This is a genomic window from Microbacterium sp. NPDC078814 (genome assembly GCF_040702645.1).
GTDB lineage: Bacteria > Actinomycetota > Actinomycetes > Actinomycetales > Microbacteriaceae > Microbacterium.
This window is the reverse complement of sequence record NZ_JBFBLT010000009.1, coordinates 1-114,634: the sequence shown is the minus strand read 5'-3', so window position 1 is coordinate 114,634 and position 114,634 is coordinate 1. Positions and strand designations below refer to the sequence as shown.

Here is a 114,634-nt window from a genome sequence, read left to right as displayed (position 1 = left end):
CCTCGTACTCGCTCTTGCCGTCACGGTCGAGCGGGGGCTCGGTGCCCTCGTAATCTCCCTCGGCGTCGTCGTCGCTCTCGCTTGAGGTAAGCATGATGTCGAGGAGTGTGCCAAGAGGCAGGGGGAGGTCGTTCTCGACGGCATAGATGTAGAGGTTGTTGCGCGCGATGTGTCGCTTCAGCGACAACACGAACGAATACCCGCAGCTAGAGAGGCGCTTGTAGAGTCCGCTACGTACGAATCCGATGAGGTGGCCGCTGCCGCGCTCAAAACGCTCCACCGTCCGCTTCTCCTCGGGAGAAAGGTTCGGGGCCTTCTTGAGGTACGCGGCCAGGTTGTACCGCGGGAGCAACAGATGGTCGATCGTGTCGAGCGTCTCGACCGATTCCATCTTGGCCGCCGGGTCGTTGGCGCCGAACGAGTGCACGAGTGGCTTGGGGATGCGAGCAGGGAAAGAGAATCGGTCTCCATTGGAGAAAGTAAGGTACTCCTTGCCGTGCTCGTCGACGAGTGCGTAGTTTTTGCGAATGAATGAGCGGGTGCGACGGATGAGATGCTCGCTCATCAATCGTTTCCAGTCATCTGGCTCCTCGCTGCGTTTGAAGGCCTCGAGGGTGCTGGTTTTTCCGTCTAGACGCTCCGCGAACCGGTCGTCTTTGGACATCGCCACAACTGGCTGCAAGCCGAGATCCTCGTCCGGATCGATGTAGAGACCAAGCTGATTTCCCACATCCTTGAATCGGATGTTGTACGGCGTTGCGGTCAGTAGCAATACGCGGCAGTCGTAGTTGCGGATGTACTCCGCCAGCGCCTGGTAGTCCTGGCGGGTGTCGTTGCGCAACGTGTGCGATTCATCCACGATGACGAACTGATAGCGCCCCAGCTCGGGGAGCCGCTTGGCGGCCATGCTGTACGGAACAACCGTGGCGTTCAGCTCGTACTTCTCCCGATGCTCCTCCCACATCTTGACCAGGTTGACCGGGCATACGATCAGGGTTCGGTACCCCTCGGCCTCGTTGAGCAGCATGGCAGTTGCCGTAGCCGTAAGAGTCTTGCCGAGGCCGACAACGTCGCCAAGCATCGCGCCACCCTTAGTCATGATGCGGCGAGAAAGGGTCTTGACGGCGCTCTCTTGATACTCGAGCAACTGGTTACGCATCACCGGCGGCAACGTGTACTCGATAAGGCCCTCACGTACGTCCCGAGAAAGATGCCAGCACACCTTTAAGTACACCTCGTATGGTGTGAGCGGGACCTCGCTCGCCCAGGACTCATCGATGACCTCAATCAGATCCTCGGTGACATCGATCGAGAACTTGTCGGTCCAGCGGTCTTCGAACCAACCATCGAGTTTCGCAGCACCATCTGAATCAACGACATCCACATTGAGCTCGAAGTTATTCGCGAGTCCGGACGTCGTCAGATTAGAGGATCCGACGTAAGCAACGATCGGAGCGATCTTGTCGTTGCGGTGGCAAATATAGGTCTTGCCGTGGAGAGGCCGGCGGGTGAACAGCTTGATCTCTACCCGTCCGTCGGAGAGCTGCGCCCGAAGCGCTCGGATCGTGGCCTCATCCGAGGCTGTAGGTGCACCACGCATCAGCTGCTGCCGAAACTTGAGTCTCGCCTGCTGTTGCCTAGCTTGCGCAGTCTTGCGATCCATCAGGTCGTCGAGCGGAGCGCCCTCCAGAGTGCGCTGAAGATAATCGAGTACTTGGTCCTCAGGGTCGCCATGCACCATCCCAATCAAGACACGTGCTACTGGACCCTTGCCAACCTCCCGGTCCTGCACGACATCGCTAAACAGCTTCCAGCCGCGAAGGTTAAAGTAGCCCACGGCCGCGTCGATACGGTTGGATCCTCTGAAGGTTTCGACGAGTTGGCTACCGAGGTTCAACTCGATGTTGTCGAAGATGCGGGTCACAACTCTCCTTGCTCGAAGCCGAGAACATCCTGACGAGCCTGCAGCATGGTCTCAGCGTATAGCGCGGGAGCTTGAGGCGTGCTCATCCCGGTGCCAGTCCGCACCGCCAACGATCGGCGACCGCTAGGGTGCTCGTACACAGCGCCTGCGGCACTCGTCTTGCCGACGGCACTTTTCTTTGACTGATCGGGTTCATGATGTCTAGTCGATTTCAGCCACCGTTCAAGCGTTCTGTTTGCGTGTGGGAAGCTCAACTCATGATGCAGTGCTCGAACAAGGGCATCGAAGTATGGGAGATGAATCGCGAGGACTACGTGCGCGGTGACATCGTGGCCATGGACGACACGTTAGGAGCTGTCGCGGGATTCGCCACGTGGATGGAACTCGAGTCGCGGCGCTCTGACCCTGTCGCAATGCTCGTTCAGATCGAGGACTTTCTCCCTCAGGGAGCTGCACCTTTGCGAGTTATGTACCCCACGGTGGGGATCCACCCACTCCTGGACGAGGAATTCGTCGAACTTGAAGCATTCTCACTTCTGGAGATGACTGAAGAGGACCGACGCGCTTTCAGAGAGAACGACACGTCGTCCAGCTGGGTCGAGTTTCGACGCCTTGCCGAGCAGAATGGCTGGAGACTGGTGGAGACGAGGCTTCAGTCCGGCGGGTCTGGTTTCAGCTTACGGTGCCGACTCGACCGTTCCGCAATCTCCCCCGAGGTTTCAATGCAGGAGGTGCGTACACGGGGGTTCAGTGTCATCTATGAGCGAATCGCTGGCTTTATGAGTCAGGTTGCCGAGATCGATGCCCGCGTTTACGAGCACATCATGCGGCCGCAGCGATCATCAGGGTGCTATATCGCGACAGCCGTGTACGGCTCTTACGACTGTCCAGAAGTTAGGGTTCTACGTCGGTGGCGGGACGACGTGCTTCTTCGAAAACCCGGCGGGAAGAGGTTCGTGCGAATGTACTATGCCCTCAGCCCCCACCTGGTGAACGTCCTCGGCTCGACGAGGATATTCGCCTCCGCCGTGAAGCCATGTCTCAACCTGCTCGTACGACGGTTGCAGAGGTCTGGGGTCGCGACCACAACATACGAAGACAAACCCGACGCGCTTGTGTGACGGGCGACGCGCCCCACTCAAACCCGTCTAAGCGGTTTCACTTCAGGACCGTCCTGCCGGATGAAGCGCGGGATGCTGACGCCGCGAGCGACGACCCACGAGTCAGAACTCGCGCTCCTGCGGGCCTAAGAAAAGCCGGCCCGGGTTGTGGGCCGGCTTTGGCCCTCACCATAGCCCCATTCCGGTCAAACCGGAAGATGATCGGCTCCAGCAGACGGGCATACCGAGTGCTGATTCCGGCCCACGCATACGGCAGCCCTCGAAGTCGACCGGAAGCCGTGCTGCCGCGATCGCGGTGGCTGTCTCGCGCCATGACTTCAGCTCGGTGGCAGCTCGCTGTGCCTGACCAGTCGAGAACGAGGCGCTCAGCGCGTGCATCCTCTCGAACTTGCGCGTCAAGCGCGAGGCCAGGGTGCGGTCGTCGTCAAGCGTCGATGAGCGTCGAGTCGTCGCGCGGATGTCGTGGGAGCACAAAAACGCGCTCATGGTCGGAGTAGCTCGCGAAGTCACAGAACTAATGAACCGCATGCGATCCCTACGAGACCGCGACCTGCCCCGCAGTCACGGTCATCCGCGCCGCTTAGAAAGGGCTTCGTCTGACCTAACTAGGCGAGTGTAGAGGTCGTGAGTAAGCCTCTCCGTGTCGCGAATCGACAGGTGCGGGCTTGCCCGCGCTTCGAACGCGGCGAGCACGATGCCATCTCCTGTCGCGGAGGGAGCCAGAATGCCGCCGAATCCCAGAAACCACGCGGCGTTTCCGATGTTCTGACACGCCGTCCAATCGGGATCTCGGATGTCGCCATCCGAAAGCCCGACGTGAGCGAGCGCGGCTGGGGCGCGAAGGTCGAGAACCGTGATCTCGGAAACAGCGATGGTATGGAGCGAGTAGTCAGCTTGGAGGAAGACCTCGACCGGTGCGCTCTGGCTGGTCGCGGCCCTCGCAAGCTCTCCCATGCATGCAGACACGGGTGTGGCGAGGTAGATCGTGGCGAAGATGTCCTTCGGGTTCCACCGGCCGCCGAACAGTCGTGCGCCCGCACCGGAAAGGGGATCGCGGGAAGATCCCGTGTACCTGAAGGTGTCTGCAGACCAGACTGTGCGCGGCAGCTGATCTACTCGCTGCACGAGATCGTCGTCAAGACCCGTCACACTACGACGCCTTCTGCGATCGCTTCGATCAGATTAAGAACGTCCCGGTATCCGCCAGCATGGATCCGCTCGGCTGGCGTGTCGTGATCGAGCAGCTTGTTCGGCTCGAACATCCATACATTCGCATGAGCGGTAGGCAAGATTTCCGTTACCGCCTGCGCAACATATGCGAGCTCCAGCAGCCGTTGCTTGTTCAGTTTCTGAGGAACGACGTCACCGCTCGACCAACGAGCCACTGATCTCGCTGACGCGTCGACGATGCCACCGACCTCTTCTTGGGTGAGACCGAGGTGATCGATGATCGTGGTCACTTTGAGGGCCAACGCTCCACGTTCTGCGGTTGCGCTCATGGCGTGTCCTTACTCTGTCGGGTGTTATGTCCTATAGTATGACATGAACAGCCACTGGGAAGGTAGGACACGATGAGCCTCGAGTTTCACCTGAATGCGCAAGACCACCTCAAGGTCGAGGACTTCCTCTCTCGCGAACACTCCGGGGTTTCCGCCATCGTGCTGCACACGAAAAGCGCCAAGCACCAGCAAGGCGCAGCGGACGCGGCGGTCGACAAGGGCATCGACGTCCTCTACGACCCGCGCACCGAACGCCTCGACGCGCCGGGCCTGACCTTGGACGGCATCCCCGGTTACACCGGGGAGCCCTACGACCTCGCGGTCCTGGCCTCCAACCTCGGCGCACGCCAGAAGCTCGTTGATGCCGTTCTGGACGCACACCCCGATTCGGTGACGATGGTGACACCGCCACACTTCATGGTCAGAGACGAGCGAGAGGGAATGCTCAACCTCGCTCTCGCGGAAGCGACAGCCCTCCATACCGATCTGCCCGTTCGGCCCGTCCTGACGCTACGCGCGCGCGTGAACCAGGAGCTGATCAACCGCCTCGCCCGCGACTACGCTTCCGCGGGCATCAGCTCGATCGAACTCCGCTTCACCCCGCTGGGCGGAGAGAACGATGGGATCCAGAAAGTTCGATCCGCATTCGCGGCAGCGGACGTCTTCCGAGAGCAGGGGATGCGCGTCGTGCTCGGCCGCTCGGGCAATGTCGGGCAGGCCGGTTTCGCGCTCGGCCACGTCGACGGATTCTCGGTCGGCCTCGGCCAGATGGAGCACGTCAACCACGCCGGCGACATCTCCCGCCAGAACAGGCCGCCGAAACTTGACGAGGACGGCAAGCGGAAGGGCGGCGCGTGGCAGGGGGTCTACCTCCCTGGCATCGCAGCGACCCTCAGCATGAAGCGAGCGCGCGCACTCCTCGAACACAGCGATGTTCGCACCCGTCTCGGATGCCGCATTGACGCGTGTGGCCAGTCGCTCCTCGGCCCGCTCGACGACTACCGCAGTCACTACATGCACGCACGCGCCGCCGAGGTGGCTAACCTGCTCGCGACGCCCGAACCCTGGCGCGCGAAGCGAGAGACCGACCGACTCACCCGAGCCATCGAACTTCGCGAACTAGTGAACTCGAGCTACCGCGCCGATAACGACCCCCAGCTCAACACCCGTACCTTGCGCAGCCTGGTCGACGGAATCGAAGAAGAGCGCACCAGCGCCGTCGCTTAACCCAGACGGTAGGAGTCGTCTATAGCTTGCACTTGATGCAAGCTCAAAGCGTTTCCGACAACTTTCCTGTGGACGATTCCCGCTCGGCTACGGTGGGCGGATCCTCTTGCACCGACTCGAGAAGGCAGAGCATGAACAGAGTGCGGCACGCCGGAAGGTCGTTCTTCGGCCTCCCCGGGACCTTCTTCGTGTTCCTGAGCACGATCGCCGTATCGAACCTCGGCGACGCCTTCCGGGTCATGTCGTTGAATCTCTGGTTCTACGAGGAGACGCCGGACAAGGAGCTCACTCGCGTTCTTCTCCTGTTGGCAGGAGTCGTCCCCGGAATGCTCTTCGCTCCGATCGCCGGAGCGATCGCCGATCGCTTCGACCTTCGGAAGACGTTCATCGCCACCATGCTCATCCGCGGCGCTCTCAGCGTGGCGCTCGCTGTCGTCGCATGGGTGGTTGCTCCCGGCGCGCTCGCCTATGTGCTCGTCTTCAGCGCAGCGACGGCGAGCGTCTTCTTCGCCTCGTCGGCGTTCGTCTTCGTGCCCCGCCTGGTTCGGCGCGGGATGATCCCCCGCGCGAACAGCATCATCCAGGCGGTGAGCTGGGCCCTCGCCTCCGTCGGTCCGGCGTTGGCGGCACTTGCCTTCGCCGCCTACGGCCCGTCGGTCGCCTTCCTCCTGGACGCGGTGTCTTTCCTCATCTCTGCCGCGCTCCTGCGGGTCCTGATCCGCCCGGAGCCCACGAGTGGAGAGAAGACGCCACTCCGCGTCAGCATCCGCACCGGCCTGGTGGAGGCCGCCGACTCGATCCGCGGCATTCCCGAAGCTGTCGGCCTCTTGGCGCGCAATCGACTCGCGCTCGGCGTGCTGGTCGCTTCCTACGGCGTGACGTTCACTGCGGGCGTCAACTCCTTCGGTCTCCTCTTCCTGCTCGACGATGAACTCGGCCTCCCGGTCGAGACCCTCGGAATCGTGCTGTCGTGGAACGGACTGATCGCGGTCGTCGCTGCTTTGCTCGTGGGGATCTTCGTGAAGTGGGTGAAGGTCAAACCGTTATTCCTTGTCTGCCTCGCCTTCTTCGTGGTCGCGCAGTTCGTGATGGGCATGGCACCCAACATCGGAGTCCTCCTCGTCGGCGTGGGTATCAGCGCGCTCGTCAACGCGCCCTACAACGTCGCCGTCACCTCGCTCTTCCAGACGAGCGTCGAGGACGAACACCTGGGGCGCATCGGCGGGCTCGACGAGATGGCCGAGAACGTCATCCAGATCCTCGTCTTCCTCTCCGCCGGCATCATCGTGACGGTGGCCGGCCCCCGGCTCGCCCTCGTCGGCGCCGGGGTGGTCGCTCTCGTCCTGCTGTGCCTGGGCGCCACGCTCATGCGCGGCCTTCAGCCCCGCGACGAGGCCGATGAGTCGGATGAGACGACACCGGAGCAGACGGTCCCCACAGCGTAGCCAGCCCGCCGAGCATTTCCATTCACATGAATCCACACCGGTATTCCGGGCGTAGGCTGGAGGGAAGGACGGACCGTCCGAGAAGATCTCCCGGCACCGCGCCCGCCCGGGAAGGAGCCCGAAAGTGGCTCAGTACGACGTCTCGAACCGCTCGGCGATCGTGACAGGAGCGGGCAGCGGCATCGGCCGCGCGGTCGCCCTGCTGCTGGCGCAGAACGGCGCGGCGGTGGTGGTCAACGACCTGAACGCGGAGCACGCGAACGCGGTCGTCGAGGAGATCCGCGCCGCTGGCGGCACCGCGGAGGCGTCGGTCGGCGACGCGACGGACCCGGCCTGGATCGCCTCGTCGGTCGAGCTCGCCAACTCGCTCGCCCCGCTCCGCATCGGCGTCAACAACGCCGGCATCGGCGGCGCGACGGCACCCACCGCGGACTACGAGGAAGACGCGTGGGACAAGGTGATCGCCATCAACCTCAACGCCGTGTTCCGCAACATGAAGGCGCAGATCCCGTCGATCCTCGCCAACGGCGGCGGATCGGTCGTGAACATCGCCTCGATCCTCGGCAGTGTCGGCTTCGCCGGCTCCCCCGCCTACGTCACCGCCAAGCACGGCGTCGTCGGCATGACGAAGACCGCCGCCCTCGAGTACTCCGCGCAGGGGGTCCGGGTGAACTCGGTCGGCCCCGGCTTCATCGACACCCCGCTCCTGGCGAACATGGGCGACGAGGCGAAGGACTTCCTCGTGTCGAAGCACCCGATCGGGCGTCTCGGCCAGGCGGAGGAGGTCGCGAACCTCGTGGTGTTCCTCGCGAGCGACGCCGCGAGCTTCATCACCGGTAGCTACCACCTGGTCGACGGCGGCTACACCGCCCTCTGACGAAGAAACGGCATCCGGCTGCCGGGAACCCGAATCCCGGCGGCCGGATGCCGCGGTCGGCGATCGAGAGCCCCCGCTCCGTTCTCGCCGTAGCCGTCACCGCCCGGGATCCGAGAGCCCTTGAAGAGGATCCCGAGGCGATGAGGCAGGTCTGCACCCCTCCGTTATCAGGCGGACATCGCGTGCAATTCGCGCGATACCGCATCGAGCGCGAGCTCGGGGTCGGTGAGGTCGAGTCCGCCGGTCGAACCCGCGGCCTGCATGAGACGGGCCAGCAGCGGTCGCTGCAGGGTGACCGACGTCTCGACGACGAAGCGGATCGGGATGGACGCGTGGATCCACAGCGTCTCGGTGCAGTCGGCGCCGGTCTGCACCGTGAGCGCGAACGGCTCGTTGCGCCGCAGCTTGGTGACGGTGGCGGCGCGAAGGTGGGCGAGCAGCTCGTCGTCGATCTCGATCGGCTCGGCGAGGTTCGCGTAGGTGAGGGTTCCCATGTTCTTCTCCTCGTGGCAGAAAACCTGGACGAGGATAGTTTACTAGTTTAACTAGTTAAATCAAATCGATCAGGGGAGATCGCCGAGCTCGTCGGTCAGGCGGCGCAAGAAGCGGGAGATCACGGTCGCCTCTTCCGCAGTGAACTCACCCTCGATGGCGGCCACGCGCTGCGCCAGCTCGTCACCCTGTCCGTGCAGATCGCGGAGCGACGGCCGGAGGACCTTGGACCGCGCATCCAGGGGGTGCGGCGCGACGACGATCTGCCCCCGCTCCGACATCCGTCGCACGACGCTCGTGACGGCGGCCGTACTGATGCCGAGGTAGGTGGCGAGGTCGCGGGGAGTGACGGGCTTCTCGACGGGCGCGGTGCTGATGAAGTGCATCGCCGCACGGTCGGTATCGTTGGGTTCGCGCCGGGCGGCGAGACGGCGGTTCAACTGCGCGTCGGCGCGACGGAAGTCGTCGACATCGCGAGCGAGCGCTGAGGTCGTGACGTCGGTACTCGTGTTTCCCATGCAGAGATCCTCCTTCCCCGAACTCCATGGTACCTCGGCAACCTGACAGTAAGGCTGTCTAGCGATATCGGGTGCGACCAGGGACTTCCGGAGGTGCGATGATGGAACCCTGCCCCCGAAAGGATGCCATGTCCGAGCCACTGAGCCTCGAGGAGGCGTCGTACATCCGCTACGCCGATCTGCTCGCACGCCTGGAGGAACTCTTCCCCTCCGTCTCGCGACGCCGGATCGAGCAGATCATCGCCGCCGAGACCGATGCGATCACGGGCGGTCTTCTGCGCATCGTCCCGGCCGAGGTCGAGACCGGCGCGATGGAGATGCTCGAGCGGGAGGCCGGTTCCAGCGACGAAGGAGAGGTCGCGTGACCGACAGCACCGGCGAGTTCCACGCCTCCGGGTACTGGTACCCCGACAGCGAGCGCGCCACCACGGTCGACGTGCTCAACATGCTGCGGCGCTACCGCAGTGCCGAGACGGCGATGCGCGCCCGGACGCGCGCGTCGATGGGCATGAACGAGACCGACCTCGTCGCCCTCCGGTTCCTGCTGCGCGAGCAGAAGGCCGGTCGCATCGTGCGGCCGATCGATCTGGCGCGCATGCTCGACATCTCCACCGCGTCGACGACGACGCTCATCGACCGGCTGGAGAAGGGCGGGCACGCGCGCCGCGAACCGCACCCGACCGACCGCCGCGCCGGCATCGTCGTGCCCACCGTGAGCAGCGACGACGAGGTGCGCGCGACACTCGGTGCCATGCACCGCCGGATGCTGTCCCTCGTGGACGACCTCTCCGACGAGGAGCGCGTGGTCGTCATGCGGTTCCTCGTCGGGATGACCGCCGCGATCCAGGAGGCCGCGGACGCCGACGCCGCGCACGGCGGCGCCGATCTTGTGGAGGAGCCGGCCTAGTCCGACCCGTTCCGCGGACGCCGGGCGTCCAGGAAGCCCGCGAGCAGCACGGCCACGAGCGCCGCGACCGGTGCCACCACGAGCCCCACGCGCAGGCTCTGCGTCTCCGCCAGCCACCCGACGAACGGCGGCGACAGCAGGAAGCCGAGTCGCAGCAGCCAGGACACCACGGTGAGCCCGACACCGGGCCGCAGTCCAGGGAGCTCGTCGGCGGCGTGCATCGCGGCGGGGATGAGGGTGGCGATGCCGAAGCCCACGGCCGCGAACCCGAGGATCGTGCCGGGCACGCTCGGGAAGAGCAGCGCGAGCGTCATCCCAACGGCGGCGATGAGGCCGCCGACCCGCGCCACCCAGCGCTGCCCGAAGCGATCGGTCATCGGATCGCCGAGCAGACGCCCGACGAACTGCGCGCCGACGAGGGCGATGAATCCGAGCGGTGCGACCGCTCCCGCCGCTCCCAGGGAGTCGCCGAGGTAGAGGGTGGCCCACGAGTTGCCCGCGTCTTCGGCGATGGCTCCGGCCATCGCGATGAGGGTCAGGGCGATCACGGCCAGCACCGTCCGCGCCGGAACGCCGCGACGGACCGCGGAGGCGATCTCCTCGGGTTCCGCCACCGCATCCTCCTCGGCCTCGTCGTCGCGGCCGGGCAGGCAGAAGCGGAGGGCGACGAGGGCGACCGTCGCGAACACCGCGGTCGAGATCCCCAGGTGGACGGCGAGCGGGAGCTGCAGCGCGATCGCGCCCGCGGCCATCACTCCGCCGAGCACCGCACCGATGGACCAGATGGCGTGGAAGGAGTTGATGATGGAGCGCCCGTACCGCCGCTGCACGCGCAGGCCGTGGGCGTTCTGCGCGACATCGGTGATGGCGTCCGAGGCGCCGCCGACGAAGAGCGCGATCGCGAAGAGGACGCCGGTCGGGGAGAGCGCCGCCGACAGCAGGCCGAGGCTCGTGAGGACGGTGCCGATGACGGCGACGCGCGCCGACCCGAAGCGACGGATCAGCGTGGCCGCCAGGAGTCCGGCCGCGATCGCCCCGGCGGGGAAGGCGGCGAGCGCGAGACCGTAGCCGAGGTTGTCCAGGCCGAGCGCGGCCTTGATCTCGGGGTACCGCGGGAGGATGTTCGCGAACAGCGCGCCGTTCGTGAGGAACAGCGCCGACACGGCGAGGCGCGCGCGCCGGGTGGCACGGTCCGCCGGCGCTCGTCGAATCGATTCGATGGATGTCACGGATACGACCGTACCCTGTCGCCGGGGGTGCTCGCGAGCGTATCGCGACGGCGCGATGCGGCGGGCGCAAGCCCGTTCCCCGTGTCGGCCCCGGGATCTACGCTCGGAGCATGAGCGAGCTCACCCAGCCCACCGGTCGCGAAGACGCCCTGCGGGCGGTCCCCCGCGACGACGGCTCCGCGCCCCGCGCCCTCGTGCTCGGCGCCACCGGCTACATCGGCGGCCGCCTGACCCCGCGCCTGCTGAACGCCGGCTACCGGGTCCGGGTCCTCGCCCGCGACGCCGTCCGCGCCGCCTCCTTCGGCTGGGGCGAGGAGTGCGAGATCTTCGAGGGGTCCGCCGACGACGAGCACGCCGTCGCCTCCGCGATGGACGACGTCGACGTCGTGTACTACCTCATCCACTCCATGTCGGCTGGGAAGGGGTTCGAGGAGAGCGACGAGCGCGCGGCGACCACCGTCGCCACGGCGGCCGCCCGGGCCGGGGTGCGACGGATCGTCTACCTCGGCGGCCTGCACCCGGACGACGCGAAGCTCTCCCCGCACCTGCGCTCCCGGGTCCACGTCGGCGAGATCTTCCTGGAGTCCGGCGTTCCCACCCTCGTGCTGCAGGCGGGCGTGGTGATCGGCTCCGGCTCGGCGTCCTTCGAGATGATCCGGCACCTCACCGACGTGCTGCCGTACATGCCGGCGCCGAAGTGGGTGCGCAACCGCATCCAGCCCATCGCCGTGCGCGACGTGCTGCACTACCTGCTCGGGGCGGCACGGGTCGATGACCAGGTGAACCGCGCGGTCGACATCGGCGGACCGGATGTGCTGCGCTACGGCCAGATGATGAACGGGTACGCGGTGGAGGCCGGACTGCGGCAGCGCGCCATCGCGGCCCTTCCGGTGCTGACCCCGAAGCTCGCCTCGCACTGGGTGAACCTCGTCACCCCGGTGCCGCGTTCCATCGCCCGGCCCCTCGTCGCCTCGCTGCAGAACGAGTGCATCATGAAGGACCACGCCGTCGACGCGCTCATCCCGCGGCCCGAGGGCGGGCTCACGCCGTATCGCCGCTCCGTGGCGCTGGCCCTCGGCCGGGTGGACGCGGACGCCGTGGAGACGAGCTGGCAGGACGCCGAGGTGACCGGAGCCCCGAGCGACCCGCTGCCGAGCGACCCCGACTGGGCCGGACGCACCGTGTTCACGGACAAGCGCTCCGTCGCTACCCGCGCGTCCGTCGCGGAGCTGTGGCGCGTCATCCTCGGGATCGGCGGGGAGAACGGGTGGTACTCGTCGCCGCTGCTCTGGGCGGTGCGGGGGCTCATGGACCGCGTGGTCGGCGGCGTGGGGCTCCGACGCGGACGCCGCAGCCGCACCGCCGCCCGCGTCGGGGATGCGATCGACTTCTGGCGCGTCGAGGCGGTCGAGCAGACCGAGGAGGGGCATCTGCTGCGACTCCGCGCCGAGATGAAGGTTCCGGGCGAGGCCTGGCTCGAACTGCGCGCGGTGCCCGACGGCGACGGCGCCCGCTACGAGCAGCGTGCCGTGTTCTTCCCCCGCGGGCTCCTCGGCCGGCTGTACTGGCTCGCCGTGCTGCCCTTCCACGGGCTCATCTTCTCCGGCATGGCCGCCCGGATCACCGCAGCCGCCGAGACAGGCGACCACGCCGGTTCAGGCGTCCTGCGAGAGGACGTGTCTGATCCGGCGTGAGCGCCTGAGCTCTCGCGTTCAGTCCTTGTCGGCAGGGGCGTCCATCGCCGCATCGGCGGCGGCGTCCACCTCGGCCGGCGGGATGATGTCGATCGCCTCGGTCGCGGCCTCGTACACCTCGGCGAGGGTGTCGTCGACGGTGTCCTCGTCGATCCAGGCGAGGTCGTCCTCCGAGTGGTCGTACTCGACCGGCACGAGCGCGAAGTCGTCGCCGTACTCCTCGAGTCCGGCCATGACGCTGTGGCGGACGGCGGCCCTGGCGTAGCGGTCGCGCAGGATCAGGGGATCGCGCCGCAGATCCTTCATGAACGCGATCATCATGAACGCCATGATGATCGCGAACGGCAGCGCCGCGATGATCGTCGCGTTCTGCAGCGACTGCAGGCCGCTCCCCTCGGCGCCGCTGACGAGCAGCACCGCGGCGATCACACCGACCAACACACCCCAGACGACGGCGACCCAGCGCGACGGCTCCGGGCGGCCCTGCTGGGACAGCGTGCCCATGACGAGTGACGCGGAATCGGCGCCCGTGATGAAGAAGATCGCGATGAGGAGGATGAGCACGATGCTGGTGATGAGCGGGAACGGCAGGTTCTCCAGCACCCCGAACAGCACCTCCTCCGGCGGGTCGACGGTGAGCCCTGCGCCGTCCATCTGCTGCTGGATCGCCGTGGTTCCGAAGATCGCGAACCACACGAGCGAGATGGCGGACGGCACCACGATGACGACCGACACGAACTGACGGAGCGAGCGTCCGCGGGAGATCTTCGCGATGAACATGCCGACGAACGGCGACCAGGAGATCCACCACGCCCAGTAGAAGATCGTCCAGCTCGACAGGAAGGCCTGCGCGGCCTCTCCCTGCGATGCGGAGCGGCCGATCATGGTCGGCAGATCGCCGAGGAACTGCACGGCGACCGACGGGATCACGTTGAGGATCAGCAGCGTCGGACCGACGAAGAACACGAAGAACGCGAGCAGGATCGCGACGACGGCGTTGATGTTCGACAGCGCCCGGATGCCCTTGGAGACGCCGGAGACAGCGGAGGCGATGAAGCACGCCGTGAGCACCGCGATCACCGCGATGAGGATGCCGTTGCCGAGCGGGCCGATGCCGCTGACGAGCTCGACGCCGTGGCCGATCTGCAGCGCCCCGAGACCGAGGGAGGCGGCCGTGCCGAACAGCGTCACGATGATGGAGAAGATGTCGATCGTGCGGCCGACCGGGCCCGTCGTGCGGTTCTCGCCGAGCAGCGGGGCGAAGATCGACGAGATCAGCGGCGTGCGGCCGCGGCGGTAGGCGCCGTATGCGATGGCACCACCGACGAGCGCGTAGAACGCCCAGGCCTGGGGACCCCAGTGGTAGAGCACCTGGGCCTGCGCGGTGTGCATGGCCTCGAGGGTGTTCGCCTCGACGGTGCCCGGCGGCGGGTTCTCGAAGAACGTCAGCGGTTCCGCCGCACCCCAGAACACGAGGCCGATGCCCATGCCCGCCGCGAAGAGCATGGAGATCCACGAGAACATCGAGAACTCGGGCTCCTCGTCGTCGCGGCCGAGCGGGATGCGCCCGTACTTGCTGAAGCCGACGAACAGCATGAACACGAGGATGATCGTGGCGATGGTCGTGAAGAAGAAGCCGAAGTACTCGACGACCCAGGCGAGTACCGTGCTCGTGGTGCCGGCGAGGTTGTCCCCCGCGAACACGCCCCACGCGATGAAGGCGAGGGCGAACGCGGCGGCGACGCCGAACACGAGCGGGTCGGTGCGGTAGGTGCGCCCCGTCTCCTCCACCGACACCCCGGGAACCAGCGCCGGGTGCACGCTGCGCGGCGGGACCGTCGTGATGTCGCGGACGATCTTGCGCGCCGTCTCGGAGGCCTTCGCGGCTTGGCGGTGCGTCCCGGTCACGACGGCGTCGGTGCGCGGACGGGTCGGGGATCCTGCGGAGCGTTCGGTGGGCTTCTCGTCAGGCGTGTCCATGAGAGACCATCTTTCCACCTGTGCGGGCTCAGGCGTACGCGGGACATCAGGCACCCCCGGCGCGGGAGCGCCTGATTCCGCGCGATCGCCTGTTCTGGCGGGGCCGCCCGGCGGGGTCTGGGCGGGGCCTGGCGGGTCAGCGGGGGCGGCGGCGACCCAGGAAGAGGGCGCCGAGCAGCGGGAGCACCGAGACCCACAGGAGGGTGATGCCCAGCGGCGGGAGCGGACCGACGAGCAGCGCCCCGCCGATGAGCATCGCCGCGAACAGGACCCCGGAGGCGATCCGCCGCGCGATACCCTCCAGACGGTCGAGGCGGCGCTCCAGACGCGAGGTGTCGAAGGAAACGTTGCCGTCGTCGACGCGGGTGATGATGTCGTCGATGCGCTTCGGGAGCCGCCAGGTCGTGGCCGCGTTCGCCATCGCCTGCTGCGCCATGTCCTGCATGAGGGTGCCGGATTCGTCGCGGAGCAGCCGCGCGGCGTACGGCTCGGCCGCGTCCCACACGTTGAACGCGGGATCGAGGCCGCTGCACATGCCGGAGGTGAGGGACACGGCCCGGATGAGGAGCAGCATGTCCTCGGGGAGCTGCAGCGGAAGGCGCCGCACCATGTCGCCGAACTCCTCGGCGAAGTCGGTGAACTCCCGCGGGTCGACCCGGCTCAGCTCCGCGAACCCCATGCCGCCGAAGCGCGCGAAGAGGGTGGTCAGCGCCCGCTCCAGCTCGCCGGTGTCGGCCGTGGGGAGGAGTACGCCGATCTCCTTCGCCGCACGGACGAGGCCGCGACTGTCCCGCGCGGTCACCGCGATGAGGAGGGTCCGAAGTCCCTGCCGGAGGTTGTCGGAGACCTCGGCCATCATGCCGAAGTCGATGAACGTCAGCCGGAAGCCGCCCGGGGTCCCTGAGCCGCCCTGGGTCCCTGAGCTCGTCGAAGGGACCGGCGTGACGAAGATGTTGCCGGGGTGCGGGTCGGCGTGCACGAACCGGTGCGTGAAGACCTGGTCGAACATGACCTCGGCGAAGGCGTCGGCGACCGCGGAGGGGTCGATGCCGGCCGCCCGGAGCGCCGCGGTGTCGTTGATCTTGATCGCCGTCACGTCGGACAGCGTGAGCACCCGGCGGGTCGTGCGCTCCCAGACGATCTCGGGGGCGGCGACGCGCGGGTCGTCGGCGAAGTTCTCGCGGAACCGCTCGGCGCTGCGGGCCTCGTGGAGGTAGTCGATCTCCTCCATGCTCGTGACGGCGAACTCCTCCACGAGGGCGGGGGCGTCCACGCGGTCGGCCACGATCCGGACCCGGGTGAGCCACCGCGCGACCCGGCGGAGGGCGGCGAGGTCGACCGCGATGATCTCGTCGATGCCCGGGCGCTGCACCTTGACCACGACCTCGTCCAGCCCGGTGTCCTCCGCGTCGAGCGCCGACAGCCGGGCACGGTGCACCTGGCCGAGGGACGCGGCCGCGACGGGGGTGTCGTCGAACCAGGCGTACACCCGCTCGAGCGGCATGCCCAGCTCGGCCTCCGCGAGCGCCCGGATCTGCGGGGTGGGCACGGCGGGGACCTCGTCCTGCAGCCCCTCCAGCTCGGCCGTGATCTCGGGCGGGAGCACATCGAGGCGCGAGGACATGAACTGCCCGACCTTGATCATGAGCCCGCCGAGTTCGACCGCGAGCGTATGGAACCGCCGCGCGAACCGCTGCATGCGGCGGGCGCGCGTGCGCTCCGCGATGGAAGACAGCCCGAACCGCGGAAGGACGAGCTCGAACCACCAGATCTTCAGGAACTCACGGCTCGCGAACGACAGGATGCGGCGGTACCGGGCTCGGTGAGGACCCTGTGCCGCCGCTGCCGTCATCGCGTCATCCTTCCGCCGTTCCGCGCCGGACGCCGCACGACGCGGTCAGTCCTGGGCGAGGATCGTGTACAGCCTACGGCGGGCCTCGTCGAGCACCTCGATGGCCTGCTGCACCTGCTCCGCGGAGCCGCTGCGCCCGACCTGTGCGGCCGCGGCGGCGAGGTCGACCCCGGCCTTGGGCAGAGCGCTGTACCGGGCGTCGCGGCTGCGGTCCTTGTCGGAGGACGGCACCCACGGCGGGGTCTCGGTGCTCTCCGCGGCGACGGCCCGGCCGGCCTCCGTGAGGGCGTAGGTCTTGCGACCGTTCTGCTCCTCGGCCTCGATCAGACCCTCGTCGGCGAGGAGCTGGAGCGTCGGGTAGACCGAACCTGCGCTCGGCTTCCAGGTGCCGCCGCTGCGCTCGGCGATCTCGTTGATGATCTGGTAGCCGTGCATCGGTCGCTCGGTGAGGAGCGAGAGGACGGCGGCGCGCACATCGCCGCGGGCCATGCGCGACCCGCCGGAGGGACGCGACTCGAACGACTTGCGGAGCTGGTCCATCGCCTCGAACAGCGCTCCGGCCGGACCCTGCGAGCCCCCGAAGAGGTTGCCGAGGCCGCCGGCGAAGTCGCCGCCGTTACTGCCGTTGCCGCTGCCGCCGAACGGGGTGGAGGGGAATGCGTTGTTCATGATGACCTCCCAGTCGTGAACGATACTCAACGATATATCGTTAACGCTGAATGCGGGGTGGGAATCCGGACTCAGGCCGGCGCCAGCACCGCGGCCCCGGTGACGGTCGCATCGACCCCGAGCTCCGCCGATCGCACCCGGGCTGTCGACGGCCCCGGCATCGCCGCCGCGCGGTAGGCGCGGGCGACCTCGGCGAGATACCGCTCCCCGATGGCCGCCACGCCGCCGCCCACCGCGACGACCTCGACGTCCAGGAGCGCCTGCGCCCCGGCGAGCGCGCGACCGAGGAACGCCGCCCCCTCCGCGATCACCTCCTCGGCGACCGCATCCCCGGCACGAGCGGCCGCGTCCACCTCCCGCAGCGTGCGCGCCATGCCGGTGCGCTCGCGGTACGTCTGCTCCAGCGCCGGACCGGAGGCCACGGCCTCGACGTGCCCGACCCCTCCGCAGTCGCATCGACGACCGGCCAGTCCTGGCGGGAGGGCGAGCTCGGTGTGTCCGACCGATCCCGCCGTGCCTGTCGCGCCCGCGCGGAGACCGTCCGGGAGGACGACGGCTCCCCCGATGCCGGTGCCGACCGTGACCATCAGCAGACCACGCGCTCCCCGACCCGCCCCTGCCGTGGCCTCCGCGACCGCCGCCGCGTGCACGTCGTTGACGACGGCCACCGGGGCATCGAGGGCTCGGACGAGCGCCGCACGCAGCGGGAAGCCCGCCCAGCCGCTGATCGCATCGGTCGCGGAGGTGATGCCGCCGTCCTGATCGACCACGCCCGCGGTGCCCACGCCGACCGCCGCGAGCGGCTCCCCGCCGCGGATCACATCGATCGCATCGACGACCGCCCGCACGATGGCCTCGCCGCCCTCCCGGGCCGGCGTCGACAGGGTGTGCACGGCCGTGGCGCGACGGCGCGCCCCGCCCGGCTCCGCACGGAACCCCGCGACGGCGATCTTCGTGCCGCCGATGTCGACCCCGACGATCACACCCGCTCCCGGGCGGCCGGCGTCGCCGCGACGAATCGACGCGTGAGGGCGATGGGATCGGTGATCGCTCCGCCGACGACGACCGCGAAGGCCCCGGCGTCGAAGGCCGCGCGCACCTGCGCAGGGGTCTGGTAGCGCCCCTCGGCGATGGTCGGGATCCCCGCAGCGACGAGCGCGGCCACGAGGTCGAGGTCCGGGTCGTCCTGTCGCGGAGAGTGCGGGGTGTAGCCGGACAGGGTCGTGCCGACGACCGCCGCCCCCGCCGCCCACGCGCGCTCGCCCTCCGCGACCGTCGACACGTCGGCCATCACGGGCCGCCCCGTCGCCGCGGCGATCTCCCCGATGAGCCGGAAGTCCGTGCCGAGCTGCTCCGTCGTGGCGTCCACCGCGATGATGTCGGCACCGGCCTCCGCCAGCCCCGCGGCGAGCGCGCGTTTCGGGGTGATGACGTTGCGGACGCCGTTCCAGACCTTGTGGAGCCCGATGATCGGCGCATCGGTCACCGGTCGCACCCGACGGATGTCCTCCGGCCCGTTGAGCCGCAGGCCGCTCGCGCCGCCGAGCAGTGCCGACTCGGCGAGCGCGCCGATGACGTGGGTGTCTCTCGCGGGGGCTCCCGCGGAGGCCTGAACCGAGGCGACGAGCCGGCCGCGGAGGAGGGCGAGGGATTCATGGGTCACTTGAGGGCTCCTGCACTGGCACCGCCGATGAAGAACTTCTGTCCGAGGAGGAAGATCGCCACGGCCGGGAGGGTGAACATCACGCACGCGGCCATGAGCGGCCCCCAGGCCACGTCGTTCTCCCCGAAGAAGGCGTACAGACCGATGGACAGCGTGTACGTCGACTGGTCGTTGAGGTAGATGAGGGGATTGAGGAAGTCGGTCCACGCCCAGACGAACTGGAAGATCGCGGCGGTCACGATGGCCGGGCGCGCCAGGGGCAGGACGATCGTCGCGTAGGTGCGGAACTCGGAGGCACCGTCCAGACGGGCGGCCTCGATGAGCTCGTCCGGCACCGCGAGGAGGAACTGCCGGATCATGAAGATGAAGAACGGCGTGCCCAGGAACGCGGGGACGATGAGCGGGAGATAGGTGTTCGTCGCCTCCAGCCCGTTCCACACGAGGAACAGCGGGATCAGCGTGACCTGCGGCGGCAGCATCATCGTGGCGAGCACGAGGATCAGGAGCGGTCGGGCGCCGCGCCACTTCACCTTCGCCAGCGCGTAGGCGACGAGCGGACACGAGATGACCGTGCCGAGGATGCTCATGCCGGAGACGAAGAGCGTGTTGGCGAGGTAGCGCCACACCGGGATCTGCGCGAACGCCTCGGCGAAGTTGGCCGTCGTCCACTCGGCGGGCAGCAAGGTGGGCGGCGAGGAGAACACGTCGCCGGGCGTCTTGAACGCGGTCGACAGCATCACCAGCAGTGGGAACAGGAACAGCAGCGCAAGCAGCGTCACCGCGATCTGCTGCCGGACGCGGCGGAGCGTGCGCCGGGTGCGACGGGGGCGCACCGGAGCGGAGATGTCAGCGTGCGCCATCGTGGACCCACTTCCTCGAGGTCGCGAGCACGATGAGGCTCACGACGAGCGTGATGATGAACAGCGTCCACGCCATGGCGGAGGCGTAGCCCATCTTCAGGAACACGAAGGCGTTCTGGTACAGGTACATCGCGTAGGACAGCATCGACTGCCCCGGCCCCGAGCCCGCCTGGTTGAGGCGCTCCTGCGACAGGATGTAGGGCTGCGTGAAGATCTGCAGGAACCCGATGATGCTCACGATCACCTGGAACAGGGTCACAGGGGAGACCGTGGGCCAGGTGACGTTCGTGAAGCGGCGCCACGCCCCCGCGCCGTCGAGCTCGGCCGCCTCGTACAACTCCTTCGGCACCTCCTGCAGGGCGGCGAGGTAGATGGTCATGGTGCCGCCGACGGTCCACAGCGACATGAGGATGATGGCGGGCTTCGTCCACTCCGGCTGCTGCAGCCAGGCCGGCCCCTCGATGCCGAACCACGACAGGAAGTGGTTGATGAAGCCGTACTGGGCGTTCAGCAGCCAGCGCCACAGGTAGCCGCCGACGACGACCGGCACGATCGAGGGCAGGTAGACGAGCGCGCGGTAGAGCGGCTGGCCCCGCACGGGTGTGTTCAGCAGGTGCGCGCCGGCGAGCGCGATGCCGACCGCGAGCGGCACGCCGAACACGGTGAGCACGGCCGTGTTGGCGAGCGACTTCCAGAACACCCCGTCGGCGAACATCTGGGTGTAGTTGTCCAGCCCCACCCACTCCGGCGACTGGAACAGGTTGAAGTCGGTGAAGCTGTAGTACGCCGACGCCGCGATCGGATAGGCGAACAGGAACAGGAAGCCGACGATGAACGGCGACGCGAAAGCCAGGCCGATCAGCGTGGTCCGGCGGCTGCGGCGCCGCCGGACGGGAGCGCCGGGTCCGGCAGGAGCGTTCTCCTGCCGGACCCGGGGTGCTGTTGCCGTGGTCACGAGGACCGGCTCACTTCGAGGCGTAGGAGGCCATGCGCTCCTCGACGGTCGCGATCGCCTCCTCCGGGGTGGCGGTCAGTCGCACGACCTCGTCGAACGCGGTCGCGAGGTCGGTCGCGTACTCGGCGCTGCACGGACGGCTCGCCAGGGACTTCGCGTTCGGGGACGACGCGGCCTCCGCCCAGACGCCGAAGTCCTGCAGCTCGTCGAACGCAGCGCTGCCGGCGAGGGAGGAGCGGCCGGGGAGGTTGCCGAGCGCGACGGCGAACTTCTCCATGGGCTCGTCGCTCACGAGGTAGGCGAGGAACGTGGCCGCCTCCTCCTTGTGCTTCGAGTTCGCGGGGATGAAGAGGGTGCTCGCGGTGACCTGCGTGCTGTTCTCCAGGTCCGGCGAGGCGGCGGGGATCGCGGTCACGCCCCACTCGAAGTCGGGGGCGATCTTGGCGGCGCTGGCCGACCGCCACTCGCCGTCGATGATCATGGCGACCTGGCCGCTGAAGAACGGGTCCTGCGCGGAGAGGTACTCGCCCTGTCCGGACACGAACGTGGCCATGGCGTCGGCGCCGACCGGCTCGATCACGTTGTCCTGATACCACTGCAGGGCCTCGAGGTTGCCGTCTTCCGCGGGGGTCGGGCCGTCCTCGCCGTCCCAGCTCCCGCCGAAGGCGTAGCCGAGGGTCGTGAGGGTGGTGCTGTCGTTCGCCGAGCCGAGTCCGAGCTGCGTGATCTTGCCCGACGCGTCCTTCTTGGTGAGCTTCGGGATGGCGGCGGCGAGCTCGTCCATCGTGGTCGGCGGGGTGACCCCGGCCTCCTCCAGAAGCTGCGGGTTGTAGAGCAGCTGGAAGCTGTGGATGGCGATCGGCAGCGAGTAGATCTTGCCGTCGTAGGTCATCTGCTCCATGGCGCTGGGGACGAAGTCGTCGACATCGATGTCCTCGGCGGCGATCGCCTCGTCGAGCGGCGCGAGGATGCCCTTCGAGGCCCAGGCGCCGACGGTGTTGCCGAAGTTGTCGGAGATGTCGAAGGAGCCGTTCGACGACGACATCGACGTGAGCTGCTTCTGGGTGTCGGGGCTGGAGACGCCCGTGACGACGATGTCGTCCTGACTGGCGTTGAAGTCGGCGATGATCGCCTCCAGCGCCTTCGCCTCCTCGCCTCCCCACAGGTACGAGAACGTGATCTCGGTGGGGCCGTCCGCGTCACCGCCGCCGCCGGCGCAGCCGCTCAGGGCGACGATCGTCGCCGTGCCCACCGCCCCGGCGACCAGGACGCGTCGGCGCATGTTGTGCTTCACGTGCATGGGGATTCTCCGCTCATCGTTGACCGTGCAAAGGATTGGAATAGACCAATTAAGAACCGCTGAGAGGAGACATTGACACAATCCCGGGTGATCGTCAAGATTGGGTTAGTCCAAACGAGGGGGAACCATGGCGGCGATCGAGGGCGTCACGAAGCACGAACGCGTGCGGCGGCATCTGGAGAAGGTCATCGACCAGGGGCTCGCACCCCACGAGAAGCTGCCGACGGAGCGCGAACTCGCGGAGTCGCTCGAGGTGAACCGGCAGACGGTGCGTCGCGCCCTCGACGAGCTCGAACGGGACGGCCTCGTGTACCGGCTGCAGGGAGCGGGCACCTTCGTGAGCGCCTCGCGGATCAGCAAGGCGTTCGAGCTGACCTCGTTCTCGGAGGACATGCTCGCCCGCAACATGCGACCCGGCTCCCTCTCCGTCGACGTGGGCACCGCGGCAGCCGGGCAGACCGCAGGGTACGCCTTGAACCTCAGCCCGCAGTCGCCCGTCGTCCGGATCCGCCGGGTGCGCACCGCCGACGACATCCCGATCTGCCTGGAGGTGTGCTCGATCGCGGCCGACGCGGTGCCGGGCCTGGAGGACGGCATCGAGGGCGACTCGCTCTACGACGACCTGCGCACCCGTTTCGGCATCACCGCCGTGCGCGCCGACCAGGAGATCCACGCGGTCGTCCTCGACGAGGAGCAGGCGGCCGCGCTGCAGACGCCGCCGTTCTCGCCCGCCTTCCTCGTGAAGCGCACGACCTACGACGCCCGCAGCCGCCCGATCGAGTACGCCGAATCGGTGTATCGCGGCGACCGCTACTCGTATCTCGTCTCCATCGCCCGCCCCTGATCCCCGATCTGCGACCCCCTTCACCGACGAAAGGCTCCTCGTGTCCGACCCGATCCTCCGCCCGCGCATCGCGCTGCTGCCCCTCGACGACCGCCCGGTGAACGTCAAGCTCCCGGGAGACGTCGCGGCCGTCGCGGGCGTGACCCTCGACGTTCCGCCCGCCGAGATCCTCCCCTCCTACCGGACCGCGGGCGACGCCGACGGGCTGGGTGCCTGGCTGCGCGAGCGTGCCGCGGATCCGGCCACCGTGCACCTGGTGGTGTCGGTGGACATGCTGCTCTACGGGGGCCTCATCGCGAGTCGCACGAGTCATGACACCACTCGCGACGTGCTGGCGCGCCTGGACGTGCTGCGCGAGGTGCGGCGGATGCGGCCCGACCTGCCGATCTCGGCGGTGTCGCTGGTGACCAGGGCGAGCAACTCCTACTCCGCGGCCGAGGAGCCGACCTACTGGACGGAGCACGGCAAGGAGATCCACGCGCTCGGCGGCGACGCGCACCGGCTGCTCGGCGAGACCGAGGTGCTGCCGCTCGACGAGCTGACTCCGGTGCCCGCCGCGGTCGTCTCCGATTACTCGTCTCGGCGGCTGCGCAATCACATCGTGAACCTCTCCACGCTCGGCCTCGTGGAGGACGAGACCCTCGACTTCCTGGCGATCACCGCCGACGACACCGCCCCCTTCGCGGCGGGAAGCGCGGAGCAGGTCTGGCTCCGGCACTGGATGCGGATGCTGCCGTCGGGCCGGCGCGTGCTGATGTACCCGGGGGCCGACGAGGTCGGGGCCGCGCTCGTCGCCCGGGCCCTCGCGGCGAACGCCGGGGTGACCGCCTCGTTCTCGGTGGCCTGCGCGGACGCCGCCGGCATGGAGCGCGTCCCGCCGTACGAGAACATGTCGCTCGCGGCCTCGGCGAGCCGGCAGATCCGCGCAGCCGGTGCCGAGGAGGTCGCCGCGGGAGGCGACGTCACCCTCGTGCTGCACGCCCCGGACCCCGACCGGCACGACATGTTCCGCGGGCGGCCGGAGGTCGTCGACGTCGAGGCCGTCGCGGGGACGGTCGCACTCGTGCGGGAGCGTCTGGAGGCGGGGGAGCATGTGGCCCTGGCCGACGTGCGCTACCCGAACGGCGCGGACGAGGCGCTCGTACGCGCGCTGGCGGAGGCCGGACTGCTCGGGCGCCTGGAGGCCTTCGGCGGGTGGAACACCGCCGGGAACACGCTCGGCAGCGTCGTCGCGGTGGCCGCCGCCGGAGTGGTGGGCCGGGCCACCGGCTCCTTCGACGAGCGCGCCGCGCGGATCGCCCTGCTCACGCGGCTGCTCGACGATTTCGCCTACCAGGCCGTGGTGCGCACCGATGCGGGCCCCTCCCTCTTCCCCGACATCTACCCGATGGCCGAGGATGCGCAGGTCGCGACGGCCGAGCGCGTCATCCGTGCGGAGCTGACGGCCCTCCTGGAGTCGATGCTGCCCGCCGAGGACGTGCGGATCGCGGAGCTGACCCTCCCCTGGCGGCGCTCGTTCGAGATCGGTCTCACCCTGCACTGATCCTCCACGGCGGCGGCATACACCCGGGACCGCCGCGAGCCTGGCGCGCTCCACAGGAAGGGATGGTTGGCTGGAATCTCCGGCGGGGGAGATTCGGGCCGGTCACGATCACAGGGGGATGACGTCCATGAGCAGTGCGACCGGGGACGAGGCGGCCGGGGGCCGCGTGCGGGTGAGCGTGGTGGTGCCGGTGTTCCGGCCGAAGGCGTCGTTCGACGACCTCATCGCCTCGCTCGACGCGCAGACGCTGCCCGCGGGGTCCTTCGAGGTCCTGCTCTGCGACGACGGCTCCGGGGAGGAGACGGCCGCGCGGCTCGAGAGCATCGCGAAGGACCGTCCGCATGTGCGCGTGCTGTCGCTGCCGCACTCCGGGTGGCCCGGCACTCCGCGCAACCGGGGTGTCGAAGAGGCCAGAGGGACGTACGTGCAGTTCGTCGATCAGGACGACCGCCTCTACCCGCGGGCGCTGGAGCGGCTGTGCGACTACGCGGACGAGAACGGCTCCGATGTCGTGGTCGGCAAGGAGGTGGGCATCGGACGCAAGCTGCCCGCCAAGATCTTCCAGCGCGACATCCCGCACGCGGTGCTCGGGGAAGACCCGATCCTGGAGATGCTGACGCCGCACAAGATGTTCCGGGCCGCCTTCCTGCGGGAGAACGGCATCCGCTTCCCTGACGGGAAGGTGCGGCTCGAAGACCATCTCTTCGTGATGCAGGCGTACTTCGCCGCCGATACGATCTCGGTGCTCGCGAGCGAGCCCTGCTATGCGTGGGTGAAGGAGCCGGGGAGCGCGAGCTCGGCCCGCATCGAGCCGGAGTCGTACTTCCCGCATCTGGAGACCGTGCTCGACGTGGTCGAGGCGAACACCGAACCGGGGAAGGTGCGGGATCGGCTGCTGCGGCACTGGTTCCGCGGCAAGATCCTCAACAGGATCGCCGGGCGACGGATGGTGAAGTACCCGGCGGAGTACCGCGACCGTCTGCTGGACGTGGTCGTGCCGCTCACGCAGCGTCGTTTCGGACCCGGCGTGGACGCGGGGCTGTCGTTCCCGCAGCGCATCCGCGCCGCTCTGCTGCGCGCCGACCGCCGCGACGACCTGCTCGCCTTCGCCGCCTTCGAGGCCGAGACGACCTGCACCGCCGCCGTGACCTCGGCGCGCTGGTCGCGGGGAGGGCTGCAGCTGACCGTGCGCGTCCGCGTGCGCCGGAACGGCGAAGAGGCCTTCGTGTTCGAGACGGTCGGCTCGGCGGATCATCTGCTGTCCCTCCCGCTGTCGACGACGGAGGATCTTCCCTCGGGCCTGCTGAACGCCCGCAAGGAGCGCCGTGCCGACCGGGTCGACGTGGTCGCGCAGGACACCCCGGAGCCGGGCCAGGCCGCGGAGTCCACCGCGGGTTCGGAGCGCAAGGTCGGCGGGCGCCGACCGAAGCGCCTCGACGCGGTTCCCATCGCCGTGGACCCCATGAAGGTGTTCCGCGAGGACGGTGCGCGCGACGCCGATCTGTCGGTCGCGGTCCGCGTGGCCGGCTGGGTGTTCACGGCGCCGCTGACGGCCGCCCCGGACGTGGTCGCACACCTCGGCCGCTCGCCCCTTCTCGCGGGCCGGCGGGTCGAACTCGTGCGGAACGACGACGGCAGCCTGCGCCTGCACCGGGAATGGCCCGGAGGCGCCTGGCGTGACGCCCTGGCACGCACCGCGCGACGCGTGCGCTCCCGCCTCCGCCGCTGACAGCCCCACAACGCCCCGCGCCCGAACTCCCGCACCCGCGCACCGCACTCAGGCCGCGACATCGAAGCGCGCCCGTCCGCCCAGCCGGGGCGTCCGCCGCGGGTCGACCCACGCCGGCGGGAGGAACCATGGCCGGCCGGCCACACCGGAACCCTCGATGACGATCTCCCACCCGTTGTCATGGATGCGGTGGTGACAGGTCTCGCAGAGCAGGATCCCGTTCGAGAGATCGGTCGGACCTCGGTCGCGTTGCCACCAGCGGAGGTGGTGAGCCTTCGTCATCCCCGGGGGAAGCCCGCACATCGCGCACCCGCCGTCCCGCTCGACCAGCGCCAGGCGTTGGGCTCGGGTGAAGAGGCGCTTCTCGCGACCCCAGTCCAGGACCTCGCTCGCCCCGCCGAGCACGCAGGGGATGACGCCGCCACCGGCAGCCATCCGCCGCGCGGCACCGATGTCGATCACCTGGTCGAGCCCGTCGATCGTCGCCGACCCGGTGCCGACCTGGAGATCGTCGAGGGACACGCGCACGACCACCGTCGCCCCCGCGAGCGGCACCCGATCACCCTCGCACCCGAGCACATGCCCGCAGAAGAGGGCCAGCGCATCGGCCTGGATCATCGCGACCGAGCGCCGGTCGGCGTCCGGCGACCCGGCGTCAGGCGCATCGAGGCGGGCGGCGAACACGGCGGACACGTGCCCGCGGATCGCAGTGACGACCGGCGCCGCGGTCTCGGCATCGAGCTGCGCGTGCAGGTGCACCATGCCGTCACGCTCGAAGAGGCGCAGTCCGCGCCGAGCGCGCTGCGCCTCCGCCCGCGGCGCCACGCCGTCGGGGTCGAGCCACGCTTCGGCGCGGAGGACGAGTTTGCGCACCGCATCGAGCTCGAGCCCCTCGGCTGTGGCGGCCAGCACCCGCTCCGCCTCGGCGATGCGTTCCGCTCCCGCGGCCACGCGGCAGCGGTCCAGCAAAGCGACGAGGAGACCAGCCGCCGGCGCTCCGAGGGCACCCGACGCGAGCGCTTCTCGGAGGAGCGGGTACCGCGCGGGCAGCGGCGCGCCGAGCAGATCGCTTCGCGGGGCGGTCGCCTCTCCCACCTTCACCAGACGCTGCGCCTCGCCCGTCGAGATGCCTGTCATCGCGGCGATGAGCTTCGCCGCCGTACGGTACCCGCGTTGCTTCGCCAGGCTGTCGGCACCGAGCTCGGCGCGCGACTCCCGGGCGATGCCGGCCGCCACGTCGACGTGCAGTGCATCGAGCCGGCGCCGCAGGAGTCCGATCGCGTCGGCGACGTCGACGAGCTGCGCGCGGGAGAGCTCCGGCGCATCGCCCGCGGCGCCCCACGCCTCGTCGAGACGCTCCATCGCCTCGCGCAACCCGGACATTTTCGACATGCTTCATTTTATCTTCCAGTGGCCCGACTTTCGAAGATTTGTTCTAACGGATGCCGGCATTCCGCCCGACCGACAGGGATCTCGCGTCCGGATCCGGCGCAGACCCCCGCCCGTTCACCTCATCGCATCCTCGCGTTCACGCCGCGCGCCTATCTTGAGTGCGGACGCGCGACCGCGCTCACGAAACCAGACAATCTTTGTGCCTTCAGCACAAGAACCGGTAGTGTCGCATCGACACACCTCGAAGGCGAGAAAGGGACGAACATGGCCGACAGGCAGCAGAGGCGCTGGGCGCTCATCGGATCGACGGCCGCGGCGGCGATCGCGCTCACCGGATGCACGGCGGGCGGCGACGGAGACGCGGGCGGCAGCGACGGCGGCTCCGGGGACACCCTCATCGTCTACACGAACTCCAACAGCGACGGCCGCGGTGAGTGGATCACCGAGAAGGCGGCGGACGCGGGCATCGACATCGAGATCGTGGGTCTCGGCGGCGCCGACCTGACGAACCGCATCATCGCGGAGAAGAACAACCCCGTCGGCGACGTGGTCTTCGGCCTGAACAACATGTTCTTCGAGCAGCTCAAGACCGAAGAGGCCATCACGGCCTACGAGCCGAGCTGGAGCGGTGAGGTGCCCGCGGACGCCGGCGACCCGAAGGACGGCGCGTTCTGGCCGCTCGTGGAGCAGGCGATCGTCACGGTCTACGACGAGAACCGCATCAGCGACGCGCCCACCGACCCCGACGACCTGTACACCGACGAGGCGTTCGCCGGCCGCTACGAGGTCAACCCCGCGCTCGGCCAGGCGACCCCGCAGCTCGTGCTCGCCAGCATGCTCACCCGTCACCTCGACGAGGACGGCGACCTCGGCGTGAGCGACGAGGGCTGGGACCTGGTGAAGTCGTACTACGCCAACGGCTCCCCCGCCGTGGAGGGCACCGACCTCTACGCCCGCATCACCCGCGACGAGGTGGACTACGGCGTGCTGCCGTCGAGCGGCATCTCCGCCCGCGACGAGGAGTACGGCACCAGCACCGGGATGATCGTGCCCGAGTACGGCGTCCCCTACGTGACCGAGCAGATCGCACAGATCAACGGCACAGACAACGAGGACAAGGCACAGGAGTTCATCGACTGGTTCGGCAGCGCCGAAGTGCAGGGCGAGTTCGCCGCGGAGTTCAACGCCATGCCGGTGAACGAGGGCGCGGTCGAGAAGGCCAACCCCGAGGTCGTCGAGCTCATGGGCACGCTCGACCGTCAGGACATCGACTTCGGTTTCGTGAGCGAGAACCTCGGCGCCTGGGTCGAGAAGGTCACGCTCGAGTACATCGGCTGACCCGCGCAGTCCCGCACCGGCAGAGAGAGAAGACGATGATCCGTTTCGACGACGTCGAGGTCGTGTTCGGCGACCACCGTGCGGTCTCGCACCTCGATCTGGAGATCCAGGAGGGTGAGTTCTTCACCCTCCTGGGTCCGTCCGGATGCGGCAAGACCACCGCCCTGCGCACGCTCGCGGGGTTCATCGAGCCGACCGGCGGCCGCATCCACATCGCGGGTCGCGACGTGACCCGCGTGCCGAGCGAGAAGCGCGGCGTGGGCATGGTGTTCCAGAACTACGCGCTGTTCCCGAGCATGAACGTGCGGGAGAACATCGCGTTCGGCCTCTCGGTGCAGAAGGTGTCGAAGGCCGAGCAGCGGCGGCGCGTGGACGAGGTCGCCGACCGCACCGGGCTCGCCGCGTCGCAGCTCGAGAAGAACGTGGCGGAGCTGTCCGGCGGCCAGCAGCAGCGCGTCGCCATCGCCCGGGCGCTCGCCCTCACCCCCAGCATCCTGCTGCTCGACGAGCCGCTGTCGAACCTCGACGCCAAGCTCCGCGTGCAGCTGCGCGAACAGCTCAAGGAGCTGCAGCACGAGGTCGGCGTGACCACCGTGTACGTCACCCACGACCAGGAGGAGGCGCTCACCCTCAGCGACCGGATCGCCGTGCTCGACGCCGGGACGCTGCAGCAGGTGGGCACCCCGGAGGAGATCTACGACCGCAGCGCGACGCCCTTCGTCTGCCGGTTCATCGGCGAGAACAACCGCCTCAGCCCCGCGCAGCTCGTCGCGATCGGCGCAGGCCTCGACGCCACGGCCGAGAGCTACGTGCGGCCGGAGAAGCTGCACCTGGCGTCGCCGTCCGCGGCCGCCAGCGGCACGGCGTCGCTCGACGGTACCGTCGCGGAACGCACGTACCACGGCAGCCACAGCGTCTACACGGTGTCGGCGGCCGATGGGACGCTCCGGGTGAGCGTGCCGGCCGCGGCGAGCGCGCACCGCTGGGACGTCGGCGACGCCGTGCGCATCGACGTCGACCCGCGGTGGATCCTGCAGTACCCGGCGGCGTGACATGAGCGCTCCGCAGAACGACTCCCGCCCGGTGCCGCCGCCGTCCGCGGCCATGACCGACGCGCCCGGCGCCCTGACGACCGAGGCCGCCGAGGCGGGCACCGCGACGAAGCCCCGCCTCCGCCGCGGACGGCCCGGCAGCGTGCGCGCGATGCTCCGCTCACCGCTGGCCTGGGTGACCGGCATCGTCGTGATCTGGTTCGCCGCGGCCTTCCTCGTGCTGCCGAACGCCGAGCTGCTCGCCGCGACCTTCTTCCCGGACGGCCAGTTCAGCATCCGCGCCGTCGAGAAGCTCCTCGGCAGCGAGCGCGCACTGAAGACGCTCGGCAACAGCTTCCTCCTCGCGATCACGCTGTCCGTCACGGTCAACGTCGTCGGGGTGTTCATCGTGCTGGTGACGCAGTACTTCCAGGTGCGCGGCGCCAAGCTCCTCTGGCTCGGCTACGCCACGACCCTGATCTACGGCGGCATCGTGCTCGCCGCCGGCTACAACTTCATCTACGGGAAATTCGGCTTCATCACGAACCTGATGGTGAACATCTGGCCGGACATGAACCGGGACTGGTTCTCCGGCTACTTCGCGGTCGTGTTCGTGATGACGTTCGCGACGACGACGAACCACATGCTGTTCCTGTCCTCGTCGCTCGGCAAGGTCGACTACGCGTCGATCGAGGCGGCGAAGCTCATGGGCGCGTCGACCTGGACGATCCTGCGCCGCATCGTACTGCCGGTCATGAAGCCGATGCTCTTCGCCGTCACGGTGCTGACGTTCCTCATCGGTCTCGGGGCCCTGACCGCGCCGCTCGTGCTCGGCGGCCCGGACTTCCAGACCGTCGCCCCCCTCATCATCGACCTGTCGCGCAGCCCGATCACGCGCGACATCGCGGCGCTGCTGGCGATCGTCCTCGGCGTCGCGACCATCATCCTGCTCGCGATCATGAACCGCGCCGAGAAGTCCGGCGTGTACTTCTCGGTGGCGAAGGTGGCGACGCCGATCCAGAAGCAGCGCATCCGCAACCCGTTCGCGAACGCGGTCGTGCACGTGGTCGCCTACCTGCTCTGGGTGATCTACCTCATCCCGGTCGTGCTCATCGTGATCTTCTCGTTCGTGGACGCGCGGAGCATCCTCGCCGGGTCCATCACGCTCGACAGCTTCACGCTCGACAACTACATCACCGTGTTCTCCAGCGCGGCGGCCCTCCGCCCGTTCATCGTGAGCGTCGTCTACAGCGCCCTCGCCGCGGTCATCGTGGTGGGCGGCCTGCTGTTCGTCGCGCGGATGATGCAGAAGCACCGCAACCTGCTCACCACGGCCATCGAGTACGTGCTGCACATCCCGTGGATCCTGCCGATCGTGCTGATCGCGCTGGCCTTCGTGATGGCGTTCGACGCGCCGCAGCCCCTCGTGGGCAACATCGTGCTCACGGGGACGCCGGTCCTGCTGCTCGTCGCGTACATCTGCGTGAAGATCCCCTTCACGCTGCGGCTGCTCAAGGCCGGGTTCGCGTCCGTGCCGGACTCCCTGGAAGACGCCTCGCGCATCCTCGGCGCCCGCTCGCTGACCACGTTCCGGCGCGTGCTCATCCCGCTCGTGCTGCCGACCGCGGCCGCGATCACGGCGCTGAACTTCAACAGCCTGCTCGACGACTACGACGCCGCGATCTTCCTCTACCACCCGCTGTACAAACCGCTCGGCGTCGCGATCCAGGAGAGCACGCGCGGGGAGAACAACCTCGACGCGATGCCCATCACGTTCGTCTACACCGTGCTGCTCATGATCATCATGGGTGTCACCATGTATCTCGTGTATGGACGAGGTTCGCGCGCCGGAGCGCCCCGCCGACGGAAGCAGCGCGCATGAGCGGGGCGGAGGCCGGGACGCCCGCCCTGCGGGTCACGATCAGCGACGTCGCCGCCGCGGCCGGGGTGTCCCGCGCGACGGCGACCAGGGCACTGAAGGGCGAGGGCCGTTTCGCACCGGAGACGCAGGAGCGCATCCTGGAGGCGGCCGAGCGACTCGGGTACGTGCGAAACACGATGGCCGCGGAACTCGCCGCCGGACGCACCGGCACCGTCGGCCTCATGCTGCGCGACGCGAGCAACCCCGCGTACGGTCTCCTCTTCTCCCGGTTGCAGGAGGAGGCGCATCAGCGCGGCCTCGACCTCGTGACCGTCACGATCGGCGCCGACGAACAGGGCGCCAAGCAGGTGAATGCGTTGCACCGGCTGCTCGGCATGCGCGTCGCGGGACTCATCGTCGCCACCGGCGGCATCTCCGCGGCGCAGCTCGAGCCGTTCGCCGACCAGGTGCCGATCCTCCGTGCCGGGCGCGTGGAGTCGGCGGGCCGCATCCACACCGCCCACTACGACGACGAGGGGCACGGACGCCTGCTCGCGGAGTACATCGTGGCGCTCGGCCACCGGACGGTCGTCGTGCTCGCCGGAAGTCCCGAGGCCTCGTACCCCGAGCACCTCCGCGCGCTCGCGATGCAGGAAGTGCTGACCGCGGCGGGCGTCGCCGTGACGATGATCTCGGCCGGCGCGCGTCCCGACGACGGCGTCGACGAAGCCTTGGCAGCCGTGCACGCTGGGGCGACCGCGGTGATGTGCGCCTCGGACTACCGGCAGCTCGCCGTCATGCGCGCCGCCCGCGCGGCCGGGCTCCGCGTGCCGGAGGACGTGAGCGTGACCGGGTGCGACGGCATCCTGCCCGGCGCCGATCTGCTCGGGCTCACCACGCTGCGGATTCCCGTGGAGGCGGTGGCCGCGGCCGCCGTCGAGACCATGCAGCAGCTGCTCACCGCGGACGAGCCGGAGACGCTCGTGCGCCGCTCGTTCACGGGAACGCTCGTCCCCGGATCCACGGCCGCCGCCGTCTGACATCTGCCCCGACCTGCCTCCGTCCGCCGACCAGGAAGAGACATGATCCTCACCGAACACCCTCGCCCGTCGCACACCTTCGTGCACATCTCCGACACGCACCTGCCGGGTGAACGGTCGCCGCTGTACGGGAGCGGGGCCGACGCCGACGCGAACCTCGCGGAGATGCTCGACCGGCTCGTCGCCTCGGGGCTCCGTCCCGACGCGCTGCTGTTCACGGGAGACCTGACGGACCGGGGCGATGCCGCCGCCTACCAGCGCCTGCGCGAGCTCGTGGCGCCTGCCGCCGCGGCGCTCGGCTGCGAGGTCGTGTGGGCGGCCGGCAACCATGACGACCGCCGTGCCATGCGATCGGAGCTCGGACTCGCGGGGGCGGGTGACGAGCCGATCGTCGAGGTGCGGTGGTTCGGGGGGATGCGCGTCATCGTCGTCGATTCGACGGTGCCCGGCGCGCATTGGGGGGAGGTGCCGTCGTCGCAGCTGGATCGGCTGGAGGGAGAGCTGTCGACGGCGGCACCGCAGGGCACGCTGCTGCTCATCCACCATCCGCCCCTGCCGACGGTGCTCGACCTCGCCGTGACGGTCGAGCTGCGGGATCAGGACGCGCTGGCCGCGGTGCTGCGGGGGTCGGACGTGCGGGGCATCCTCTCGGGGCACGTGCACCATCCGTCGTTCGGCACCTTTGCCGGGATCCCCGTCGCCGTGGCCTCGTCGAGCGCGTACGGGCAGGACCTCGCGCAGCCCGTGGGTGCCACCCGCGGACAGGACGCCGCGCAGGGCTACAACCTCGTGCACGTGTACGCCGACACCATCGTGCATTCCGCCGTCTCGCTCGAACGTGGGGCGGACGTCGGCGAGCCGGTCGCCGCCGACGAGGCCGGGCGACGGATCGCCGGCGTCGGGATCGACTGGCGGGACTAGGCCGTCACGAGGTCGTCATCGGCGTCACCTCGACGTCGATCGAGCCGAACGGGAACGGGCTGACGACGCTCCAGGAGTCGCCGGTGAACTGCTCGATCGGGATCAGCGCGAACCACACGTGCGAGACGACGATCGCGACCACGACCAACAGCCCGACTCCGCGCAGGGCCCACTCCAGGGTGCGAAGCGCCGCGCGCTCGTCAGTCGCCTTCATCACGCGACCCAGCGCGAGCAGCACCATGACGGCGATGGCGATGTAGACGAGGGGGCTCGGCGCGAGCGTGAGCTGGATGCACTGCGGAGCCTCGTCCACGGGCTGACCCGCGGAGTCGATGAACCCGCCGTTCGCGTCGACGCCGCCGGGGCAGATGCCCTTGCTGGCGGTCATGAACACGGGGTAGAGGAATGCGGTGATCAGCGACCAGAGGAGGGCGCGGCGGATCGCGGCGATGACCACGGCGCCGGGGAGCGCGGCGGATGCCGTGTCCGGGGCGGTGGAGGGGGCGAGCGACATGCGGGGCTCCTTCGGGGCGGTCGTGTTCATCCTGGCGGATGTGAGGTGTGGGCGGAAGGGGGCGGGTAACAGCGCCTAGGGCGTGAGCACTCTCGTCTTGGACTCGTCGTAGAGGTACTTGCGCTCGGAATCGATCTCGACCAGGGCGCCGCGCGTATCGCGGAACCACCACGCTCCCGCCGAGTCGCAGAAGGTGAGCTCCACGTACGGCGCGAGCTTCCGCGAGGGACCCTTGGCCCAGGTGAGCCAGCGCTCGAGCCCCCGCTCGGTGAGCCGGACCTCCATCGGGTTCCGCCCACTCGGCGGAACCACTCGCGTCTTCGCCGCATAGGAGCAGACGCTGCCGAGCTGTATGCCGAGCGTCACCTCGTACACCGGCGCGGAACCGAGATTCTGGACCCGGAGCTCGACGTAGCTCTCGCCGTCCTCCCCCTGCCGGATCACGGTCCACGCGGAGACCATCTCGGCCTGCTGACGTTTCATCGCCGCTGACGCGCGATCCTCGCGGGCACGCTCGAGCCTGTACGCGCGCCAAGCGGCCCAGCCCGCGAAGAATGCGGCCACTGCCGCGAGCACCGTCATCATCGCCGCGAACGAGTCCGGATTCCAACCCCACTGCATGCTGAACGCTCCTCCGATTTCCTTGCCGCCCGTTTCGAGGCTAGCGACGGTGGCGCGGAGGGCTTGCATCGGAGCGATATCTCAGCGTCGTCGACGCGCACATGAGTAGAGACGCCACACCCCGAGACGAGATGCCCGACAATCCGCGAGTCGATCGGCTCGACTACTCAAGACGAGCTTGCGGAGGCGGCACGCGGCACGCGGCACGTCAGACGTAGGCTGGAACGTCCGCCTCCTCTCTGAGGCGCCTTCCCCTGGAGCTCCATGTCTGCAACGACGGTCGACGACCGCGCCCGCTATCGCGCCCACCCCTCGGTGCTCGATGCCCTGAAGAACCCGCGCCTGCTGACCCGCGAGGTGCTGGCCGGGCTCGTCGTCGGACTCGCGCTCATCCCGGAAGCGATCGCGTTCTCGGTGATCGCGGGGGTGGACCCGAAGGTGGGGCTGTTCTCGTCGTTCATCATGGCGGTGTCTATCGCGTTCCTCGGCGGGCGGCCGGCGATGGTGACCGCGGCGACCGGAGCCGTGGCGCTCGTGATCGCTCCCGTAGCGCCGACGTACGGGCTCGACTACTTCATCGCGACGGTCATCCTCGCCGGGATCTTCCAGGTGGTCCTCGGGGTGCTCGGCGTCGCGAAGCTCATGCGGTTCATCCCCCGCAGCGTCATGGTCGGGTTCGTGAACGCGCTCGCGATCTTCGTGTTCAGTTCCCAGTTCCCGCAACTCATCGACGTGCCGTGGTTGGTGTATCCGCTGGTGGCGCTGGGCATCGTCGTGATGCTCGTGATGCCGAAGCTCACCAAGGTCGTGCCGGCGCCGCTCGTGTCGGTGATCATCGTGACCGGCGTCGTGCTCGCCTTCGGGATCACGGTGCCGACGGTCGGCGATCAGGGTGAGCTGCCGCGGAGTCTGCCGTCGCTGTTCATCCCGAACGTTCCGCTGACGTGGGAGACGTTCACGATCATCGCGCCGTTCGCGCTCGGCGTCGCGCTCGTCGGGCTCATGGAATCGCTACTCACCGCGAAGCTCGTCGACGAGATCACCGCCACCCACTCGAACAAGACGCGCGAGTCATGGGGGCAGGGCGTCGCCAACGTGCTGTCCGGGATGTTCGGCGGCATGGGTGGCTGCGCGGTGATCGGTCAGACGATGATCAACGTGAAGGCGTCAGGCGCGCGGACCCGCATCTCGACGTTCTGCGCCGGTCTGTTTTTGTTCGTGTTGGTCGTGGTGTTCGGTGACTTCGTCGGGACGATCCCGATGGCGGCGCTCGTGGCCGTGATGATCATGGTCGCGATCGGGGCGTTCGACTGGCACAGTGTGCGGCCGTCGACGTTGAGGCGGATGCCGAAGAGCGAGACGTTCGTGATGATCGCGACGGTGGTGCTAGTGCTGATCACGCACAACCTGGCGGTCGGGGTTGTTGGTGGGGTGCTCGTCGCGTCGGTGCTGTTCGTGCGGCGGGTGGCGCACTTCGTTTCGGTTCGCCGAGTGCTGGGGCCGGCGGGCGATGTGGTGACGTACGTCGTCGAGGGGGAGTTGTTCTTCGCGTCGAGCAATGACCTGACGACGTTGTTCTCGTATACGGAGGATCCGTCACGCGTGGTGATCGACCTGTCGGGATCGCACGTGTGGGATGCGTCGACGGTTGCGGCGTTGGATGCGATCGAGACGAAGTATCAGGCGTCGGGGAAGACGGTGGAGATCGTCGGGATGAATGACTGGAGCGGGACGATGCACGGGCGGTTGACGGGCGGGTTCGAGTAGACCCCCCGGGCGACGGAGCGCTGCTAACCCCAAGCAGCTGTGGCTGCATACGTACGTCCCCGGTTTAGGCCATCATCGTGAGAGGCCCACTAGCGGGCCGACGACGAACGGGGCATGAGGATGGACGACGGGGACCTGTCCGAGATTGAGTTGGTCATCGACGGGGATGGGATCTCCCTGATCGGCCGGCGCGAACCAGTCGAGGAGTTTTTTGAGGCCAATGGACTACGGTCTCGCGAGCTGGATCTGTCCAAGCTCAAGACCGCGTTCGGAGCCGGGGCGGCTGTCACGAAGGCCGGCTCCGAGATAGCGGCGAACTCGGGGCGCTGGATGAAGCTGACCGAAGAGTCGTGGGCGGCCGCCCAAAAGCTACCCAAGGTAACCAACTCGTCGAGCGGAAACCTCCATGCAACTCTTCGGGCACCTAATGGTCAGTTCGCGAAGAACCTGCAGTTCCTCAAGACACCAGGGTCGATCCTCACAAACCCTGCGATGCTCGCTGGTGTGGCCGGAATCATGGCACAGGTTGCGATGCAACAGACCATGGACGAGATCACTGACTACCTCGCCGCAATCGATCAGAAGATCGATGACGTACTGCGCGCGCAGAAGGACGCCGTGCTCGCGGACATCATTGGCGTAGACATGATGCTCGAAGAGGCACTCACGATCCGCAAGGAGGTCGGCGGCGTCTCCGAGGTGACCTGGTCGAAAGTGCAAGCGTCCTCGATGACGATCGCCCGCACGCAGGCATACGCCTTGAGGCAGATCGAGGCATTGGCGGGGAAGCTCCAAAGCAAGTCTGTCAACGAACTCGCTGACTCGTCCAAGAAGATCGATGGCGAGGTACAGGAATGGCTCGCCGTCCTCGCACAGTGCTTCTATTTGCAGGAGGCGACGGGCGTGATCGAACTCGACCGTGTCCTGCAGACCTCCCCCGAGGAACTGGAGCAACATCGAGTCGGCCTGCAAACAGCTCGCGCAAAGCGCGCGGAACTGATCACTCGGACCACGCGACAGCTCCTCGACCAGGTCGACGAGGCCGCAACTCTGGCGAACTCGAAAGTCCTGTTCAACCCGATCGAGTCTCCGGCCATCGTGCGCTCCAGAAACAAGGTGAGCGACTCTGTCGGCACCTTCCACGAGCGACTCGGGATCGAGGGGGCAGCGGAGGTGCGGGAGTCGAGACGCTGGTCGACGGCGGCCACGGATACCCGCGACGATCTACTCAAGGCCGGTGCGGACGGATTGGACGCCGCGTGGCGCATCGGCGCGGAGGGCATCCAGGTTGCCGGGCGGGTCGGCGCCGAAAGCGTGGACAAGGCAAAGGAGATCGCTGGATCCTTCGCAGACCTCGCTGGACGCACCTTTCGTCGGCGTCCACCGAAAGACACGGCGGGCGAGTGAGTGACGAGGCGGGGCACAGGACTGGCGAATTGACCGCTAAGACCTTCCTCAGCACGTTCGCGATGCCGAAACCCGTGCGGATTACGGGTCGGAGTTCGAGCATTACAAACTCATTCGTGAACGGCATCATCCCTGTTGTCCCGCCAACCGAGGCAGAGGTTCGCGCAGCCCTCGAGACCCTCGGCATGCTCGATCGCGTGAGCTGCAGCTACTGCGGCGACACCAGCACGGAATGGGACCATCTTCGTCCTCTGGTGAGCAACCAGCGGCCGACGGGATACATTTCCGAGATCCACAATCTCGTACCCGCCTGCGGCAAGTGCAACCAGAGCAAGGGCAATAAGGATTGGCTGACCTGGATGCGCAGCACGGCCCCACTCTCTCCGAGATCTCGGGGTGTTGCTGACATCGAAGATCGCATCGCTCGCCTACAGGAGTACGAGCGCCAGGCATCCCCGACTCGTGTCGACTTCGAAGCGGCGGTCGGCCCCGACCTGTGGCAGCGGCACTGGGCGCACCACAAGCACCTGCTGGAGCTGATGCGCCTGGCCGATCAGGACGCGCAGGAAATCAGAACCCGCGTGCGGGAAGCCCATGAGGCCAAGAGACAGGCGGCGACCTAATGGCGTCCGTGATCACCTGGCTCGACGTGTCGGCAGACGAGCAGCGACGGATGCGGGAACTCGCGGCCATGTTCACGCAACGAGACAGCCGAGATGAGCTGGGCATCGGGCAGCTCCGCGACGGCATCAGCGACGCCCTGTCCCCTGGCACGTCAACCCTGCACACCCGCGCCCGCTATCTGCTGTTCGTGCCGTGGTGCTTCCAGTACGCCGCACAGTCGAGGTCACGAGGGAAGGGTGGCACGCCCCAGCCCGATGCGACCGAGCTGGAGCTGATCGAGACCCTGCGGTTCTCGCCGGATGCGGACGGTCTGCTCGGCGAGCGTGCCGGCCGGGACCTGCAGACCCTGCCGTCCTCGGTGTATTGGTCGATGCTGCAGCGGTACGGCATCCTCACCCGGCCGGCGAGCCGTGCGGAGGCGTTCGAGGCGTCGAACCCCCACGTGCACGTCGACGACGACGGCCTGACGACGTCCACCTCCCTCTGGTCGGCCCCACCGATCCCGAAAGGGTTCCCCGACGGGGTGGCTGACGGGTTCGCGCTGACCGCCGATGAGGCGAGCTGGCTGCGGGATCGCGTGCTCGAGCACGCACCCGGCACTCTTCTGGCGCATCTCGTGCAGCATCGGCCGGAGGACGACCGCCGGGCTCCGTGGGAGGACGCGGTCGCGACCCGAGCACCGCAACGGGCTGCAAGGGTCCTGCGCCATGCGCAGCATTTCGCGACGATCCTCCACGGCGCGCAACTGCTCTACAACCTGCTCCTCGCCGAGGAAGCGGACCGTGCAGAGCTCCGCGGCGACTACCGTGATCGCCTCGCCCGGTGGCCCGCGGAGCTCGCGGCGGGCTACGACGAGTGGCGTCTCGATGATCTGCTCGCCGTCCTCCGGGAGGAACGGGGCAGTAGGCTCCCGGTCGCACCCGCCGCGCAGCGGTTCGTCCAGAGCTGGACGACTCTCGTGCAGCGCAGCGATCCGGGCTCGATCGCCGATCTCCCGGAAGCTCGATCGATGATCCGAGAGCGGGAGAAGATCAAGGGTGCGAAGACGCGTCTGGGCAACCCGCAGCGGCTCGAGACGTGGAAGGGGGCGTCGGGGAGCGCTCTGCTGACGTTCCGCTGGGCGACCGTCCGGCAGTTCGCCCGCGACATCCACGAGGGGCTGGCTCGTGCTTGAACCCGATTCGCGCTCGCTGCTGTCCGAGCTGCTCCGGCCTCCGGCTGGATTCCACCTGTCGCACGCGGTGGGTACGAGCTTCACGATGACCCTCGAAGCCGCCCTGTCGATTCCCCTCGCTTTCGCTGGCGCGGTGGAGGTCGACGACGAGGTCGGCATCCTCGGGGCCGTGCGCCGGGCGACGCAGCGCATCGACCTGTTCGCCCAGGCCGGGTGCCTGGGTCTCGGCACGGCGAGCGAGCTCGTCACGGTGCTCGAGCCGATGGTGCACCCGGTGCGGATGCCGGGGAGCCGCCTGTTCCACCCGAAGGTGTGGTTCCTGGAGTTCGAGCGGAACGAGGAGCGCCGCTACCGATTCGTCTGCAGCAGCCGGAACCTCACGAACGACCGCACGTGGGATGCGGTGATCTCCCTCGACGGCGGGCCCGACGAGGATCTCGATGAGGAGACGGTGCGCTCGAACCACGTGATGGCCGGCCTGCTGGGCTGGCTGGTGGACGACGGTCGGACAGCCCCAGCGCTCGCCCCCGATCGCGCCGACCGGATCGCGCGGCTGGCGGAGGCGTGGGCCGGCATCCGCTGGGAGCATCCGGACCACGTGCGCGCGGTCCGGATGCACGCCCTCGGGATCGGGCTGCCGTCGAGCGACGCGGCACCCCGTCTCGGCGGCATCCGCACCGCCGTCATCTCCCCCTTCGTCACCGATGAGGGCGTCCGGCTTCTGCGGTCCCGGCCGGGCGGCGAGACGACGCTGCTCAGCCGCCCGGAGGCGCTGGATCGGTTGCAGCCCGAGACGCTGCAGGGACTCTCGCTGCGCGTGCTCGACGAGATGGTGGATCAGGCGCTCGCCGACGCCGAGACCTCGGCGGTCGCTGCCGGAGAGCTGCGGGGGCTGCACGCGAAGATCGTGGTGCACGACCACGCGCACAAGCAGTCGACACTGCTCGTGGGGTCGGCGAACGCCACTGGGCCAGCCTGGTCGAACAACGTCGAGGTGATGGTCGAGGCCGAGGGGCCGAAGTCGCACCTCGGGGTCGAAGCAGTGCTCGGGTCGCTTGCTCCGCTGATCGAGGAGTACACGACCGCGGGCGGCGCCAAGAGCAGCCAGGAGGACGAGGCCGACCATCGGCTGGAGAGCGCACTGCGGGAGGCCGCCCGCGCCCGCGTCGTGCTTCGGGTGAACGCGGGGGGCGAGTACACGGTCACGGTGTGGGCGGAGGGCGCGCAGGTGGTGGACGACCGGTTCACGCTGAGCTGGCGGATGCTGTCTCAGCCGGATCCGATCCCCGGGCCTCTGCCGAACGCAGACGCCCCCTACGAGTCCACGGCCCTGCGCCTGGAGCAGATCACTCCGTTCGTGGTGATCGCACTGACGGACGGCGACGGCCGCCGACGCGAAACCCTGGTGGTCGCGGACCTGCTCGACGACGTGCCGGGCCGGGGCGACGCGATCGTCGCCGCTCACCTCACTGAGCCCGGGGCGGTGGCGCGTTTCATACGGCTCATGCTGCAAGACGGGATCCTCACGTCGATCGGCACCGGCGGGGGCGGGGGCGCGTTCTCCTCGGTGTTCGGTGCGGGGGTCGCGGAGAACGGCGCCGGACTGTTGGAGCTTCTCGTGCGGGCGTCGGCCACGAACCGGTCGGGGCTCGTGGACGTGGAGCGGGTGCTTCGGCACGTGCCGGAGGATGCGCGCGGCAACGCTCTGCCGCCGGGCTTCGCCGAGGTGTGGGCGGCAGTCACGGAAGCGGCGGGTGTGGAACGATGACGGGTCTCGACGTCGACGCGGTGATGCGCGGGCTCAAGGGCTTCCAGCAGGACGCGGTAGAGCATGTGATCGACCGTTTCTACGGGTCAGGGCGCGCGAACGGCAGCGGGCGGTTCCTCGTCGCCGACGAGACCGGGTTGGGCAAGAGCGTGATCGCGCGGGGGATAATCGCCAGGGCCATCCAGGAGTTGAACGACGTCGACGCGGTGAAGCGCATCGACATCGTGTACATCTGCAGCAACGCCGACCTCGCCAACCAGAACCTGCAGCGTCTGAACGTCACCGGCGACAAGCACCTCGCGATGGCAACGAGGCTCACGCTGTTGGCGCGGGAGAGCCGCAAGCTCGCTGCCCCCGACGACACGAGCCGCAAGAAGGTGAACCTCGTCTCTTTCACCCCAGGCACGTCGTTCAAGGAGGGCGGCTGGCGCTCGGGCAACGGCGACGAGCGGGCGCTGCTGTGTGTCCTGGCGGAGGATGCACTCGGCGTGGACGAGGACGAGCCGACGCGCTGGCTCTTCCAAGGGGCTGTGCAGTCGGCGAGAAACTTCGCGGGGCGGGTGCAGTGGACGCGGGACCGCCTGGGTGAGGACGGCGCCGATCCCGAGATCGCCAGGCGGTACCAGGAGGCGATCGTCGGGGACGACCTGTGGGCGCGGTTCCTCGAGCTCCGCGAGGAGGTCCGTGTCCTGGGCGATCGCCCGACCCGCGGTCGACTGTGGCACGAAGTGATGGAGCTTGTCGCGAAGCTGCGTCGTCATCTGGCACGTGCAGGGGTGGATGCGCTGCAACCCGATCTGGTCATCCTCGATGAGTTCCAGCGCTTCCGCCCGCTCCTCGATCCGACGACCGAGGGCGGTGAGCTCGCCCACGACCTCTTCAACGCCGAGGGCGCCAAGGTCCTGCTTCTCTCGGCGACGCCCTTCAAGCCATACACGACTCAGGCTGAGGTCGGGGAGGACCACCACGCCGATTTCCTCAAGCTCATCGAGTTCCTCACCGACGACGACGCCGTCCGCGTCAGGTCGGTCAAGGACGTGCTCGACGCGCACCGTCTCGCCATGATCACCGGCGGCGACGCGACAGAATCCGCTCGCCGGGTGCGGGAGGTACTGCTTCCGTACCTGTCGCGGTCGGAGCGGCCGCCGCTCGCGCGCAACCAGGACATGGTGGTTGACCGTCCACTCGACGGCGGGGTGCCGACGGCGGTGGAGATCTCCGACTGGGCGGCGCTGCATCGGCTCGGCACGCACCTCGGAGCGCGGGTGGATCTGGAGCAGTGGAAGTCGATCCCGTACTTCGCCTCGTTCATGGACACGTACAAGTCGGGAAGCAGCGTGCGGGAGGCGTTGGAGCGTGACGATGTCACGGTCCGCGAGTTGCTGGCTGCGACTAGAGGGCTGATGCGGGACGACGTGAGTGCGCGGGAGGAGCTCGATCTCGGCAACGGGATGCTGCGCTCGCTGGCCGCCGACACGATCGGACGCGGGTGGTGGAAGCTGCTCTGGATGCCGCCGTCGATGCCGTACTTCCGGCCGGGTCCGGTCTTCTCGAGTGTGGGGGATGTCACGAAGCACGTCGTGTTCTCGGCGTGGAACGGTGTGCCGACCGCGGTCGCTGGTCTGCTCAGCCACGAAGCCGCTCGCCACGCGTATGCGGGTTCGGACCTGTCGACCGACTCGACGAGCAGCCGTCTGACCTGGGCGATCGGCGAGACGGGGCGGCCGACGCAGATGAACTCGCTCGCACTGTTCTGGCCGCATTCAGCTCTGGCCGAGTCGTGGGATCCGCTGCGGGCGGCTCGTGCGGCCGGGGGGCTCGTCGATGCGGAGGGGTTCACGGCGAGCGCGGCCACCGACGATGATGCGGCCGAGCCGTCGCATGCATTCTTCGCAACACCCGGCGCCGTGCCGGCCGGCCTGAACGCCCTGTCGGTCCTGCGGGTGCTGGATGCGCGGTCTGGCCGTTTCGCGGACTATGTACGGGCGGCGGTCGAAGCGATGGATCAGGGCCCCCGTGCACACCGTGACCTGGCCCGATTCGGCGCGCACGCTCCGGGGTCGATCGCGTATCGGGCGTTGCGCGGTGCCGCGTCGGCGGATGCAACGGAGGCGGGTGTGTGGCATGCGGCGTGGGTGCTGTCGCTCGGTCTGCGTTCGCTGTTCGCCCGGCCGGATGCCGCGGCTCTCCTCGACACGGTGGGTGCCCCGGGTGCGCACTACTGGCGCGCCGTGCTGGACTACTGCGCGGACGGGAACCTGCAGGCGGTCATCGACGAGTACGTGCACCAATTGCGCAGCGACCTCGGCGGCCGGCTGCTCGACGACGACGGACTGTGGAAGGTCGCGACGAGTGCGGCGTCGGCGGTGCGGACCAACGCGGCGACGCTGCGCGGGCACGAGGCGACTGCCGAGCGTGCGCAGATCCCGTTCCCGACGAGGTTCGCCGTGCGCTACGGCGGCACCGGCACGGACGCCGATGAGAAGGTCGCGGCGCGTCAGAGCGAAGTGCGAGCCGCATTCAACAGCCCCTTCGCCCCGTTCGTGCTGGCATCGACGAGCATCGGTCAGGAGGGGATCGACTTCCACTGGTGGAGCCACGCCGTCGTGCACTGGAACCTGCCGTCGAACCCCGTCGACTTCGAGCAGCGCGAAGGCCGGGTGCACCGGTTCATGGGCCATGCCGTGCGCAAGAACGTCGCCGCCGCCCACTGGGAGGACGTGCTGTCCTCGACGGACGGGGCGTGGGACGCCGCGTTCACTGCCGCGCGCGCGTCACCCGAGACCGAGCGGCTGGGACAGTTCGCGCCGTGGTGGGTCTACGAAGGCGACGCCCGGATCCACCGGCGTGTTGCCTCGTTCACGTTGAGCAGGGATCACGAGAAGTACGAGCGGTTGCTGGACGCCTTGACCCTGTACCGCCTCACCCTCGGGCAACCCCGACAGGAGGACATGCTGCGGTTGATGACGCAGGGTGGCGAGGAACGCGACCTTACGGCGGGGGCGATCGATTTGCGGCCACCGACCACGCACGCTTGGGTTACACGATGATCCCGAGGCAGGATTTGGTTTGAACCACGGGGGAAGGGGCTCCGGGCTTACTCAGGAAGTCGCACCAGCTTCTGCTGCACCTTGTCGTAGCCGTAGTCGACGATCTCACCGGACATGATCATCGCTACGGCCTCGTTTATAACATCGCGCGGAACGACGAACCACTCGGACGGGTCGTAGTCGCGTCCCTTCCGGTCGGTCTGCGTCAGGTCGAGGCGGACATCGGCGAATACCCGATGCAGCAGGTTCTCAAGCGCTGATGCCTTGAGGTTGTACACCCGGTAATCCGCAACGATCTTCACCGGTGCCATCAGGTACGTCGGCGACGTTGCCGCGCTCTTGACCCGTTGTTCGACACTCGTGGTTGAGAAGCCGATCTTGTGGAGGTCCTTGATGTTGGCGATGAGCGGATCGGTACTGAGTGATTGCAGCACGTATATGTGGCCGCTTTCGACGTCCGCATCAAGAATGTCGCTGGCGTCGTGCCCGGTGCGCGCCAGGACCTGCCCCTGTGTCTCATACATGCGGGTTTGGAGGCTTTTGTCGTACATCGCGGATTCGGTGCCGTTCTCGAACACCAAGCGCAGGCGTTGCTTCTTGCGGGATTCGCCGCCGATGACAAGGTCGACCTTCTCGCCGACCTCGGCGACGAAGCACATCACGCCGTTGAGGACGAAGAACACACCCTCCCGGATCAGGTCCATACCGGTGAAGGGCTTCAGCGTGAAAGTTCCATCGGCGAGCTCTGCGTGCTTCGCTTTGAACAGCGGCTCAAACTGTTCAAAGTCCTTAGCCTTCACGCGCTGTGCGACTGACTCGGCGGACTCTGGCCGCTTGATCACCGGCAAGCCAGACACGTCGAGGATCCCCGCGTCATCGCCCAGCAAATCGTCGAGATCGTCGCTCTCGAGCAGCTCATCGAGCGACGCTGGCGCTGCAGGTGCTTCGAGCAGGCCGAACTCGTCGAGGTGCTTCACCGCTTCAGCTTTCGCCTCGTTGGCGAGAAAGCCGTCCAACCGCGCACCGAGCTTGCGCTCGGCGATCTCACGCGTCTGTGAGCTGGGCACCCGCCCCTTACTACGCCGGAACTCGACGATCTCGAGAAAGGCGCGCTCCAGGCGGTCGGATGACGTGATCTTCTTCGGCTTCTCCGGGGCGTTTAGCAGCTCCTCGTCGAGGATGTCGTCGATTGTGAGGACCGCGTTCTCGTTGAACGTGAAATCGATCGGAGTCACGACGGCTCCCCCATCTCTGTCGCTGCCGCCTTCTCGGCCTCGCGATTCCGCTTCAGCCTCTGCAAGAACAGCAGCGCCGCGGCCATGCGCTTCTCCGCAGGATCATCCGAGCGCAGATCGGGGCGCTTGCCGTTGACCTGCACCCAGGTCTTGATCTTCGGGTAAAGTGCCAGCGCCTCCTCCTCCGAGAACTCGATTTTCGTCGAGGTGATCGTGTCTTGGATCAAGCGCAGCACCGACGGCGTAACCGACTTCGACAGCACCTCGAACGCCCGCTGGAACGGGTTCACCGAGTCGATGAGGTTGATGTTCAGCTCGTCGATGTTCACGAACTTCTCGGCCATCTTGATGAACCGCTTGTCACCGACTGCGCGGACTTCGCCGTTCTTGATCACCGAGTCAACGACGACTTGCTGACGAACTTCCTCGACCTGCTCCTCGGTGAGGTCGGGGTACTTCTCCCGGATGATCTTCGGAATCAGTACCTTGTTGGTCGTTTCTGCGTCGACGGAGCCCGCGGCTGCCCGGGCGAAGGTGTCGTCCTGCAGGATCGTCGCCTTCAGGTCATTCAGGTCCGTCGCGACGATCTGCTTCACGCGATCACTAGAGGGCTCCTTAAAGCCCTTGATCTTCAACTCGCCCCTCTTTGCGGGCTCATCATCGAACTTCTTCGTCTTGAAGTTGAAGTTCGGTGCGAGCACCTGCTCCATGAGCAACGAGGCTGTGATCGCCTTCAGCATGTTGTTCACCGACACCTTGATCTCGCCCTGCGAGGCGTCGGGCTCGGCGATGAGGTTCGTGAACTGAGCGTGCGACTTGCCAGGACTGTCGCGGGTGACTCGACCGATGATCTGGATCACTTCGGTGAGTGACGCCCGGTAGCCGACCGTCAGGGCGTGCTCGGCGAACGGCCAGTCGAAGCCCTCCTTCGCCATGCCCAGCGCGACGATGATGTCGACGCCGTCACGCTCCTTCGACGCGGTGTGAGACAGATAATGCAGCGTATCGCCACGCTTCTTCTGATCGGTGTCGTCGACGAGGTCCGCGACCCGCACGATCTCACCGGTGTCTCCGCGACGCACGGTGATGATGCCCGTGTCGGGATCGGTCGATTCAACGTGGCCGATCGCGTCGATGATGCGGCCGACTTCCTCGATCTTGTCCTTCGTGGACTCGCCGGAGTTCACGCTCGGGATGTGCACGATCGTCTTCTTGTCGAGGTCGAGCACCTCGTGGATCGCGTCGGTGTACCGTCCCTGGTAGAAGTGATGCCCGATGCCGAGCGACTGCAGGTACTCGTAGCCGTTGAGCTGGTCGTAGTAGTTGAACGTGACCGGCGTGAACTTCGCTTCGTCCTCAGGTGACAGCACCGGCACCGAGTCGCCGCGGAAGTACGAGCCCGTCATCGCCACGATGTGAACGTCCGATCCGTTCATCACTTCGCGGAGCAGGGCTCCCAATCGTGACGTCTCCGTGTCGGCAGAGACGTGATGGAACTCGTCGATCGCCAGCACCGTGCCGTTGAACGACTCCGGGGCCAGCTTCTCGAATGCGAAGCGCAGCGTCGCGTGGGTGCACACGAGCGCGGTGTCGGGTCCATCGAGGAACTTGACGAACGCGTCAACCTTGCCCGCCGACGAGCCCGCGTCACACAAGTTGTGCTCGTCCTTGATCTCCCAGTCAGCCCAGAAGCCGTGCTTGGTCAGCGGTGTTGACGCGAACGACGCACCGATCGAACGCTCCGGCACCGCGACGATGACCTTCTTGCGGCCCTGGTTGTAGAGCTTGTCCAGCGCCACGAACATCAGCGCGCGGGACTTGCCCGATGCCGGCGGGGCTTTCACCAGCAGGTGCTGGGCGCCGCGCTGCTCGAAGACGCGCTGCTGCATCTCGCGCATTCCCAGCGCGTCGGTGTTCACCGACGCCTTCGTCTGCGCGTACGTGACGTCGACGATGTTCACGGGCTTATTGATCGCGTTCAATGTGCAGTCCTCCGGGTCTTCTTCGCCGGGGCCGTCGCGGCCTCCTCAGCAGTCATACGCTCGTACAGCGCAAACAGGTCTGACAGACGCTGCTCGTCCGTCTCGTACGGCTTCTTCGAATAGATCGAGTCGACCAGCGCATCGACCGTCGCATGAGCGTCCCGCAGATCCTGCGGCATCTTGTCCGGGTCGTAGAGTTCGGCGAGCGTCTGCTCGCAGTGGTACTCGCGCACGTCCAGCACACGCAGAGCGGCGACCGTCAGCTTCTCCTTCATCGCCTCCGACAGAGGCGGAACCGGGAAGTTGTTGTAGACGATAAGGTTCGAGTACCGATAGTCCGTCTTCATTCTGCCCCCCACGGCACGTGTCCAGGCCATGTGACTGCGAGACGTCAGTAGGGCGAACGACCATGGCTCGGCATCGTAAACCGCATACGCGAGATTTGAAATCACAGTGTCAGAGTCCATGTATCCGATTGGGATGTACTCGCGACGCACTGAAGAGACTGAAGGTACGATGATCGACTCGGTCGGTTTGTAGCCAAAAAAGTAAAAACGATTTGGAGAATCAGCTACATCGCGGGTCGACTTTTCAGTAGATTGCCGCCGGTATTCAGCCACTCGGTCAAGCCTTCGGGCCAACTCGGGATTTAACCGAGCCCCGGGGACGGCGTTATCCGGTATCACGAGACACCAACGAGACAGCCCGTTGATGTACTCAGCGGAACCCATGTATCGCTTGATGAACTTTGCGGATGTTGGGTCGCGATCTAGCAGGTCCTTCATTTCACCTGCATCGAGTATCAAGTTCCCACCGTCGGAAGGCTTCGACCCGTAGATCATTCTCGGAAGCGTCGAGCTCAGTGCCCGCGATCTTCGATACAGATAGATGGTCGGCGCGTCCGCTAGGTACCCGTTGATGTTTTTGGCTTCGATCTGAAGCCCATCGGTGAAAATGAACTTCTGTCCCGGACGAGCAGCCCGAAGAGAAATAACGGCGACAGTCACGCCAGCGTTACGCTTGGCGTTGTTCTCCCATTTGAACGACGTGTAGGCGTACCCGATCTCGACACCCTTGTCGAAAATCGCGGGGAACATGAGTCCTACGTGTTCACCTTGCGCTACCGAATTTGTCGTGACGAATGCCAGCTCTGCTCGAGTTGCCTCAATGTAATCCGCGCCCTTAATGAACCAGATAGCTACATAGTCGAGCTTCTTGGGGTAGGCGCGCCCGAGCGCTACTTCAAAATCGGCTTTCTGCGATTTTGACTGCATAGTCGACCCGACATACGGCGGGTTCCCGATCAGGTAGATCTCCGCATCTCCGTCATTGGGGCAGACCTCGTCCCAGTCCAACCGCGTCGCGTTGCCGGCCTTGATCTGTCCCATCTCCTTCAGCGGGATCAGCGGGATCTCGACGCGGAACTTCTCGCGGAACTCCCGGTTCATCTGGTGCTTCGCGATCCACAGCGAGAGGATTGCCACCTCGACGGCAAAGTCGTCGATCTCGATGCCGTAGAAGTTCTCGATGCTGATCTTCGAGTCCGCCCAGAGCACCTGGTGCGAGGAACTCAGCTCGGCGAGCCGCTCAAGGATCGCGTGCTCGAGCTTGCGAAGCTCCTTGTATGCGATAACGAGGAAGTTGCCCGACCCACACGCAGGGTCGAACACCTTGATATCCGTGATGCGGTCCAGCAGACGCATCAGCCGCCGCTCGCTGTCTTGAGCTTCGTTGAGCTCGGTCTTCAGGTCATCAAGGAAGAGCGGTTCGATCGTCTTCAGAATGTTCGGCACCGAGGTGTAGTGCTGCCCGAGGTCGCTGCGCTTGCCTGGCGTCACGATCGCCTGGAACATCGAGCCGAAGATGTCGGGATTGATGTCGCGCCAGATGAGCGTGCCTGAGGCGATGAGCTCGTCTCGCGCCTGCTTCGTGAAGCGCGGCACGACCTGATCGTCCTTGACGGTGAACAACCGGCCGTTCACGTAGGGGAACTCGGCGAGGTGCTTGGGCTTGTCAGCCGCGTTCTCTGTATCGAGTGCCTTGAACAGGTCGGTCAGGAACTCAGCGAGGTCAGAGCCGTCGGACTGGGTTTGGGATCCGATCGCGTTCGTGAACTGGTTGTCGCCGAAGATGCCCGTGTCCTCGGCGAAGAAACAGAACAGCAGACGGGTGAAGAAGATGTTGAGCGAATGACGACCGCGCTCGTCGTCGAAGATGCCGGGGTTGCCCTGCAGGAGTTCGTCGAAGAGCTTGCCCATACGCTCGGCGGCCTTGACGTCGGCATGAGACTCAGCGACGTACTGTGCCTTCTCCATGCCGGCCCACGGCAGGAAAAAGGTGAAGTGCTGGTCGATCTCGCGGATCGGGAAACCGATTGTTTCATTCGTCTTGATGTCGTGGGCGACAAGCTCGACGTAATCCGTGACGATGACAAACCGCGTGCTGAAGCGCACCACCGCGGGGGTCGACTTGAGATCCTCGGTGACTTCAAGCGGGTCGCCGGTCGTCTCCTTGAAGTAGACGACGTTCTTCTGAGCGACCTCAGTCGAGGGGTCGACAGCGATGTTCAGCGAACCGTTGCGCAACCTCGTGACGTTGCCCTGGGGCTTTCCGTAGGCAAGCAGCAGATCGAAAATGAACTCTCGGTCATAGGTCTCGCGGCCCGCCAGAGGGACGACGCGCTCTTCGACGGCCTTGAGGCTGAGTCTCGCCATATGGGTGTCCTACTCTCACGCATGGCTCATTGGGGTAGCCGGCACAGCACGGCTCCCACCCGCCGCTCCGATGATGCGGGGCCCGCCTTCGTCAATCCTACCGATTGGTGATCGTCGGAACCCGAGATACTCGCTTCGTTAGGCGCTCGCTGCGAGCAGCCGGTTGCCCTCGCCCGGCGCGGATCGGAGCAGCAGTCAGGTCGGGCGTTCGATCGAGAGGCGCAGCCGGCCTACGGTGACCGGGCGCCTCCGCAAACCAGATGCCGTCCGCCACGTGTACTGGCCCGCCGATGGTGCGATCTGCGGGAAGGTCTGCCAAGGTGTGGTCATGTGGGAATCCTTCATCCCGGACGTCGTCGTTGCACTCATCGGGGCTGTGTTCACGGTGATGATCGCACTCATCACCTATGTGATGAAGATTCGGGTCGATGAGAAGCGCGCAATTCAGTCCCTCATCGGCGAGCTTCACCGTCGACGAGCAATAGCCGAGGGACCCGAGCCGGTGATATCTGGCGCCGAGCAGTCGCCAGACTTCGCCAGGGCCAACGCGAGCGTAGCGTCGATGCGCACGGAGATTCGCGCGACTCGCGACCGCGTTCGACAGGTGGACTCACTACAAGCGCCCCTTTCGGAGATGACTCGTTCTTGTAACCGGTACCTCGAGCTCAGCGCCGCCTATCCAGATCACTACGCGGAGTATCTCGGCGACCTTCGTCGAGAGCTGAGCCCCCAGGTGCGCCGATTGGCGGCCCTTCGCCGGGGAGTTGTGGCCCAAGAGCCAGGCGGTGGCGCGTTCTAGCGGCGAGATCGGTTGCCGGCTCGCAGTCGCGGTAGAAGCGGACCTTCGGGAGATCTCCCATTCAGTCCTCCGCGCCCCTGAACCGCTCCCCCGAGCTCACCTGCTGCGCCACCCGCCGCAACGCCAGCAACAACGGCTCCACCAACACCGACCCCAGCACCACGTACCGCACCGCAGCCTCAGCAGACTCCTCCGGCACTCCCGCGATCTCCGCGTCCGCGATCCGCCGCGCACTCGCGAGGTACTCCGCCATCACCGCCTCCGGAACGGTGAACCCGACGCGCTCCAGCCCCTGCAGCGCCCGCGCGACCGTATGCAGCACCGCGGGGTCGCACATCCCGGGCTTCCACCCGAGCTGGGCGGCGAGCGCCTCAGCGCCGGCGAGGTCCAACGCGTCATCGGCCGGCGGGGTGATCGCGGCGTGCGCAGTCCCCAGCAGCTCGTGCGGGTTCGCGGGCGGATTATCCAGCGCCGCGACCACTCTTCGCGTCTCGGCGATGCTCACCCCCGCATCGAGCAGTGCCCGGATCACCCGCAGCCGCTCCACGTGCTTCTCGCCGTACGCGGCCTGCGTCGCGGAGGTGCGCTCGCCCTCGGGCAGCAGCCCCTCGCGCAGGTAGTACTTGATCGTCGGCACGGTCACGCCGGTCTGCGCCGACAGTTCGGAAATCCTCATGGCCACCTCTTGACTTCGATAGTAGCGCTATCCATTATCGATAGCATCGCTATCCAATCGAGGAGTCGCCATGTCGAAAGTCGTCACGGGCCGCATGACCCACCGCCACGAGGGCGAGCTCGTCGTGTTCCACATCGGGATGCAGATCAACCGGTGGTGGCGCCCCGACCTGTGGATGCCGGCGTTCGTCGCCATGCCGCGCATGCTCCGCGAGCTCAGCACCGAGCCCGACTCCGGCCTCCTCGGCTACCAGCTTCTCCTCGGATCGGGCGGACCCTACGTCGTGCAGTTCTGGTCGTCCGTCGACAAGCTCTACGCCTATGCCTCCAACCCGGACCAGCAGCATCATCCGGCATGGACGGCCTTCAACCGCGCCGCCCGCAAGGCTCCGGGAGCGGTCGGCGTGTGGCACGAGACGTTCCTCGTCGACACCGCCGAGAGCGTGTACGTCTCGACGAAGCGCATGGGCCTCGCCGCCGCGACGGAGCACGTTCCCGTACCGCGACGCCATGACCGCGCGCAGGCGCGGTTCACGGACGGAAGGACAGCAGCCCCTACGGCAGCGCCCGCGAACGAGCCAACGGCGTGAGGCAGGTCGCACTCAGCTCCCAGACGGTCGTCGAGGTGCGGATGGCACGCGCCCCCGGCCACAACTCCGACGTCGCGCGATCACTCGCGATACCGCGCGCACGAGCAGGAACGCGAGCACGAGGATCACGACGGCGACCGCTGCGGTGATGGCGAACCCGGTCCAGCTGAAGAGCGACGCATCCATGCCTGGAGCCTAGCGCTCCGCCTGCTCCGCGGCGGGCTCCTCGAATATATTGCATACGTCCTTGCATGAGGTCTTGAATTGGTCACAGGCGGGCAGTTGATCTGATCGGAGAGAACGTGCGCAACCATCTCAGACTCGCCAGCCTGCTCACCGCTGCGATCCTCGGCTCGTCATCCCTCGCGGCCGTCCCAGCCGCCTCCGCAGATACCGGTGCGGACGGAACCGACCTCACGACCGAGGAGATCACCGCCCTGGTCGCGGAGGTCGAGCCGGCCCCCATCACCGCCACCCAGACGAGCGAGAGTTCCGGGCAGATCGTGGCCACCCTCGATGGCGACGGAACGGCCACGATTGCCGCGGCGCCGGACGACGGAGTCTCCGTCCGCTCGTCCGACGGCGAAGAAACGATGTCCGTGTCGCTTCCCGGCGCTGGCCACCTTGATGACGCGACCGTCGGAGAGGACGGGTCAGTGACCTATCTCGGCGACGCGAACACGCCATCGATCAACGTCATCGCCGGCGAGGAGAAGATCCGGGCGAGCACGATCATCAGCGATGCCTCGCAGACCGAGCGCTTCGAGTACGACTTCGGCGGAGGGGTCACGGTCGAGATCCAGCACGACGGGAGCGCGATCGCGTATACGACGGAAGAGGTCACCGACCCGGACACGGGCGTGACCACTTCGATTGAGAAGATCGTCGCCGACGTCGCGACGCCCTGGGCACGGGATGCGGACGGTATCGACGTGCCGACACGATACGAGGCCTCCGGATCGACGCTGGTTCAGGTCGTCGAGCACCGCAGCGGCAACTATACGTATCCGATCGTCGCGGACCCGACGTTCGACCGCCCCAACTTCTTCCAGTACCGAGTGAGATTCAACCGTGCGGAGACGGCGACCATCGCCTCCGGAGGCGCAGGGTTGATCGCATCCATCGGGTGCGGTGCTATGGCGCCCGTGTGCGTGATCGCCGGCGGGACCATTTGGTGGAACGCAAGCGTCGCCCAGAAGTCCAGCCCGAAACGCTGTGTCCAGGTCACTGCCACCCAGCCGTATGTGGTTCCGGGCTTGGTGTGGTGGGTCGACACGTACCGAGGAGGTCCCTGCAGATGAGGGATGTGCCGCGAACCTGGTGGGGAGTGATCACAGAGCGCGGGCGCGAACGGGCGCTGACAATCGCGATGGGCCTGCTGATCGCAGCAGCCACGGTGCTCTCAGTGCTCTATCCCCCTACAGGGCCATGGTTGTTCGTGACCACCGCGCTGATCGGTGCCGCGTGGTACCTGCACATGATGAGGCGTTGGCTAACCCGAAGGGCGACGAATGGCCGGAATCCCGATGGTGCGTGACGTGCGATCGGAGCAGCCGCTCGTCGTCGAGCATTCGACGTGGTTCGCAACGATCACACACCCCCGCCGCCATCTCGTCGCGACCCTGTGCGTATGGGGCTGGTTTGTCGCGGTGCTCGCAGGCGCGGACTCTGTGCCGCAGCTCGCTCCGGCACTCGAAGCGACTGCGGCGACGGGCGCCGCCGTGTGGCACTTCGCGATGATGAGGCGATATCGCGACGCGAGCCGGCATTCCTCGCCGCCCGGGCCAACACCGTGATGCGCGGCCCGGGCTCCTGTCCGAGAGCGCGAGGATGCCGGACGTTCGTTCGCCCGCGTCTCTCTCGGGAGTCGGCGCTCCGGCTCTGGCACAGCGCCTACGTTTCCGCCGATGGGGCGTGCGCCCTCTATGCTCTCTGAGTGCTGCTCGTCCCGCTCGGGCCGATGCGGAACCCGCAGCGCCGACCTGGGACCGTGGAGGTCAGCATGGGATTTGTCGGTGCCAGCGTCATCATCCTCGCCATCGTCATGGCGATTGCTGAGGGCTACATCTCGGACGCGGAGCACACGACTGGGAACCTCGCACCTTCTGCTCTGACTGGTCTGTTTGGCGCATGTCTCATGCTCGTCGGCTTCGGGAGCATTCTCTTCCGAAGAGAGTGACCAAGTCCCGAATCGGGCTACGGTACCGAGATGGACGAGTCGCCCCTGACCATCGAATCGTTGCGCGAACTCACGGACGCTGACGCCGAAGCAATTGCATCGCTCCTGGTGCAGCTCTCCGCATCGGCCGAGTTCGATCGCGCTCGAACCGAGGCGGTCATCGCACACGAGGCGACGGAGCTCCTGGTGGCGCGTGACTCTGGGCGCATCGTCGGCACCGCCACTCTCGTGACCGCGCCTTCCCTGACCGGGCTCCGAGGGCATGTCGAAGACGTCGTAGTCGACGAGGCGTCTCGGGGGCGGGGCATCGCGCGGCTCCTTTTGGAGCACATGACTCAGCTCGCGCAAGAGCGCGGACTCCGGACGCTCGATCTCACCTCACGCCCGTCCCGAGAGTCCGCGCTGCGGCTGTACGAGTCCGTCGGGTTCCGCAGGCGTGAGACGAACGTGCTCCGGTTCAGCCCGACCGCGGACTAATCACGGCGCGACCCCTCGCAGCAATCGCACCACCGTCTCCTTGGTCGAGATGTGGCGGTCTCGCGGGCTGGTCTCCTCGCAGGTGGCGGAGGGCGACCTCTCAGCCCGCGCAGGTCAGACCGCGGCCGGCGGCTCCGTCAAGACGTCACCGCCACACTCGTCGCCGGCATCACACGCCGAGCGGGTCATGGCTTCCATCGTGAATTGCGCACGGACACGGAGCGATCGGTGAGATTGACGCCGATCGTAAAAGCAAGGAGCCCGACCACGAGGTACACAGGAAGCGCATCTCCAGCCGGGCTGTCGAGGTTGCCCGACGAGCCGAACCACGCAAGGACCCCGAACCACACCAGAACGGGAACGATGGCGAGAAGAGTGCCGAGCTTCCTGCCGACCCGCCCCACCAACGTCCCCCAGAGAAGAAGAGCTACGCCGACCGCGACATAAAGCATGATGCCCACCTCTAGCAGTTCCTCACTCACCGCCGTCGCACACCCGCCGGCCCACCGACACGAAGCCGCGGGATCGCGCTCGCTGCGTCATGAGACATATGAAAGCACACATATGAGGTCGCAACCGATATTCTTGACTCGCGGTACGCAACGAGTGAGCATGGAGAACCGCGACCGTCGCGCCGCACAGCAATCCAGCGAGAGGCTCAGCCCGCCGCGATCCCCCGCAGCAACCGCACCACGGTCTCCTCCACCCGCGCCGCACTCAACGGCTGCCCGATCAGGGCGGAGTATGAGGCGATCGCGATGAACTCGTCGGCGACTGCGGCGGCATCCACGTCGGCCCGTACGTCTCCGTCCGTGCGTCCGCGGGAGATCCGCTCCGCCACCCACTCCCGGATCGGCGCCGCCAGCCGCTCGTTCAAGACGAGCCCCAGCTCCGGATCAGCCGCCGTCACCTCGATGAGCGCCCGCGCCAGCGAGACGCCCTCGGGTCGAGCCAGCCCCGCGGACACCGCCGTGAACCACGCACGCAGGTCCGCGCCGAGGTCGTCCGTCATCGGCACCACCGCGTCCGCCCCAGGGACAGTCCCCTCACGCAACGCCTCTCCGAGGATCGCGGCCTTCGACGGCCACCACCGGTAGATCGTCTGCTTCGACACCTCCGCCTCAGCCGCGAGACCCTCGATCGTCACGGCTTCGTACCCGTCTGCGGCGAGCGCGCGGCGCATCGCCTCCAGCACGGATTGGCGGGCCTTTTCACTGCGAGGACGGGGCACCTTTCGAGCGTACAGAGGCGTACACTGGAACATAAGTAGACGCACCGTTGCGAAACTACGACGGCACCCGAGCAAGGAGAAAGAGCATGGCCCTCACCGCACACTCCACCATCGGCGACTGGATGAACGACCCCACCGGCGGCCCGCTCATCCGGGGCCTCTTCGAGCAGACGGGTGCCGACCCCGAGCTCCTCACCCCCGTGCTCGGACTCCCCCTGCAGCAGCTCGTCGCCATGAGCCAGGGCCAGCTCCCGCAGTCGGTCGTCGACGACCTCGTCCGCGCCGCGAACAACGGCGAGATCCCCGAGGACGACGCCTCCGAGCGCTGGACCGAGAAGGTCACGGGGGGCCGCTTCGCCGGTAAGACCGTCATCGTCACGGGCGCCGCCTCCGGCATCGGCAAGGCCACCGCCTCGCGCATCGCCCGCGAAGGCGGACGCGTGATCGCCAGCGACATCGCGGCCGAGAAGCTCGATGCCCTCAAGGCCGAGCTGCCGGACGCCGACATCGTCACGGTCGCGGGCGACCTGACGAAGCAGGACGCGATCGACGCCGTCGTCGCCGCCGCGGGCGATCGCATCGACGGGCTCGCGAACGTCGCCGGCATCAACGACGACTTCTCCCCCGCGGGCGAGACCCCGGATGCGGTGTGGGACCGCGTCATCGCGATCAACCTCACCGCACCGTTCAAGCTCATGCGCGCGGTCATCCCCGTCATGGAGAAAGCCGGCCGCGGCGCGATCCTCAACGTGTCGAGCGAGGCGGGCCTGCGCGGCAACGCCTCGGGCAACGCCTACACGGCCAGCAAGCACGGCATCATCGGGGTCACCAAGTCGGCCGCCTTCATGTACGGGCCGAAGGGCATCCGCGTGAACTCCGTCGCCCCGGGCGGCGTCGCCACCGGCATCCCGATGCCCCCGAACATGTCCGAGTACGGCTCCGGCCGCCTCGCCCCGTTCCAGCAGGCCATCCCGACCGTCGCGACCGCCGAGCACCTGGCCGCGTCGATCACCTTCCTGCTCTCGGATGACGCCGTGAACATCAACGGCGCCGTCCTCGCCTCCGACGGCGGCTGGTCCGTGCAGTAACGCGACTCCATGGAACCGACGCCCCCGCCGACCCGAACGGCGGGGGCGTTTCGCGTGTACCGGTAAACGCACGGAACATATCGCTGACGTCGATACACGGACGAGGCCGAATGGCAGGATGGTCCCGTGCGTCTTGCCTTCCGTGTACTGCCTCCTCGATCCAAGCCGTCGTCCTCCACCGACACCTTCACCCTGGTCGAGGACAGATGGGATGACTACACATTCAAGACGACGTTCCACCTCAGCTACACCGACCCCGACGGCGTCATCCAGAGCCTCGGGTTGGTGAAGATCGCCAGCTTCGGAATGGGCGATGAGCGCGCGAGCACCAAGCTGCCGAAGAGCACCTTTGCCACACTCGGAGAGGAGTTCTTCTCGCTCGGGCAGGATCGCGAGTACTACGAGAACCTTCTCGGGTTGGGGGACGAACGTCGCAAGGCCGTTCTTGTCGCCCTGAGGGATATTGCCTTGGACGCTGAGCTGTATGAGAAAGCCATCCTCGAGCCGGTGACGGCCGCGTCGCTGCTGCGAGACGTGGAGGACACCGTCATCACATCGCAATTCCGGCGGATCGCCGAGGGCCACGCACCTCGGACCGACTTCCACTTCTCGTACGCGCTGCCGCAGTGGGCCGAAGAGACCGCCACCCAAGAGCCGATCGAGTTCCATATCGAAGCCGAAGCCTCACCTTCGACGAACGTGCGGGTCGTCATCGGGGCCAACGGCGCCGGCAAGAGCACCATGATGCGCAACTTCGCGGCGAGCCTGCGAGCCGACAGCGTCCCGGCTGAGACCGGAGTCTTCTCCCAGTTGGGGTCGCGCACTCGGCCACGACGGAGGATCCCGTTCGACAACCTCGTCACCGTGAGCTTCTCGGCTTTCGATCAGTTCCCGGAGAACCTTCGCGACCCGAACGGGAAGAAGGGCGACGTCCCCCACCATGTGATCGGCCTCCGCGGGGTGTCCGACTACTCCGCCGAGGAAAGCGAGCTCGCGGTGCAGTTCGCGACGACGCTGCGACCCTGCATCCGTGGCCCCCGGCGAGAGCGCTGGCTGATCGGACTCAAGACGCTCGCGTCCGCGGATCCCATACTCGAGCGGCACCGACTCGAGACGCTCGTCGACGCGGCCGCGGTCGACGACGAGGTCGTCGGCGCACGGAAGGCCTTCGATGCCCTGAGCTCCGGGCACAAGATCGTCTTGCTCACGATGACCGCCCTCGTTCGATATGTCGAAGAACGCAGCCTCGTGCTCATCGACGAACCGGAGACGCACCTGCACCCGCCTCTGCTCTCTGCGCTGATCCGGGTACTCACCGGTCTCATGAACGACCGGAACGGGGTCGCCTTCGTCGCAACGCACTCACCCGTCGTACTCCAGGAGGTGCCTCGTTCCTGCGCGCTCATCTTGAGGCGGCGCGGAAACAGGTCGACCCTACGCCATCCGAGGATCGAGACTCTCGGCGAATCGCTCTCGGTTCTGACGAGTGAGGTCTTCGGGCTGAACGTCACCGATACCGCCTATCACGAACTACTCGATCGGTATTCGATGACCGATGACGAGTCGCGCCTCCGCGACCAACTGGGCGGGGAAGCACTCGCCATTCTTCGCGCCCTCGACGACGAAGAAGACGAGGACGCCGAAGAAGACGAGCATGAGGAAGACCGCCGTGGTTGAGCATCTCGGTCTTCCGCTGGTCAGCCACCACGAGGTGTACGGCTCCGCCGTGGACGTCATCGGCCACAAAGCCCTCGCGCAAAGGCACCACGACGAAGAAGCACTCATCCTCACCGCGGGACTGCAGTACGAAGCGCTCGCACGAAGCGGCAACCTCGCAGGCATCCGACCACCGGGATATCTCCCCGTGCATGTCACCGACAAGGAGCTTCGACGGCTGTACCGGCGACTGCGCGACGGGACATTTTCGCGCATGTACTACGACCGTCTCATCGACCATGCGGTCGATGACCGCTGCCCATACTGCAGCGACCGCGAACCCACCACGCTCGACCACTATCTCGCCAAGTCCGAGTTCGGCGTCTACGCGGTTCTGCCCATCAACCTCGTGCCGAGCTGCGACCGCTGCAACTCCAAGAAGGGCAACTTCGAGCAGTCGACGCGCGGGCAACACGGCGCAGTCCTCCATCCGTATTTCGATGACGTGAGCGAGGAACACTGGCTGAAAGCGACGATCGTGGACAACGCCGGGCCCGTGGCCCGGTTCTACGTCGATCAAAGCGCGATCTCGGATCCGGCGCTGCGCACCCGCGCCTCGTCACATCTCAATGCCCTTCGGCTGAAGAAGTACTTCAAGGTCAAAGCGGGCCAGGAGATCAACAACCTGGACCGCAAACTCCCGGCCGTCCTGGCCAAGCGCGGTCGAGCGGCCGTCGTCGACCATCTCCTCGATCAAGCGGACTTCCGGGCAGGGGAGCGCGTGAATTGTTGGGAGCGGGCCGTCTACGAGGCTCTGGCCGAGAGCCCCTGGTATCTCGACGTTCACCTGCCGACTCTCCCCGTCCGAAGGATTCGACCGAACCGTCACGAGCCGATCGCGCTCTGACCGAACGGTGGGCGTTTCGCGTCTGCCGACGCGCATAATCCCGTACTCACCGCCCCACCCCGACCTACACTCGACGTCATGCTGAAGCTCGTGTCGATCGTGATCCGCGTGACGGACCTCCCCGCGCAGTCCACGTTCTGGAAGGAAGCTCTCGACTACGTCGAACGCGACCCCGGGGACGACGACTGGGTCGTGTTGAAACCGCGCGATGCCGACGCTCCCTGCATCGCCCTCGACGCCCACCACTCCGAACGGGTGCTGCCGCCGCGCATCCACCTCGACATCTACGCCGAGGATCAGAGCGCCGAAGTCCAGAGGCTCACGCAGCTGGGGGCGCGCGAGGTGCACTGGGTCGGACGCCCGGCCGACGCCGATTACGTGATCATGGAGGATCCGGAAGGCAACCGCTTCTGCATCGTCGACCGGCCGGATTGGTCGGGCTGGGACCGCGCCGACGAAGGGGTGCATGTCTGAGCAAGCAGTCTCGGCGGACGCGGAGGGGACTGGTCGGGGCCCTCAGACGTCCCGGCGATTGTTCACCAGCGACCGTGTCTTCGTCATGCCCTGTTCATTCGGCATCGCGATGGGGCTCGTCGTCATCACCGGGTTGTCACTCGCTGGCTGCGCATTCGCGAACGCCGTGAGGATCACGGTCACGATCAGTGGATCCGGGGAAGCGGTCATCGTCGCGACAGTCATCGTCGCGTGCTCTCTCGGGGTCGTCGCGTTGCGTCGCGACCGACGCTCACCCGATTGACGCCCTCTGGTCACACCTGACCGGGCCGGCCGTCCCGCGCCATCGCCTGACGGTGTGAGGTCAGCGCCGCGCGCGCGGCAGAGTAGATCACCAGCCAGGTGATCAGGATCCCGATGAGGATGAACGCGAGGTTCATGAGAAGGAAGGGTACGAGCGAGTCGGAGAACATCGCCCCAGAATGCCGCACCCCGCGCACCCGCCCGGTCAGACTCCCCGCATCCGCGCCACGGCCGCCCGCACCAGCGCCGCGTTCCCCGGAGCACTCGCGCCGTCGGGGAGCAGCAGCGTGTCCTCCAGGCCGATGCGCGACGCCAGCCCGAACTCGACGGCAAGGTCGAACACCGGCCACGTCGAGCCCTCCTCGCCGTGCAACAGGATCGGGAGGTCGGGCTCCTCCAGCTGCACATGGGCGATCATCCCCTCAGCGTGGTCACGCAGCACCTCGGTCGGCTCGTCGGGGAGCTCGATCAGCACCCGCAGGCACTGCCCGCGAACGGGCGACCGCTTCCACACCTCGAAGCCGGCCGCGTCCCACAACCCAGCCTCGACCGCGACGCCGCGCTTCAGCAGCAGTGCGGCCACCTCGTCGGCTCCGGCCTCGTGCCAGTTGACCGACGCGTGATCGGGCAGCTCCGTCCACGCCTCAATGGCGGCGAGGCGGCGCTCGATGTCGGGCTCGGCCCAGGCGCCCGTCGTCACCCCGACCGGCACACCGGGGCTCGCGGAGCGCACCGCGGCCACCCATCGGGCGACATCGTCGGCGGCGAGACTGTCGCGACCGGCCTCGTCCTTCGGGTGCACATGCACCTCGTGTGCCCCCGCCGCCACAGCACGCGCGGAATCGTCGGCCACGACCGAGGCATCCGCACTCAACCACGGGTGCTCGACCGCATCACGGGCGCCGTTCACGCATACCTGCACCAGCATCCGACGCGGAGGCCGGGTAGGCGGGTGGGAGTCCGCCGCGGTCATCGGCCGATCAGCTCGCGCGGGTGCAGGTCATGGGGAGAGGCGTCGGTCGAGGGACCCTCTTCGGCGCGCACCGTGTGCTCGACCTGACGCGCCACCGCCGCGCTGCGGCCGACCTTGACCGCCTCGGCTTCGCTCATGAAGCTGCTCCCCAACGTCTGCGATTCACCCTCGATGCGGTTGAACCAGATGCCGTTGCGGTGGAACGTCTCGATGTCGCCTGCAGCCATGACGGGTTCCCTTCTCTCGCATCCCTTTCTATGTCAGACCACCGACACGACGGAGGGGCTTGACAGCCTCCGCACCATCGCCCGTCGATCTCACATCGGAGACCGGATGCACACGCTCGGGATCGACCGCCCAGTCGTACTCATCGCGCATCCATTCGGCGTCGCCTCACCGAGCTCGGCGGCCTGCGAAGGGGAGGGGTATCCCAGGTTCTCGTCCGGAGTGCAGACTCCCCTTGCGGCTCTGCCGCCGGTCGAGGAACAAGGCGGGTGCGGGCATCGAGCGGATGCGCGGGAACGGCCCCGCAGAACCGGAGGGGCGCTGGTAACGTTCCCTTGATCGACGGCACCACATTCGGAGGGCAGTGATGAGCGAACCAGCGCGCCGCCCGACCGTCAAGGAAGTCGCGACCAGGGCCGGCGTCAGCCCCATGACCGTCTCCCGCACGCTCTCCGGCGGAATCAACGTCAAACCCGACGTGCAGCAGCGCGTGATGGAGGCCGTGGCCGAGCTCGGCTACCACCGCAACGAGAACGCGCGCAGCATCCGCCCCGGACACTCGAGCGGCCTCATCGGCGTCGCGATCACGAACATCGCGAACCCCTACTACTCCACCTTCGCGCTCGGCGTCGAGGAGGAAGCCGCCCTCACCGGTCGCCGCATCCTGCTCGGCAACACCTCGGAGGACCCGGCACGCGAAGCCGACCTCGTCGGCGACTTCCTCGGCCGCCGCGTCGACGGGCTGATCGTCGTCCCCGCCGGTACGACCTCCGCGCACCTCGCCCATTCGCAAAACCAGGGCGTCCCCGTCGTGCTCGCCTCTCGACGCATCGAAGGACTCGCCGTGGACAGCGTCGTGCTCGCCGACGACGAAGGCGCCCACCGCGGGACGACGGCGCTCCTCGATCGCGGACACACCCGGATCGGCTACCTCGGCAACGCGCTGTCGATCTTCACCGGCGAGCGCCGCTACGCGGGCTTCCTCCGCGCCATGCAGGAGCGGGGCCTCACGGTCGACTCCCCGCTCGTCGCCACGAACCAGCAGACCGTCGACCAGGCGCGCGAGGCGACGCGAACGCTCCTCGCCGCGTCGCATCCGCCCACCGCGATCTTCTGCGCCAACAACCGCAACGCGATCGGTGCGCTCAAGGAGATCAACGCCCAGCTCGACGCCGGGTCGCGGGCCGTGTCGGACTTCCCCGAGATCGTGAGCTTCGACGACTTCGAGCTCGCCGAGCTCTCCCCCGTGCCGATCAGTGTGATCGACCACGACCCGCGCGAACTCGGCCGCACCGCCACCCGTCTGCTGCTGGACCGCCTGGACGGCGGCGAGCGCGACAGGGAGCACCGCGAGCTCGAATTGCCCGTGTCCCTGCGCGGCGTGCGCTGACGCGACCCGACATCCATCCGGGTGTTGACACCCCCACCCCTCGTTGATAACGTTACCAATCATCGACGAGGAGGCCGGATGGAGCTGTGCATCGATTTCGGAGGCACCGAGATCAAGATCGCCCTCATCGACGGCAGCCATGTCATCGGTTCGCGTAGCATCCCCGTGAGCGGCGCCTCCGCCGACCTCGACACAGCCGCTACGCATGCCCGCGCGCTGCTCGACCAGACCGGCCGTGCCGCAGACGCCGTGGGCATCGCCGTCCCCGGCGTCGTGGATCCCCGCAGCGACCGGATGCTGCACGCCAACGCCAAGTACGACTTCCTCGAAGACGTCGACCTGCACGCCTGGGCGCGCACCGAGTTCGACCTGCCGTCCGTCGTTGAGAACGATGCGCGCGCGGCGCTGATCGGCGAGACCTCCTCGGGCAGCGCGGCCGGCGAACGCGACGCTGTGCTCGTCGCCCTCGGCACCGGCATCGGGACTGCGGCGATGATCGACGGATCGGCCCTGCGCGGACGCACCGGCCACGCCGGGATCCTGGGCGGACACCTCACCGTCGACATCGACGGCCCCACCTGCCCGTGCGGGAACATCGGCTGCGGCGAAGCACTGGCGAGCACCAGGGCACTCCCCGAGCACGTCTCCATGGCGCAGGTGTTCACCACGGACGCACACGCCGACCTGCGCGACCGCTTCCTGCACGTCTGGGGAGCCGTCGTCACGTCGCTCGTGCACTCCTACGACCCCGCCGTCGTGATCCTCTCCGGCGGCATCCTGCGCGCGGGCGATGCCGTGAGGGCACCGATCGAGGACTTCGTGCGCGAGCACCTGTGGCCATCGCTGACACCGCCGCGCCTCGTCGTCCCGCCCGAGCCCGAACTCTCCGTCGTCCGCGGGCTCAGCGCCCTGATCCATACCGCCCACACCGCCACCACCCACACCGCCATCCCGCAGGAGGAACAGTGACCACCCCGATCAGCGACATGCATGAAGGGCACACCACCCGAGGTCGCTACGACACCCAGCCCACCGTGGCGCTGCCCGACGGCGAGCGCATCCTCCGCGGCGCTGACGGCTGGACGGCAGCGGCCGAGCTCGCCGAAGCCTGCGCCCGCGTGACCGGTAACGCGCCCGTGCTGCTGATCGACACCTACCCCGGAGTGGACGTCGAGGCCCTCACCGCCCAGGTGCGCCAGGCGCTGCCGGAGTGGGCGGTCGTCGACGTCGAGACCGCGGCGCGACCGGTCGCGGAGGTCGAGCGGCTGATCGCCCCGAACCTCACCGACGACCGCGTCTTCGGTGTCATGAGCCACTTCGCCCTCACCGACTTCTACGACACCGCGAAGCTCGACGCTCTGGCAGCCACCATCGTCGAGAACCCCACCGTGGTGATCGGCTGGGGCGCGGCCCTGCTCTCCCCGCGCCTGACGGGCGACGCCGTGACGGTGCTCGTCGACATGGCCCGCTGGGAAATCCAGCTGCGCCAGCGCAAGGGCGCGACCAACTGGCGCGCCGACAACGCCTCGGAAGACAACCTCCGCAAGTACAAGCGCGGCTTCTTCGTGGAATGGCGCACCGCCGACCGTCACAAACGCGCGCTGTTCGACACCGTCGACTTCGTGCTCGACGGCAACGCCATCTCGCCGGCCGAACAGCATCCGGATTCGCCGGAAGCGGGGATGATCACGGGAGCCGCCTTCCGCCAGGCTCTGAAAGATGCCGCGCGTCGGCCGTTCCGCGTCGTCCCTTTCTTCGACCCCGGCGTGTGGGGCGGACAGTGGATGAAGAACCTCATCGGCCTCGACCCCTCGAAGGACAACTACGCCTGGTGCTTCGACTGCGTCCCCGAGGAGAACTCGCTGCTGCTGGAGGGCGAAGGCGGCGTGATCGAGATCCCCGCCCTGGACCTCGTCTTCAGCCGCCCTGTCGACCTGCTGGGCGCGAAGACGTTCTCGCGATTCGGCGCCGAGTTCCCGATCCGCTTCGACTTCCTCGACACCATGGACGGCGGCAACCTCAGCCTGCAGGTGCACCCGCTCACCGACTACATCCAGAACACGTTCGGCATGCACTACACGCAGGACGAGAGCTACTACATGCTCGATGTCGGCGACGACGCGGTGGTGTACCTCGGGACGAAGGAGGGCATCGATCCCGCCGAGATGCTCCAGGAGCTGGCGACAGCCCAGGACGGCGAGCATCCCTTCCCCGCCGAGAAGTACGTCAACTCGTTCCCGGCCCGCAAGCACGACCACTTCGCGATCCCCGCCGGAACCGTGCACTGCTCCGGCGCGAACTCGATGGTGCTGGAGATCTCGGCGACGCCGTTCATCTTCACCTTCAAGCTCTGGGACTGGGGCCGGGTGGGACTCGACGGGATCCCCCGCCCCGTGCACCTCGACCACGGCGCCAACAACATCCAGTGGGACCGCGACACCACCTGGGTCGGCGACAACCTCATCGACCAGGTCGAGACCATCCGCACCGACGGCGACGTGATCGAGGAGAGCACGGGCCTGCACGAGCTCGAGTTCATTGAGGTGCGTCGACACTGGTTCACCCAGACGGCCGACCACGACACCGAGGGCACCGTGAACGTGCTCAACCTCGTGGAAGGCGATGAGGTCGAGGTGGTCAGCCCGACCGACGCCTTCGCCCCCTTCGTGATCCATTACGCCGAGACGTTCATCGTCCCCGCCGCCGTCGGTGCCTACCGGATCCGGCGCACCGAGAACTCGCGCAGCCCGCGCTTCGCGACCGTCAAGGCCTACGTACGCGGCTCGCGTGCGAGCGACGACTGAAGACGCCGCACCCGACGAGCACCGCACCCGAGAAACAGCACACCCGACACACACCGCACACCCGAGAAACACGAACAAGGGAGTTCAGAATGATTTCGCGACGCACGATCGCCGCCGCCGCGGCCGGTCTCCTCCTCGGCACCCTGGCACTGGCCGGATGCTCCGGCGACTCCGGATCCGGCGGGGAGGGCGAGGTCGCCGGCACGCTCGACTTCTACACCGACAAGGCGGCGTGGAAGCCCGATTTCGAGTCGCTCAACGAGGTCAGCGGCGATGCCGTCGACATCACCCTGAAGACCACGGGCTACTCCGACGCCAACCAGTACGACGCCTTCATCAAGCAGTCGTTCCGCACCGACAAGTCGCCGGGGCTGTTCACCTGGCACACCGGCGAGTCGCTCAAGCAGCTCGTGGACGAGGGTCTGGTCGCCGAGACCACCGACATCTGGTCCAAGGCGGTCGACGAGGGCTGGGTGAGCGAAGACCTGCGCGACAGCTATACCTTCGACGGCAAGCAGTACTGCGTGCCGATGAACATCGCCTACTGGATCATGTTCTACAACAAGGCCGCCTTCGCCGACAACGGCATCGAGGTGCCGACGACCTGGGACGAGCTGAACACCGCCGCCGAGACGCTGAAGGACGCGGGGGTCACCCCGTACTACCAGACCAGCGTGCTGTTCACCTTCCAGTGGTTCCAGCACCTGGTCGCCTCCACCGACCCCGACCTGTACGCCGGACTCACCACGGGCGACGCGAAGTACACCGACCCCGAGATCGTCGACATCATGAACGTCTGGCTCGACGAGCAGAAGGCGGGCTGGTTCAGCGACGCGGGCAGCACGACCGACCCCGCGGTCGGCCTCAAGCAGGGCGACTACGCCATGATCAACTTCGGCACGTTCTTCGCCGGCAACCTCGAAGGCGCCGGCATGACCACCGACGACTACGGCATGTTCGCGATCCCCGCGGTCAGCGACGACCTCGACGCCACTCCGGTGGCCGTGGAGTCGGGCCCGATCTGCACCGCCGAGAACTCGAAGCAGCGCGACCTGGGTCTGGCCTACGCCGAATGGTGGATGTCGCCCGACGCGCAGACCGCGTGGAACGACGCGCACGGCGACGTCGCGTTCAACCCGAAGGCGAAGGTCTCCGACCCCGCACTGGCCGAGATCGGCGAGCAGATCGCCGGCGACGACTACATGCTCTACGACCGGTTCTTCGAAGCCATGCCGACCGAGATCGTGACCACTGCGATCGAGCAGTTCGGCGCGTTCAATGCCAACCCCGGCGACCCGATGCCGTTCCTGGAGAAGATCCAGGCCACGGCTGACAAGTACTGGGCAGAGCAGGAGTAAGCGGGCGGATGGCGCATCAGAAGACGCCCTACCAGTGGTCCGCCCGGGGCTTCGTCGCCCCGGGCGTGATCCTGGTCGCGGTCCTGCTCTACCTCCCGCTGCTGTGGACGGTGTTCCTCAGCTTCACGAAGTACAACGGCCTCGGCAGCCCGAAGTGGATCGGGCTCGACAACTACGTCGAGATGTTCACCGACGGCGACTTCGTGGGCTCGGCGATGAACACCGTGCTCTGGGTGATCGGCACCCTGATCATCCCGGTCGGCATCGGCCTGGCGATCGCGCTGCTCACCTGGAACCTCGGCGGCGGCATCTGGCTGCGCCTTCCGTTCCTCATCCCCTACGCCCTCTCCGGCATCGGCGTCGGCGTGGTCTGGTCGTTCATCCTCTCCTCGGGCGGAGCGCTCGATCAGGCTCTCGCCGCGTTCGGCATCACCGACCCGCCGCGCTGGCTGCTCGACGCCCCGCTCAATACGGTCGTGATGATCATCGCGTCGTCGTGGCAGGGCGTCGGCGTGAACGCCCTGCTGTTCACGATCGGCCTGCAGGCGATCCCCAAAGAGCCGCTCGAGGCTGCGCGCATCGACGGCGCCGGCGGGGTGCGCCTGTTCACCAGCATCCTGTGGCCGATGCTGCGTCCGCTCACCGCCGTGGTCGTCGGCCTCTCGATCGTCGCGAGCCTCAAGACCTTCGACATCGTGTGGGGCATGACCAAGGGCGGACCTGGCACCGTCTCCGAGACCCTCGCGCTGACCATGTACAAGGAGACGTTCGTGAACAGCGACTACGGGCTCGGCTCCGCGATCGCGGTGTTCCTCACCGTGATCACGCTCGTCGCCTCGGTGCTGTACCTGCGCCAGCAGCTCTCCCCGAAGAAGGAGATGTGATGTCGAAGATCATCCGCACCACCGTGCTCGTCATCCTCGGGATCGTGTGGCTGCTGCCCGCCTACCTGCTCGTCGTGAACGCGATGAAGGACCCGACCACCTTCACCTCGAAGGAGTCGTGGATCCCCACCGACTTCCACCTGTTCGAGAACTTCGGTCAGGCGCTCGAGCTCTCCGGCATCGGCGACAGCATCGTCAGCACGCTCATCTACTCGATCGTCTCGCCGACCATCGCCGTGCTCGTGGGCGCCGCGGCCGGCTTCGCGATCGTGGCCCTGCGCCTCAAACGCGGATTCCTGTGGTTCGTCGTGATCTTCGGCGGCACGGTCTTCCCGCTGCAGATGGTGCTGCTGCCCCTGTTCGACGCCTACTCGCGCACCGGACTGTTCGACACCCGCGTGGGCATGATCATGATCTACACGGTGATTTCGATCCCGTTCTCGGCCTTCGTGATGCGCAACTTCTTCACGGGCGTCGCGCACAACGTGTTCGAGGCCGCGGTGCTCGACGGCGCCACGACCTGGCGCATCTTCGTGCGGCTGTACCTGCCGATGGCGTCGAGCGCGCTGGTCGCGATCTTCATCCTGCAGGCCACGTTCGTGTGGAACGACCTGCTGCTCGGCCTCACGCTCAGCCAGTCCGACGACATCCGCCCCATCATCACCACGCTGTCGGGCATGCAGAGCACCTACGGCGGCGCGCAGATGTCGGTCGTGCTGGCCGCGGCCGTGCTCGTCTCGCTCCCCACCGTGGTGCTGTTCCTGTGCACCCAGCGGTTCTTCGCCAAGGGCCTCGCGCTCGGGCAGTACTGATCCTCACTCCGCCTCGAAAGGCATCATGAATCCCCTCATCCCCACCGTCGAGGATCTGGTCGCCGATGCGGTCACGCATCACTACGACGACATGATCGCGCCCACGGGCCTCACGAACATGCTCGGCACCGTGCGCGTGGACCACGACCTGACCGCGCTCAGCGCCGTGCAGTTCCCGCCGGTGTCGCAAGGACTCACGCAGACCGCCGTGCTGTTCGTCGACGGCCGCCTGTTCGCCTCGTACGGTCTGCCCGTCACGCACGAGTGGCGGCCCGACCGGGTGGTGCGGCGCGCGAGCGTGGGGGAGGTCGAGATCGAGACCACGACCGTATGCGTGCCGGGGAAGACCGCGGTGGCGATAGACATCGCGGTGCGCAACTCCGGCGCGGTGGAGCGTGAGGTGCGGATCGGCCTCTCGTCCGCGGCGCGCGTGACCCGGTCGGCCGAGGCCTGGCTCGACGCGGAATCACCGTCGGAACGCGGCACCGCGACCGTCGACGGCGGGTGTCTCGTGTTCGGTTCGACCGATGCCGCGGCGTGGAGCGTGCAGGGTCTGATCGGCGGGACCGCGGCCCTCAGCGGTGTGGCCGACCTGCCCGATGCCTTCGACACCGGGATCGGCGGCAACGGCCGCGGCGGCGAGCTCGCGACCACGCTGCCCGTGCCCGCCGGCGGAACCGCGCGCACCGGCTTCGTGCAGGCGATCGGCCTCGACGAAGCCGATGCGAAGGCCACGTGGGCCGACGTCGCCGGTGACATCCCCGGTGCCGTGGCCGCGGCCGCGGAGTTCTGGAACCGACAGCTCCGCGCCGCGTTCGACCCGAGCGACACCGAGTTCTCCGGCGCACTGCCCGTGCTCGACACCGCCTCCGCACCCCTCCGTCGCCTGTACTGGTGGGCGGCGCTGGGCGTGATCTGGTTCCGCCGCGACTTCGCCGGCAATGTGCTCGGGCGGTCGTACGACACGCTCATGCCCAACTACTGGGGCACCACCACGTTCATCTGGGACTACAGCCTCAGCTCGGTGAGCCACGCCCTGCTCGACCCCGACGAGATGCGCACCCAGGTGCGGCACTGGATCTCCCTCGACATCCACTCGCACTTCGGCACGTCGTCCCTCACCGGAGGCCCGGTCGGCCGCTGGTACTCCGTGAACGACTACGCCATGACCCGGCTCGTGCACGACTACGTGCGCTTCACGGGCGACGTCGCGTTCCTCGACGAGCTCGTGGGCGACCAGACCGTGGCCGCGTCGGTGCGGCAGTGGGCGACCGCCTGGAAGGAACTGCGTCGCGAGACACCCCTGGCCGACTACGGCGAGATCGACAACCTGCTGGAGTGCGTGAGCTCGTACACGCACGAGGTGGCGAGCCTCAACGCCGCGAACGTGTGGAGCATGCGCACCGCCGCCGACCTGGCCGACCTGCGGGGCGACGAGACCGCGGCGAGCGCGCTGCGCACCGAAGCCGACGCGCTGCTCCCGGCCGTGATCGCGCGCTATCTTCCCGGCACCGGTGTCTTCGCGGCAGGACAGCCCGACGGCACGCAGCTTCCCGTGCGGCACTGCTACGACTTCAGCGTGGTCGGCACCACGATCGCGGACGACCTCGCCCCGGGAATCCGCGACGAGATGGTTGGGTTCTTCCAGCGCGAGCTGCAGACCGACAACTGGATGCGCGCACTCTCACCCTGGGACCCCGACGCCAGCTACAGCCCACGGCCCGACCACCAGTGGAACGGCGCCTACCCCGCCTGGCCCGCCGACGCCGGACGCGCGCTCGCTGCACTCGGAGCCCCCGAAGTGCTGACCGGCTGGATCGAAGGGCTGTCCCGGACGGCGAACCAAGGGCCGATGGGGCAGGCGCACTTCGTGGAGGAGGCCGTGCCGGGCATCAACGGCGGAGCCCGCAAAGCCCCACCGCAGCTGCCGTACATCATCGACTGGTCGTGCTCCTCGTCCGGGGCCTGGATCGAGCTCGTGATCGAAGCCCTGTTCGGTGTCTCGGTCGCCGCCGACGGCACGGTGCGAGCGGCCGGATGCATCGCCGCCCTCGACCCGGGTGCGACCCTGCGCGGCCTGCGCGTCGGCACTCGCACCTACGACATCGACGCCACCGGAGGCATCACCCCCGTCCGCTGACCTGCACGACAGAGCATCAACCGAACACGAGAGCACCACCCGAACACAAAGGAGTGATCGACATGAGAAGACGCACCATCGCGGCGACCCTCGCCGCGGCATCCCTCTGCGCCGGCGCACTGTTCGCCGCCCCGGCCACCGCAGCCGTTCCGACCGGAGGGAACCACGGCAGCGGAGGACACGGTCCCGGCCAGTGCTCGCTGGTCGACAAGACGCTCACCGCCACGGCGAACGCGGATCAGGGCCTGACCGAGCAGTTCACCACCTACGGGAACACGGGAGGCGCGTGGACCGGCGGCGACAGCACGTACTCCCTGCCACTCGGGAAGGGGAAGACCGGATGGTTCTTCTCCGACACGTTCCTCGGCACCGTGAACGCCGACGGCTCGCGGCCCACCGACTCCCCGTTCGTGAACAACTCCGTCGTGGTGCAGGACCGCCGCAGCGGCATGACGACCATCACGGGAGGCACCCCGGAGGAGCCTGCCGCCATCATCCCGCCCGAGCCCGACGGCAAGTGGTACTGGATCGGCGACCCCACACCCGGACGCGACGGCACGGTGCAGGTGCCGCTGCTGCAGTTCGGGCGCACGGGCAGCGGCCAGTGGGATTTCGCATGGACCGCGAACCGCCTTGCCACCCTCGACGGCCGGACCCTGCAGCTGGAGTCCATCACCGACCTGCCTTCGGCGACCGGGATCAACTGGGGGTCGTGGACGCTGGAGGAACGCGGCACCACGTACATCTACGGCATCGCGGATCCGGGTGGAGTGCGCTCGGCCTACGTCGCCCGCGCGCAGGACCGCGACGGCGTGAAGGGCGCGTGGACGTACTGGAACGGCACCGGATGGTCGGCTGCCGAGACCGACGCCGTCCCTGTCGTGCCGTACGTGGCGAACGAGTTCAGCGTCGCCCCCTTCCGCGACGGTTACCTGCTCGTCACGCAGGACACGTCGGAGCTGTTCAGCACCCGCATCGTCGCCCGCACCTCGTGCTCGCCCACCGGCCCGTTCACCGATCCGGTCGAGCTGTACCGCACACCCGAGACAGGCGCGCTGGGCAGCTACGGCGACCCCGATGTGTTCACCTACAACGCACACGAGCATCCGCAGCTGCGCCAGGGCAACCGCATCCTCGTCTCCTACAACGTCAACACCTTCGACAACGTGGGCGACGTGTACGACGACGCCTCGATCTACCGTCCGCGGTTCATCGACGTGCAGCTCAAGGTCACCGGGTGACCGACGACCGTGCGGCGCTCCGAGGGCTTCTCGCCTCCGGAGCGCCGCTCACCTGGGTGCTCACGGGCGACTCCATCACGCACGGACTCATCCACACCCGCGGTGCCAGGAACTACGTCGACCACCTGCACGAGCTGATCCGCGGCGACCTCGGCCGGGTGCACGACACGGTGATCAACACCGCGATCACGGGGTGGCGCGCCGACCTGATCCTGGGGGACTTCGAGGGGCGCGTGGCACGCTGGCGCCCCGACGTCGTGACGCTGCTGATCGGCACGAACGACTGCACCACCGAGTGGCTCGATCCCGCGATCGAGGTGCCCGCGTTCGCCGATTCGGTCGCGGAGTTAGTGCGACGGGTGCGGGAGCTCGGCGCGGTTCCGGTGCTGCAGACACCGCCGCCCGCCGACCTGCTCCACGCCCCCGACCGCGCGCGTCTCGGGGATTTCGCGCAGGCGACCCGCGACGTTGCCAGCGCAGAGGAAGCGATCCTCGTCGACCAGCACGAGGCGTTCGTGGCGTTCTCGGCGGGAACGGGGCCAGGCAACGAGGGCACTCCATGGGGGTTGCTCGACGACGCATTCCACCCCGGCGCTGCCGGGCACGCGCTGCTGGCCCTCGGCCTGGCCGGGACGCTCGGGCTGGACGCCGAGGACTCCCGGGTGCTCACGGACCTGCGGGCGCGGGTGGCCGTGGCGCGGCATCCACACTGGCCGTCGACCTGACCGTCGTCCTGGGGCGACACGTCTGTCGGAGGATCGGACGGATGCACGATCCGCCGCAGGGATTCCTCCTGCATCCGTCCGATCCTCCTGCATCCGGTCGGCAGGGGCACGCCATCGCGGCTCAGCTGGCGACGTCGAGCACCCAGGTCACGCCGAAACGGTCGGTGAGCATGCCGAAACCGGCCGACCACACCGATGCGGCAAGCGGCTCGATCACGGTCGCGCCCTCGGCAAGGCGGTCCCAGTACTGCCGGAGTTCATCGAGCGAATCGGCCCGCAGGGCTTGGAAGAACGTGCGGTCGGTGAGGGTCGCCCCGTTCTCGCGGCGCGTGGTGCCGGCGGCGGCTGCGGGGTCGGGGGCGTCCTCTCCAGGGATGTCGTACGCCATCAGACGCACCACACCGTCCAGCTGCCCGAACACGATCTTGTCCCATCCGGGAACACCCTCGGGCATGCCGAACTGTCCGTACGTCGCCGCCGTCACCTCCCCGCCGAACACGGACCGATAGAAGTCGAGCGCCTGCCGAGCGGTGCCTCGGAAGTTCAAGTGGGTCGTGGTGGTGATGGTCATGGTCTTCTCCTCATCGCGAGCCCCGCCGTTCGGGACCTCTGACGACAACGATCACAGGAGTAGAGGTCAGTTTCCGTCCGCTACTTCGGGCAGACTGAATACCATGACCGGGAGTTCGTCACGCATGCTCGCCCTGCTGTCGCTGCTGCAGACCCCGCGCGACTGGCCGGGTTCCGTGCTCGCGGAACGTCTGGAGGTCAGCCCCCGCACGGTACGCCGCGACGTCGACCGGCTGCGCACTCTGGGCTACCGGATCGGTGCGATCAAGGGACCTGACGGCGGCTATCGTCTCGCCGCAGGGTCGGAGCTCCCGCCGCTGCTGTTCGACGACGACCAGGCCGTCGCCATCGCGGTCGCCCTGCAGACCGTTCCCTCCAGCGGAATCGACATCGACGAAGGCGCCGCCCGGGCGCTGGCCACCGTGCGCCAGGTGATGCCGTCCCGGCTGCGACATCGAGTGGACGGCATCCGCTTCGCCGACACCGCCGCCGAGGTGCGCGTCGAGCCTGCCGTGCTGGAGGCGGTGAGCGCAGCTGTGCGTGACGGGCAGGTGCTCCGCTTCGACTACAGCTCCGACCGCAATCGGCCGGCCCGTCGCACCGAGCCGCACGCCGTCGTCGCCCGCGAGGGACGGTGGTACCTGCTCGCCTGGGATCTGGAAGCCGAGGACTGGCGCACGTTCCGCCTGGATCGGATGCAGCCCCGCATCCCGACCGGACCGTCGTTCACCCCGCGCCCACTGCCCGCCGCGGATGCACGGACGTATCTCGCGGCGAGGGCCAAGGGCTCGACGACGGAAGACCGGTGGCCCTGCGTGGGGGAGGTCGTGATCGCGCTCCCCGCCCGCGACATCGCGCCCTGGGTCGGCGACGGAGAGCTGGAGGAGCTCGCTGACGGGTCGTGCCGCGTGACGATCGGATCGTGGTCGTGGACAGGGGTGCTCGCCTCGGTCGCACGCTTCGATGCGGCTTTCACGGTGGTCGGACCATCAGCGCTGCGGGAGGCGGCGACCGCCCTGGCGGAGCGCTTCGCCGCAGCGTGCGACTTGTCCTCCTGAATCGTCGAGTTTCACGACCTTTCCCCATTCGCTGGAACTAGGCCGCGACGGGGCGACATCAGTGGCGAGAATCAGGTTTGCTGACCTCGTGACAAACTTTGCCATCGGCATTAGCGTTGCGGCATGGCCACGATGAACATCTCTCTTCCGGACGCACTGAAGGACTTCGTCGAAGCCCAGGTGACCGAACGCGGCTACAGCAACAGCAGCGAGTTCGTGCGTGAGCTGATTCGCCACGAGCAGTCTCGCGAGCAGTTGCGGTCGCTCGTCGTCGACGGGATGACGTCTGGGCCCGGTTCCATGGTGGACCAGGCGTACTTCGATCGCCTTCGAGACCGCGTCCATGCCGACGCGCCCGACGCGTGACCCCGCAGCGTCTCGTCACGACTCGGCGCGCCGACGAGGACATCACCGGCGCGGTCACCCGCTATCTCGGTGACGCAGGGCCGGAGGTCGCGCTCGAATTCATCGACGACCTCCAGCATGCGATGGGTCGACTCACCGCATATCCCTCGCTCGGATCGGCCCGCTTCGAGCTGGTGACCGAGATTCCCGACATCCGCGCCTTCGCTCTGCTGCGGTTCCCATACATCGTCATCTACACCGATAACCCAGATGCCGTGCGCGTGCATCGTGTGCTTCATGCCCGGAGAGACATTGCCGCCGCCCTCTCCTCGAGCGATCGTGACACGGCATGGTCGCGACTCGTGCGCACCGGAAGAGTCACCCTTCCTAGGAAGAAGGACGCTCTGTCGCACCTGCCACAGCAGGACATCGAGACGTCCGCGAAGGTCCTCGACGAAATCCGTGCCGACCGGATCTGAGTCCGCAGCCCGCGGGAGAGCCGCCCCACCCGCGCCGGTAGACTGAACACGCCCCGCCGGCCCCTTCCTTTGGAGTGCGCGTGACCACCGCCCCTGCACCTTCCCCCCAGCACGTCCCCGACTCCGTCGAGAACGCGATCGCGACGCCCGAGAAGGAGCAGCCGTACGGCGCCCTCGGGCTCAAGGACGACGAGTACGCGCGCATCAAGGAGATCCTCGGCCGCCGCCCCACCTCGGGCGAGCTGGCGATGTACTCGGTGATGTGGTCGGAGCACTGCTCCTACAAGTCGAGCAAGAACTACCTGCGCCGCTTCGGCCAGAAGGTCTCCGACGAGATGAAGGAACGCCTCATGGTGGGCATGGGCCAGAACGCGGGCGTCGTCGACGTCGGCGAGGGCTGGGCCGTCACCTTCAAGGCCGAGTCGCACAACCACCCGTCGTTCATCGAACCCTTCCAGGGCGCGGCGACCGGTGTCGGCGGCATCGTCCGCGACATCATCTCGATGGGCGCCCGCCCCGTCGCCGTCATGGACGCGCTGCGCTTCGGTGCGATCGACCACCCGGACACCGCCCGCGTCGTGCACGGCGTGACCAGCGGCATCAGCTTCTACGGCAACTGCCTCGGCCTGCCGAACATCGGCGGCGAGACGGTCTTCGACAGCGTCTATCAGGCGAACCCGCTCGTGAACGCGCTCGCGGTGGGCGTGCTGCGGCACGAAGACCTCAAGCTCGCCAACGCCACCGGCGTCGGCAACAAGGTCGTCCTGTTCGGTGCCCGCACGGGTGGCGACGGCATCGGCGGTGCGAGCATCCTGGCCTCCGACACGTTCGCCGACGGCGGCCCGACCAAGCGCCCGGCCGTGCAGGTGGGCGACCCGTTCGCCGAGAAGGTGCTCATCGAGTGCTGCCTCGAGCTGTACCGCGGCGAGCTCGTCGAGGCGATCCAGGATCTCGGTGCGGCCGGCATCTCCTGCGCGACCAGCGAGCTCGCGGCCAACGGCAACAGCGGCATGCACGTCTCGCTCGACAACGTGCTGCTGCGCGACCCCACGCTCACGGCCGAGGAGATCCTCATGTCGGAGTCGCAGGAGCGCATGATGGCCATCGTCGCCCCCGAGAAGCTCGACGCCTTCCTGGCCGTCGTGAACAAGTGGGAGGTCGAGACCTCCGTGCTCGGCGAGGTCACCGGCGACGGACGCCTCATCATCGACTGGCAGGGCGAGCGCATCGTCGACGTCGACCCCTCGACCGTCGCGGTCGACGGCCCCGTCTACGACCGCCCCGTCGCCTACCCGACGTGGATCGATGCCCTGCAGGCCGATGCCGCCGAGAACCTGCCGCGCGCGAACGACGCGGAGACGCTGCGCGAGCAGTTCCTCGCCCTCGTCGCCTCCCCGAACCTCGCGGACACGAGCTGGATCACGAACCAGTACGACTACTACGTCCTCGGCAACACGGCTCTGAGCTTCCCCGACGATGCCGGCATGATCCGCGTGGACGAGGAGTCCGGCCTGGGCTTCTCCGTCGCCACCGACGCCAACGGCCGCTACTGCCAGCTCGACCCGTACGCCGGCGCGCAGCTCGCGCTCGCCGAGGCCTACCGCAACGTCGCCGTGACCGGTGCCGTGCCGACCGCCATCACCGACTGCCTCAACTTCGGCTCTCCCGAGAACCCCGAGGTCATGTGGCAGTTCGGGCAGACCGTCGACGGCCTCGCGGACGGCTGCTACGAGCTGGGCACCCCGGTCACCGGCGGCAACGTCTCGTTCTACAACCAGACCGGTGACGTGCCGATCCACCCGACCCCGCTCGTCGGCGTGCTCGGCATCATCGACGACGTCTCCCGCCGCATCCCGTCCGGCTGGCAGGACGAGGGGCAGAACATCTACCTGCTCGGCACCACGTCGACCGAACTCTCCGGCTCCGCATGGGCCGAGGTCGTGCACCAGCACCTCGGCGGCCGCCCGCCGAAGGTCGACCTCGCGGGCGAGAAGCGCCTCGCCGGACTGCTCGCCGCGGCCCGGGACGAGTGGCTCATCTCCTCGGCGCACGACCTCTCCGAGGGTGGTCTCGCGCAGGCCCTGGCCGAGGGCGTCATGCGCTTCGGCGTCGGCGCCCGGGTGTGGCTCAACGAGATCATCGAGCGCGATGGCGTGGACGCCGCGACCGCCCTGTTCTCCGAGTCGACCGGCCGCGTGATCGTGACCGTTCCCCGCGAGGACGACGTGAAGTTCCGCGGGCTCTGCGAGGGCCGCGGCTACCCGGTCGCCCGCATCGGCGTCACGGACAGCGAGCCGCAGCTCGAGGTGCAGGACGTCTTCACCGTCTCGGCCGCCGAGCTCCGCGAGCGCTCGCAGGCCACGCTGCCGTCGTACTTCGGTCCGACCGTCACGGAGCCGGTGGCCTGATGAGCGGCGACGGCCTCAGCGAGGACTACGGCGACCTCGGCGAGAAGCGCAACCGGCGCATCCGCATCATCGCGTGGACCGTCATCGTGGCGCTGATCCTCGGTGGCGGCGGCGCGACCGTGCTCACCCTGCTCCTCGGCTGATCCGGGCCCGCGTCGCAGATTCGCACCCGGGTCGCGGGGACTCCATGAATCCGTGCGACCTCGTGCGGATCCGCGGCCTCAGCGAGCGAAGAGGTAGCGGGTCAGGGCGACGACGGAACCCGGGTCGTGGGCCTCGCGGCCGAGGGACTCCACGATGATGGCCCCGAGGATGGCGCGACCGAGCTGCTCGACCGGGGCGTCCTCCGGCAGCTGACCGTCGCGGATGCCGCCGCGGAGACGCTCCGACAGGTACTTCTCCACCCCCAGGCTCTCGCCGAGGTGCGCGCCGACCGAGGCATCCTCCGTGGCCGCGGCCACGAGAGACCGCAGCAGCACACCGCCCTGAGGCTTCTCGAGGATCGACAGGACGCTCCGCAGCCAGGTCTCCACGTCGGCGGAGAGGTCTCCGGTGTCCGGCACGACGAAGTCCACGGGGATGAGGCGCCCCTCGGCCAGGCATTCCCCGATGAGCGCGCCGCGCGACGGCCACCAGCGGTAGATGGTCTGCTTGCCGACCTTGGCCTCCTTGGCGATGCCCTCGATCGTCAGTCGGTCGTACCCCTGATTGTGGAAGAGCCGGGCCGTCGCATCGAGGATCGCCTCGCGGGCCGCAGTGCTGCGCACAGGGCCACTGCGATGCTCGTTCACCATGCGTTCAGGATAGCCACAGATCCCTAGACGAGACGTGCCGTATGCTCTTTTCGTCTGAAGGAGATCACGTGGCTTCACTGCTGTTCCGTCTGGGTTCTTTCGCTGCGCGCAGGGCGTGGACGGTGATCGTCTCCTGGGTGCTGATCCTCGGGCTCGGCGTCGGCGCCTTCCTCACCTTCGGCGGCACGCTGAGCAACAGCTTCGACATCCCCGGCACCGCCTCCGGCGAGGTCACCGATCAGCTCGCCGATAAGCTGCCCGACACCGCCGGCGGCACCGGGACCGTGGTCTATCGGACGGACGACGGCGAGCCCTTCACCGACGAGCAGAAGCAGGCGATCTCCGACCTCGCCGCGAGCGCGGAGGACCTCGACGGCGTCGCCTCCGTCGTCGACCCGTTCGACGCCCAGCGGCAGCAGGACGAGCAGACGAAGGAGCTGACGGACGGCCAGGCCCAGCTCGACGACGGCCGCGCCCAGCTCGACGCCGGCCAGGCCCAGCTCGACGACGGCCGGGCACAGCTCGAGGCCGGGATCACCCAGCTCGAAGGGGCGCGCGCGCAGGCCGAGGCCGCCGGTGCGCCAGCCCAGCAGACGGCCGCGCTCGACGCACAGCTCGCGCAGCTGAACGCCCAGCTCGCGCAGCTCGACGCGCAGCAGGACACCATCGACGAGAACCGCGCGGAGCTCGCCGACAGCGCGGAGCAGCTGGAACTCGGCACGACCCTGCTGAACCTCGCGGACGGCATCGGCGTCGTCTCGGAGGACGGCTCCACGGCCATCGTCAACGTCTCCTTCGTCGACCCGCGCCTGGAGCTCGCCGAAGAGACCAAGCAGAGCACCATCGCCCACTTCCAGGACGAGGAGATCGACGGCGTCACGGTCGACTTCGGCACCGACATCGCTCAGGGCGTGCCCGAGATCTTCGGCGTCGGCGAGGCCATCGGTCTCGCGTTCGCCGCGGTCGTGCTCATCGTGATGCTCGGTTCGCTGATCGGTGCGGCCCTGCCCATCGTCACGGCCGTGGTCGGCGTCGGCGTGGGCGTCACGGCGTCGCTCGCGTTCTCCGGCGTCGTCGACATGGCCTCGGTGACTCCCGTCCTCGGCGTGATGCTGGGGCTCGCGGTCGGCATCGACTACTCCCTCTTCATCGTGAACCGGCACCGCAAGCAGCTGCTGGCCGGGTCGCCCGTGCGCGAGTCCATCGGTCTGGCCACCGGCACCTCCGGGACCGCGGTGGTGTTCGCGGGGACCACGGTCATCGTCGCACTCCTCGCCCTCAACGTGACGGGCGTGCCGTTCCTCGGCCTCATGGGCACGGTGGGAGCGGTGTGCGTCGCCGTCGCCGTGCTCGTGGCCGTGACCCTCGCCCCGGCGATCCTCGGTCTCGTCGGCACCCGCCTGCTCGGTCGCAAGGCGCGGGCGACCATCGGCCAGGAGCACGCGGCCGGGAAGCCCGTGCGCCGGATGTCGACGCTGCGCGCCGTCGTCACCGCGCTCGTCAGCGTCGTCGCGCTGCTCGTGATCGCGATCCCCGCGATGTCGATGCGCCTCGGCCTCCCCGACGGGTCGAGCGAACCGGCCGACTCCACCAGCTACCGCGCGTTCTCGACCGTCGACGAGCAGTTCGGCGAGGGCGCGAACGGGCCGCTCCTGGTGACCGCGACCCTCGACGACGCCGTGAGCGACGACGACCTGCTGGCCACGCAGGTGACCGTGGCGGAGAAGATCGCCGAGCAGGACGACGTGGTCGCGGTGGCCCCCGTCGCGACGTCGGACGACAACACGCTCCTCGCCTTCCAGGTGCTGCCCGCCGAAGGCCCGAACAGCGCCTCCACCGAGAAGCTGGTGCAGGATCTGCGGGGTCTCCCCGAGATCGACGGCGGCATCACCCTCGGCGTCGCCGGTCAGGCCGCCACCAACATCGACATCTCCGAGGCTCTGGCGAGCGTGCTCCCGCTGTACCTCGTGGTCGTCGTGGGCCTGTCGCTGCTCATCATGATCGTCGTGTTCCGCTCGCTGCTCGTGCCGCTCATCGCCACAGGAGGGTTCGTGCTGTCGCTGTTCGCGACGTACGGGCTCATCGTCGCGGTGTTCCAGTGGGGGTGGGGCGCCGACCTCATCGGGTTGCACAGCACCGGTCCGATCCTGAGCTTCCTACCGGTGATCCTCGTCGGCATCCTGTTCGGACTCGCGATGGACTACCAGCTCTTCCTCGCGTCGGGGATGCGGGAGGCCTATGTGCACGGCGCCTCCGCGCGCGATGCCGTGGCGCAGGGCTTCCGAGCCGGGCGCTCGGTCGTCATCGCGGCCGCGCTCATCATGGTGTCGGTGTTCGGCGGGTTCGTGTTCTCGGAGTCGACCATCATCCGGTCCATCGGGTTCGGTCTCGCGTTCGGCGTGCTGCTCGATGCGTTCGTGGTGCGGATGCTGCTGATGCCCGCACTCATGCACCTGCTCGGACGCTCGGCCTGGTGGCTGCCGAAGTGGCTCGACCGCATCATCCCGAACGTCGACATGGAGGGCGCGGCGCTGGAGCGGGACCACCCGAGCGTGCACACCGACTCCGTCCCCACCGTGGAGCCCCCGCGCACCCGTCGCCACTGAGTCTGGTTCGCGCGGGACAGGCATTCGCGCGGGTTCAGGCACCTGACACCAGGGTCGTCTGATCCCGCGCGAGCGCCTGAACCTGCGCGAGCGGTCGCGGGGGCGGGCTGTCCGGAGAGGACAGGCAGGCGCGGGAGTTCAGGCACCTGCAGCCGGTGTCGCCTGATCTCGCGCGGATGCCTGGTCCGGCGACGGCGCGGGAGTCGCAGGGCGGGCCTAGAGTGGGCGGATGGATCTGCGAGCGCTGTTGCAAGAGCGCCGCGCCGAGGCCGAAGCCCGCGTGCGGGCCACCTCGGCCACGCTCGCTGAGCTCATGCACGACCGCGAGGGCTCGAACGACGACGACGAGCACGACCCGGAGGGGGTGACGCTCTCGTCGGAGTGGTCGCGGCTCGCGGGCCTCGCCGAGGCGGCGCAGGCCGAGCTCCGCCAAGTCGACGAGGCCCTGATGCGGATGGACGCCGGGACCTACGGCATCTGCGCGCACTGCGGGCGGCCCATCCCGCCGGAGCGCCTGGAGGTGCGACCGTTCGCGGAGTACTGCGTCGCCTGCGCCGAGAAGCTCGGTCGCTGACGCCGGGCACGACTTCGGAGATCGCAGGCGACACGCCCCCGCACGGGACCTGTCGACGGCGTGTCGGCCCGGATCTCCGAAGGTGTGACCACGGGTCAGGGGAGGGCGGGGCCTCCCGGGCCGGCGCCGGGCACCGGGTAGTAGACCGGCGGGGTGTCGTCCCAGGCCGATGGCAGCATCAGCAGATCGTCGTAGTGGTGCATGGCGATGCCGCCGAAGGAGGCGTCATCCTGGAACGCGGCGTAGGTCTTGTCGAGCTCGCCCTCGAGGTAGGTGCGCCCCTCCTCCCAGAACGTCACCGTCTCCGGGTCACCGGTGCCCGAGAGGTCCTTCGTCTCGATGCCGACGACGACCGAGTTCGGCTTGCCGATCTGGTTCGCGTAGTCGATCTCGTGCTGCGCCTGCGCGATGATCCCGGCACTGCCGTCCGCGGTGTCCCGATAGTCCATGATCGCGATGTAGTCGGTCATGTCCTGGATGTGGTCGCTCAGGGCCTTCGTCTGCCCGTTCCAGGTGATGGACGTGCAGCAGGCCGACGAGTCGAGCCACCGCGGGATGGCCGGCCCCACGAGCACCGGGAGCCCCGAGGCGTCCCGACGTTCGATGAGCGTGTCGAGCACCTCGAGCCAGCGGACGGGCAGGCCGCCGTTGCCGGGCTCCTTCCACGCGGACAGGATGTACGGCTCGATATCGACGTTGATGCCGTCGAAGCGGGCTGACTCCGGCACGGCGAGGTTGTAGTCGAGGACCTTCTCGAACTCGTCGACGGCGAAGTGCTCGAACTGCTCCAGCGCGCCGAGATAGGGCGGACGCGTGCCACCGGCGACGGTGGCCTGCACGTGGTAGCCGCGGCCGCGCGCCCACTGGACGAACGCCGCCACCTCGGACCGCGACTCCCGCAGCATGTCGGTGCTGCCGTACTTGTCGACGCCGAGGTAGATCGTGCGGATGGGGTCGGAGCCGAAGGTCGTCGTGTCGTCCATGACGGCGCCGAGACGGTCCCGGGCGTCGGTGTCGAAGACGGCTTCGTACGAGGCGCGCTCCCAGATCCACATCGCGCGGTCCTGGTCGTAGACGACCGGGGCCTCCGGGGTCGCCCCGCCGAGGGCCACGTAGGTGGTCGTCGACTCCCCCGTGTGCCCGGACACGTCGACGGCCCGCGCCTCGATGCTCGCGAACCGCGCGGGCCCGACGGGGAATGACGTCGCGTACAGCCCGCCGGACTGCGCGGTGGCGGCCTGCCAGGCACCGCCGTCGACCCGCACCTCGACCGTCGTCAGTGCACGATCCGACTGCACCGCGACCTCGACGTCCAGGCTCGAGCCCGCGTACGCCCCTTCGGCAGGAGAGGCGATGGTGACGACGGGACGCGAGGCGGCGGGGTTGTCGACCTCCACGGCGAGGAAGTCCGACCACGTCGTGTACAGCGTCGTGAGGTCGCGGCCGCGGACGGCGAGATCGAGCCGTCCGTCGACGTCCGCGATGTCGAGGTCGACGCTCCAGGTGCCGGAGGTGCCGCTGGTCGGGATGGGCACCAGTTCCTGCGCCCCGACGACGAGCACGAGCTCCGCGGCATTGGCGAAGCTACCCTCGACGGTGAGGGTCGAGCCGCTGACGACGGCACCGTCGGTCGGCGAGGTGATGGCGAGGGCGGTCGTGACCGTCTGGGCGGAGGCGGCGCCGCTCGAGGCGACCGCCCCGCCGGCGAGAAGGGTGGCGGCGACCAGCGCCGACAGCCAGCGTGTGCGTCTCATCGTGTCTCCTTCCGCTCCGCGCGGCGCGGAGTCGTCGTGACTGCCACCGTGACGCCGCGCGGGAGACGGGTCAACGCGGGACACGCGGGAGGGAAGGAATAGGGGAAGGACTGCGCACTCCTGCCGGCCCGTCGGAGATCCGCAGCGGCTGGGGGACCCTTGTCCCGCACCCTTGGAATGAATACGGTTGCACAAAGCAGACACCCACGGACGGGAGGGTCGTGTGAGCGCTTTTCCGAACACCCAGCCGCTGTTCCGGAGTCTCGCCGCACAGCTTCGCGCGCGCATCACGGCAGGCGAGTGGACGCCCGGCGACCGCCTGCCCCCGGAGACCGCGCTGGCCGGCGCGCACGCGGTCGGCGTCAACACCGTGCGCCGTGCGCTGGCCCTGCTCGCCGCCGAGGGACTGGTCGTGCGACGCCAGGGCGCGGGCACCTACGTGGCCGCGCGGGCGCGACGGCGGATCGGAGTGATCGTGCCGTCGCTCGACTACTACTTCCCCGCCGTGGTGGCGGGCGTCGCCGAGGTGGCGGCGGCTGCCGGGGCCACCCTGCGCGTCACCTCCAGCGCGTACGACGACGCGGTCGAGATCCGCCGCATCCGAGAGGCCATCGCCGACGGCTGCGACGGCCTTCTCCTCACCCCCACCCTGCATCGAGCCGACCCGTCCGCCCGCCTCGACCTGCTGCGCGCCCTCCCCGTGCCCGTCGTGCTGATGGAGCGACTGCCGACCGGCGCTCCGCCGGACGACACCCTCTCGGCCGTCTGCACCGACGTCGTGGCCGGCGGCTATGCGGCAGTCCGACACCTCGCGGCCGCGGGACGGCGGCGGATCGGGTTCCTCGGCCGACGCGACACCGCCACGTCGGCGGCCGCCTGGCGCGGCTTCCAGCGCGGGATAGACGACCTCGGCCTCACCGACGTCGCCGACGGGACGGAGCGGCGCTCGTCGTGGGACACCCCGGCCCTCGCGGCTTACGCACGGCGCGTGCGGGAGCTCGCCCTGGACGCCGTCGTGTGCCTGGGCGACCGGGAGGCGATCGCGCTGCTCCCGCATCTCCACGGTGTCGGGCTGTCGGTGCCCGAGGACGTCGCGCTCGTCTCCCACGACGACGAAGAGGCCGCGCACGCGCCGGTGCCCCTGACCGCGGTCTCCCCGCCGAAGCGGGAGATCGGTCGCCTCGCTGCCTCGACCCTGCTGGCGAGACTGGACGGCGGCGGCCGCCCGGCACCGGTGCGGATGCTGCTGCAGCCGGAGGTGCGCCGGCGTTCGTCAAGTCGGGCCCGATCCACCCTCTCCGCCCGTTCCATGCAACCGCTTGCATCCCTGCCGACCCCATCCTAGGGTGGAGTCGACGAGGGCCGCTCCCTCGAGAAGAGGTGACCCGTGCCCCGCCCGACCCGTCGTGCGCCCCGCGCCCCCGTCCGCATCGTCCACCTCGGCCTCGGGGCCTTCCATCGGGCGCACCAGGCCTGGTTCACCGCGCACGCCGACCCCGGGAGGGAGTGGGGCATCGCCGCCTTCACCGGCCGCTCCCCGGACCAGGCGGCCCTGCTCGCCCGGCAGGACGACGTCTACACGCTCCTCACCCGCGGCGCCGACGGCGACGGGATCGAGACCGTCGAGAGCATCGTCGCGGCGTACGAAGGTGCCGACACCGATGCGCTGCGCGACCTCCTGCGTCGCCCCGAGGTGTCGATCGTCACGCTCACGGTGACAGAGAAGGGCTATCGGCTCGCCGCCGACGGCCGCCTCGACCGTGACGACCCCGATGTCCGGGCCGACCTCGCTCTGCTGGCGGCGGCGCTCGGACCGGACGCCGCGCCTGTGACCCCCGGTGCGCTGAAGACGATGCCCGGACGGCTGCTCTGGGGACTGGACGCCCGCCGTGGTGCGGTGCCCGACGCCCCGCTCGCCCTCGTCCCCTGCGACAACCTCGACGCGAACGGCGCGGCGCTGGAGCGGGCGCTCATCGACGCCGCGACCGCTGTCTCCCCTCAGCTCGCCGCGTGGATCGGGCAGCGGATGGACATCGTGAGCACCGCGGTGGACCGCATCACGCCCCGTGTGACCCCCGCCGACGTCGCGGCGTTCCAGGCGCGGACCGGGGTCGACGACGACGCCCTGGTGATCACCGAGCCGTTCCACAGCTGGATCCTCACCGACACCTTCCGCGGCGCGCGTCCGCGCTGGGAGGACGCGGGAGCCCTGTTCGTCGCGGACATCGCGCCGTTCGAGAGACGCAAGCTGTGGATGCTGAACGGCGCCCACTCCCTGCTCGCATACGACGGGCTGATCGGCGGCCGGGAGACGGTGGCGGAGGCGATCGCCGATCCCTCCGGCGCGGCCGGGGTGCGGGCGCTGTGGGACCTCGCCGAGGCCCTCCTCCCCGACGCCGATCTCGACCTCCCCGGTTACCGTGCCGCGCTGACCGCCCGCTTCGCCAACCCGGCGATCGCGCACCGGCTCCGCCAGATCGCCGCCGACGGCAGCGTTAAGCTGCGCGCCCGCGCGGTGGACCCCCTCCGGCTGGCCCTGGCGCGGGGCGTCTCCGGCGCGGCCGCCATCCGGCTCATCGATGCGTGGATCCGCTTCGTCGTCGCGGAGGTCCGCGCGGGCCGTCCGCTCGACGACGTCGCCGCGGACGAGCTGGCCCGCCGGGCCGCGGCCGCCGACCCGCCGCACGCCCTCCTCGAGCTGCTCGCACCAGACCTCGCAGCCGCGGACGTCCGGCTCTCGCCCGTCCGCCCGTAGCGTTCCGGCCCCGGACACGCCGGAGCCGCCGACCCCGCGAGGCCGGCGGCTCTCCCGCGGATCAGCCCTTCACTGCTCCGGCCATCATGCCGGCGCCGAGCCGGCCCTGAACGAAGAGGAACAGGATCACGACGGGGATCGAGATGAGCGTGGCGCCCGCCATGATCCCCGCCCAGTCGGTGGCCGACAACTCGCTGCTGAAAGTCTGCAGCCAGAGGGGCAGCGTGGCGTTGCCGGGCTTGGTCATGACCACGAGGGCGAGCGTGTACTCATTCCACGCCTGGAGGAACGAGAACACCGAGGCCGTCACGATACCCGGGCCGAGCAGAGGGAGGGTGACGCGCACGAACGCCCCGAACCGGCTGCAGCCGTCGACCATCGCGGCCTCCTCGAGCTCCGCGGGGATGCCGTGGATGAAGCCGCGCAGCAGCCACACCGTGAACGGCACGACCGTGCCGATGTAGAGCAGCGAGAGTCCGCCGACGGTGTTCAGCAGGTTCCAGCCGTCCAGCATGCGGAACTGGGAGATGAACAGGGCCTCGGTCGGGATCATCTGCACGATGAGGACCAGAAGGATGATGAGGCCGCCGCCCTTGAACCGGAACCGGCTGACGGCGACGGCCGCGAAGAACCCGAAGAGCACCGCGACGACCACGACGACCACGGTCACGCCCGCGCTCATGCCGAGCGCCGACCAGAAGCCGCTGTCGGCGAGGATGCCGGCGAAGCTGTCGAAGGTCAGCGGGAACGGGAAGAACCGCGGCGTGCGCGAGAAGAGGTCGTCGTTGTCGGAGAGCGCCGTGTTCACCATCCAGTAGATCGGGAACACGAGGAGGAACGCGGCCGCGATGGCCACCCCGTTCCAGCCGCGACGCCGGGCGTCGTTGCGGGTGCCGAGGCTGCGCCGGGAGCGCGGGGGCACGACGGCCGGGAGGTCGGTCGTGCGGGGCATGGTGTCGGCGCTCATTCCGCGGCCTCCTTCTGCTGGGCGAACATCTTGGCGATGTACTTCCAGGTGAGCAGCAGGGTGAGGATCAGCACGATGGTGGCGAGCGCGGACGCATCGCCGTACTCGCCCTGCCCGATGCCGATCCGATAGATGTAGGTGCCGAGGAGGTTGGTCTCCTCGATCGAGACGCCGGCCTGCTGCAGCACGTAGATCTGCGTGAACACGCGCAGGTCCCACACGATCTGGAGGAGGCCGACGATCATGACCGCGGGGGTGATGAGCGGCAGGGTCACATGACGGAACCGCGTCCACGGACCGGCGCCGTCGAGCTGAGCCGCCTCGAGCACCTCGTTCGGCACCTGCGTGAGCGCCGAGTGGATCATGAACACGATCAGCGGCAGGCTGCCCCAGATGACGGTGATCGCGGCGATCGTGAACACGCCCATCGGCGTGGAGGTCCACGGGAAGCCGGCCATGTCGGGGAAGCCGATGCGGGCGAGGATCCAGTTCACGAGACCGTAGCGGGCGTCGAACAGCCACTGCCAGATCACCATCGTCACGAGCGCCGGGGTGGCCCACACGAGCAGCAGGGTGACCTGGAGTGAGATGCGGGCCCAGCTGCTCACCTTCGTCAGCAGCAGCGCGAGAAGCATGCCGACGACCATCGACAAGGACGCGCACACCGCGCAGAACAGCACGGAGCGGAAGAACACGACCCACATGGCGGGATCGGTGAGGATCCGGCCGTAGTTGGCCAGTCCGACCCACTCCGGCTCCGCGCCGAACTGCTGGGCAAGACCGAACTTCTGCAGCGACATGAGGAACTGCTGCAGCAGCGGCCAGCCGAGGGCGATCACCACCGCGGTCAGCAGCGGCGCGATCAGGAGGTACGGCAGCAGCGCTCCCCGCCCGCGGCGCGAGCGCGTGCGAGGAGCGGCCGCCGACGGAGGCGCCGCGGGGGCGGCCTCGACGTCGATCACGGGAGTGGCCATCATCAGTCGGCGTTGAGGGTGTCTTCGATCTTCGCGCCGATGCGCGCGACCACCTCGTCGATGTCCTCGCCCTTGGCGATCGCGGAGTAGAGGTCGACCGGGATGTTGTTGCCCTCGACGATCGCCCAGTTCGGCGCGGCGGGGGTGAGGCGGCTGGTGTCGGCGATCTGCTGCTGCAGCTCGGCGGGCACGATCCCGTCGGGGATGGCCGACGCGAATGTCGTGTTCCCCGGCACCCAGCCGGAGTCCTCGGCGAGCTGGGTCATGAAGTCCTCGCTGAGGATGAGCTTCATGGCCTTCTTCGCGAGCTCCTGCTGCGACGACTTCGCGGCGATGCCGACGTTCGAGCCGCCGAGGAACTGGTGGCTCTCCCCTCCTGCCTCCGCCGGCGGCAGGGCCATGACGCCTGAGACGTCGGCGAGCTCGGGGGCGATGCTGTCCTGCGCGAAGACCCGGTAGGAGAACATGGCGACCTCGCCGTTGTTGTACGGCACCCAGGGGTTGCCGGCGGTCTCCTTGGCGTCGAGCGCGCCGAGGGACGAGTCCTGCCAGAGGGTCTGCATCTGCGTCAGCGCGGCCTTGGCCTCCGGGGTGTCGAGTCCGCTCACCCACGCGCCGTCCTTCTCCTCGGCGTAGTTCGCGTCATGCGAGAACAACCAGCCTTCGAGGCCGTGCACGTCGACGACGGGGAAGTACATGCCCTTGAAGCCGTCGACGCCGTCGGGGTTGGCCTTCTGCACGGCCGCGGCGGCCGCCACGAGGTCATCGAGCGTCTCCGGTGCCTCGACGCCCGCCTTCTCCAGCAGGTCCGTGCGGTAGAACACCACGCTCGTTCCGGCGTAGAGGGGGTAGGCGTAGGTCTTGCCGTCGAGAGTCGCCTGGTCGACGAAACTCGGGATGAGGTCGTCGCCGCCGACCTCGTCGTACAGGTCGGAGATGTCGGCGAGCGCGCCCACATTGGCGAACGTCGCGGTCTTGGTGTTGCCGATCTCGACGATGTCCGGGGTCTCGGAGGCGCTGGCCAACGAGGTCTGCAGCCGCGAGACGATGTCGTCCCAGGGCTGCATCTCGACGGTGAGAGTGGACCCGGGGTTCTGCGCCGCGAACTCCTCTTCGAGCCACGCGACGGCGTCGTCGGACACCGAGTCCTGCATGAGCCAGACGCGGAGGTCTCCGCTCTCGGCGTCGCCGTCTCCGGCGTTGCCGCTGCCGGAGCTGCAGCCGGTGACGGCCAGCACCGCGGCCAGTGAAGCGGTTGCCGCGATCAGGGTGCGTCGTGCCATTCTCGTTCCTCCATGGTCTTCTTCGACGGTCACCGACAGGTGTCCGATGAACGGGTGGATCAACCGGATCTCACGCTAACGTGCAATCGGTTGCATTACAAGGGCTTCTTCGGGGAAGAGGGTGTAACAGTTGTGTTTCTCTTGTGTTTCCGGGTGTCCGGCGGGCCGCTGACGCGCATCCTGCCCCGAGAACAGCACCCGACCGTGCGGCGCACTGCACCGCGTTGCAGGCTCAGGCGACGGGGGCCGTCACCGCGGTCGCGACCTGCGCGAGCACCTGGACGGGTGCCAGCAGCTGCGCATCCGGGATCGGCCTCTCCCCGGTCTCCAGCATCCGGGCGAACGCGTCGACCCCCGGCTGCACGTAGTCCGCGCCCAGCACGATGTCGCGGCTGAGGACCCCGTGTCCCCCGACCGCGGTCGCCCGGAACGGCACCTGGCCGTCCCCGTCGGGGCGGATGAACTCCAGCGTCACCAGCACCCCGTCCACGCGGTACCGGGCGACCACTCCCCCGGGGAGCAGCCGGACGTCCACGTCCTCCGGCTCACCGGGCACCAGTCGCTGTGCGACGTCGGCGATGTGGATGCCGTAGAAGAAGATGCCGCTGTACGGGCTCGCGGCATCCGCCGGTCCTGTGACGGTGAGCGTCTGGAGCTCGCCGATCCCGTCGAGGCCGTCGGCGAGCGCGTCCGTGTCCGCCACCCAGCGCAGCGCCGAGGACGACGTGAGCGGGGTGCGCCCGCGGGCGGCCGCGGCGATGATCTCCTCCGCGTCCGCGACGCTCGCCGCGAGCGGCTTGTCGACCCACACCGGGGTACCCGCCTCCAGGAACGGCACGGCGAGCGCACGGTGCCGCGCGCCGTCCCGGGAGGTGACGATGAGGGCGTCGATCGCGCCGTGCAGTTCGGCCGGGTCCGCGACGATGCGGGTGATCCCGCCGAGCGCCGCGAGCTCCCTGGTGCGCTCCTCCTCGCCGGCGACGAGCGCGACCACCCGCACCGGCACGGCGGCCGGCTGCTCGACGTTGAGGTAGCGGATGATCTCCTCGGCGTGGCTGTTCTCGATGCCGACGATGGCGACGTCTCTCGTTCTCATGTGTCTCATCCTCTTTCACTCGGCGAGGTCGACGGGACGACCGGTGCGGGCGGACTCGTAGACCGCGAGCACGACCTGCAGTGCACGGCGGCCGTCGTCGGTGGTGATGGCCGGTCGTCGCCCGGTCCGGATCGCATCGATCACGTCGAGGTACTGCCGGCGGTGTGCCATGTCGACGTCGCTCCACCCCTCGGGGACGTCATGCTCGACGAGGGTGTCCGCGGCCGGCGCAGGCGCGGTGGCGGAGGCGAAGAACGACAGCCCGTCGTTCTCCATCACGGCGGTGCCGGTTGATCCGTGCACCGCGAGGCGGACCAGGAGTCCGGGGAACGCGGCGGTGCTCGCGAGCAGCAGCCCGATCGCGCCGCTCTCGAACGCGATCACCGCGCCGGCGACGTCCTCCACCTCGATGCCGTCGTGCGCGAGCCGTCCCGTCCTGGCGCTCACCGAGACAGGCGTGCCGAGCATCCACAGCAGCAGATCGAGCGCGTGGATGCCCTGGTTCATCAGCGCCCCGCCGCCGTCGATGGCCGCGGTTCCGCGCCAGTCGCCCGACTCGTAGTACTCCTGGGGGCGGAAGAACGCCGACTCCACGACCCCGGAGGTCACGCGGCCCAGCGCGCCCTCGTCGATCGATCGACGCAGGAACGAGGCGACCGGCTGGAAGCGGCGCTGGCTGATGACCGAGACCGTGCGGCCCGAGGCGCGCTCGGCCGCCTGAACCCGATCGGCGGCCGCGAGGGTAACGTCGATCGGCTTCTCGACGATCACGTCGACGCCCGCGTCGAGGGCCTCGACGACCGCGTCCGCGTGGAACGCACTGGGCAGGCAGACGGCCGCCACGTCGATCCGCTCGGTCGCGTACGCCGCGGCGGCGGAGGCGTGGAAGGGCACCCCGTACTGCGCGGCGAGCGCACGCCCTCTGCTCTCGTTCACGTCGACGACGGCGGCGAGCTCTCCGGCGCCGTCGAGCGCGGCGACGAGGCGGGCATGGACCGCGCCGATCACCCCCGCGCCGACGATGGCGATGCGCAGCGGTTCGGTCATGAGGACTCCTGTCGTCGGGACGCGACGTCGGAAACGACGCCGTCGGCGGTGCGCGACCAGGGGAGCGCGACGCCGCCCTGGTCGGCGGACTTCTGGGCGAGGAGGGCGAGGCGGGTCGCCGCGAGCGAGTCGCGCGTGCCCACCTCGGGGGTGCGGCCGGCGGCGAACGCGTCCAGCGCCTCCTGGGCGGGGCGGAGACCGGCCGGCAGCTCCAGCTCGCGCGTCGGGCGATCGTCGGTCGTGACCTCCACACGGCCGCGGGCCCAGAAGATCTCGGCCGTGCCGCGGGTGCCGACCAGCCGCAGACGGTAGTCGCCGTGCACGTCGGAGGCCCGCGGCGTCAGCCAGCTCACCTCCGCCGCGACCACCGTCCCCGGGGTCGTGAGGGTCGCCGCGCCATACCGGGGGAAGAGGTCTTCTCCGTCGAGCGGGGCGGACACGACCCCGCGGACGACGCCCTCGTCGGCGGGCGCGAACAGCAGGGCCGCGTCGAGGTCGTGGACGGACAGATCGCCGAGGATGCCGCCGTACGCCGCGGGATCGAAGAACCAGGCCGGGCGCTGGTCGCGGTTGAGCTTGTGCGGACCGGAGGAGGTGATGCCCACGATGTCGCCGAGCTCGCCGGAGCGGACGACCGCGAGCGCGGCCCGCGTCTCGGGGTACCCCCGCTTCTCCAGCATGAGGTTCACCGTGCGGCCGGTCTGGGCGGCCGCCGCCGCGATCGCGTCGAGCTCGGCGACGGACGTGCACAGCGGCTTGTCGGCCAGCACGTGAGCGCCCGCGCGGAGCGCGGCGACGACCTCCGCGCCGCGGCCGCCGTAGATACCGGCGATCACCGCGACGTCGACGCCGCGGGCGAGGAGGTCGTCCGCGTGGTCGACGGCGGGGACGCCGAACCGGGCGGCGTGCCGCTCGGCGATCTCCCGATCCGCGTCCTGCACGCCGACGAGCTCGAATCCGGCGCGGTCGGTGCGGGCCAGCTCGTCGAGCACGTAGTCGACGTGCGGATGGGCGGCACCGATGATCGCGATCCGAGGCATGGGCGACAGTGAATCATGCGACCGGTTGCACTGTCAACCGCCGCTCAGCCCTGCGGCGGGTGCGCGGCCTCCGTCGTCGCGCGCACCACGAGGTGGGTGGCGATGGTCACGCGCGCATCGGATCGCTGGCCGCTCGCGAGCACCCCGAGCAGCAGCTCCGCCGCCGCCTCCCCGGCCGCGGCGGACGCGGCGGAGATGGTGGTGAGGGCCGGATGCGTCCCCGAGGCCAGCGTGTCGTCACAGCCGATCACGCTGATGTCTCGCGGCACGTCGACTCCCCGCAGGGCCAGCCCCGCCATGACCCCCTGCGCGACCACGTCGTCGAAGGCGATAACGGCCGTGGCACCGGAGGCGAGGATGCCGCCGACCGCGTCGCGCCCGCCGGCCGAGCTGGGGCGACCCAGCTCCTGCACGATCACCTCGAGCCCGACCCGCGTGGCCGCGCGATCGAGGGCCGCGCGGCGCTGCTGATCCGACCACGACTCCCGCGGCCCCGACAGGTACACCACGCGCGCATGACCCAGTCGGTGCAGGTGCGCCACCGCCTCGTCGAGCCCGCCGCTCGGGTCGATGAGCACCCGGGCCAGGCCCTCGATGTCACGATTGACCAGCACGACGGGGCGCGCGGCGTCGAGCTCCCGGATGCGCTCCTCGTCCAGGCGGGGTGCGGCGAGCACGAAGCCCTCGACCTGCGCGCTGAGGCGGGAAGTCAGGTTCGCCTCGCGGTCGGCGATCTCGTCGGAGTCGCCGAGGAAGACCGCGTACCCCTCGGCGTCGGCGAGCGTCTGCACGCGGCGCACGAGCGGAGGGAAGAACGGGTTGGCGATGTCGGGAACGACGACGGCCACGTTGCCGAAGCGACCGGTCGACAGCGCGCGCGCCGCATGGTTGACGACGTAACCCAGCTCGTCCGCCGCGGCCTTGACCCGGCGGACCGTCTCGGGGTTGAGCAGTTCGGGGCGACTGAACGCACGCGACACCGTCGACCGGGAGACCCCGGCGACCCGCGCGATGTCGCCGATCGTCACGGAACCCGACGGCGTCTTCCTGTTGGCTGTCACGTCACACACACTAAGCCCGCCTGCGGTTGCGGCGCGCGTGTCGGCGTCCGCGTCCGCCCGGCGCCCAGGGGTAGGTGCCGTCTCGCCGGTCCGCGTCGAGGGCTTGACTTTGCAAGCGGTTGCATTACGCTGGCGGATCATGAGCACGACGACGTTCGCCCTGCACGCCCATCCCGACCGCATCGCGATGGGCGCTGCCGCCGCCCGATCCGCGGCGCAGACCCTGCGCGAGGCCGTCGCCGCCCGCGGCTCGGCGCGAATGATCGCCGCCGCGGCCCCCAGCCAGCTCGACGTGTACCGCGCGCTCGCCACCGAGCCCGAGGTGCCGTGGGACCGCATCACGATCCTGCACATGGACGAGTACCTGGGGCTCGACGCCGCCGCACCGCAGCGATTCGGCACCTGGCTGCGCACCCACCTCGTCGACGTCGTGCACCCCGCCGCGTTCCACCCGATGCACACCGAACGCGGCGCCGCGGCGGCCGCGGCCGAGTACGCCGAGCTGCTCGCGGAAGCACCGATCGACCTGGTCTGCCTGGGCATCGGCGTGAACGGCCACATCGCCTTCAACGACCCGCCCGACGCCGACCTCGGCGACCCGTGCCCCGTGCGCACCGTGCAGCTCGACCTCGCCAGCCGCGTGCAGCAGGTCGACGACGAGTGCTTCGACACTCTCGACGCCGTGCCCACGCACGCGCTCACCCTCACCATCCCCGCCCTGCTCGCCGGCGCGCACCTCGTGTGCGCCGTCCCCGACGCGCGCAAGGCCGAAGCCGTGCGCGCCCTCGTCGAGGAGCCGATCAGCGCCCGCTGGCCGTGCACCGTGCTGCGCCGCCACTCCTGCTGCGAGGTGCACGTCGACCGCGACGCCGCCTCCCTGCTGCACCCCGCCCGGGTCGAGACCGCGCAGGCGGCGCGATGACCGCGCTCACCCTCCACGGACGGAACGCCCTCGGCACCGGCGGACTCGACGTCGTCGTGGAGCACGGCCGCATCGGCGCCCTCACCCCCGTCGCCGACCCGGGCGACGGGGCCCCGTGGATCGGTCCCGGGCTCATCGACCTGCAGGTCAACGGGCACCGCGACGGCGACGCGAACGCGATCGTCCCGGACCCGGCGCACATCGTCGCGATGGCCGCGTCGCTCGCGGAGCACGGGGTGACCCGCTTCCTCCCCACCGTCATCACAGCCTCCGCCGACGACATGGTCGCCCGCATCGGCGCCGTCGCCGCGGCCGTGCGCACCTCCGCCGCCACCTCCCGCGCGGTCGCGGGCATCCACGTCGAGGGCCCCAGCCTCTCCGAGCAGGACGGACCCCGCGGCGTGCACCCGCTCGCACACATCCGCCCTCCGTCCCTCGCCGAGCTGCAGTCCTGGCTCGACGCGGCCCCCGGACTCCTGCGCGTCGTGACGCTCTCCCCGCACCACCCCGGCTCCGTCGAGGCGACCCGCTTCCTCGTCGCCCACGGGGTGCGGGTCGCCGTCGGACACACGCACGCCTCCGACGCCGAGATCGCCGCGGTCGTCGATGCGGGCGCCACCCTCTCCACGCACCTCGGCAACGGCGCGCACGCCGTGCTCCCCCGTCATCCGAACTACCTGTGGACCCAGCTCGCCGAGCCCCGCCTCGCCGCGGGGGTGATCGCCGACGGCCACCATCTGCCGGACGCGACCCTCGCGACCATGATCGCCGCCAAGCGCGACCACGGCCTCTTCCTCGTCAGCGACGCCGTCGCCACCCCGGCGGCCCTCCGCGACGGTGGCGTCTCCACAGTCGGCGGCGGCGTGCACCTCGCCGACGACGGCGCCCTGCGCCACCTCTCCACCGGATTCCTCGCCGGCTCCGTGCAGACGCTCGACGTCGGCGTGGCCACCGTCGCCCGGCTCACCGGCTCACTCGCCACCGCGATGCGCCTCGCCACCGCGGCCCCCGCCGCCGTGCTCGACGACGGGCCGCACTGGCGACCGGGCGCCCGGGCCGACGTGCTGCTCTTCGACTGGCGGCCCGGCGACACCCGCATCACCCCGCTCGAGGTGCACATCGCCGGCGAGCTGATCCAGACCACGACCGGCGCACCGGCCTCGGGAGGCATCGCATGACCATCGACAAGGCCGAGGTGATCGTCACCAGCCCGGACCGCAACTTCGTCACGCTGAAGATCACGACCGCGGACGGCGTCACCGGACTCGGCGACGCGACGCTGAACGGCCGGGAGCTCGCCGTCGTCGCCTACCTCCGCGAGCACGTCGTCCCCCTGCTGCTCGGCGCCGACGAATCCCGCATCGAGGACACCTGGCAGTTCCTCTACCGCGGCGCGTACTGGCGCCGCGGCCCGGTGACCATGGCCGCCATCGCCGCCGTCGACATGGCCCTGTGGGACATCAAGGGCAAGGTCGCCGGACTCCCCGTGTACCAGCTGCTCGGAGGCGCCTCCCGGGGCGGCCTCCTCGCCTACGGACACGCCTCCGGCAAGGAGCTCCCGGAGCTGTTCGACTCGATCAGGGCGCATCAGGAGCAGGGGTACCGGGCCATCCGCGTGCAGACCGGGGTGCCGACCCTCCGCGCCATCTACGGGATCGCCGCCCAAGGGGCCGACGTCGGCGACGCGACCGTGCGGTACGACCACGAGCCGGCCCGCCGCGGCGCGCGCCCGGTGGAGGAGGACTGGGACACCGGTGCCTACCTGCGGCACCTCCCCGGAGTGTTCGACGCGGTGCGCCAAGAGTTCGGACCGGACCTGCCGCTCCTGCACGACGGCCACCACCGGATGACCCCTATCCAGGCCGCCCGCCTCGGGAAGGACCTCGAGCCGTACGACCTCTTCTGGCTGGAGGACTGCACGCCGGCCGAGAACCAGGAGGCCCTGCGGCTCGTCCGCCAGCACACCACCACGCCCCTCGCGATCGGCGAGATCTTCAACACCGTCTGGGATTTCAAGGACGTCATCCGCGACCAGCTCATCGACTACGTGCGCGGAGCGGTCACCCACATGGGCGGCATCACCGCCCTGAAGAAGACCCTCGACTACGCCGCGATGTACCAGATCAAGTCCGGCATGCACGGGCCGACCGACATCTCGCCGGTCGGCATGGCGGCCGCCATGCACCTCGGACTCGCCATCCACAACTTCGGCATCCAGGAGTACATGCGGCACGGGACGCGCACCGACCAGGTCTTCCAGCAGTCGTTCACCTGGACGGACGGCTACCTGCACCCCGGTGACGCCCCCGGTCTCGGCGTCGCGCTCGACGTCGATGAAGCGGGGAAGTACCCGTACGCCCAGGCCTACCTGCCGTACAACCGTCTGCTCGACGGGACGGTCCACGACTGGTGACATCTCCGCGGCCGATCGTCGTGATGGGGGTGTCCGGCGTGGGTAAGACCACGGTCGGGCGCGAGCTCGCCCAGCGGCGTGCCGTCCCGTTCATCGACGCCGACGACCTGCATGGGCCGGCCAACGTCGCCAAGATGCGCTCGGGCACCCCGCTGGACGACGCCGACCGCTGGCCGTGGCTCGACCGGGTGGGCGACCACCTCGCGGCCGCGGGCGAGGTGGTCGTCGCGTGCTCCGCCCTGCGGCGGGCCTACCGCGACCGCCTCCGCGCCCGTGCACCCGGGACGTGGTTCGTCAGCCTCGTCGGGAGCCCCGCGCGCATCGCCGCGCAGATCGACGGCCGGACCGGGCACTATATGCCGCCCGATCTCCTGCGCTCGCAGCTCGACACCCTCGAACCGCTGGGCGCCGACGAGGCGGGAGTCGTCATCGTCGTGGACGACGCATCCGCCGTCCTCTGCGACCGGATCGTGCGCGCCCTCCCGTGACCGCGCGGGCCCCCGGCGACCCGCCGTCGCGCAGTAGGCTGAACCCATCATGGACGAGTTCATCCGGGGCTTCTGGAACTTCGCGGGTGACTACTGGTGGCTCGTCTTCCCGATCATGGGCATGGCCGGCGGGGTCGCCAAGGCCTGGGAGCGCGGCTCCAAGCGTCGACACGAGCGCCGGCTGGAGGCCCTGCGCATGAAGGCGCAGGTCAAGACCGCCGAGATCGAGGCGCGCGCGGCCGCCCGGCAGGCGAAGCACGGGGGTCCCACCGTCGTCGACACCACGGCCTCCGTGGCGCCCGACGACCTGCTCGCCCGCCTCTTCGCCGAGCACGATGAGATCACCGCGCGGTGGCTGGACTACGAGCTCGACGTCGCCAAGCTCATCGCCTTCCCCGCGATGAGCGACGGCCGCCAGCCGCTGACGGCCGCCTTCCTGCGCGCGAAGAAGACCGCGGACGCGGTGCGTCCGGCCGCCGCCGACGCGAAGCTCACGGAGCAGCAGATGGCGGAGTACCTGCAGGCCGTGGGCGACTATGCGGTCGCGTTCGAGATCGCGGAGAAGGACGCCCGGCGGCTGCGCGACTCGACGTTCACCGAGGCCGAGCGCAAGCGCCTCGACCGCGCGCAGCAGCTCCTCAAGGTCGCCGTGGACGAGTCGGCGACGCAGTCGGAGCGGAACATCGCCTACAAGCGGGTGCGCGAGGAGCTCGACGGCCTCATCCTGCTCTCTGACGAGGCCGTGACCGTGCTCGAGAAGCAGGTCGCGAAAGAGCTCCCGGCCGCCCCTGCCGCCTCGGCGGATCATGCCGACCCCGTCCCGGAGCCGCTGCCCGTGACCGACCCTCGACGGACGGCGGAGGGCGCATGACTCCCGAGAACGTGACCGGCCCGGTCGCCGTCCACGCCGAGGCCCCGGTCTGGTGGCCCGGGTGGGGCGGCCTGCGCTGGGTCGACGGCGACGCGGGCGACCTGCTCACCCTCCGCGGCGACGAGATCGTCCGCCAGCACATCGACGACGAGTACCTCGCGTTCTTCCGCCCGCGGACGTCCGGGGGCTTCGTGGCGGTGGGCGCGCGCACCCTGTACCTCGCCGACGGCCCCGACGCGGAGGCCCGTCCCGTCGCGACCCTGCTCGACGACGGCCCGGTGCGCATGAACGACGGCTGCTGCGACCCGCGAGGACGACTCCTGGCCGGATCGATGTCCACGGACTCCACCGCGGGTGCCGGGACCGTGCTGCGCATCGACGCCGCCCTCGACGTGACCACGGTGCTCCCCCGCGTGACCTCGTCCAACGGTGTCAGCTACTCCCCGGACGGCCGCCGCGTCTACTACGTGGACACCGACACCGGCCGGATCGACGTGTTCGACGTGAGCGAGGGCGAGCTCCGCGGACGCCGGGTGTTCGCGCACATCCCCGAAGACGACGGCGTGCCCGACGGCCTCACGGTCGCCGCGGACGGCAGCGTCTGGGTCGCGCTGTGGGGCGGGAGCCGCGTGCGGGGGTTCGAGCCGTCCGGGGCCGTGCGCGAGGACATCGTGCTGCCGGTGCCCCAGGTCAGTGCCTGCACCTTCGGCGGCGACGACCTCGGCACGCTCTTCATCACGACCTCCGCGCAGGGCCTGCGGTCCGATCACGGCACCGCCGCGGGGTCGGTGTTCGCGGTGCGCCCTGGGGTGCACGGCCTCCCGGTCCTCCCCTTCGCCGGCTGACCCCCGCGCGGGGTCAGGCGCTCGCGCGGCATCAGGCACTTTTCGCCTCCAGCCGCCTGAGCCCGCGCGGATGCCTGTGTACCCGTGGATGCCTGAGCCGCCGGGCGCTCGCGGCACCAGGCTGTCGCGCGAAAGCAGGCCCCTTTCCCCTCAGCCGCCTGAGCCTGCGCGCATGCCTGAGCCCGCGCGGGCATCCGGGAGAGACCTCTACCCGGGACACGGTTGCACTCAGCGAAAGGAACCGTGCCCCGGGCACAGGCCTCACCCGAGACGGACCCGCTCCGTGCGCTGGTGCTGGCGGCCGAGTCGCTCGATCTCGATGGTCATCTCGTCGCCGTCCTGCAGGTAGGGGAAGCGTCCGGACAGCGCGACGCCCTGCGGGGTGCCGGTGTTGATGACGTCGCCGGGTTCGAGCACGAGGTAGTGACTGAGCTCGTGCACCAGCTGCAGCACCGGGAAGATCATGTCGGCGGTGGAGGAGTCCTGCCGCGGCTCGCCGTTCACGAAGGACCGCAGGCGCAGCGCCTGGGGGTCGACCTCGTCCGCGGGGACCAGTGCCGGGCCGAGGGGGTTGAACGTCTCGGAGCACTTCCCCTTCGACCACTGTCCGCCGGAGACCTCGAGCTGATACGCCCGCTCGGACACATCGTTCGAGATGGTGTAGCCGGCGATCACGTCGCGCGCGGCCTCGGCGGAGGGCAGGTACCGCGCCGTGCGGCCGATGACGACCGCGAGCTCGACCTCCCAGTCGACCTTCTCGGCGCCTGGCGGCAGCAGCACGACGTCGTCCGGCCCCACGATCGTGTTCGGGTGCTTGAAGAACACCACCGGGTGTGCGGGCGGCTCGGAGCCCGACTCCGCCGCGTGCGCCGCGTAGTTCTGGCCGATGCAGATCACCGCGGTCGGCCGCGCCACAGGGGCACCGACGCGCAGTCCCGCGGTCTCCGCCTCCGGAAGCGAGCCGTCGGCGAGTGCCGCCCGCACGCGGGCGATGCCGTCCGCGGCGAGGAAGGCGCCGTCGATGTCTCGGGTCAGGGAGCCGAGATCGCGCACCGCGCCCTGGTCATCGCGGACGTAGGGGCGCTCGTGGCCGATCGCGCCGAGTCGCAGCAGTTCCATGGGAGTCCTCTCAGCGCGCGGCGGCGAAGGCCGGGTTGACGATGGGCACGGCCTCGCCCGCGAGCGAGCGGATCACGTTCTCGGCGGCGTGCACGGGAAGATCCGCCAGGGCCTCGGGTGAGTACCAGGCGGCGTGCGGTGTGAGCAGCACGGTGTCGAGCGCGCGCAGCGGGGAGGTGCCGGGGAGCGGCTCCTCCGCGAAGACGTCGAGAGCGGCACCGGCGAGCCGGCCGTCGCGGAGCGACGCGGCCAGGGCGTCCTCGTCGATGAGCGGCCCCCGGCAGGTGTTCACGATCACGGCGTCCTGCTTCATCGTCGCCAGGGCCGCGGCGTCGATCAGGTGGCGGGTCTCGTCCGTCAGCGGCACGTGCAGGGTGAGGATGTCGGCGCGGGCGATCGCCGACGGGATGTCGACGGGCTCGCAGCCTGCGTCGCGCACGGCGTCGTCGGAGGCATACGGGTCGGCCACCAGCACACGGAAGCCGAGCGCCCGACACCCGCGGGCGACGATCGATCCGATGCGCCCGAAGCCGAGCACCGACACGGTGGTGGAGGACGGCCGCACGGCGAGCGGCCGGGCGTCGACGGCCTTCCAGACGCCCTCCCGTACGGCGCGGTCGTAGGCGGAGAGGCCGCGGGCCTGGGTCATGATCATCGCGACGGTGTGCGCGGCGACCTCTTCGATGCAGTAGCTCGGCGTGTTCGCGACGGCGATGCCACGGGCCGTGGCGGCCTCGACGTCGATCATGTCGTAGCCGATGCCGACACGGCTGATGAAACGGAGGTTCGGCAGGCGGTCCATGAGGTCGCCGTCGATGCGCGCCCACTGCACGACCAGGGCCTCGGCGTCGGCTCCGGCGGCGGCGATGTCGTCCGGGCTCCCGGAGGCGGCCCGCTCGGCACGGAGGCCGGCGGCGCGGAGGGTGTCTTCGATGACGGTCCCGGGGAGGTCGCAGTCGGTGACGAGGATGAGCGGCGCGGTCATGGATGCGATGCTATAGCATCTAGCAACTTCTCGTACAGCGCTGTCCGGGGAACCGGTTCTTGCTATAGCGTTTAGGCATGACTGTTCGCCGCGCACTCGTCACGGGCGCCAGTTCCGGCATCGGAACCGCCGCCGCCCTCGAACTCGCCCGCGAGGGCGTCGCCCTCTGGATCACCTACGCCGGACGGGAGGCCGAAGCCGCACGCGTGGCGGAGGAGTGCCGCGCCGCGGGCTCGCCGGACGTCCACGTGTCGCGCCTCGACCTCCGCGACACCGACTCCATCACGGCGCTCATCGCCGAGATCACGGACGCCTGGGGCGACCTGCACGTCCTCGTCAACAACGGCGGCGTCTGCCCCTACACCCCGTACCCCGAGATCGACATCGAGGAGTGGGACTTCGTCCTGGAGACGAACGCCCGCGGCACCTTCCTGCTCACCCGCGCGGCGCTCCCCCTGCTCCGGGCCGCCGACGGCGACCGCTCGGTCATCAACATCGCCTCGATCGCCGGGCAGGTCGGCGCGCTGCAGACGGGCATCCACTACGCGGCCAGCAAGGGGGCGATCCTCGCGATCACCCGCAGCTTCGCCCGGCACCTCGCCGCCGAGGGCATCCGCGTCAACGCCGTCACGCCCGGCCCGGTCGCCAGCGCGATCACGGATCAGCTCCAGGGCGAAGGCCGCGCCAAGCTCGAGTCGGGCATCCCCCTCGGCGCGTTCGGTCAGCCGGAGGACGTCGCCTGGATCATCGCGTCGCTCGCCTCGGAGCGGGCCCGCTTCATCACCGGAGCCACCTACGACGTCAACGGAGGAGTTCGCATTGACTGACCGCACCGCCCAGGACCGTTCTGCCCTCGACACCGTGCAGGCGCAGCTCGACGCCTTCAACGCCCACGACCTCGACGCCTTCGTCGCGACCTATGCCGACGACGCCGTGGTCACCGGGGTCGCGCCGGAACCCCTCGTCGGGTCGGCCGCGATCCGCGCCTTCTACGAGCCGCGGCTGCAGAACCCGGAGCTCTCCTGCGTGATCGACACGAGCGTCCTGTTCGGCTCCCGCTGGGTCGTCGCCCAGGAGCGCGTCATCAACGCCGGCGTCGCGACAGAGACGATCGCGACGTTCGACGTGGTCGACGGCGTGATCTCGCGGGCGTCGATGCTCAAGGCCTGACCCGCTTCGAATCGCCCGATTGGCTCTGTTTCCGGCCGAAATGGGACCAGTCAAGCGATTCGAAAGGGGTCAGTGGTGCTCCGGCAGCACGGGAGAGGACCAACCGGGGTCGCGGCCGAGCTGAGCGGCGCGGGAGACCGAGGCGGAGCCGTAGCGGTCACGGAGCGTATCGAGCACGGTGTCGAGGCGAGACTCGTCGCCCCAGTCGATCGGCAGCTCGGGCGGGACGCTGTCCGCCGCGTCGAGCTGGGTGAGCGAGAGGCCGAGCAGGGTGATGCCGCGACCACTGATCTCGGGCTGCGCCGCGGCGAGGAGCGTGCGGGCGACGGCGAGCAGCAGCGCGGTGCGGTCGGTCGGCGCCCGCAGCGACCGCGAACGGGTGGCCTTCGCGAAGTCGCCGAAGCGCAGCCGCAGCACCACCGTCCGGCACACGCGGTCGCCGTCGCGGAGTCGCCGCGCGAGCCGGTCGACGATCTGGGTGAGGATGACGTCGAGCTCTTCCGGCGACCGCGGACGGACGCCGAGCGCCCGCTGCGACCCGATCGATCCCCGGCGCCTGGTCGTGTCCACGGGGCGGGGGTCTCGCAGGCGGGCGAGAGCATGGACGTGCGCTCCGGCCGCCTTGCCGAGCATGCGCTCCGCGGTCGCGGCCTCGAGCTCCGCGAGCTGTCCGACCGTGCGGATGCCGTAACGGTGCAGCTTCTCCGCCGTCACCGCGCCGACGCCCCACAGCCGCTCGACGGGGAGCGGTAGGAGGAACTCCTCCTCCCGGTCGGGCTCGACGACGAGGAGTCCGTCGGGCTTGCTCACCGCACTCGCGACCTTCGCGAGGAACTTCGTGCGGGCGACGCCGACCGAGATCGCCAGGCCCGCCTCGGCGCGCACGCGCTCCCGCAACCGGATGGCGATGGCCTCGGGAGTGCCGGCGATGCGTCGCAGCCCGCCGACCTCGAGGAACGCCTCGTCGATGGAGAGCCCTTCCACGAGCGGGGTGGTGTCGCGGAAGATGCGGAAGACGTCTTTGCTGGCCGCGGAGTAGGCCTCCATCCGCGGCGGCACGACGACGGCGTCGGGGCACAGCTCCCGCGCCTGCCGGCCGCCCATCGCCGTACGGACGCCCCGCGCCTTCGCCTCGTAGCTCGCGGCCAGCACGACCCCGCCGCCGACGATCACCGGACGCCCGCGGAGCTCCGGCGCATCACGCTGCTCGACCGAGGCGTAGAACGCATCGAGATCGGCGTGCAGAACCGTCGCTTCCCCGCGCATCCCGTTCTCCCGTCGACGAGCGGATCGTCGCACGGACCGGGGACATCGGCGTGGCCGGAGTTCAGGAGGCCGGGGGCGCCTCGAACCGCTCCCGCAGCGCGGGGTCGAGCGTGATGTCGCCGAACGACGCCGTCCACGCTCCGTCCATCGCGATGGACTGCCCCGAGAGGTAGGGGGCCTCGTCGGAGAGCAGGAACGCCGTCACCGCGGCGACCTCCTCCGCACGGGCGATGCGTCCCATCGGCGGACCCTCCGCGAGCAGGCGCTCCTCCGCCGCAGGGTCGGCCGCCCGCGCGATCTGCGCCTCCAGATGCGGAGTGCGCACGCCGCCCGGCGCGACGGTGTTCGCTCGTATGCCCAATCCGCCATATGTCACGGCGACGCTGCGGCTCAGGGCGTCGATGCCGCCCTTCGTGAACTCGTAGGCCGCGTGGTCCACGAAGCTCGACCGCCCGTGGATCGAGCCGATGTTCACGATCGCCCCGGCGACGCCCTGATCGAGGAACGCGGACACGGCGGTCGAGCAGCCCCAGAGGTAGCCGAAGCCGTTGATGTCGACGATCTCGCGCACGACCGTCTCGTCGAGCTCGTGCAGCGGCGTGCGCTTCGTGATGCCGGCGTTGTTGACCCAGCCGGCCAGCGGAGCCCTCGCGCGCGCGGCGGCGGCGGCACGCTCGTGGGCGCTCCGATCGGAGGCGTCGCCGAGCACGACCTCGGCGACGATCCCCTCCTCCACCGTCCCGGAGCCGGGAGAGCGTTCGAGCCCGACCACGATCCAGCCGTCGGCGGTGAGCCGCGCGGCCACCGCGCGGCCGATGCCCTTGCCGCTGCCGGTGACCACGACGCTGCGCGGGGAAGGTGTCATGTCAGTCCCTCTCGAATCGGAAGACGGCGGGATCGAGGCCGAAGCCGAGCCCCGGAGCCGTGGGGGGCGTGACGGTGCCCGCGAACTGCGGCCCGCCCGTGACGAACGAGGGCGCGGGGTCGTAGGGATTCACCCCGCGGGCGAAGGTCTCCACCTGGATGCCGAGGTGGGCCGTGACCTCGGGGTACACGTGCCCGGACACCGGGACGCCGCGCTCCGCCGCCCAGGCGATGAGCTCGCGCGCGGGGGTGACGCCACCGATCGCCACCACGTCGAGGCGCAGCGCGTCGACCTCGCCGACCTCGACGAGAGCCCGGAGCACGGCGGGGTCGGTCACCTCGTCGCCCACCGCCACCGGCAGCCCGGTCTCCCGGCGGATGCGGGCGACACCGGCCGCGTCCTCGGGGAGCAGCGGATCCTCCAGCCAGGCCAGGCGCGGGTCGCCCCACTGCGCGACCTCCGCCACAGCGGCCTCCGCGTCGGGCCAGCCGAAGCCCACGTCCACCACGAGTCCGGTCGAGGACGGCAGCTCCGCGCCGAGGATCGCGAGCAGCTCGCGCATGTATGCCGGATCGGGAATGCGCGAGATCTTCACCTGCGCCCAGCCCTCCGCCTGCGCGAGCACCTCATCCGCGACCTCCCGCGGCGTGCGCTGCGGAGACGGATACGCGGCGACGAGCATCCCCTCCCGGGGGACGTCCCCCGTGCCGAGCAGGGTCCACAGCGGCACGCCGGCGCGACGGGCCGCGATGTCCCACAGGGCGATGTCGACGAGACCGATCGCCCGCCGCACGAGTCCCACCCGTCCGACGATCGCGCTGCCGCGGAGCATCCGGTCCCACGCGGCCGCCGGGTCGTCGGCGTCGAGCCCCACCGCGTGCGGAGCCACCAGGCGGTCGACGATCTCCGCCATCGGGGCCTCGCGCGACAGGCAGTAGGCGACCCCGGTGGTGCCGTCGTCCGCCGTCACCTGCACCGCGGAATACTCCCGCCGCGTGACCGTCATCGCGCCGAGCTGCAGCGGTGCCGGAAGGGGGAGGACCGCCGTGGCCGTGTCGATCCGAGCGATGGCGGTCATTCGGGCTTCTTCGCGAGGGGCACGCCGTAGTCGACCATGAACCCGCCGTCGACGTACAGGGTCTGCCCGTTCATGTAGCGCGACTGGTCCGACACGAGGAAGCTCACGGCCGCGGCGATCTCACTCGCGTCGGCCAGGCGCTTCGCGGGGATGCGGGACAGGATCGTGTCGAGGCTCAACGTCCCCTGCTCGACGCCCTGCCGGAACACTCCGGTGTCGACATAGCCCGGGGCGACGGCGTTGACGCGCACCCCTCGCGACGCCCACTCCGCTCCGGCCGTCGAAGTGAGTCCGATGACGGCGGCCTTGGTCGTGGCATACGGCGCCCGCCCCGCGGAGCCTCGCGAGGAGATGGAGGAGATGTTGACGATGCGGCCCTCGCCCCGGTCGAGCATGCGCTTCCCGGCAGCCTGGAGCGCGGAGAACACCCCGTGCAGGTTCACGTCCACGACCGCGGACCACTCGTCCCACGTGAGGTCTTCGATCCCGCGATGCCGCTGGATGCCCGCGTTGTTCACGAGCACCTCGATGGGCCCGAGCTCCGCCTCGATCTCGCCGAAGACCCGGTCGACGGCGGCATGGTCGGTGACGTCGAGCTCCCGCCACAGGATCCCGGCGGGGTTCTCGCCCGCGGTGAGCCCGGGGACGCGGTCGGTCGCGACGACGAGGTAGCCGTCCGCGGAGAGCCGCTGTCCGATCTCCCAGCCGATGCCGGCCGAGCCTCCGGTGACGATGGCGACGGGGCGCGCGGTCATGTCTCTCCTCTGCCTCGGGGATTTGCTATAGCAACTCTATCCCGTTCGAATCGCGCAACTGGTTCGATTTCGGCCGGAAATGGAGCAAAGTGGGCGATTCGAAGGCGGGACTACCCCAGCAACCCGGCCACAACCGACACGGCGTGGGACTCCAGGAGCTCCAGGGCTCCGGGAGCCAGGGGCGTCTGCCAGGACTGATAGGCGCCGCGGTCGTAGGCCTCGCGGGTCGGGAGATACACGAACCCCGGGCCGTTCGTGAGGTTCATCACCACGATCGGCGTCTCCGGGAACCGTTCCCGCAGCGTCGTCTGCAGCCGCGAGTACGCCTCGCCCGGATGCCCCACGATCACGGCGTCTCCGAGCCGCCAGGCCCACACCGGATGCGACACGGTCGGACCGTCGATGTAGCCGTCACGGAGGTTCCGCGCCCGTCCGAGGCGCTCCTCCCGGGACCGGGGGTCGATGTCCTTCCACTCCTCGGCGAGCTCGTCCAGGGTGGGCAGGTCGCGCAGCGGCAGCTCGACCGCCGAGACGACTCCCGCCGCCCCGTCGCCGCCGTCCGCCGGGGTCCCGGTCCAGATCGCGAGCGGAGCCCCCGACTCCACGACCCCGTCCAGCGTCAGCTCCTCGCCGGGTACCGGGATCCCGTCCAGCGCCGCGAGCACCGCGTGCCCGAGTGAGCGTCCGTGCCGGTCGGCCACCGCGACATCGCCGGTGTACTGCTCCCGTGGCGCCAACTCGCCCGAGGCCCCCTGCACGAAGAGGCACGGTGCGCCGGTCGCGGCCTCCACGATCTCGCGCATCGCGCCGACGTAGTCCGGAGACACCTCGCGGTGCTGCCAGGCCAGGGTCGTCGGGTGGCAGGCGTAGTTCACCAGCGTCGCCCGCACCTCCCCGTCGATGCTGATCCGGCCGATGGTCACCGTGTCGTCGGCGGTGCCCTGGGGGTTGTAGCCGACGAGCGCGCGGCCGTCGAGGTCGAGCTCCCGCTCCGCCGCGAGGGTGCAGGTGCCCGTGGTCCACTCGATCAGTCCCGGTCGCGCAGCCTCCAGCGCCTCCCGCCCGGCGGCGATGCCCGCGGCAGCAAGAGCCTCCAGGTACCCGGGGATGAGTTCGCCGCCCGGCAGATGCGCATCCGCGGCGCAGAGCACGGCCCCGGCGTGGGTGTGCGAGAGGGAGAGCATGAGCTGATCGGCATCGAGGCCCAGACCGTCGAGGATCGCCCCGCGCACGCCCTGCTCATCGGCGACTCGGCGCCACCAGGTGCCGTCGACGGCGAGCAGCACCCGGGGCCGCTCGTCCGCGGCCACCACGGCGAGCGCGGTCAGCTCGAACGGCCGGTGCGCCCCCTCGGAGCGCTCCCAGTCGGCCGGGCCCCAGTTCTTGGCGCGGATGCCGACGGGCGGCGTGATGTCGCGCCGGGCGACGCCGATGCGCGCCCGCGTGCGGGGGATGCGGATGCGGTCTCCGAGGTGCGTCGCCGCTGCGGTGTCGTTCACGCGTGGTCCTCCCTGATGTCCATGATGCCGTCCGTCACGCGCTCGCCAGCACGTCCGCGATGACGACGCGCGGTCCGGCCTCCGGCAGTGCGGTCTCGACGCCGCGCTCGACGGTGTCGCTGTACAGCAGCGTCGACGGCTCGGCGAACCCGTCCGCCAGCCGCAGTCCTCCGCCGACGAACTGGCTGCCGGTGACGCGGGCGTGGTTGACGCCCGTCCCGATGTCGAGGTGGGCCGCGCCCCGCGGCACTGTCGAGGTCACCCCGCTCACCCGCCAGGTGACGACGCCGGCACCGGCAGCCCTGCTCAGCAGCGCGCCGTCCGTCCGCTCCGTGGACAGCTCGACGCCGTCCAGAGCGACCAGCTGATCGCGCACCGCGGTCGCGGTCAGGCGCACGTCGCGCACGGAACCGCCGCGGATGGTGACCGTGGCGGCGCCGAGCTCGAAGGGCGCACCCGCCGCCGGGCCGCTGAGTCGGCAGTCCACGAACTCGACCGGCCCGGACCCACGGGCCTTGACCCCGTCGATCCCGGTGATCGTGCAGTCCACGAAGCGCACGGGAGCCGTGACCGGGGTCTGCACGAGCACCTGGTCCTTCGGCAGCGCGAAGGTGGAGTCCGCGATCACGGTCGGTCGCGACGAGCGCTGCGACCGCTGACCGACCGCCAGAAGTCCCGCGGTGCACCCGCGCACCTGGGCGCCGTCGGCGTTGATGGTCATGGTCGCCTGCGGATCGAAGGTCGAGCGGCCGATGACCCGCACGTTCTCCAGCGTCAGATCGCTGACCTTGGTGCCGGCGACGAACCAGGAGCAGACGTGGTCGCGCACCGTGATGCGCTTGGCGGCCGTGCCCCACTGCGCGCCGGAGTTGGCGATGTCCATGAGCCCGGAGTTGCCGATGAAGGTGAGGTCGTGCTCGTACTGTCCGTGCGTGGTGAAGGGGTTGCCTCCCTGATCGTCGCCGTCGCCGTGGCAGTTCTCGACGAGGCAGTACGCGCTGGCGGTGAGGTCGTTCAGGTGCCGGGCGTTCGACGACGTGCAGTCGCTGACCCGTCCATAGAGGCTGTAGATCTGCTGCGTGAGGTAGCCGGCGCCGCCGTAGAACACGGTCGGCGGGTTCTCCACCGAGCAGCGCTCCGTCGTGAAGTGCGTGTTCCAGCGCCGCATGATCACGGGCCACCAGGTGCGGCTCGCGTGCACGTCGGCGACGTCGCAGTGGATCGCGTACTCGAAGGCGATCGGGTGGGAGCCGGTGAGCTCACGGAAGTCGGGGAAGGAACCGTCGGTGGGACCGTCGAAGGGTCCGGCGCCGAGGAACCGCATGTTCGCGATGCGCACGCCCGCGACCGGTTCCATCTGCCGCCAGACGAGCTTTCGCCCCGTGTCCAGCGGCCAGCCGTTGAGGTAGTCGATGCGGATGTGGGTGGCGTCGATCTGCTGCGTCACCTGCACGAACCGCTGCAGCTCGCGCTCGTCCGCCCCTCCTCCGGCGACCGGATCGCACTGCACCGCCCACCAGGAGTCGACGGGGAACCGGGAGGCATCCGGCACGGCGACCGCGTCGGTCAGCTCGGGCCAGGCCTCGGCCAGAGCGTGCTCGACGGTCACGTCCTTCGACACCCCGGTGAAGAACATCACGGCGCCGAACGGGTTGTCGTGCGTGTTCTTCTCGATGCCGTCGGTCGTGATGAGGTGTCCGCCGAAGTCGATCTCGACGTACGACCGGGTGAAGCGGTGCCGTCGCCGGAACAGGAGATCCGTGCTCGCCTCGATCCGGCGGATGCGGGGATCGTTCACCATCGCGGCGAGCGCGTCGTCGGCCGGCTTCTCCGGTCCCGTGATGCCGAAGACCCGGAAGTCGACCGTCCCGTCATGCTGCAGGATCCAGCGGGTGTCGTGCTTCCCCGCGATCACGGTGCCGCCGTTGGGCGTGGTCTTCGCGTTCTCGCTGCCCACGTACACGAGCAGCCCGGCGTCGCCGGGCTTCCGGTACCCGGCGACGACCGCCACCTCGCCGTCGCGGGCCCGGAGGCGGCCCAGATCGGCGACGGACTCCGCTCGCGTGACGTCCTTGGCGCCGGCGACGACCGGGGCTGCCTGCGCCGGTGCCGTGCTCGCGAGCGCGCCCGCTGTGCCGAGCGCGACCGCGCCGAGCCCGGCCATGAGCGCGCGGCGGCCGGTGGACCGCACCGCCGCGCCGGCACCCGCGGTGTCCGCCGCGGGCCCCGTCCCCTGATCCGTGATGGTCATCATCGTCCTCCTCGTCCGGCGGTCGTCGCGGGGACCGCGCCCGTCTGCCCGCCGTGGGTCTGCCAGAGCGCCGCGGCCTCCGCACGCCGTCGGCGCTCGAGGACCGGGTCGGCGACGGGGATCGCCGCCATGAGCCCGCGCGTGTACTCGTGCTGCGGATTCGCGAAGAGCGCGTCGCGCGCGCCGATCTCGACGATGCGGCCCTGCTGCATCACGGCGACCGTCGAGGACATGTACCGGATCACCGCCAGGTCGTGGCTGATGAAGAGGTAGGTGAGGCCGAGCTCGGCCTGCAGCTCCCGGAGCAGATTGAGCACCTGCGCCTGGATCGACACGTCGAGCGCCGACACCGATTCGTCGAGCACGAGGAAGTCCGGCTCCAGCACGAGCGACCGGGCGATGGACACGCGCTGGCACTGCCCGCCGGACATCGAGCGCGGCAGCCGGTGCGCGAACTCCTCGTCCAGGCGCACGCGGTGCATGGTCTCGCGCACCTTCTCGGCGCGGGAGGCCCGGGTGCCGATGCCGTGGGCGCGCAGCGGCGCCTCGATGATCTGCGCGACGGTCTGCCGCCGGTTCAGCGCCGAGAAGGGGTCCTGGAACACCATCTGCATGCGCTTGCGCAGCCGCCGCAGCTCCTCGCCGCGGAGGTCGTGCGGACGCTGCCCGTCGAAGACGACCGTCCCGCCGTCGATGCCGCCGAGCGCGAGCACGGCCTTCGACACGGTCGACTTGCCGGAGCCCGACTCGCCGACGAGCCCGACCGTCTCGCCACGCCGGATCTGGAACGACACGTCGTCGACCGCGGTCACCCGGCGTCCGGAGCCGAGCGTGAACACCTTCGACACGCCCTGCACGTCCACCAGCAGGTCGCCGGACTCCCGCGCCCGGTCCACCGCGCTGATCGACCCGGCCTCGGCGAGCGGCTCCGTCCCGCGTTCGAGCACCTCCGCGGCGGTGCGGATGGGCTGCTGCACGTCTACCGTGAGGTCGACGACCGCGCCGAGGAGCGCCTGCGTGTACGGGTGCTCCGGGGCCGCGTAGATGCGGTCGACCGGGCCCTCCTCGACCACGCGCCCGTGCCGCATCACGTGGATGCGCTCGCAGAACCCGGCGGCGACGCCGAGGTCGTGCGTGATGAGCACGACCGCGGTCCCGTGGTCCTCCGCGAGCCGGTCGAGGAGGTCGATGATCCGAGACTGCGTCGTGACGTCGAGGGCCGTGGTCGGCTCGTCCGCGATGAGCACGGCGGGTCGGGACGACATGGCCATCGCGATCATGACGCGCTGCCGCATCCCGCCGGAGAACTCGTGCGGGTACTGGCCCAGACGCTCCTCAGGGAGCGGCACCCCGACCTCGGTCAGCAGCTCGACGGCCCGCGCGCGGGCGGACGCCGCCGAGACCCGGTCGTGCAGCCGGATCGCCTCGACGAGCTGGTGCCCGATCGTGCGGACCGGGTTCAGCGACGACATCGGGTCCTGGTAGACCATCGCGATCTCGCCGCCGCGCACGCGGGTCATCTCCCGCGGGCTCAGCGTGAGCAGCTCACGGTCGCGCAGCCGGATGCTGCCGCCGAGGGTCGCCCCCTCGTTCAGGCGCATGATCGACAGCGCCGTGAGCGACTTGCCGGAGCCCGATTCGCCGACGAGGCCGATGCGCTCCCCGGGGCGCACCGCGAACGTGATGCCCTGGACGGGCATGACGTCGCCGTAGGAAACGGTGAGGTCCTGCACCTGCAGGACGGGCATGAGGTCGGTCATCGGCCCCTCCCCTTCCGATCGCCGCCGAACTGGTCGGCGAGCACGTTGAGCAGCCAGATGGTGACGAAGATGAACAGGGCCGGGAACAACACGTACCCGATGGACTGGTACATCTTCTGGTAGCCCTGCTGCACGAGCGTGCCCCAGGTGGCCTCGGGCGGCGCGATGCCGAGCCCGACGAAGCTCATCGACGCCTCCAGGAGGATCGCGTTGGCGGCGTTGATGGCCGCCTGCACGATGATCGGCCCCTTGGCGTTCGGGAGCACCTCGGCGAAGAGCAGCCGGCGCCGGGTCGAGCCGAACGCCACAGCGGCCGTGAAGTAGTCCTCCTGCAGTTCGCTGAGCACCGACGACCGCACGAGCCGCGCGGTGGTCGGCGTGAGGAGCACCCCGATGATGACGGCGAGCTTGACGGGGTCGGCGCCGAACGCGGAGATGAAGACGAGCGCGAAGAGGATCTGCGGGATCGCCATGACCGTGTCGGCGAGACGCATGAGGATCTCATCGACCCAACCGCGTCCGAACGCCGCCGCCATACCCCAGGCGATGCCGAGGACCATGGCCACGAGCGTCGCGCCCCCGGCGATGAACACGGTGAGCTGGCCGCCGTAGAGCACGCGGCTGAAGAGGTCGCGGCCCAACTCGTCGGTCCCGAAGAGGTGCGCCGCCGAGGGACCGGCGAACCGGTCGGACGACTGCGCCGCGGGGTCATACGGGGCCAGGAGCGGGGCGAGCACGCAGGCGAGGACGATGATCGCCAGCAGCCCCAGCGGGATCCAGGAGGCGACGGCGACCCGTCGGCGGGGACGCGCGGAGCGCAGCGCGAGGGTGAGGGTGTCAGCCACGGCTGCTCCTTGCACGAAGACGCGGGTCGAGCACCCCGTAGAGGAGGTCGACGATGAGCGTGGTGAGGATGAACATCGCGGAGATCAGCAGCACGACCGACTGCAGCACCGCGTAGTCCCGCTTGAAGACCGCGTCGATCGCGAGCGAGCCGAGCCCGGGGACGCCGAACACGTACTCCACGATCACCACGCCGCCCAGGGTGTAGCCGACGATCAGGCCGAGCATGGTGAGCCCGGGGATCAGGGCGTTGCGGAGCGCGTGGCCGAGCACGACGCCGCTCGCCGACTGTCCCTTGCCCTTCGCGGTGCGGATGTAGGGGGCGTCCAGCACCTCGACCATCGAGGCCCGGAGGAACCGCATGAGCAGCGGCGCCGCCGCGAAGGCGAGGGTGAGACCGGGGAGGATCATGCGCACGAGGTTCTCGGCGGGGTCCTCCGCGAACGGCGTGTAGCCGCGGGCCGGCAGCACCTTGAGCTGCACGGCGAACACGACGATGAGCACGATGCCGATGAGGAACTGGGGAAGGGCCATGCCCGCGGTCGAGATCGCGGTGAGCACCCGGTCGACCACGCCGAGCGGACGCAGCGAGGCGAACACGGCGGCCGGGGTGGCGATGAGCACGGCCAGGAGCACGCCGATGAGCGTGAGCTCCAGCGTCGCGGGCAGGCGCTGGGCGATGAGCTCCGTCACCGAGTACTGGTTGAAGTAGGACTGACCGAAGTCGCCCGTGAAGACGCCGCCGATCCAGCGCAGGTACTGCTCGATGACGGGGGCGTCGAGGCCGGCCTCCTCCCGGAGCCGGGCGATGGTCTCGGCATCCACGCCCGGCGTCGAGCCGAGGCGGGTGATGACGGGGTCGCCCGGCAGCAGCCGGAGCACGACGAAGACGAGGAGCGAGGTGGCGATCAGCATCGCGATGCTGATCCGCATGCAGCCACTGACGCGTGAGTCCGAGGCGGGCCGAGAGCGTCGGGTCGGCGCCGTAGAGCGGGTCCCCGACGCACGGGTGCCGG

At 69.0% G+C, this 114,634-nt stretch carries 105 protein-coding genes and 1 pseudogene (1 of these 106 cut by a window edge); 57 read left to right on the top strand and 49 right to left on the bottom strand.

The window, feature by feature from the left end; translation table 11 throughout:
- On the bottom strand, positions 1-1,924 hold the 5' portion of the coding sequence (locus tag AB0300_RS16115) for a helicase-related protein (RefSeq protein ID WP_366216425.1). It extends 1,364 nt beyond the left edge of the window; only the first 1,924 of its 3,288 coding nucleotides appear in the window; the start codon lies at positions 1,922-1,924; the stop codon falls past the left edge of the window.
- Between the two features lie 257 nt (positions 1,925-2,181).
- Here AB0300_RS16115 and AB0300_RS16110 point away from each other — a divergent pair, with 257 nt between their 5' ends.
- On the top strand, positions 2,182-3,045 hold the full coding sequence (locus AB0300_RS16110; RefSeq protein ID WP_366216424.1) for a CFI-box-CTERM domain-containing protein: 864 nt from the start codon (positions 2,182-2,184) through the stop codon (positions 3,043-3,045).
- A gap of 567 nt (positions 3,046-3,612) precedes the next feature.
- On the opposite strand, the gene AB0300_RS16105 is transcribed toward AB0300_RS16110, so the two are convergent.
- Positions 3,613-4,194, bottom strand: coding sequence for an RES domain-containing protein (locus AB0300_RS16105; protein ID WP_366216423.1), 582 nt, complete (start codon positions 4,192-4,194; stop codon positions 3,613-3,615).
- Positions 4,191-4,544: an antitoxin Xre/MbcA/ParS toxin-binding domain-containing protein gene (locus AB0300_RS16100; RefSeq protein ID WP_366216422.1), complete on the bottom strand. Its 354-nt coding sequence runs from the start codon at positions 4,542-4,544 to the stop codon at positions 4,191-4,193. Before AB0300_RS16100 ends, AB0300_RS16105 begins: the two co-directional genes overlap by 4 nt.
- Positions 4,545-4,616: 72 nt before the next feature.
- On the opposite strand from AB0300_RS16100, the gene AB0300_RS16095 reads away from it, so the two are divergent.
- The 3 genes from AB0300_RS16095 (at position 4,617) to AB0300_RS16085 (ending at position 8,093) form a co-directional block, all read left to right on the top strand.
- Positions 4,617-5,771 carry a hypothetical protein gene (locus tag AB0300_RS16095; protein WP_366216421.1) on the top strand — a complete coding sequence of 385 codons (1,155 nt, stop codon included), beginning with the start codon at positions 4,617-4,619 and terminating at the stop codon, positions 5,769-5,771.
- A gap of 131 nt (positions 5,772-5,902) precedes the next feature.
- Positions 5,903-7,216: an MFS transporter gene (locus AB0300_RS16090; protein ID WP_366216420.1), complete on the top strand. Its 1,314-nt coding sequence runs from the start codon at positions 5,903-5,905 to the stop codon at positions 7,214-7,216.
- Positions 7,217-7,340: 124 nt separating this feature from the next.
- The gene (locus tag AB0300_RS16085; RefSeq protein ID WP_062633228.1) at positions 7,341-8,093 is read left to right on the top strand and encodes an SDR family NAD(P)-dependent oxidoreductase; all 753 of its coding nucleotides are present in this window, start codon (positions 7,341-7,343) and stop codon (positions 8,091-8,093) included.
- A 167-nt stretch (positions 8,094-8,260) separates the two neighbouring features.
- On the opposite strand, the gene AB0300_RS16080 is transcribed toward AB0300_RS16085, so the two are convergent.
- Positions 8,261-8,587 (bottom strand): hypothetical protein, encoded by a 327-nt coding sequence (locus AB0300_RS16080; protein WP_126893715.1) that lies wholly within the window; start codon positions 8,585-8,587, stop codon positions 8,261-8,263.
- Positions 8,588-8,656: 69 nt separating this feature from the next.
- Positions 8,657-9,103 (bottom strand): MarR family transcriptional regulator, encoded by a 447-nt coding sequence (locus AB0300_RS16075; protein WP_085604560.1) that lies wholly within the window; start codon positions 9,101-9,103, stop codon positions 8,657-8,659.
- Between the two features lie 128 nt (positions 9,104-9,231).
- On the opposite strand from AB0300_RS16075, the gene AB0300_RS16070 reads away from it, so the two are divergent.
- Positions 9,232-9,468, top strand: a complete 237-nt coding sequence (locus tag AB0300_RS16070) for a hypothetical protein (RefSeq protein WP_366216419.1) — start codon at positions 9,232-9,234, stop codon at positions 9,466-9,468.
- A complete protein-coding gene (locus AB0300_RS16065; protein WP_060921947.1) occupies positions 9,465-10,010 on the top strand; it encodes a MarR family transcriptional regulator in 546 nt (181 codons plus the stop codon). Before AB0300_RS16070 ends, AB0300_RS16065 begins: the two co-directional genes overlap by 4 nt.
- On the opposite strand, the gene AB0300_RS16060 is transcribed toward AB0300_RS16065, so the two are convergent.
- Positions 10,007-11,230: an MFS transporter gene (locus AB0300_RS16060; protein WP_366216433.1), complete on the bottom strand. Its 1,224-nt coding sequence runs from the start codon at positions 11,228-11,230 to the stop codon at positions 10,007-10,009. The genes AB0300_RS16065 and AB0300_RS16060 overlap by 4 nt on opposite strands.
- A 119-nt stretch (positions 11,231-11,349) precedes the next feature.
- On the opposite strand from AB0300_RS16060, the gene AB0300_RS16055 reads away from it, so the two are divergent.
- Positions 11,350-12,933 (top strand): SDR family oxidoreductase, encoded by a 1,584-nt coding sequence (locus tag AB0300_RS16055; protein ID WP_366216418.1) that lies wholly within the window; start codon positions 11,350-11,352, stop codon positions 12,931-12,933.
- 18 nt (positions 12,934-12,951) lie between these two features.
- Here the strand turns inward: AB0300_RS16055 and AB0300_RS16050 are convergent, their stop codons facing one another.
- From AB0300_RS16050 to AB0300_RS16015, 8 genes are all read right to left on the bottom strand, one after another.
- A complete protein-coding gene (locus AB0300_RS16050; protein WP_366216417.1) occupies positions 12,952-14,913 on the bottom strand; it encodes a BCCT family transporter in 1,962 nt (653 codons plus the stop codon).
- A 136-nt stretch (positions 14,914-15,049) separates the two neighbouring features.
- Positions 15,050-16,765 carry an AarF/UbiB family protein gene (locus AB0300_RS16045; RefSeq protein ID WP_366216416.1) on the bottom strand — a complete coding sequence of 572 codons (1,716 nt, stop codon included), beginning with the start codon at positions 16,763-16,765 and terminating at the stop codon, positions 15,050-15,052.
- Between the two features lie 45 nt (positions 16,766-16,810).
- A complete protein-coding gene (locus tag AB0300_RS16040; RefSeq protein WP_025104066.1) occupies positions 16,811-17,434 on the bottom strand; it encodes a PadR family transcriptional regulator in 624 nt (207 codons plus the stop codon).
- A gap of 71 nt (positions 17,435-17,505) precedes the next feature.
- Complete coding sequence (locus AB0300_RS16035) at positions 17,506-18,417, bottom strand: ROK family protein (RefSeq protein WP_366216415.1); 912 nt, start codon at positions 18,415-18,417, stop codon at positions 17,506-17,508.
- The gene (locus AB0300_RS16030; RefSeq protein WP_366216414.1) at positions 18,414-19,097 is read right to left on the bottom strand and encodes a putative N-acetylmannosamine-6-phosphate 2-epimerase; all 684 of its coding nucleotides are present in this window, start codon (positions 19,095-19,097) and stop codon (positions 18,414-18,416) included. Before AB0300_RS16030 ends, AB0300_RS16035 begins: the two co-directional genes overlap by 4 nt.
- Positions 19,094-19,957, bottom strand: a complete 864-nt coding sequence (locus AB0300_RS16025; RefSeq protein ID WP_126893709.1) for a carbohydrate ABC transporter permease — start codon at positions 19,955-19,957, stop codon at positions 19,094-19,096. The genes AB0300_RS16030 and AB0300_RS16025 overlap by 4 nt, the downstream gene beginning before the upstream one ends.
- On the bottom strand, positions 19,944-20,912 hold the full coding sequence (locus tag AB0300_RS16020; protein WP_366216413.1) for a sugar ABC transporter permease: 969 nt from the start codon (positions 20,910-20,912) through the stop codon (positions 19,944-19,946). Before AB0300_RS16020 ends, AB0300_RS16025 begins: the two co-directional genes overlap by 14 nt.
- Positions 20,913-20,922: 10 nt before the next feature.
- Positions 20,923-22,212 (bottom strand): ABC transporter substrate-binding protein, encoded by a 1,290-nt coding sequence (locus tag AB0300_RS16015; protein WP_366216412.1) that lies wholly within the window; start codon positions 22,210-22,212, stop codon positions 20,923-20,925.
- 127 nt (positions 22,213-22,339) lie between these two features.
- Here AB0300_RS16015 and AB0300_RS16010 point away from each other — a divergent pair, with 127 nt between their 5' ends.
- The 3 genes from AB0300_RS16010 (at position 22,340) to AB0300_RS16000 (ending at position 26,328) form a co-directional block, all read left to right on the top strand.
- Positions 22,340-23,056, top strand: coding sequence for a GntR family transcriptional regulator (locus AB0300_RS16010; protein ID WP_144881505.1), 717 nt, complete (start codon positions 22,340-22,342; stop codon positions 23,054-23,056).
- Positions 23,057-23,096: 40 nt separating this feature from the next.
- Positions 23,097-24,599, top strand: coding sequence for a DUF4127 family protein (locus AB0300_RS16005; RefSeq protein ID WP_366216411.1), 1,503 nt, complete (start codon positions 23,097-23,099; stop codon positions 24,597-24,599).
- A gap of 127 nt (positions 24,600-24,726) precedes the next feature.
- Positions 24,727-26,328: a glycosyltransferase family A protein gene (locus AB0300_RS16000; RefSeq protein ID WP_161973048.1), complete on the top strand. Its 1,602-nt coding sequence runs from the start codon at positions 24,727-24,729 to the stop codon at positions 26,326-26,328.
- A 48-nt stretch (positions 26,329-26,376) separates the two neighbouring features.
- Here the strand turns inward: AB0300_RS16000 and AB0300_RS15995 are convergent, their stop codons facing one another.
- A complete protein-coding gene (locus tag AB0300_RS15995) occupies positions 26,377-27,720 on the bottom strand; it encodes a DUF222 domain-containing protein (RefSeq protein ID WP_366216410.1) in 1,344 nt (447 codons plus the stop codon).
- Positions 27,721-27,984: 264 nt separating this feature from the next.
- Between AB0300_RS15995 and AB0300_RS15990 the strand changes: the two genes are divergently transcribed.
- Genes AB0300_RS15990 through AB0300_RS15970 form a run of 5 tightly spaced genes read left to right on the top strand, consistent with a single transcriptional unit; the run spans position 27,985 to position 33,911 of the window.
- Complete coding sequence (locus AB0300_RS15990; RefSeq protein ID WP_366216409.1) at positions 27,985-29,058, top strand: extracellular solute-binding protein; 1,074 nt, start codon at positions 27,985-27,987, stop codon at positions 29,056-29,058.
- Positions 29,059-29,093: 35 nt separating this feature from the next.
- Entirely contained in the window at positions 29,094-30,110 is a 1,017-nt protein-coding gene (locus tag AB0300_RS15985) for an ABC transporter ATP-binding protein (protein WP_366216408.1), read from the top strand.
- Between the two features lies 1 nt (position 30,111).
- On the top strand, positions 30,112-31,971 hold the full coding sequence (locus AB0300_RS15980; RefSeq protein ID WP_308409679.1) for an iron ABC transporter permease: 1,860 nt from the start codon (positions 30,112-30,114) through the stop codon (positions 31,969-31,971).
- A complete protein-coding gene (locus AB0300_RS15975) occupies positions 31,968-32,990 on the top strand; it encodes a LacI family DNA-binding transcriptional regulator (protein ID WP_366216407.1) in 1,023 nt (340 codons plus the stop codon). The genes AB0300_RS15980 and AB0300_RS15975 overlap by 4 nt, the downstream gene beginning before the upstream one ends.
- A 42-nt stretch (positions 32,991-33,032) precedes the next feature.
- Positions 33,033-33,911, top strand: coding sequence for a metallophosphoesterase (locus AB0300_RS15970; RefSeq protein WP_366216406.1), 879 nt, complete (start codon positions 33,033-33,035; stop codon positions 33,909-33,911).
- Between the two features lie 4 nt (positions 33,912-33,915).
- Here the strand turns inward: AB0300_RS15970 and AB0300_RS15965 are convergent, their stop codons facing one another.
- Both AB0300_RS15965 and AB0300_RS15960 read right to left on the bottom strand, forming a co-directional pair.
- On the bottom strand, positions 33,916-34,425 hold the full coding sequence (locus AB0300_RS15965) for a hypothetical protein (protein ID WP_366216405.1): 510 nt from the start codon (positions 34,423-34,425) through the stop codon (positions 33,916-33,918).
- 75 nt (positions 34,426-34,500) lie between these two features.
- The gene (locus tag AB0300_RS15960) at positions 34,501-35,046 is read right to left on the bottom strand and encodes a hypothetical protein (protein WP_366216404.1); all 546 of its coding nucleotides are present in this window, start codon (positions 35,044-35,046) and stop codon (positions 34,501-34,503) included.
- A gap of 264 nt (positions 35,047-35,310) precedes the next feature.
- On the opposite strand from AB0300_RS15960, the gene AB0300_RS15955 reads away from it, so the two are divergent.
- From AB0300_RS15955 to AB0300_RS15930, 6 genes are all read left to right on the top strand, one after another.
- Positions 35,311-36,813: a SulP family inorganic anion transporter gene (locus tag AB0300_RS15955; protein WP_366216403.1), complete on the top strand. Its 1,503-nt coding sequence runs from the start codon at positions 35,311-35,313 to the stop codon at positions 36,811-36,813.
- Positions 36,814-36,927: 114 nt separating this feature from the next.
- On the top strand, positions 36,928-38,220 hold the full coding sequence (locus tag AB0300_RS15950; RefSeq protein ID WP_366216402.1) for a hypothetical protein: 1,293 nt from the start codon (positions 36,928-36,930) through the stop codon (positions 38,218-38,220).
- Between the two features lie 116 nt (positions 38,221-38,336).
- The gene (locus tag AB0300_RS15945; RefSeq protein ID WP_366216401.1) at positions 38,337-38,843 is read left to right on the top strand and encodes an HNH endonuclease; all 507 of its coding nucleotides are present in this window, start codon (positions 38,337-38,339) and stop codon (positions 38,841-38,843) included.
- Positions 38,843-40,018, top strand: a complete 1,176-nt coding sequence (locus tag AB0300_RS15940) for a DUF6361 family protein (RefSeq protein WP_366216400.1) — start codon at positions 38,843-38,845, stop codon at positions 40,016-40,018. The genes AB0300_RS15945 and AB0300_RS15940 overlap by 1 nt, the downstream gene beginning before the upstream one ends.
- On the top strand, positions 40,011-41,786 hold the full coding sequence (locus tag AB0300_RS15935) for a phospholipase D family protein (protein ID WP_366216399.1): 1,776 nt from the start codon (positions 40,011-40,013) through the stop codon (positions 41,784-41,786). The genes AB0300_RS15940 and AB0300_RS15935 overlap by 8 nt, the downstream gene beginning before the upstream one ends.
- Entirely contained in the window at positions 41,783-44,836 is a 3,054-nt protein-coding gene (locus tag AB0300_RS15930) for a DEAD/DEAH box helicase (protein WP_366216398.1), read from the top strand. Before AB0300_RS15935 ends, AB0300_RS15930 begins: the two co-directional genes overlap by 4 nt.
- A 47-nt stretch (positions 44,837-44,883) precedes the next feature.
- Here the strand turns inward: AB0300_RS15930 and AB0300_RS15925 are convergent, their stop codons facing one another.
- From AB0300_RS15925 to AB0300_RS15915, 3 genes are read right to left on the bottom strand one after another with little or no spacing between them, the layout of a single operon-like run.
- Positions 44,884-46,071: a GIY-YIG nuclease family protein gene (locus AB0300_RS15925; RefSeq protein ID WP_366216397.1), complete on the bottom strand. Its 1,188-nt coding sequence runs from the start codon at positions 46,069-46,071 to the stop codon at positions 44,884-44,886.
- On the bottom strand, positions 46,068-48,053 hold the full coding sequence (locus AB0300_RS15920) for a DEAD/DEAH box helicase (RefSeq protein ID WP_366216396.1): 1,986 nt from the start codon (positions 48,051-48,053) through the stop codon (positions 46,068-46,070). Before AB0300_RS15920 ends, AB0300_RS15925 begins: the two co-directional genes overlap by 4 nt.
- Positions 48,050-50,767: a DNA methyltransferase gene (locus AB0300_RS15915; RefSeq protein WP_366216395.1), complete on the bottom strand. Its 2,718-nt coding sequence runs from the start codon at positions 50,765-50,767 to the stop codon at positions 48,050-48,052. The genes AB0300_RS15920 and AB0300_RS15915 overlap by 4 nt, the downstream gene beginning before the upstream one ends.
- Positions 50,768-51,095: 328 nt before the next feature.
- Between AB0300_RS15915 and AB0300_RS15910 the strand changes: the two genes are divergently transcribed.
- A complete protein-coding gene (locus AB0300_RS15910; protein ID WP_366216394.1) occupies positions 51,096-51,566 on the top strand; it encodes a hypothetical protein in 471 nt (156 codons plus the stop codon).
- A 61-nt stretch (positions 51,567-51,627) separates the two neighbouring features.
- On the opposite strand, the gene AB0300_RS15905 is transcribed toward AB0300_RS15910, so the two are convergent.
- Positions 51,628-52,242, bottom strand: coding sequence for a MerR family transcriptional regulator (locus AB0300_RS15905; RefSeq protein ID WP_366216393.1), 615 nt, complete (start codon positions 52,240-52,242; stop codon positions 51,628-51,630).
- Positions 52,243-52,312: 70 nt separating this feature from the next.
- Here AB0300_RS15905 and AB0300_RS15900 point away from each other — a divergent pair, with 70 nt between their 5' ends.
- From AB0300_RS15900 to AB0300_RS15880, 5 genes are all read left to right on the top strand, one after another.
- Positions 52,313-52,831: a DUF4188 domain-containing protein gene (locus tag AB0300_RS15900; RefSeq protein WP_366216392.1), complete on the top strand. Its 519-nt coding sequence runs from the start codon at positions 52,313-52,315 to the stop codon at positions 52,829-52,831.
- A gap of 503 nt (positions 52,832-53,334) precedes the next feature.
- Positions 53,335-54,132 (top strand): hypothetical protein, encoded by a 798-nt coding sequence (locus tag AB0300_RS15895; RefSeq protein ID WP_366216391.1) that lies wholly within the window; start codon positions 53,335-53,337, stop codon positions 54,130-54,132.
- Positions 54,133-54,342: 210 nt separating this feature from the next.
- Positions 54,343-54,627: a hypothetical protein gene (locus tag AB0300_RS15890; protein ID WP_366216390.1), complete on the top strand. Its 285-nt coding sequence runs from the start codon at positions 54,343-54,345 to the stop codon at positions 54,625-54,627.
- Between the two features lie 140 nt (positions 54,628-54,767).
- Positions 54,768-55,010: a hypothetical protein gene (locus AB0300_RS15885; protein WP_136051040.1), complete on the top strand. Its 243-nt coding sequence runs from the start codon at positions 54,768-54,770 to the stop codon at positions 55,008-55,010.
- A 30-nt stretch (positions 55,011-55,040) separates the two neighbouring features.
- Positions 55,041-55,487, top strand: a complete 447-nt coding sequence (locus AB0300_RS15880; RefSeq protein WP_136051039.1) for a GNAT family N-acetyltransferase — start codon at positions 55,041-55,043, stop codon at positions 55,485-55,487.
- A gap of 185 nt (positions 55,488-55,672) precedes the next feature.
- Here the strand turns inward: AB0300_RS15880 and AB0300_RS15875 are convergent, their stop codons facing one another.
- Positions 55,673-55,939: a hypothetical protein gene (locus AB0300_RS15875; RefSeq protein ID WP_366216389.1), complete on the bottom strand. Its 267-nt coding sequence runs from the start codon at positions 55,937-55,939 to the stop codon at positions 55,673-55,675.
- 206 nt (positions 55,940-56,145) lie between these two features.
- On the bottom strand, positions 56,146-56,718 hold the full coding sequence (locus tag AB0300_RS15870) for a TetR/AcrR family transcriptional regulator (protein ID WP_366216388.1): 573 nt from the start codon (positions 56,716-56,718) through the stop codon (positions 56,146-56,148).
- A gap of 86 nt (positions 56,719-56,804) precedes the next feature.
- On the opposite strand from AB0300_RS15870, the gene AB0300_RS15865 reads away from it, so the two are divergent.
- From AB0300_RS15865 to AB0300_RS15850, 4 genes are all read left to right on the top strand, one after another.
- Complete coding sequence (locus AB0300_RS15865; RefSeq protein WP_366216387.1) at positions 56,805-57,806, top strand: SDR family NAD(P)-dependent oxidoreductase; 1,002 nt, start codon at positions 56,805-56,807, stop codon at positions 57,804-57,806.
- A gap of 126 nt (positions 57,807-57,932) precedes the next feature.
- Positions 57,933-59,483, top strand: a complete 1,551-nt coding sequence (locus AB0300_RS15860; RefSeq protein WP_126893680.1) for an AAA family ATPase — start codon at positions 57,933-57,935, stop codon at positions 59,481-59,483.
- Entirely contained in the window at positions 59,461-60,369 is a 909-nt protein-coding gene (locus AB0300_RS15855; RefSeq protein ID WP_126893679.1) for an HNH endonuclease, read from the top strand. The genes AB0300_RS15860 and AB0300_RS15855 overlap by 23 nt, the downstream gene beginning before the upstream one ends.
- A gap of 78 nt (positions 60,370-60,447) precedes the next feature.
- Positions 60,448-60,843 (top strand): VOC family protein, encoded by a 396-nt coding sequence (locus AB0300_RS15850; protein WP_126893678.1) that lies wholly within the window; start codon positions 60,448-60,450, stop codon positions 60,841-60,843.
- A 42-nt stretch (positions 60,844-60,885) separates the two neighbouring features.
- Here AB0300_RS15850 and AB0300_RS15845 read toward each other — a convergent pair whose 3' ends face one another.
- The 4 genes from AB0300_RS15845 to AB0300_RS15830 form a co-directional block, all read right to left on the bottom strand.
- A complete protein-coding gene (locus AB0300_RS15845; RefSeq protein ID WP_153244997.1) occupies positions 60,886-61,053 on the bottom strand; it encodes a hypothetical protein in 168 nt (55 codons plus the stop codon).
- A gap of 83 nt (positions 61,054-61,136) precedes the next feature.
- Positions 61,137-61,262 carry a hypothetical protein gene (locus AB0300_RS15840; protein ID WP_366216386.1) on the bottom strand — a complete coding sequence of 42 codons (126 nt, stop codon included), beginning with the start codon at positions 61,260-61,262 and terminating at the stop codon, positions 61,137-61,139.
- A 68-nt stretch (positions 61,263-61,330) separates the two neighbouring features.
- The gene (locus AB0300_RS15835) at positions 61,331-62,098 is read right to left on the bottom strand and encodes a 3-keto-5-aminohexanoate cleavage protein (protein ID WP_366216385.1); all 768 of its coding nucleotides are present in this window, start codon (positions 62,096-62,098) and stop codon (positions 61,331-61,333) included.
- Positions 62,095-62,325 carry a hypothetical protein gene (locus AB0300_RS15830; protein ID WP_366216384.1) on the bottom strand — a complete coding sequence of 77 codons (231 nt, stop codon included), beginning with the start codon at positions 62,323-62,325 and terminating at the stop codon, positions 62,095-62,097. The genes AB0300_RS15835 and AB0300_RS15830 overlap by 4 nt, the downstream gene beginning before the upstream one ends.
- A gap of 365 nt (positions 62,326-62,690) precedes the next feature.
- Here AB0300_RS15830 and AB0300_RS15825 point away from each other — a divergent pair, with 365 nt between their 5' ends.
- The 9 genes from AB0300_RS15825 (at position 62,691) to AB0300_RS15785 (ending at position 73,677) form a co-directional block, all read left to right on the top strand.
- Positions 62,691-63,713: a LacI family DNA-binding transcriptional regulator gene (locus AB0300_RS15825; RefSeq protein WP_126893675.1), complete on the top strand. Its 1,023-nt coding sequence runs from the start codon at positions 62,691-62,693 to the stop codon at positions 63,711-63,713.
- A 78-nt stretch (positions 63,714-63,791) separates the two neighbouring features.
- The gene (locus AB0300_RS15820) at positions 63,792-64,682 is read left to right on the top strand and encodes an ROK family protein (protein WP_366216383.1); all 891 of its coding nucleotides are present in this window, start codon (positions 63,792-63,794) and stop codon (positions 64,680-64,682) included.
- The gene (locus tag AB0300_RS15815) at positions 64,679-66,517 is read left to right on the top strand and encodes a class I mannose-6-phosphate isomerase (RefSeq protein ID WP_366216382.1); all 1,839 of its coding nucleotides are present in this window, start codon (positions 64,679-64,681) and stop codon (positions 66,515-66,517) included. Before AB0300_RS15820 ends, AB0300_RS15815 begins: the two co-directional genes overlap by 4 nt.
- An 89-nt stretch (positions 66,518-66,606) precedes the next feature.
- Positions 66,607-67,875, top strand: a complete 1,269-nt coding sequence (locus tag AB0300_RS15810; protein WP_126893672.1) for an extracellular solute-binding protein — start codon at positions 66,607-66,609, stop codon at positions 67,873-67,875.
- 8 nt (positions 67,876-67,883) lie between these two features.
- Positions 67,884-68,759 (top strand): sugar ABC transporter permease, encoded by an 876-nt coding sequence (locus tag AB0300_RS15805; RefSeq protein ID WP_126893671.1) that lies wholly within the window; start codon positions 67,884-67,886, stop codon positions 68,757-68,759.
- Positions 68,759-69,571, top strand: coding sequence for a carbohydrate ABC transporter permease (locus tag AB0300_RS15800; protein ID WP_126893670.1), 813 nt, complete (start codon positions 68,759-68,761; stop codon positions 69,569-69,571). The genes AB0300_RS15805 and AB0300_RS15800 overlap by 1 nt, the downstream gene beginning before the upstream one ends.
- Positions 69,572-69,596: 25 nt before the next feature.
- A complete protein-coding gene (locus tag AB0300_RS15795) occupies positions 69,597-71,711 on the top strand; it encodes a hypothetical protein (RefSeq protein WP_366216381.1) in 2,115 nt (704 codons plus the stop codon).
- 62 nt (positions 71,712-71,773) lie between these two features.
- Positions 71,774-72,952, top strand: a complete 1,179-nt coding sequence (locus AB0300_RS15790) for a DUF4185 domain-containing protein (RefSeq protein ID WP_238695618.1) — start codon at positions 71,774-71,776, stop codon at positions 72,950-72,952.
- On the top strand, positions 72,949-73,677 hold the full coding sequence (locus tag AB0300_RS15785) for an SGNH/GDSL hydrolase family protein (RefSeq protein ID WP_126893667.1): 729 nt from the start codon (positions 72,949-72,951) through the stop codon (positions 73,675-73,677). Before AB0300_RS15790 ends, AB0300_RS15785 begins: the two co-directional genes overlap by 4 nt.
- A 121-nt stretch (positions 73,678-73,798) precedes the next feature.
- On the opposite strand, the gene AB0300_RS15780 is transcribed toward AB0300_RS15785, so the two are convergent.
- Positions 73,799-74,248 carry a VOC family protein gene (locus AB0300_RS15780; RefSeq protein ID WP_126893666.1) on the bottom strand — a complete coding sequence of 150 codons (450 nt, stop codon included), beginning with the start codon at positions 74,246-74,248 and terminating at the stop codon, positions 73,799-73,801.
- A 103-nt stretch (positions 74,249-74,351) separates the two neighbouring features.
- On the opposite strand from AB0300_RS15780, the gene AB0300_RS15775 reads away from it, so the two are divergent.
- The 5 genes from AB0300_RS15775 (at position 74,352) to AB0300_RS15755 (ending at position 78,680) form a co-directional block, all read left to right on the top strand.
- The gene (locus tag AB0300_RS15775; RefSeq protein WP_126893665.1) at positions 74,352-75,305 is read left to right on the top strand and encodes a YafY family protein; all 954 of its coding nucleotides are present in this window, start codon (positions 74,352-74,354) and stop codon (positions 75,303-75,305) included.
- 123 nt (positions 75,306-75,428) lie between these two features.
- Positions 75,429-75,671, top strand: a complete 243-nt coding sequence (locus tag AB0300_RS15770; RefSeq protein ID WP_126893664.1) for a type II toxin-antitoxin system ParD family antitoxin — start codon at positions 75,429-75,431, stop codon at positions 75,669-75,671.
- On the top strand, positions 75,668-76,129 hold the full coding sequence (locus AB0300_RS15765) for a type II toxin-antitoxin system RelE/ParE family toxin (protein ID WP_126893663.1): 462 nt from the start codon (positions 75,668-75,670) through the stop codon (positions 76,127-76,129). The genes AB0300_RS15770 and AB0300_RS15765 overlap by 4 nt, the downstream gene beginning before the upstream one ends.
- Before the next feature lie 80 nt (positions 76,130-76,209).
- Complete coding sequence (gene purL, locus AB0300_RS15760) at positions 76,210-78,537, top strand: phosphoribosylformylglycinamidine synthase subunit PurL (RefSeq protein WP_025104105.1); 2,328 nt, start codon at positions 76,210-76,212, stop codon at positions 78,535-78,537.
- Complete coding sequence (locus AB0300_RS15755; protein WP_017202962.1) at positions 78,537-78,680, top strand: hypothetical protein; 144 nt, start codon at positions 78,537-78,539, stop codon at positions 78,678-78,680. The genes purL and AB0300_RS15755 overlap by 1 nt, the downstream gene beginning before the upstream one ends.
- A 78-nt stretch (positions 78,681-78,758) precedes the next feature.
- On the opposite strand, the gene AB0300_RS15750 is transcribed toward AB0300_RS15755, so the two are convergent.
- Positions 78,759-79,331 carry a TetR/AcrR family transcriptional regulator gene (locus AB0300_RS15750; RefSeq protein ID WP_025104106.1) on the bottom strand — a complete coding sequence of 191 codons (573 nt, stop codon included), beginning with the start codon at positions 79,329-79,331 and terminating at the stop codon, positions 78,759-78,761.
- 68 nt (positions 79,332-79,399) lie between these two features.
- Between AB0300_RS15750 and AB0300_RS15745 the strand changes: the two genes are divergently transcribed.
- Together AB0300_RS15745 and AB0300_RS15740 are read left to right on the top strand one after the other, a co-directional pair.
- A complete protein-coding gene (locus AB0300_RS15745; RefSeq protein ID WP_366216380.1) occupies positions 79,400-81,937 on the top strand; it encodes an MMPL family transporter in 2,538 nt (845 codons plus the stop codon).
- A gap of 229 nt (positions 81,938-82,166) precedes the next feature.
- On the top strand, positions 82,167-82,511 hold the full coding sequence (locus AB0300_RS15740; RefSeq protein WP_366216379.1) for a TraR/DksA C4-type zinc finger protein: 345 nt from the start codon (positions 82,167-82,169) through the stop codon (positions 82,509-82,511).
- Between the two features lie 95 nt (positions 82,512-82,606).
- Here AB0300_RS15740 and AB0300_RS15735 read toward each other — a convergent pair whose 3' ends face one another.
- Positions 82,607-84,265, bottom strand: a complete 1,659-nt coding sequence (locus AB0300_RS15735; RefSeq protein ID WP_366216378.1) for an Ig-like domain-containing protein — start codon at positions 84,263-84,265, stop codon at positions 82,607-82,609.
- 223 nt (positions 84,266-84,488) lie between these two features.
- Between AB0300_RS15735 and AB0300_RS15730 the strand changes: the two genes are divergently transcribed.
- The gene (locus AB0300_RS15730) at positions 84,489-85,610 is read left to right on the top strand and encodes a GntR family transcriptional regulator (protein ID WP_366216377.1); all 1,122 of its coding nucleotides are present in this window, start codon (positions 84,489-84,491) and stop codon (positions 85,608-85,610) included.
- A 42-nt stretch (positions 85,611-85,652) separates the two neighbouring features.
- On the top strand, positions 85,653-87,020 hold the full coding sequence (locus AB0300_RS15725) for a mannitol dehydrogenase family protein (RefSeq protein WP_366216376.1): 1,368 nt from the start codon (positions 85,653-85,655) through the stop codon (positions 87,018-87,020).
- A 61-nt stretch (positions 87,021-87,081) separates the two neighbouring features.
- On the opposite strand, the gene AB0300_RS15720 is transcribed toward AB0300_RS15725, so the two are convergent.
- The 7 genes from AB0300_RS15720 to AB0300_RS15690 form a co-directional block, all read right to left on the bottom strand.
- Positions 87,082-87,987, bottom strand: coding sequence for a carbohydrate ABC transporter permease (locus AB0300_RS15720; protein ID WP_025104112.1), 906 nt, complete (start codon positions 87,985-87,987; stop codon positions 87,082-87,084).
- Positions 87,984-88,964 carry a sugar ABC transporter permease gene (locus AB0300_RS15715; RefSeq protein ID WP_025104113.1) on the bottom strand — a complete coding sequence of 327 codons (981 nt, stop codon included), beginning with the start codon at positions 88,962-88,964 and terminating at the stop codon, positions 87,984-87,986. The genes AB0300_RS15720 and AB0300_RS15715 overlap by 4 nt, the downstream gene beginning before the upstream one ends.
- Positions 88,964-90,244, bottom strand: coding sequence for an extracellular solute-binding protein (locus AB0300_RS15710; RefSeq protein WP_366216375.1), 1,281 nt, complete (start codon positions 90,242-90,244; stop codon positions 88,964-88,966). Before AB0300_RS15710 ends, AB0300_RS15715 begins: the two co-directional genes overlap by 1 nt.
- A 232-nt stretch (positions 90,245-90,476) precedes the next feature.
- On the bottom strand, positions 90,477-91,340 hold the full coding sequence (locus AB0300_RS15705; RefSeq protein WP_025104115.1) for a Gfo/Idh/MocA family oxidoreductase: 864 nt from the start codon (positions 91,338-91,340) through the stop codon (positions 90,477-90,479).
- A 15-nt stretch (positions 91,341-91,355) separates the two neighbouring features.
- Positions 91,356-92,387: a Gfo/Idh/MocA family oxidoreductase gene (locus tag AB0300_RS15700; RefSeq protein WP_366216374.1), complete on the bottom strand. Its 1,032-nt coding sequence runs from the start codon at positions 92,385-92,387 to the stop codon at positions 91,356-91,358.
- Positions 92,384-93,427, bottom strand: a complete 1,044-nt coding sequence (locus AB0300_RS15695; protein WP_366216373.1) for a Gfo/Idh/MocA family oxidoreductase — start codon at positions 93,425-93,427, stop codon at positions 92,384-92,386. The genes AB0300_RS15700 and AB0300_RS15695 overlap by 4 nt, the downstream gene beginning before the upstream one ends.
- A gap of 44 nt (positions 93,428-93,471) precedes the next feature.
- Positions 93,472-94,488: a LacI family DNA-binding transcriptional regulator gene (locus AB0300_RS15690; RefSeq protein ID WP_025104118.1), complete on the bottom strand. Its 1,017-nt coding sequence runs from the start codon at positions 94,486-94,488 to the stop codon at positions 93,472-93,474.
- 139 nt (positions 94,489-94,627) lie between these two features.
- Between AB0300_RS15690 and AB0300_RS15685 the strand changes: the two genes are divergently transcribed.
- The 6 genes from AB0300_RS15685 to AB0300_RS15660 are packed head-to-tail and all read left to right on the top strand — an operon-like array spanning position 94,628 to position 100,027.
- A complete protein-coding gene (locus AB0300_RS15685) occupies positions 94,628-95,410 on the top strand; it encodes a 6-phosphogluconolactonase (protein ID WP_025104119.1) in 783 nt (260 codons plus the stop codon).
- Positions 95,407-96,588 carry an N-acetylglucosamine-6-phosphate deacetylase gene (locus AB0300_RS15680; RefSeq protein WP_366216372.1) on the top strand — a complete coding sequence of 394 codons (1,182 nt, stop codon included), beginning with the start codon at positions 95,407-95,409 and terminating at the stop codon, positions 96,586-96,588. The genes AB0300_RS15685 and AB0300_RS15680 overlap by 4 nt, the downstream gene beginning before the upstream one ends.
- Positions 96,585-97,823 carry a D-mannonate dehydratase ManD gene (gene manD, locus AB0300_RS15675; RefSeq protein WP_136051158.1) on the top strand — a complete coding sequence of 413 codons (1,239 nt, stop codon included), beginning with the start codon at positions 96,585-96,587 and terminating at the stop codon, positions 97,821-97,823. The genes AB0300_RS15680 and manD overlap by 4 nt, the downstream gene beginning before the upstream one ends.
- Complete coding sequence (locus AB0300_RS15670) at positions 97,820-98,311, top strand: gluconokinase (RefSeq protein ID WP_025104122.1); 492 nt, start codon at positions 97,820-97,822, stop codon at positions 98,309-98,311. Before manD ends, AB0300_RS15670 begins: the two co-directional genes overlap by 4 nt.
- Before the next feature lie 49 nt (positions 98,312-98,360).
- Positions 98,361-99,182, top strand: a complete 822-nt coding sequence (locus AB0300_RS15665) for a hypothetical protein (protein WP_366216371.1) — start codon at positions 98,361-98,363, stop codon at positions 99,180-99,182.
- The gene (locus tag AB0300_RS15660; RefSeq protein WP_315107863.1) at positions 99,179-100,027 is read left to right on the top strand and encodes an SMP-30/gluconolactonase/LRE family protein; all 849 of its coding nucleotides are present in this window, start codon (positions 99,179-99,181) and stop codon (positions 100,025-100,027) included. The genes AB0300_RS15665 and AB0300_RS15660 overlap by 4 nt, the downstream gene beginning before the upstream one ends.
- A 261-nt stretch (positions 100,028-100,288) precedes the next feature.
- Here the strand turns inward: AB0300_RS15660 and AB0300_RS15655 are convergent, their stop codons facing one another.
- Positions 100,289-101,146 (bottom strand): fumarylacetoacetate hydrolase family protein, encoded by an 858-nt coding sequence (locus tag AB0300_RS15655; protein ID WP_366216370.1) that lies wholly within the window; start codon positions 101,144-101,146, stop codon positions 100,289-100,291.
- Between the two features lie 10 nt (positions 101,147-101,156).
- A complete protein-coding gene (locus tag AB0300_RS15650; protein WP_366216369.1) occupies positions 101,157-102,131 on the bottom strand; it encodes a C-terminal binding protein in 975 nt (324 codons plus the stop codon).
- A gap of 77 nt (positions 102,132-102,208) precedes the next feature.
- On the opposite strand from AB0300_RS15650, the gene AB0300_RS15645 reads away from it, so the two are divergent.
- Both AB0300_RS15645 and AB0300_RS15640 read left to right on the top strand, forming a co-directional pair.
- Positions 102,209-102,958: an SDR family oxidoreductase gene (locus AB0300_RS15645; protein WP_366216368.1), complete on the top strand. Its 750-nt coding sequence runs from the start codon at positions 102,209-102,211 to the stop codon at positions 102,956-102,958.
- Entirely contained in the window at positions 102,951-103,301 is a 351-nt protein-coding gene (locus AB0300_RS15640; protein WP_062633303.1) for a nuclear transport factor 2 family protein, read from the top strand. The genes AB0300_RS15645 and AB0300_RS15640 overlap by 8 nt, the downstream gene beginning before the upstream one ends.
- 69 nt (positions 103,302-103,370) lie before the next feature.
- Here the strand turns inward: AB0300_RS15640 and dinB are convergent, their stop codons facing one another.
- From dinB to AB0300_RS15590, 10 genes and pseudogenes are all read right to left on the bottom strand, one after another.
- Positions 103,371-104,567, bottom strand: coding sequence for a DNA polymerase IV (dinB, locus tag AB0300_RS15635; protein ID WP_366216367.1), 1,197 nt, complete (start codon positions 104,565-104,567; stop codon positions 103,371-103,373).
- 61 nt (positions 104,568-104,628) lie between these two features.
- Positions 104,629-105,432: an SDR family oxidoreductase gene (locus AB0300_RS15630; protein ID WP_366216366.1), complete on the bottom strand. Its 804-nt coding sequence runs from the start codon at positions 105,430-105,432 to the stop codon at positions 104,629-104,631.
- A 1-nt stretch (position 105,433) separates the two neighbouring features.
- Positions 105,434-106,510, bottom strand: coding sequence for an enolase C-terminal domain-like protein (locus AB0300_RS15625; protein WP_366216365.1), 1,077 nt, complete (start codon positions 106,508-106,510; stop codon positions 105,434-105,436).
- Complete coding sequence (locus AB0300_RS15620) at positions 106,507-107,265, bottom strand: SDR family oxidoreductase (RefSeq protein ID WP_085604421.1); 759 nt, start codon at positions 107,263-107,265, stop codon at positions 106,507-106,509. Before AB0300_RS15620 ends, AB0300_RS15625 begins: the two co-directional genes overlap by 4 nt.
- Before the next feature lie 110 nt (positions 107,266-107,375).
- Positions 107,376-108,764: a hypothetical protein gene (locus tag AB0300_RS15615; RefSeq protein ID WP_366216364.1), complete on the bottom strand. Its 1,389-nt coding sequence runs from the start codon at positions 108,762-108,764 to the stop codon at positions 107,376-107,378.
- 34 nt (positions 108,765-108,798) lie between these two features.
- Complete coding sequence (locus AB0300_RS15610) at positions 108,799-111,015, bottom strand: peptidase C14 (RefSeq protein ID WP_366216363.1); 2,217 nt, start codon at positions 111,013-111,015, stop codon at positions 108,799-108,801.
- A complete protein-coding gene (locus AB0300_RS15605) occupies positions 111,015-112,775 on the bottom strand; it encodes an ABC transporter ATP-binding protein (protein ID WP_366216362.1) in 1,761 nt (586 codons plus the stop codon). The genes AB0300_RS15610 and AB0300_RS15605 overlap by 1 nt, the downstream gene beginning before the upstream one ends.
- The gene (locus AB0300_RS15600) at positions 112,772-113,620 is read right to left on the bottom strand and encodes an ABC transporter permease (RefSeq protein WP_366216361.1); all 849 of its coding nucleotides are present in this window, start codon (positions 113,618-113,620) and stop codon (positions 112,772-112,774) included. Before AB0300_RS15600 ends, AB0300_RS15605 begins: the two co-directional genes overlap by 4 nt.
- Complete coding sequence (locus AB0300_RS15595; protein WP_051582242.1) at positions 113,613-114,533, bottom strand: ABC transporter permease; 921 nt, start codon at positions 114,531-114,533, stop codon at positions 113,613-113,615. Before AB0300_RS15595 ends, AB0300_RS15600 begins: the two co-directional genes overlap by 8 nt.
- A 13-nt stretch (positions 114,534-114,546) precedes the next feature.
- Positions 114,547-114,634, bottom strand: a pseudogene (locus AB0300_RS15590) (RNA pseudouridine synthase); the annotation flags it as partial.

Bases quoted from the DNA above. Each gene is read 5' to 3' on its own strand.
- AB0300_RS15750 (WP_025104106.1), bottom strand. From the start codon at position 79,331: ATGGTGAACGAGCATCGCAGTGGCCCTGTGCGCAGCACTGCGGCCCGC.
- AB0300_RS16040 (WP_025104066.1), bottom strand. From the start codon at position 17,434: ATGAACAACGCATTCCCCTCCACCCCGTTCGGCGGCAGCGGCAACGGC.
- AB0300_RS15905 (WP_366216393.1), bottom strand. From the start codon at position 52,242: ATGAGGATTTCCGAACTGTCGGCGCAGACCGGCGTGACCGTGCCGACG.
- AB0300_RS15830 (WP_366216384.1), bottom strand. From the start codon at position 62,325: ATGGCTGCAGGCGACATCGAGACGTTCCACCGCAACGGCATCTGGTTC.
- AB0300_RS15800 (WP_126893670.1), top strand. From the start codon at position 68,759: ATGTCGAAGATCATCCGCACCACCGTGCTCGTCATCCTCGGGATCGTG.
- AB0300_RS15850 (WP_126893678.1), top strand. From the start codon at position 60,448: ATGCTGAAGCTCGTGTCGATCGTGATCCGCGTGACGGACCTCCCCGCG.
- AB0300_RS15630 (WP_366216366.1), bottom strand. From the start codon at position 105,432: ATGACACCTTCCCCGCGCAGCGTCGTGGTCACCGGCAGCGGCAAGGGC.
- AB0300_RS15910 (WP_366216394.1), top strand. From the start codon at position 51,096: ATGTGGGAATCCTTCATCCCGGACGTCGTCGTTGCACTCATCGGGGCT.
- AB0300_RS16015 (WP_366216412.1), bottom strand. From the start codon at position 22,212: ATGCACGTGAAGCACAACATGCGCCGACGCGTCCTGGTCGCCGGGGCG.
- AB0300_RS15775 (WP_126893665.1), top strand. From the start codon at position 74,352: ATGACCGGGAGTTCGTCACGCATGCTCGCCCTGCTGTCGCTGCTGCAG.
- AB0300_RS15985 (WP_366216408.1), top strand. From the start codon at position 29,094: ATGATCCGTTTCGACGACGTCGAGGTCGTGTTCGGCGACCACCGTGCG.
- AB0300_RS15975 (WP_366216407.1), top strand. From the start codon at position 31,968: ATGAGCGGGGCGGAGGCCGGGACGCCCGCCCTGCGGGTCACGATCAGC.
- AB0300_RS16075 (WP_085604560.1), bottom strand. From the start codon at position 9,103: ATGGGAAACACGAGTACCGACGTCACGACCTCAGCGCTCGCTCGCGAT.
- AB0300_RS15610 (WP_366216363.1), bottom strand. From the start codon at position 111,015: ATGACCATCACGGATCAGGGGACGGGGCCCGCGGCGGACACCGCGGGT.
- AB0300_RS15680 (WP_366216372.1), top strand. From the start codon at position 95,407: ATGACCGCGCTCACCCTCCACGGACGGAACGCCCTCGGCACCGGCGGA.
- AB0300_RS15995 (WP_366216410.1), bottom strand. From the start codon at position 27,720: ATGTCGAAAATGTCCGGGTTGCGCGAGGCGATGGAGCGTCTCGACGAG.
- AB0300_RS15655 (WP_366216370.1), bottom strand. From the start codon at position 101,146: ATGGAACTGCTGCGACTCGGCGCGATCGGCCACGAGCGCCCCTACGTC.
- AB0300_RS15740 (WP_366216379.1), top strand. From the start codon at position 82,167: ATGGATCTGCGAGCGCTGTTGCAAGAGCGCCGCGCCGAGGCCGAAGCC.
- AB0300_RS15660 (WP_315107863.1), top strand. From the start codon at position 99,179: ATGACTCCCGAGAACGTGACCGGCCCGGTCGCCGTCCACGCCGAGGCC.
- AB0300_RS15855 (WP_126893679.1), top strand. From the start codon at position 59,461: ATGAGGAAGACCGCCGTGGTTGAGCATCTCGGTCTTCCGCTGGTCAGC.
- AB0300_RS16050 (WP_366216417.1), bottom strand. From the start codon at position 14,913: ATGGACACGCCTGACGAGAAGCCCACCGAACGCTCCGCAGGATCCCCG.
- AB0300_RS15840 (WP_366216386.1), bottom strand. From the start codon at position 61,262: ATGAACCTCGCGTTCATCCTCATCGGGATCCTGATCACCTGGCTGGTG.
- AB0300_RS15720 (WP_025104112.1), bottom strand. From the start codon at position 87,987: ATGAGCGCCGACACCATGCCCCGCACGACCGACCTCCCGGCCGTCGTG.
- AB0300_RS15625 (WP_366216365.1), bottom strand. From the start codon at position 106,510: ATGACCGCCATCGCTCGGATCGACACGGCCACGGCGGTCCTCCCCCTT.
- AB0300_RS15950 (WP_366216402.1), top strand. From the start codon at position 36,928: ATGAGGATGGACGACGGGGACCTGTCCGAGATTGAGTTGGTCATCGAC.
- AB0300_RS15695 (WP_366216373.1), bottom strand. From the start codon at position 93,427: ATGCCTCGGATCGCGATCATCGGTGCCGCCCATCCGCACGTCGACTAC.
- AB0300_RS16010 (WP_144881505.1), top strand. From the start codon at position 22,340: ATGGCGGCGATCGAGGGCGTCACGAAGCACGAACGCGTGCGGCGGCAT.
- AB0300_RS15930 (WP_366216398.1), top strand. From the start codon at position 41,783: ATGACGGGTCTCGACGTCGACGCGGTGATGCGCGGGCTCAAGGGCTTC.
- AB0300_RS15790 (WP_238695618.1), top strand. From the start codon at position 71,774: ATGAGAAGACGCACCATCGCGGCGACCCTCGCCGCGGCATCCCTCTGC.
- AB0300_RS15915 (WP_366216395.1), bottom strand. From the start codon at position 50,767: ATGGCGAGACTCAGCCTCAAGGCCGTCGAAGAGCGCGTCGTCCCTCTG.
- AB0300_RS15825 (WP_126893675.1), top strand. From the start codon at position 62,691: ATGAGCGAACCAGCGCGCCGCCCGACCGTCAAGGAAGTCGCGACCAGG.
- AB0300_RS16095 (WP_366216421.1), top strand. From the start codon at position 4,617: ATGAGCCTCGAGTTTCACCTGAATGCGCAAGACCACCTCAAGGTCGAG.
- AB0300_RS16100 (WP_366216422.1), bottom strand. From the start codon at position 4,544: ATGAGCGCAACCGCAGAACGTGGAGCGTTGGCCCTCAAAGTGACCACG.
- AB0300_RS16090 (WP_366216420.1), top strand. From the start codon at position 5,903: ATGAACAGAGTGCGGCACGCCGGAAGGTCGTTCTTCGGCCTCCCCGGG.
- AB0300_RS16000 (WP_161973048.1), top strand. From the start codon at position 24,727: ATGAGCAGTGCGACCGGGGACGAGGCGGCCGGGGGCCGCGTGCGGGTG.
- AB0300_RS15605 (WP_366216362.1), bottom strand. From the start codon at position 112,775: ATGACCGACCTCATGCCCGTCCTGCAGGTGCAGGACCTCACCGTTTCC.
- dinB (WP_366216367.1), bottom strand. From the start codon at position 104,567: ATGCGCGGGGAAGCGACGGTTCTGCACGCCGATCTCGATGCGTTCTAC.
- AB0300_RS15955 (WP_366216403.1), top strand. From the start codon at position 35,311: ATGTCTGCAACGACGGTCGACGACCGCGCCCGCTATCGCGCCCACCCC.
- AB0300_RS15795 (WP_366216381.1), top strand. From the start codon at position 69,597: ATGAATCCCCTCATCCCCACCGTCGAGGATCTGGTCGCCGATGCGGTC.
- AB0300_RS15650 (WP_366216369.1), bottom strand. From the start codon at position 102,131: ATGACCGCGCCGCTCATCCTCGTCACCGACTGCGACCTCCCCGGGACC.
- AB0300_RS16070 (WP_366216419.1), top strand. From the start codon at position 9,232: ATGTCCGAGCCACTGAGCCTCGAGGAGGCGTCGTACATCCGCTACGCC.
- AB0300_RS15705 (WP_025104115.1), bottom strand. From the start codon at position 91,340: ATGAGAACGAGAGACGTCGCCATCGTCGGCATCGAGAACAGCCACGCC.
- AB0300_RS15780 (WP_126893666.1), bottom strand. From the start codon at position 74,248: ATGACCATCACCACCACGACCCACTTGAACTTCCGAGGCACCGCTCGG.
- AB0300_RS15970 (WP_366216406.1), top strand. From the start codon at position 33,033: ATGATCCTCACCGAACACCCTCGCCCGTCGCACACCTTCGTGCACATC.
- AB0300_RS15835 (WP_366216385.1), bottom strand. From the start codon at position 62,098: ATGACCGCGGCGGACTCCCACCCGCCTACCCGGCCTCCGCGTCGGATG.
- AB0300_RS15875 (WP_366216389.1), bottom strand. From the start codon at position 55,939: ATGCTTTATGTCGCGGTCGGCGTAGCTCTTCTTCTCTGGGGGACGTTG.
- AB0300_RS15770 (WP_126893664.1), top strand. From the start codon at position 75,429: ATGGCCACGATGAACATCTCTCTTCCGGACGCACTGAAGGACTTCGTC.
- AB0300_RS15880 (WP_136051039.1), top strand. From the start codon at position 55,041: ATGGACGAGTCGCCCCTGACCATCGAATCGTTGCGCGAACTCACGGAC.
- AB0300_RS15845 (WP_153244997.1), bottom strand. From the start codon at position 61,053: ATGACCGCTTCCCCGGATCCACTGATCGTGACCGTGATCCTCACGGCG.
- AB0300_RS15805 (WP_126893671.1), top strand. From the start codon at position 67,884: ATGGCGCATCAGAAGACGCCCTACCAGTGGTCCGCCCGGGGCTTCGTC.
- AB0300_RS15865 (WP_366216387.1), top strand. From the start codon at position 56,805: ATGGCCCTCACCGCACACTCCACCATCGGCGACTGGATGAACGACCCC.
- AB0300_RS15715 (WP_025104113.1), bottom strand. From the start codon at position 88,964: ATGATGGCCACTCCCGTGATCGACGTCGAGGCCGCCCCCGCGGCGCCT.
- AB0300_RS15990 (WP_366216409.1), top strand. From the start codon at position 27,985: ATGGCCGACAGGCAGCAGAGGCGCTGGGCGCTCATCGGATCGACGGCC.
- AB0300_RS15810 (WP_126893672.1), top strand. From the start codon at position 66,607: ATGATTTCGCGACGCACGATCGCCGCCGCCGCGGCCGGTCTCCTCCTC.
- AB0300_RS16025 (WP_126893709.1), bottom strand. From the start codon at position 19,957: ATGGCGCACGCTGACATCTCCGCTCCGGTGCGCCCCCGTCGCACCCGG.
- AB0300_RS15685 (WP_025104119.1), top strand. From the start codon at position 94,628: ATGAGCACGACGACGTTCGCCCTGCACGCCCATCCCGACCGCATCGCG.
- AB0300_RS16110 (WP_366216424.1), top strand. From the start codon at position 2,182: ATGATGCAGTGCTCGAACAAGGGCATCGAAGTATGGGAGATGAATCGC.
- AB0300_RS15965 (WP_366216405.1), bottom strand. From the start codon at position 34,425: ATGTCGCTCGCCCCCTCCACCGCCCCGGACACGGCATCCGCCGCGCTC.
- AB0300_RS15645 (WP_366216368.1), top strand. From the start codon at position 102,209: ATGACTGTTCGCCGCGCACTCGTCACGGGCGCCAGTTCCGGCATCGGA.
- AB0300_RS15735 (WP_366216378.1), bottom strand. From the start codon at position 84,265: ATGAGACGCACACGCTGGCTGTCGGCGCTGGTCGCCGCCACCCTTCTC.
- AB0300_RS15900 (WP_366216392.1), top strand. From the start codon at position 52,313: ATGTCGAAAGTCGTCACGGGCCGCATGACCCACCGCCACGAGGGCGAG.
- manD (WP_136051158.1), top strand. From the start codon at position 96,585: ATGACCATCGACAAGGCCGAGGTGATCGTCACCAGCCCGGACCGCAAC.
- AB0300_RS16045 (WP_366216416.1), bottom strand. From the start codon at position 16,765: ATGACGGCAGCGGCGGCACAGGGTCCTCACCGAGCCCGGTACCGCCGC.
- AB0300_RS15960 (WP_366216404.1), bottom strand. From the start codon at position 35,046: ATGCAGTGGGGTTGGAATCCGGACTCGTTCGCGGCGATGATGACGGTG.
- AB0300_RS15710 (WP_366216375.1), bottom strand. From the start codon at position 90,244: ATGGCACGACGCACCCTGATCGCGGCAACCGCTTCACTGGCCGCGGTG.
- AB0300_RS15755 (WP_017202962.1), top strand. From the start codon at position 78,537: ATGAGCGGCGACGGCCTCAGCGAGGACTACGGCGACCTCGGCGAGAAG.
- AB0300_RS15820 (WP_366216383.1), top strand. From the start codon at position 63,792: ATGGAGCTGTGCATCGATTTCGGAGGCACCGAGATCAAGATCGCCCTC.
- AB0300_RS15940 (WP_366216400.1), top strand. From the start codon at position 38,843: ATGGCGTCCGTGATCACCTGGCTCGACGTGTCGGCAGACGAGCAGCGA.
- AB0300_RS15700 (WP_366216374.1), bottom strand. From the start codon at position 92,387: ATGACCGAACCGCTGCGCATCGCCATCGTCGGCGCGGGGGTGATCGGC.
- AB0300_RS16080 (WP_126893715.1), bottom strand. From the start codon at position 8,587: ATGGGAACCCTCACCTACGCGAACCTCGCCGAGCCGATCGAGATCGAC.
- AB0300_RS15595 (WP_051582242.1), bottom strand. From the start codon at position 114,533: ATGCTGATCGCCACCTCGCTCCTCGTCTTCGTCGTGCTCCGGCTGCTG.
- AB0300_RS15620 (WP_085604421.1), bottom strand. From the start codon at position 107,265: ATGACCGCGCGCCCCGTCGCCATCGTCACCGGAGGCTCGGCCGGCATC.
- AB0300_RS15890 (WP_366216390.1), top strand. From the start codon at position 54,343: ATGGCCGGAATCCCGATGGTGCGTGACGTGCGATCGGAGCAGCCGCTC.
- AB0300_RS15980 (WP_308409679.1), top strand. From the start codon at position 30,112: ATGAGCGCTCCGCAGAACGACTCCCGCCCGGTGCCGCCGCCGTCCGCG.
- AB0300_RS16055 (WP_366216418.1), top strand. From the start codon at position 11,350: ATGAGCGAGCTCACCCAGCCCACCGGTCGCGAAGACGCCCTGCGGGCG.
- AB0300_RS15665 (WP_366216371.1), top strand. From the start codon at position 98,361: ATGGACGAGTTCATCCGGGGCTTCTGGAACTTCGCGGGTGACTACTGG.